We start from the raw sequence: 115,343 nt of genomic DNA, 5'->3' as shown, positions 1-115,343 counted from the left end.
AGACTCCATGTGCGCGAAGGTCTTCCACTCGCGGGAGAGGACCGTTGTTCCCGACGCGAGGCAGGATGAACGGTTCACGGACAATCCCTTCGTCACCGGCGACATCGGTGCGGTGCGGTTCTACGCATCCATTCCGCTCGAGACGGAATCCGGCTTTGTGCCCGGCACTCTCTGTGTCTTCTCCGAAGAACCCCGGGACCTGACCCCGGATCAACTGCGCATCCTGGACGTGCTGGCAAAGCAGGTGGTGGAACTTCTGGAGTTGCAGCACCGGACCACCCAGCTGGACCGGGCCTATGCCGAGTTGAAGGAGAGCAATGCCAAGCTGGCAAGCTTCGCCGGCCGCGTCAGCCACGACCTCCGCATACCGCTGACCACCATCCTTGGTTACGTGGAACTGGTGGAAGACGACCCCCTGATCCAATCCGCCGGTTCGGCCGCAAAGTACCTTGAAAGGATCGGGGCCAGCGGCCAACGCATGCTTGCGATGCTTGAGGACGTGCTCAGTTATTCGCGGGTGGGCGGCGGAATCCACCCCGCATATACCCGGCTCTCCGACGTTGCCTGGGACGTCGCCCGTGATTTGGGCATTGACCACCGCGGCATCCTGGAGATGGAAGACGCTGCGGTCTACGCCGATCCCGGACAATTGCGCACGATGCTCCAAAACCTCCTGAGTAATGCGATGAACTATCGGCGCCCGGACCGCGATCTGCGGATCCGGGTGAGTGGAGTCTCGAATTACCACGGGGCCACGGTTTTTGTTGCGGACAACGGCAAGGGCATCGCCCCGGACGACCGGGCAAAGGTCTTGGAGCCGCTGGTTCGCCTGCGCCGTCCCGGGGACGGCGCAGGCACCGGACTGGGTTTGGCCACCTGCAGCAGCATCGCAAAAGCGCACGGTGGTGAACTGACCCTCAGCGAAACCCCGGGCGGCGGTACCACGGTGATTGTCAGTTTCCCGGCCGGCTCCTGACGCGCCGACGGCCGGAGGCATAAAACAACGACGGCGACTACCGCCGTCGTCCTTGTCAGAGCCGGACTTAGGGCCGGAGGTTGCCGGGCAGCGTCTCTGGGTAACGCCGCCCGGGCCCCCGGCGGAACCCGATGCATGCCGCGGCCCCATCCCACAAGGGGAACTGGAGAACCGGGCATCCGTGCGGTCCTGCCGTCATTAGTAAATATGCTTACCTTCACTCGGCACACGAGTAGTTGGTACTCATATTTCCGGCGAGTGCGTCAGTCAACTACCCGCCCGCCAACAGGCGATCCGCTCCTGAACTGCGCTGATACTTCGGCTTACCCAAGGAAGGAGAGGGGGCTGCTACTTCCCTTCCTTGCCCTTACCGGAATTGGTCTTGTTCTTGCCGCCGCTCTTAACTTCGGCGATGACCTGACCGTCCATGGTGGACTCGGGGGCCTTCTTGACCTCCGGGGCCTGCGCCGGGGCTGGTTCTTGCGGTACGTTCGCCGGCGCGGGCTGGACTTGCCCGGTGACAACCTGGGTCTCCTCAGCAACCGGGACCACAACAGCTGCCGGAACAGTGTTGTCCGGGGTGGTGTTGGCCGCTTCCACGGGCACGCTGGTTTGGCGTTCATTCGTTGAAGTTCCCGGATCGGCGGGCCCCGAAGGATCAGCCGACGTACCGGCAATCGAACCACCCTGCAGGAACAGGACCACGGCCAGCGGAATAGCCGCAACACCGGCCGCAACGCCACCAAGGAGCTTCCTCCTGGGCTTGCTGGCGGGCCTCAGGTTTTCCTGCCCACGTCGCGCGGCAGAGACTCGTGCCACCCGGCGCGCCGAAGGAACGTGCGGGGTGGAAGGAACGTGCGGGGTCCGCGCGGCAACCGGCACCCTGGGTGCAACCGGCGCAGTCGTCGGAGCGACGGGCGGCAGGACAGCGGTCGCTGCCATGGCGGACAACCGTCGCGGGCTGGTAAGGGCCTGCTCGACGGCGTCTGCCGAGGGCCGCCGCTCCGGGTCCATGTCCGTCATGGCCTCAAGGAGGCTGATAACGGGAGCGGGTAAGTCCTCGGGGACCTGGGGCCTGCGATGCAGCCGGGCCGTCGCGGTTTCCACCGGAGTGCCCGGGTATTCGGCTTTGCCGGTCAGGCATTCCAGCAGCACCAGGCCCAAAGAGTAGATATCGCTGGCCGGGGTCAGGTGCAGGCCCTGGGCCTGCTCGGGGCTGAGGTACTGCGCGGTGCCCACCGTGAAGCCGGTGGCGGTGAGGCGGTTGTCCGACATGACCAGGGCTACGCCGAAGTCCGCCAATTTCACCGACTTCGCGTCGCCTGATTCGTCCGAAACCAGAATGTTCGCAGGTTTGATGTCGCGGTGGATCACTCCGTGCTCATGCACCTGTGCCAGGGCGCCGGCCAAGCGCGCACCAATGGCCGCCGTGTCTTCAACGCTGAGCGGAGCGTCGCTGAGCACTGCCCTCAGGTCGCGGCCTTCGGCGAGCTCCATGACGAGGTAGGCCCGTTCTTCATCATTGCGGGTGTCAACGCCGGCGTCGTACGCCTGAACCAGTCCAGGGTGATCGAACGCTGCCAGGAGCCGCATCTCCGTCTGCTGACGGAGCTTGAACGACTCGTCGCCGGAGCCCGGGAGGAACAGCTTAAGGGCAACTTCCCTGCCAAGCCGAAGATCCTTGGCCCGGTACACCGTGGACATGGCTCCCCTGCCGAGCACGGATCCCAACTCGTAACGGTCATCAACAATGCCGCCACTTGATTCGGCCGATTCGGTGCCGCGGGTATCCACGGTCTCGTCTCTCTTGCCCACCAATTGTCACGCCCTTCAGGCGTTCCCGTGCGCGATGGACCCTCAATGTCCATCACCTACCAGGTAACGCCGTCGATCAAACTTTCACGGTAGCCGCGCGGTCCGCTGTGTGGAGCGAATTCCTTGCGGCTCGAGCAACCCTGCATCTGAACAGCATCATCCGGTTCACCAGATTAGTCATCAGGATACTTACTACCTCGGCGAAGGGGCAACCCGGCACATGAATCCGTGTGGCGCACCGAACTGCGGACCGCCGGGATTTCAGGGCAGAATGGGACGCATGACCCTCACGACTTTCGCCCTCGTACGCCATGGCCAAACCGACTGGAATGCCGAGCGCAGGCTTCAGGGCGCCACGGATATTCCGCTGAATGACGTGGGGCGACAGCAGGCCCGGGACGCCGTCAATGTGCTGTCCGCTTATGAGTGGGACACCATCGTCTCTTCGCCGCTGAGCCGCGCCGCCGAAACCGCGGACTTGATCGCAGAGGGGCTTGGACTGAACATTGCGCGCCGCGTACCGAAACTCATCGAACGCAGCTTTGGCCCCGCAGAAGGGCTTCAGGCCGGGCCGGAACTCGAAGCATTGCGGATCCCGGGAGGATTCCGCGGGGGTGAAAGCGATGACGATGCGGCAGCCCGCGGAATTGACGCACTGAACGATCTAGCCGAGGAATTCGCCGGGCAGCGCGTGTTGGTGGTCAGCCATGGGACATTGATCCGACTGACCCTTAGCCGTGCGATCGGCCGGAAGCTGGACAGTGTCCACAACGCTGTCTTGAACCTGGCCCACCACCACGCCGTGGACGGCTGGCAGCTGGACTACTACAACGGCGAGCGCCTCGTCGAAGTGGTGGAAAGCTGATTTCCTCCGCGAAATAGACCCCCAGGTTATTGACATAGGCCATGCAGGTTTTTATATGCTCGTGCCAGTCAAGAAGTTGGCCGTCCAAAGTCCAGTGCGCTGGAGGTCTCCTTGGCACCCCTTCTGGCCGATTCCCGTGCAGATAAGCATGCCGCTTCCTACGGGAGCCAAGCCCCGCCTCTTGATGAGGTGCGGCCCGACAGCGCCATCCGGACACTCACGGCCATCGTGACGCTGGCCGCCGATGGATGGTTCGAACTCAACGTCCTTCAGATACCCGGACTGGTGGTGCACGCGAGCAGGCTCGACCGGGCACCGGAGGCCGTCCGCAAGGGTGCATGCCAATCAACCGGCAGGGCACCCTGGGAGTTCGACGTCCACGTCTAATGGTGATGGCCGCAGGAGCCAGCAACCTTGATGGTCACTGTATTTAATGGCAGGTATGCAGCTCTTCACCGTAGGCCACGGCACCACACCCCAAGCCGACTTCGTCGAGCTTCTGCGGTGGGCGGAGGTGGAGTCGCTGGTTGATGTGCGGATCGGTCCGGGCAGCCGGAAGCATCCGCACTTTGGTAAGGATTCGATGGAGGCCTGGCTCCCGGAGGCAGGCATCGCGTACCGCTGGGAGAAGGAACTGGGCGGCTTCCGCAAACTCCTATCGGACTCTCCGGACACCTCGCTCCGCAACGATTCCTTCCGCGCTTACGCCGGCTACATGCGGACGCCGGAATTCGAGGCAGCCCTGAAGCAACTCCTGGCAGAAGCCGACCGGCAGCGTACCGCCATCATGTGCAGCGAGACAGTGTGGTGGCGCTGTCACAGGCGCCTCATCTCAGATCACTGCACCCTGCTGGACGGGGTTCATGTACGGCACCTCATGCCAGGGCCAAAGCTGGTGGATCACGCGGTCACGTCCGGCAGCCGGGTACTGGACGGACAGCTGAGGTACGACACCCCCACTGGCTGAGAACGCGGGCTACTTGGCTGCGAGGCGGGTGCGCAGCTGTTCGGCGAAATCCTCGTATGCGGCGGCGATCTCTTCCAGGTCGACCGTGAGGGGGAAGTCAATGACCGGTTGCCGCTCGGCCAGCAGTTCGGCGGTCTCCTCAACTACGGCCTGCTGCTCGAAATCGCCCAGGCCCACCTCGGTAAGGAAATCCGGATTTACCCGGACCACCGATTCGCCGGTCTGCCCCTCCGAGGCCCAGCGCACCAAGTACTCGTCCTCATTCACGCGTTCGAATTCGAATGTCTTCTCCATAAAGAGCAGCCTAACGGTCACAGCGCACGACGGCGGGGCTGCCGCCGTCGTGCGCTGTTGACCTTCGGCGAGGTCAGACTTCCGGGCGCCGCTCCACGATGGTCTCCGGGGCCGTGCGCCGTTCCACCACCGTGTGGCGTGTCCGGTTGGACATGATGATGGAAATGATGAGGCCCAGCACGCCCACCACCATCAGGATGTAGCCGATCAACACCTGGTCCATGAAGGGAATCAGCCCCGGGGCCAGGGCGAAGGCCAGGATGGCTCCTATGGCGATCAATGCAATGGAAGAACCTATTCTCATGACGTGCTCCTTCCGCGTCCGGTCGGGCACAGGGGGTAATCCCAACCGTTGGATATAGTCAGAGTACTGATCAATTCCGCTGACGGCTAGGGTTTTGTGTCCTTCTTTGTCCCACGCAATAACGCCGTGCCGGACCAGGCGAACGGTCCGCCGCACTCGCCCTGTTCCCGGCAAGCGGGTACGGTCAGGCTAAGTCCTGTCCCCGGGAAAGCAAGGAGCCGCCCTATGCCGAAGATCGAGGATTACGCACTGATCGGAGACCTCCATACGGCCGCCTTGGTGGGCCGCAACGGCTCCATCGATTGGATGTGCCTGCCCCGGTTCGACTCGCCGGCCTGCTTCGCCGCCCTGCTGGCGGACAGTGACGCCGGCCGGTGGCTCCTGGCCCCCGCCAACCCGGCCCCCGGCAGTGACGGCAACTGCACGCGCCGCCGGTACCGCGAAGACACGCTGATCCTGGAAACGGAATGGGATGTGGACGGCGGCAGCGTCCGGGTCACCGACTTCATGCCGGTGCGCGACGACGCCGTGGACCTGGTCCGGATTGTCGAGGGCCTCAGCGGCGAAGTGGCCATGACCATGGAACTCGTGCTCCGCTTCGACTACGGACGCGTGGTGCCCTGGGTGCGGAGGCATGGCCAGGGAATCAGCGCCGTAGCGGGCCCGGATTCGGCCTACCTCACCACGCATGCCCCGCTTCGAGGCCACGACAAGCGAACCGTCAGCGAGTTCACCGTCCGGGCCGGGGAACGGATTCCTTTTGTGCTGCGGTGGGCGCCAAGCCACGAACCCGAGCCCCGCCGGATCAATCCCTCCCGGGCCCTGGACACCACCTGTTCGTTCTGGCGTGACTGGATCGACCGGAGCGAGATCACGGGCAAATACAAGGAACCCGTGGAGCGCTCGCTGATTACCTTGAAAGCGCTCACATATGCACCGACGGGCGGGATCGTGGCCGCTGCAACCACGTCCCTTCCCGAACAGCTGGGCGGCTCCCGGAACTGGGACTACCGCTACTGCTGGCTGCGCGACGCTTCCCTGACGTTGCAGTCACTGCTGGCCGCCGGGTACACGGAAGAAGCGGCAGCATGGCGGGACTGGCTGCTCCGCGCGGTGGCCGGGGACCCAGCGGACCTCCAGATTGTCTACGGGCTCGACGGCGCCAGGCGGCTTCCCGAATTCGACCTGCCTTGGCTGCCCGGTTACGAAGGTTCAGCCCCCGTTCGCATCGGCAATGCCGCGGCACCGCAGCTGCAGCTGGACGTCTGGGGCGAGGTCCTGGATGGCCTGGCCCTCACCAGGGCAGCCTCCCCGGCGGGATCGGGGGACAGTTCCTGGGATATCCAGATCGCCTTGATGGAATTCCTCGAAGGAGCCTGGGACCAGCCGGATAACGGGTTATGGGAGATGCGGGGCCCGCGCCGCCACTTCACGCATTCGAAGGTCATGGCATGGGTGGCCGCCGACCGCATGGTCAAGGGCGTCAGGAAGTCCGGGCTGCCCGGCCCCGCTGACCGCTGGGCCGCGCTCAGGTCCACCATCCACAAGGAAGTCATGACCGATGGCTTCAATCAGGAGCTGAACACGTTCGTGCAGTCTTACGGCAGCACGGAACTGGATGCGAGCCTGCTTCTCATTCCCCGTGTGGGGTTCCTGCCGCACAACCATCCCCGGGTTGCGGGAACTGTGAAGGCGATCCAGGAACGGCTCACCGAGGACGGCCTGGTGCTGCGCTACAGGACGGAATCCGGGCACGACGGTTTGGAAGGCCACGAAGGCGTGTTCCTGGCGTGCTCGTTCTGGATGGTGGATGCCTTGCTGGGCATCGATCGGAAGGACGAGGCAACGCAGATGTTCGAACGGCTCCTGGACCTGCGCAACGACGTCGGCCTGCTGAGCGAAGAATGGGACCCGCGGACCCAGCGGCACTTGGGAAACACCCCGCAAGCGTTCAGCCACTTCCCGCTCATCCACTCGGCCTTGCAGCTACACCACGGCCAGGCCCACGACAGCGACACTCCGTTCACGGAACGGAAGCACGGCAAGCAGGAGTCAATGCCCAGGAACCCCGAACCGTCCAAGGGAAAGAAGTAACTCCGGACTGATGGCGCAGCGTCAGCTCTCGGTCTTCTGCTCGTCAGGATCCGGGAGTTCGGCCTTGTGCCTGGCCTCCTCAAGGTGCTGATCCAGCTTCCGCTCCGCATCACGCCGGCGCTGGCCGACGGCCCGCATCTGCTGGGTGGTGGGCGAACCGACGTCGTCACCAGTACCGTAGCCGCGTTCCTCCGAAGGCGCGGCGGGGCTGGACTTCTCCTGGTCATCCATAGGGACATCGTCCCACTGTCAGCCCCGCAGCGACACCACGGGTACCGGGCCTAGCGGGCTTCCGGCCACCCGGAGTAGGACTCGGCGAGGTATGCCTTTCCGTGTTCGGAGGAGACCACCGAGCGGAGTTCACCAAGCTGGCGGGCGCGATCAAAGTCGTCGGCGCCAGGGACGGTGTGCAGCATCGAGGTCATCCAGTAGGAGAAGTGCTGGGCCTTCCAAACCCTGTCGAGCGCCCGGTCGCTGTAGGAATCCAGCAGGGCCGAAGAACCCTTCGAGTAGAAGGAATCGAGGCCTTCAAAGAGCACCTTGACGTCGTTGATGGCCAGGTTGAGGCCCTTGGCACCGGTCGGCGGAACGGTGTGCGCGGCGTCGCCGGCCAGGAACAGGTTGCCGTAGCGCATGGGGGTGTGCACGAAGCTGCGGAAAGGCAGGACCATCTTGTCCAGGACAGGGCCTTCCTTGAGCTCAAAGCCGTTGCCGTTGACGCGCTTGCGGAATTCGGACCAGATACGCTCGTCGTCCCAGTCGGCCACGTTTTCTTTGGGGTCGCACTGGAAGTACATGCGCTGGACGGTTTCCGTGCGCTGCGAGATGAGCGCGAATCCGTGCTCCGAGTTGGCATAGATCAGTTCGTCCGAGCTGCGCGGGGCTTCGGCGAGAATCCCGAACCACGCAAAAGGGTACTCGTGGAAGAACCATTTGCGGTTGGCTTCCGGGATCTGGAAGCGGCAGTGGCTGCGCGAGCCGTCGGCACCCACCAGGAAGTCGGCCTGGATTTCGAACTCCTGGCCCTCCGAATCGGTGAACCAGACTTTCGGCTTGCCCTCGAGGTCGGACACGGAGGTATCCGTGACGCTGTACCGGACGTCGCCGCCGTCGGCCTCGCGGCGGGCAGCGAGGTCCATGAAGACGTCGGTCTGCGGGTAGAGCCACACCGACTCCCCAACGAGCTCCTTGAAGTTGATCCGGTGGCTTTCGCCGTTGAATCGCAGCTCAATGCCGTCGTGGCGGTCGCCCTCGCGCAGCACCCGATCCGACACTCCGGAGTCAACCAACAGGTTGACGGTTCCGTGCTCCAGGATTCCGGCGCGTACCGTTTCCTCGATCTCCCTGCGGCTGCGGATTTCCACCACTACCGATTCGATGCCCTGCTTTGCCAGCAGGTGGGAGAGCATGAGCCCTGCGGGTCCGGCGCCCATGATGGCGACTTGGGTGGTGATGGTGGTGCGTGCCATGATTTTCCTCGCTCCGTTGCGTTCCCGGCGATCCGGGGTGAGTCTCCCAACAGTGTGGACCGGGGCGGGTGACAGGCGTTACACGAATTCCGTTGAACGGAACTTCGTCAATCTTCAAGGCGTCGGCTAATGCCCCGGGCCGCCGTCTGAAGCGCCGGTACCAGCGCCTGGAGGCGCACCTCCGCAAGAGGCACCACCACGCCCAAAGCAGCGACGGCCCGGCGCTTGCCGTTCATCACCGGGACCGCGATGCCCCACGTGTCCGGATCAACGACGCCCGCCAGTTGGGCATAGCCCTGCCTGGCGCTTTCCGCCAGGAGGTGACGCACGACGGCGGAAGTCACCTTTCCGGAGGGGTCCTCGAATTGGCGGAGGTACTCCGCCTGCAGTTCGCGGGGCTGGTGGGCCATCAAAGCGAGGCCCGCCGAGGAAATATGGACCGGCATGCGGCCGGCGACCTGCGCCCTGTTCGTTACCGAGCCACGCCTGGAGAGGCGCTCAACAAAGAGTGCCTCCCACCCTTCCAGCACAGCCAGGTTCACGTTCTGGTTCAGGACCTGCTGAATGTCCTCCATGAAAGGCATCGCCGCCTGACGCAGCGCGAGCGTTGGCGAATTCCGGTTCACCAGCTCCCACAGCCTCAACCCCAGGCGGACTGTTCCGCCGGGGCCCAGGTCCAACAGGCCATGATCGGCCAGTTGCCGGACCAGCCGGTGCGCCGAGGACAGCGGCAAGGATGCCCGCTCCGCCACCTCCGCCAGCTGGAGCGTCGTGACTCCTTCAGGGAAGGCAGCGATGACCCGGACCACGCGGTCCACCACCGAATCGCCCGACGCCGAGTTGGCCATTTTCCTCCCAAAGTCAGCGGCATCCGCCATGGCCGCCTTCCATTCAATGGTAAAACGTGCGTCACGTAACAGCTCCCGGTGATACAAATCTCATAACCAACCGATCATTCTGACGGTCGGGACCCGACCCATCATGTACCGAGGACGCTATGCCGACGATGACATCTGCCCGCCGCTCACAATGGCCTGTGTGGCTCTGTTGGCTCGCCATGGTCCTGGACGGATTCGACCTCGTGGTCCTGGGCACGGTCATTCCCACGCTCATCAAGACCGGCGAGCTTGGCTTCGACGCTGTCGGCGCCACATTCGCAGCCACCATCTCCCTGGTCGGCGTGGGCCTGGGGGCGCTCTTCATTGCCCCGCTCTCGGACAAGTTCGGGCGCCGCAAACTACTGATCGCTTGCGTGGCAGGTTTCTCCCTCTTCACCTTGGCGGTGGCGTTCGCCCCCAACGTTGCAGTGTTCTCCGCCCTGCGCCTCCTGGCAGGACTGGGCCTGGGAGCATGCCTCCCCGCAGCCTTGGCGTACATGAACGACTACGCCCCGGCGGGATCAGCGGGCAAGTCCACCACGCGCACCATGACCGGCTACCACGTGGGCGCCGTGGCCACCGCCTTGCTAGCCATCCTCATCATTCCCAACTGGCGCCTCATGTTCATCATTGGCGGCGCGGCCGGCCTGGTACTGCTGCCGTTCCTGTGGGCCAAACTGCCCGAGTCCCTCCCCCAAGCAGCCCCCGCTCCGTCCACCGACGCTGCCAAGGCCCCTGCCGCCGTCGGGCGTTCAACCGAAGAACCCAAGACCGGCTTCCGCGACCTTCTGCGCAAGCCCTACCCCGTGGTCGCCGTGGGAATCGGCATCGCGTCGTTCATGGGACTGCTGCTGGTTTACGGCCTCAACACATGGCTGCCGCAGTTGATGGCCGCAGCCGGCTATCCGGTCAGCACCGGCCTGACGCTGCTGCTTGTGCTGAACCTTGGGGCCGTTGCCGGGCTGTTCCTGGCAGGTGTCCTGGCCGACAAGCATGGGACAAAGCGGATCGTGCTGCTGTGGTTCGGCTTGTCCGGTGTTCTCCTGGCCATCCTGAGCGTCAAGATCCAGAACGAATTCCTGCTCAATGCAGCCGTGTTCGTTACCGGCGTGTTCGTCTTCAGTTCGCAGGTACTGGTCTATGCGTGGGTGAGCCAGCTGTTCCCGGCCCACCTCCGCGGCACGGGCCTCGGGTTCGCTGCGGGCGTCGGCCGCCTGGGCGCCATTGTTGGCCCGGCCGTGACCGGCACCTTGGTAGCCGTCAATATCGCCTACCCTGCCGGATTCTACGTGTTTGCCGCGGCAGGCCTCCTCGCGCTCGTAGCACTGCTTGTTGTCCCCACGCACATCCACTCGGACAAGAAAGCCGTGCCGGCGGGAGAACGGTAGCCGCCGGCACGGAGACTTACAGGCCCCGCGAACCTGAATCCCAGAGGGTTCGCGGGGCCTGTGCTTTATGGTCCGCCGCGGCGGAGCAGCGCTTCCGCAGCACTGTCCAGCAGGTGCGGGCGTGCGGCATAGCACTGATCGGTCACCTGCCGGAGGGCTGGAAGGGCTTGGATCGCGTCGCTGAGGCGGTCTTTGCGGATCAGCTTTTCCATGGCCCTGCAGTGGCGTTCGGTAACGCGGGCGCCCACCATCGACGAGGAAATCTTCAGGCTCAGGACCGCTTCGAGGCTGGGCTCGGCTTCGGCCGCGGCCAACCCGACGTCGATCCGTTCCATCCGCATTGGCAGCATGGACAGGTAGGTGGAGAGGAAGCGCAGCACGTGAGCGGCGTCGCCCAGTTCTTCAGCCAGCGCCCGCAGCGTGCCCATGTAGAGGTGCGCCGGGCCGGTTTCATGCGTTCCAGTGGGGAGTTGCAATGCCGCTGCGGGCTGCATCACAGCGGCATTCAGGGGCGGGCCGGAACCGTTGCCATCGGGGGCGGGTCCACTCATGCTGTTGCCCATGGGCCCGGCCCTCCTTCCATGGCTTCGGTGACCGCCTCTTTAGAAGTGTGGGACAGGCGGCTCAGGCTTTCCTGAGGAAATGCTCAAGTCTGGCTCAGGAAATCCCCGTCCCTCCCCGCCCCTCCCCTCACCCACCCCCGCACCCAAGCACCCAACTAATACGAAAGTAGTGGTGGGTTAGGCGGCGGTGACCGGGGTGATGGTGACGTCGTAGCCGAGGTTGTTGAGTTGTTTTATGGCGCGGTTCTTGGCTTTGGTCGGGTTGATGCGGGTGTAGTGGTCGGCGCCGGGGTCGTTGTAGATTTCTCCGGTGCTGAGCATGTGCCAGGCTGCGGTGAGGATCGAATGTTCGACGGCGACGAGGGCTTTGTTGCGTCCGGCGCGGGTTGTGATGCGCCGGTATTTCGCGGCGAGGTAGGTGTTTTTGGATCGTGTGGCGGACATGGCCGCGGTGCCGAGCGCTGCTTTGAGGTATTTGTTCCCGGGCATGATGTGGCTGGATTTGATGTGTCCGGCGGATTCGTTGGCGCTGGGACAGACCCCTGCCCAGGACGCGAGCCGGCCCGGGGTTTGGAAGACTGCCATGTCCGCCCCGGTTTCGGCGATGATCACTTCGGCGACGCGGTGGGAGACTCCGGGGATGGTGGCCAGGGCTTCCCTGGCGTCACGAAAGGGTTCCATCGCCTCCTCGATCCGTGTCGTGAGGGTATCGATGGTTCGGGTGTGGGCGTCGATCTGGTCCAGGTGCAGCCTGGCCATGAAGGCATGGTGTGGTTTGAACCGGCCGGTCAGGGCGTCGACGAGGGCCGGGATTTTCGAACGCAGCATTCCGCGGGCCATTCCGGCCAGGACTTCGGGGTTCCGTTCACCGTTGATGAGGGCTTCGAGCATGTCCCGGGAGGAGACTCCGGTCAGGTCCGAAACGACGGAGGAAAGTTTGATTCCGGAGCTTTCAAGGAACTTCTCCAACCTGAGGATCTCCCGGGCCCGGTCGCGGGTCGCGATGGCGCGCGCCCGGGTCAGGTCCCGTAGCTCGCGGATGGGTTCGGGCGGCACGAACGAGGCCCGCAGGAGCCCGTGCGCGGCCAGTTGGGCCAGCCAGGCGGCGTCGGAGACATCGGTTTTGCGTCCAGGGATGTTCCGGGCAGCTTTGGCGTTGACGAGCATCACGGGCAGGGTTTCTTCGAGCAGGTAGAAGAACGGTTTCCAGTAGTCGCTGGTCGCTTCCATCACCACCACGGTGACATGTTCGCGTTCGAGGAACTCCCGCAGTTCCAAGATCTGATGCGTGGTCGCGCCCCAGGTCGTGACCTTTGAGGTGTAGGTCCCGGCCCTGGCGCCTGGGATCCGCACGCAGACCTTCGCGTCGCGTTTGGAGATATCCATCCCCGCGGCCCGTTCATTAACGATGTCCATCTTCTTCCCTCCAACACTGTTTGACGGTGATGACAGTGTCTGTCTCGGGGAGGACTGGGAATATTCAGGAATCTAATACTCGTGCTCAAGGGCAACAATCCACGGTTCCCGTGGAGGTCCTCCACACCACGCTGGGTCACGGACTCGCGGCACCAAGTTGGGTCGGCGTTCACCGAGACGGACAGCCCAATGATCTACCCGGAAGGCCAGAGTCCGCCAGAGCCCTGGCGAGCCACCCCGTACACTTTCCCGGCCCCACGGCGCGCCAGCGGCGCTCACACGCTGGGTCGCATTTGTGCGCGTTTTCAGCGCTGAAAACGCGCACTACTGCGACCCAGTTGGGCCGGCGGGCGGGGCATCTGGACGGAACATAAGCATGCTGATAATCCTGTAGGTATGGAACAGCCAGACAGTCCAGTCCGCGGACGTGCTGTGCAGCAACGGCTGCGGTTGCGATATTGCCGTTAAGGGCGGCGTCATGGTGGGCATCCGCGGCCGGAAGCGGACGTGATCAACAAGGGCAGGCTGGGGCCGAAGGGACTCTTCGCGAGCTGGCAGGGGGTGTCCAACAAAGACCGTCTCACCAAACCGCTGATCCGCGAAAACGGCCGCCTGGTGGAAACGGATTGGGACACGGCCATGAACGCCATCCAGCCGTTTGGCCGCAACCGGCACGCCTGGGGTAGGCCCTCCGCTCCCAAAAACAATCAGTGCGGCAGCAACCCCAGAACCGGCAACGCAACCGCCGTCGATATTGCCATGGCGGCGGTGTTGGCAATGACCGGGTGGTAACCGGCAGGCAGTCGCGTGGCGATGCCGCGCGCAACGGGCGGCGCCACTAAGGCCCCCAGCAGCGCCCCGCCGATGATGGATGTCCATGAACCGTTGAAGGCCAGCACTGCCGCCGGGGCGACGGACACCACTGACGCGTACGTAGCTGCCCAACCGCCGTCGCGGAACCACTCCCGCCACAGCACGACGCCGAACGCAGACGTCAGCGCCTGCGCAAAGAGGATCCCGGGAAGCAGGTTCGAACCGTAGGAGGGCAGGCCCGGGTTCAAGGCGAACGCTGCGCCCACACCCAGGATCACGCCCGCACTGGCGAGTTCGTTGGCAAAGAAGTGGGTTTCCGTGAAGTCTTTCAGGACGCGCCGTGCGGCCCAGAAGGTGTCGCTCTTCCAGGTAGGGCCCGACGTCGGATGGCCGGTTTGCGTTGCCGGCTCCAGCGTGCGGAGTTCCACGGCTCGCGGAGCCAGCCACGGAAGCTTCCGCGCGGCGGCGAACGACACCGCAGAACCCAAAGCCATCGCCAGGACGTTGGCCACCACTGCCGGAAGCCCCAGCGGGGCCGAGACCGTGGGGATCAGCAAGAGGGCAAGCGGAGTCGTGGTGGCGGCGCCGAGCACCGCTCCGGTCAGGCACGACCGCCAGCCGCCCCCGTACACCAGAACCATGGCGGGTGCGACGCAAACGAAAGGAACGAACGTCGGCTGCCATCCGCCGTCGAGCATCCACCCGAAGGCTGCGTTGGACAAGGCGAGGCTCAGCGCGGCCGATGCGAAGACCCAGGGCCACAGGCCCGTGCCGTAGCTCAGCTCCCCTGCCCAGCGCTTCCGACGGCGGCCTGCCCACCATGCGATGACGGCGCCGGTCAGAAGACCTGCTGCGGCCAGATCGGACTTGAAGAACAGTGGCTCGGTCATGTCGCCGAAGAACCAGCGCACGGCATCCAGAGGCGAACCGTGGACGCTGCCGGACCACCCTTCGAAAACCGGGCCGATGCGGGGCGAAACCTCCGACAGCACGTGGAGGAGGGCGGCAAAGACGCCCACCACAGCGGCCATGCCGAGGGCTCCAAGAGCTGTGCCGGCGGCAGAGAGTTCGCTCCGCTGTTCCCGAATGGGAGGCGTAGCGGCAGTAGCTGCTGAAGAGAAGGTCATGGCTGCCCTTGGCGTCTTGAAGGTGCTTTTCAGAAGCAGCGTAAACAGGGTGGGCGGGGCGTGATCTTGCGCGCGGATTGTGACCGGCGACCGAGACCTTCCCGGAAGCCCCCGGGCATGCAAAAGGCCCCGCCCCGTCTGCGTAAACAGACGGCGCGGGACCTTCAGGCTCAGGACGCTAGGCCCGCTTGCGGGTGAGCAGTCCCCAGATGATGAGGACGATCAGTGCACCGCCGATAGCGAGCAACCACGTGGAAAGCGACCAGAACTCGTTGATGCCCACGTTGAACAGGACGCTGCCGATCCATCCGCCGAGGACGGCACCAACGATTCCGAGCAGGAGAGTCGCAAGAATACCGCCGCCCTGCTTGCCAGGCTTGATGGCCTTGGCAATGGCACCGGCGATCAGGCCCAGAATGATCCATCCAAAGATTCCCATTTTTCTTCTTTCTCTAGTGCTTTGGTCCTTCCCGGCGTCCACGTGTGCGCCCGGGAGGACCTTGGTTTAGCCTTGCCAGCGGAGCCGCCGGAACATGCCGGCGACTTGCTTGGCAGACGGCCTACCGGCCGGATCGGGGTCTGTCATGGCATGCAATGCCATGGACCAGCGCCGCCGAACCGTGCCGGGAACTCGGGGTTCGCTGAGAGTCCTGGCAACCATGGACTCCAGCGGAGGGCCCGGGAATGCCTTGGTGCCCGTGAGGCACTCAAGGGTCACCAATCCCAGGGAATAAATGTCACTCGCAGCGGTGGGAACTTCTCCGCACACTGCCTCGGGACTCATGTAGTGGGGCGTCCCGGAGGACGAACTCCTTGCCGTGTGCGCCGGACTGATCGCGACACCGAAATCAGTCAGCATGGCGGGACCAGTTCCAGCGTGGCCCGGGACCATGATGTTGCCGGGCTTGACGTCGTTGTGCACAATCCCGCGTCGGTGCAGGTACGCCAGGGCGTTTGCAATATCGGTCATCCAAGCAGCCGTCGTGCCGGAGCCTGCGGGCGCTTCCCGGAGGACGGCGCGCAGGTCCTGCCCGTTCACCAAGTCCATCACCACATAGTGGTGGGGCTCGCCGTCGGCTATGAGGCTGCCCGAATCCCGGAGACGCACAATGTTCTTGTTCCGCAACCTCTTGTGGATTTCGAGTTCGCGTTCGAAAGCTCCACCACGGACCCGGCCCGTTTCGCGGAAGACCTTCACGGCCACCAACGAACCTGCACGGGCGTCCAAAGCCTCGTAGACGTGGGCCTCGGAGCCACCTCCAAGCCATCGTCCCAGGCTGTACCGGCCACCCAGCAAGCTGTCATGACCGCTTGCCACCGGCACATTCGAGCCCATCGCTTCGTGATGCAGGCTCGACGGCAGGGTGCCCGATCCCAGAGGACCGGCTGCAGGAATGATGGCTGTCATTTGGAGACACCGTTCACGGGATCCGTGGCCTCAATGTCCATCCGGAACCCGCTTTCGCAGGACATTTCGTTTGCGGGAGCTTCCTCCCTTGCAACGACTGTCATGTCATCTCCCACAATCTCGAATAAGTATCTTGGATATCTAGTTATATGTGTACTTACTACTTAAGTCCAGCCGGGTGGTCAATGTTGGTCAATCCCATCGATCGCTTCCCGCATTCGCTTCAGGAAGTCGACCACCACAACGGCCTCGCCACGACTGAGGGACGCCGCGACGTCCATCATTCGCCGGTGCATGCCGCTGAGAGTCTTGCGAACCTCCTCGTCAGAGTCCGACGTCGGCCTCAGTACCAAGGCGCGACGATCAGTCGGGTGCGGTTCGCGCACGACGTGACCCGACTTCACCATGCGGTCCACCAGGCTGGTCATGGAGGCGGAGGTGATCCCCAGCCGCGTGGCGAGTTCCTTGGGTCCGACCATCCTGCCCGCGCGCTCGTATTCCAGGAGGTAGCGCAAAGCCAGAAGATCCGTTTCGCCCATGCCCATGGAGGAGCGGGTTCGCCGACGCATGGCGGCCTCAGCTGAACGATAATCCCGCAGGGCATTCAGGACTTCGACGGCAACAGTTTCGTTGCCGTACCAATATCCTTCCTTCACGACATCCGCAGTCATGGACCATTCCTTCGTTAGACGAGTAGCTTGGCTGTCTAAGTACTATGGTACTACTAAGGAAACTTATGAAATGACGAACATGCAGGTTCGGGTCGGGTGCGCCCAGCAGACCTCAGGCGTGCTGCCGATCTGGTGGCGCTACGAGCGCAACCGCCGCCAGGCCGCCGGGGCCACCACGACGGCTACGCCAATGACGGCGCCGATCACCGTCTCCACGATTCGGTCCCGCAGGAGCAGGCCCGGATCCACCGGGGCCGCCAAGAGAGTGGCGATCAACGCCAACGGTGTGACGAAGACCTGCGCCACAAAATATTGCCGCGCGATGAAAAGTTCGGCGCCGAACTGGCATGCGGCAATCACCAGGACCATCGCCCACGGCGCCGGATTCAGCCAGAGGATGGCGGCCATGAGCAGCAAGCCGATCACTGTGCCGGCGATTCTCTGGAAACCCCGGCTGATCCTGTGGCGCGTCGAGTGCCCCACCAATGGAACGACGGCCGCAACCATCGCCCAGTAACTGTGGCCAAAACCGAGCCTCTCCCCTACCAAAGTGGCAATGGTTCCGGCGAGTCCCGCGGCCACCAGGTAGCCGCCGCCTTCGAGCCAGATCGCGCGGCGTTCCAGAGCAGTGTGACGGATGCGGGGCGGCCGCTTCCATGGAGTTCGATGGCTCCTGAGGATGCGGGACGACATGCCGATCAGCAGGCTAAGGAGCGTGGTCAGCACGGCCACAAGCATCGCTTCCCATAGCAGCGGCTGCGCGGGGATGGAGGCAATCGCGGCGAAGGCGAAGATGTGAAAGAGAGAGCCGCCGGGGCGGAGCCGCCAAGCTGCCACCACAACGGAGCAGAGGCCGGCAACCAAGGTGGTCGCTGCTGTCAGGAGCCACGAATACGCGGCTCCATCGACCCCCAGAGTCTGCGCGACCCGGGCCGTCAGGGTGGCGAAAAGGATGACCAAAAGCATGAAGCTTCCGGCCCGGAGTTGGCTACGGAAGCGCACGCTATGCGGCTCATTGCGCCCATAGATGCCGGTGAACGCACCGAACGACGCGAACACGGCCAAGTCCAGCCGCCCCAGCAGCGTCAGCGTAATGAGGGGGACGAACACGCCTACAGCGCAACGGATGGCCGGGTGATGGTCCTTGTTCGACGGGCCCATCGTGAACATTTCCGCTACAGCCTTCAAGGAGCGGCTCGCCTTTCGTCGCAGGATCAAACGTACGACGGCGGCACTGGCGTCCGCTTCCTAGGTTACGCCCGGGCGGTTGGTCACCCTTGCGTTAGGCAGGCGGATAGTGGGCGTAGTCACGGATGTTGCGCTTGATCCGGGGGCCCGGCGCCGGAGCAACACCCTCACATTGACGTCAGAAGTCGAGGCCAACGTCGTCGTCCTTTCGCTTCTTGTGGACACGTGCGGGAAGAAGGGCGAGCCGTTCTTCGCCTCGTCGACGGAGTGCAATGAGTTCACTAGGGTCATCGACCCCGAACAGGTGGACCCCAACGATCGATGCAACGTTGAACACGTTGCCGATACTACTCGCGGCGTTTCCGCGCTCGATGGCCGCCAGAGTTTTCCGGGTAATCCCTGCAGTGCCGGCGAGATGTTCGGCCGTCATCCCTCGCGCAACGCGTGCCATCCGTATTTGCTGCCCTAGCACGACAAGCGCGTCCTCGGCCGCGCGGGTAAGACCTAGTTCCCGACGTCCCATGGGTAATAGTTTACCCATGACGTCTAGCTATGCGTAAACTATTACCCATTTGCTGACTCTCGGCTCTGCCTGATCGGGAGCCAGGCTTGGCAACGCACCCTAGAAGCTGGACGCCGCCCAAGTGGCTGGACCCGATTCGACTGGATTGCCCGCCACATCCGTCAATCCCGAGGCTGGGACAAAAGTGGCAGCGGCTGGATCTAGCTGTACAGAGTTAGGAGTTCCCGAACGGGCACCTAGTGTGAGGGTTAGCTTCAGCTCAGCCGGGTCCCATGACAGTACCGTCACGTTTCCGCTTCCCGAGCCATTCCCTGAGAAAGCCAGGGCGGCCGTCGTTGCGTAGTCTTTTCCGAGAGCGACTGCCCCCAATTGGAGTGTGCATGCCGTTGTACTCACCGTTAAGACGTCATCCGGACTAACTCTCGCTGTCACTTGACCATTGCCGCTGAGTGTCTGCTTTGCGGTGTTACTGGTCCAAGTGCTGCATAGCGTGCTGGCCTTCAATTGCTTCGAGAACGTGATCTCGACGTAGTCACCCTTCTCGATCAGGCCCGCTACGCCACTGGAACCGTTGAACAGTTGAACGTTGACGACTCTCGGAGGTGTGGAATCCTTCGTTGTTGACGCTGTTCCTGGTGCACTTATATTGCCGGCCGCGTCGGTGGCCCGTGCCGAATAGGTGATGATTCCATCAGCGAACTGCCGAAGGTCCAATGCCGGAGCTGTCCAGCTGCCCGCGCTGTTGGTGGTGAAGGTACGTGTGATGGGCTCCGACCCCGAACCGCTCACCGTCAGTGTGATTGAGGAATTGGCCTCAGCCGTACCGCTGATCTGAACTCCATTATCGTTGAGCGAATTGATGGCCGAGGGCGCCGTTATCTTTGGCGCGGCCGGAGGAGTAGTGTCCGTGACTGGGGTCGTTCCCGCACTCCTCGCACTCTCCGGCCCCTGCCACAGGGCAAGCATGGGCGTGACGGTGTAGTACCAAGTCCCGGCGGGAACATTCGCCTCCACGCAAGCCAAGGACGTGACAGTCCCGGCGCACGCACCTGTGGCAGGCACACGGGTTCCGCCGCTCGCAGCGCCATAGCGCGCAATGCTGTAGCCGGTCACGGACCTGCCTGCCGCCGTCGTACTGGCCGCCCAGGTGACCGACACGTTGGTGCCGGTCACGCTGGTGGACGGCTTTGAGCCCTGCGCCAGCGCGTCGGACTTGGCCGCAGCGCCGTTGCTGCTGACCGAGCTCCAGAATGCGCTTGCCGCAGGGCCGCTCCAGGAAACCAAAAGAATGCCCAAGGCCACCACGAGAAGGCGGTTCCAGCCGCCCATGCTGACTCGGCCGGAACGACGATGCCGGTTCACTTCCGCACCTCCAGCGTGACGGGGATGGTGAATTGCGCGCCTTGGCAGGCGGAGGGTGATGCCGTGCTCATGCTTGCAGCGCCCGGCAGGGTGAGAAGCACGGAAGTGTTCGCAGCGATTGCCGTAGACGTCATTTGGGCCGGCGTGAACGTCACACCTGTTGGGGTGCAGCCGGGATGCGCGGCGTCGGCGCCTATGGGCCCGTTGGCGGTCACGCTGTGGACAGCGACGCCGTGCGGGTTCGGGTTGGTGATGCGGAGGACGACGTCGGCCGATCCGCCAGGCACGAGGCTGGTTTGCAGGGTATCGCCCGGGACGAGTGCGTCCACCGTGACGGTCTTCATGGTGCCGTTGGTCGCCGATCCACTGCCCAAACCGACTGAGGTCCAGTAGGCATAAGCCGAACCGACGCCGCCCAGAAGGCAGAGGGCGGTGGTGGCGGCTGCCGTACGGGCGAGCCTGCCTGGACGGGCTGGTTTGCCCTGGCGAATCCGGTGTATGCGGGAGATGTCCATGTCAGTTTCCCTGTCCCATCCCCGAGTACGTGAAGTGGAGGGTGGCGCCTTTGCAACCGTCCTGAAGCAACTGCGTGTCCAGCATCCTGATCTGCGGCCACTTGCTTTGGGGTATGCCCAACCCGGAAAGGCTGCTGGAGCCGGCCGGCGCCGTGAACGGATACGTGCCGCTGAACTGGGTCAGCGCGTAATCCGCCGTGGTGCACGGCAGGTTCGCCGCCACAGCCTGCGGGGTACGAACCACCTGACTGATCGCGACCGACAAATTGCTCACAGCGATGCTCTTGCCGATGGGGTTTGAAATCTGCAGCTCAATTGGCTGGGAAGTCCCCGGAGCCAGCGGACCGTTCACTGTGCCCGTTACGCCGAAGTTCCGCTTGACCTCCTGGACATTCAACTGCGCCGACGCCATGGATTGCATACCTCCGCCGGTCCCGGTGATGGTGAAGTCGGTCTTGCCCGCCGGAGTACTGGGTGCGGTGGTTACGGTCAACGTCGCCTGGGCGGTGCTGCCGGACGTGAGGTTGACCGACGACGGCGACCACGCGGCTGTTGCTCCTGCCGGCAAGCCCACGACGCCGAACGTCACCGGACCAGCGAAGCCTCCCTTGGAGGTCGCGGCCGCCGTGTAGGTGACAGCCAGCCCTTGGTCCGTGCTCCGGCTCGACGGCGACAAGGTCACCGCGATGCCCTTGGCTTCCTTGCCCGGGGTGCCTTGTCCGTTTGACTGTCCGTTGCCAGCTGCCAAGGCGGTGACCGGTACGAGTGCCACCAGCACGGCGAGGATCACGGCGCGGAGCGGCATTCCACCTCGGAGGAATGCCCTGCGGCGCTCTTGCGTGGGGTCCATGGAAGAAGCTCTTTTCGGACGGGCCGGGTGTTGCGGAACTGGGGGCAGGCAACTGGCCGGGGACCGCCGTCGTTGGTCAGTCCCCGACCTGAGGCCGCTACTTGCTGGTGACGCTGACCGTCACTACTGCGCCCTTGCAGGCGTCCTGGTTCTCGGTTGCGCTGTCGTTGAAGGTCAGGGTGCCGCTGCCGACGGACGAGGTAGCACCCGCAGCTACAAGGGTGTTGGACGTTTCTGCGGTGGCCGTGAACCATCCGGGAAGGCAGCCAGCCTTGTCAGTGGAAACAGTAGGAGTCAGCTCACCGACCTTAGTGCTCGGGGTCATCGAGTTGGTCGCGGTGTAGGCGACGTCTACCTGGTTGCCCGGCGCGAGGCCGCCGTCGAACGTCGCGAAGAGTGTTACGGTGCCTCCGCCGGCCGAGTTTGTGGCGGTGCCGTTGCCGGAGCCCGTCGTGGTCCAGTAGGCGTATGCCGCACCGCCGCCGACGGCGACCAGGGCAACACCTGCAACGGCAGCGGTGATACGGCTCTTCTTGGAAAGCTTGCGCATGATTTGGCTCCTTGGTTCATCTGCAGTCCGGGGAGCCGCGTCGCAACCCCCACCATCCGGTTCCTTTGCCCGGATGAAGCGATGTCCCCAATAGTTCAGGTTGCTTCCCATGCGGTGCCACACTCGGATGTACGCCTGTTTTTCGCCTGAACGATGGTTCAGGAATACGTTTGTTCGCGCGGCGAGTACTCGGGTTTTTGACTGACGACTACTTGGTTCGGGTGCCGATGTTGCCCGGCGGGAAACCGGGCTCGCCTAGGTGATAATGGTCGGGATTCGTTGCTATCTCAGGGGTTTTTAGGTTGTTGGGGCCATGCTCGCGAGGAGTAGACCGAGCGCCGAATGAGGGCGCGCTTTAGCGATGGCTATTTATCCGATCTACGGCCTCGTTTCGGTCGACTGTTCACGCCGCTGCGCCAACATTGTGCAGCCCTTGAGCCAAAACTGCGCTGGCATTCGAGGAATGCGGCATCGGGCTCGACGCGCTAGCAGCCGATTCGGTGGGCAAAGCCAATGGCCTGGAAAGCAGCGAGCACCGATTCACCCGTCCCCGATAGCTGGCACACCGGTTGTGGACATCGCTGAAGCAAGCGGAAGGAGAACACATGGCCGAGGCTGGTTCATCGGGGAAGTCGCTGCTGGATGAGGGCACTCTACTGACGGCGATTCGAGAGGACAGGGCGAAGGGAGTTACATCCGTCGCCGCTGCGGCCTTCATGGAGGGTGCCGGCGGAGCCTGAGGGGTAGCCGAGGTGGGGACCTGATGTGCCCCGACGCGGGAATCTGGTCTCCCGGTGAGATTACTAACCAGCCCGCAGAGGTGTGCCACCGGTATCCGAAGGTTTGGGCTTGCCTGCAGAGACTCCACGGGCCGGTACCAACGTCCCCGCAAACGTTCACTTTCCGAGGCAAGTCCCAGGACACGGAACTGACCGCATGCGTGCCTTCATCTCTGGTCGACGAGAGGTGTAGCGTTTACGGCCCCTTCATCGTGCTTTTCATCGTGCGGGTCTTACGTACATGGCTTCGACCCTAACCTTGCGGGACCAGTCGGCATGCTCCGCCGGCGCGGTTATCGACCGGCTTGCGGGCGCCATTGCATCCGATAAGCGACCGGCTCCCGGGTGCCGTCGAAGGCGGCCGCCCACCATTTAGAGCGGCTAGCTAGAGGGACCATGCTGCCCCCCGACGGCATATGCAAGGCTGCAAATCGCGGTAGAACGCTGCGAAAGATGCCCCCCGTCCGATCCCTTCACTCGAAGGGCTCTTTGCTACAGCGACAATCATCAAGATGACCGCAACTGGCCTTCCATCTCCATGTGGCGCGGAGCTTCATGTAGATAGCATTTCCTCGACCACAGCGCCCAGGATACGGACATCCTTGTCGGACAGATCCTGCAAGCCGTGGACGAAGGCTTCCATATGCGCTCTGGAAGCGGATCCTCCGTCTGCCCAGAACCTGATCCACAGGTACAACGAGGCGAAGCTACCGTTTTCCAAGCCGCTCCGGACCTCTTGCCGTAGGTCGTTGATTTCCGTCGCCGGCGGCCGACCGCCACGCTTGGCGTTTCTCATCCGCCACGTGCGCCTGACGCGTGGGCGGCCCGGCACAATGATGCTAGAAGCATTGCTCAGGCATCCGTCTTTACAGATCCACATTCAGAGCAGAGACTTCGACGCTGCTGGGCCTGCCCGTCCGGTCGTCCCCGCACTGTCGTCTGCTGCTTCATCCTAGCTTCATGGGCTTGAATGCGTTGCTCCCCGTCTGCGGACAGGCTGTAGATCATGTGCCGTCCAAGTTTCTCGGTATTGACAAGCCCGTGAGCATTCAGTTGAGCCAGCCGGTTGCTGACGTATCCCTGTGATAAGCCGAGTTTCTCGGCGATGGCTTTGGGATAGCTGGACCCGTGTTGCAGGATCCGGATTATGGATTGCGTCGTTCTTCCGTTGAGCAAAGGGGAAACTTGTGCCTTCACGTGGTTTCCTTACCGACAATCGCTCCCGGCGGGAGCAAGAACCTTTGTCCTTTGATAATGACCGGGTGTGTGTCCCGGCCCGTGATTGGGCCGGGACACACTGACATCGCTGGTGTTATCCCTTGAGCATGGTCTCCAGGTCCGTTTTTGCTGCGGCCATTGCGGCCTTTGCGGTGACGGTGCCTGATAGTGCCGCTTCGACGTGTTCATTGAATCGGGTTTGGGCTGATGAGGCGCTTGGGAAGTTCCAGAACGGGTTGCGGGTCGCCGTGGCAGCGATCTGCTTGTCGAATTCGCTATGGAACGTGTTGTTTTTGAACCAGTCCGAGGCCAAGTTCGCCTTTGTTGTTGGAGGTTGTCCTGCAGCTTCAAAGAGCTTTTGGGCGGCCTTGGCATCGGTGCTCATGAACTTCATGAATTTTGTTGTAGATTCCTCATCGCTGAAGCGCACCAGTGGCTGGCTCCAGACCAGGGCGCGCGGCTGATCCCCCACAGATTTGGTAGGACGTGCGACTGGCTTCATCTTGGATGCAATATTTGGGTCCTTGGACTGGCCGGGAATGATGCCGACAGCTTGGGGAGCGTCATCGTAAATGGCGGCCTTTCCTTGGGCGAAGAGGGTGCGAGCGGAGTCGCGGACGACTCCGGCTTGGATTAGCCCTTCATCCAAGAGAAGCTTCCAGTAATCCAACGCCTGGATTGACCCGTCGTCACCTAGAGTTACCGTTTCGCCGTCCACAACCGGAGAGCCGAAGGTCCACATCCAAGGAATGATGTCCTTGAGCTGTTCGACCTTGGTGCAGGGAGCGTAGGGGATGAGATTGCTGTCGGCTCTCTTCAATGCCCGAAGTGCCGCTGTAAATTCATCGGTCGTACGGACCTGGCTTGAGACTCCAGCATGAGCGAAGATTTCGGTGTTTGTGATAACACCGATAGCAGACTGCGTCCAGGGCATGGCGTACCTCTTGCCCTTGTAAGTGCCAGCATTATTCACCGAATCCGGGTACAGAGACTGGTCGAATACTCCTGAGACTTCTTTAAGTGCACCGGTCAGGGCGAGGGTGGAAAGCCACTCTTCGTCAATGTGGGCTACTCCACTGAGGCTCTTGCTTTTGGCCTTAAGGACCAGCTGGTTGAGGTACTGCAAATATGGATAGGTGTTCTCTTCGGTTTTGATTGAGGTGGATGTTCCGAAGTCTGCCACGACTGTTTTGAGTGCTTTTCCTGAGTCCTGCCCGAAGACCCAGGACGTGACGGTCAAGGGCCCGTTGGCCGCAGGGCCGCTTGATGTAGAAGCGCAGCCAGTCATGGTGAGGAACCCCAAGGCCGCAGTGCCCGCCCCGGCTCCGAGAAATGTGCGTCGGGACAGGCCGGCTGTTGAACTTGGCGTCGTTGCCATCTCGTTTTCCTATTCGTTAGTTTTCTTGTTCGGATGTCATTTGACAGAGCCGGCGAGGGCTCCGCTTACAAAGTGTTTTTGCAGGAGGAGAAAGACCGCGACCACGGGCAATGAGGTCACCAGGGATGCGGCCATCATCTGGCCATAGGAGTTCTGAAACTCACCTAGGAAAGTCAGTGACAGGCCAGCTGGCAGAGTTTGCAGGGGCGTGTCTACCAGGGTGAGCGCATAGGCGAGGTCATTCCATGCCCTAATGAAGGCGAAGAGTCCAACGGCGATCAGGGATGTCCGGCAGACCGGAAGCAGGACCGTAATCATGATTCTGAATTCGCTTGCTCCGTCGATGCGCCCGGCTTCCATGAGGTCGTTGGGGATTGCGTCAAAACTGTTCTTCATCATCCAGACCGCGAGCGGGAGCGTGAAGGTCGAATACGAGAGGATGAGCGCCCCGTAGGTGTTGAGCAGACCAAGAGCGTTGAAGGACGCATACAGCGAGAGTAGGAGTAGGACCTCAGGAACCATCTGGGCCACGAGTATCAGGTACATCAGGGGGGTGCGGCCATAGTAGCGGAACTTGGAAAAAGAGTATCCGGCCGTAAACCCGAGGAAGAGACTGGTGACAGTGGTGATGGTCGCCACTATCAGGCCGTTCGCCATGAACTTCAGGAGCGTCCCGTTGGTGAAGACTTCTGTGAAGTGGTCCAGGGTGAACGAACGCTGGAGCGACGGCGGGAACTGGAAGATGTCTTCATTTGCGGTGAAGGCCGTCAGTGCCATCCAAGCCACGGGGAAGAGGGCAAACAGCAGCAGTACGGCGACGGTGACATGGGCGGTCGTTGATCGCCGCTGCCCTGGAGCGGAACCGGGGGCTGATCGGCCTGGGCGCGCCCTTACTGGCGTTTTCAGGGTTGCAGACATCTACTTAGTCCTTTTCCTGCTTGATGGTATACACGACGTAAATGGCAACGAGGAGGCTCATGAGGATTGTCCAGATGGCGCCGATGGCGCCGGCCTTCCCGAGGTCGAAGTCACTGAAGGCAGCCTTGTAGAGAGCGATGGAGAACGTCGTTGTGGATCCCACCGGTCCACCGCTTGTCATGACGTAGGGGATTTCGAATTGCTGAAGGCCCCAGATCGTCTCGAGCAACAGCGTCAGAGCCAACGCCGGTTTGATCTGCGGAAGAATGACGAAGATCTGTTTCTTCCAGGCGGAGGCGCCGTCCACGGCTGCCGCATCGTGAACCTCCGAAGGAACCCCCTGCAGTGCCGCTAGGATCAGGATCGTCATCCACGGGAAGGAGTGCCAAATCTTTGCCACGACTATAGCCGTCATGGCCAGCTGGGGGGAGTCCAGCCAGTTAGTGTTTCCCTCTCCTAGGCCGAACATCTTGATCGCGCCATTCAGCACACCGTAGTTGGTGTCGAAGATCCACAGCCAGACGAACGAGACGACAACACCAGGGAGTATCCATGGAATGAGGAAGCCCGTTCGGAGCGCTCCGACTGCTGCCATCCGTGTGTTTAAGGCCAGTGCGAGGGCAAGTGCGACAACAAAGGCTCCGAGGGTTGAGGCGCCGACGAAAACGATGGTTTGCCACAGGATCGGGCCGAATGAGGGTGCCGAGATGAAGGCTGCGATGTTCTCAAATCCGACGAAGTTCTCCTCTGTGCCGAGCAGGCTTCGGTCGGTGAAGGCGAAGGCCAGCGACTGGACAAAGGGATATCCGATGACGAGGACAAAGAGAGCCAGAGCCGGGAGCACCAGCAGATAGGGAAAGGATGTCCCGCGCCTGGTCTTGCGGTTCCGCGCAACCAGACCCTTGCTAGGCTTGCGTTCGCTACTGCCGGGGCCGACCTCAGAGGGTGCTCTGGTATGAAGCGACATGATCTAGCCAACCGTTGAGCAGAGAGGGGACTCGTAGCAGCGGATCTCATAGACTCCTGCCGCGGGATCGCCGTTGGTCGCGAAGACTGTCAGGCGGATGCTGTCGGCCGAGGTACCTTCGGGGAGATCGTGCACAACTCGGGTCGAATAGTTGCCCTCAACCCGTGCGACTTCCTTCCACTGACCCCCGGCATCCACTTCGATGATGTAGTCCCGGGCACACTGGGGATCGCGATAGAAGGCGGGGTAGGCGTGGTATTCGCGCAGTAGGTGTCCGGCAAACGTGATCTGGACCTGACGGACGTGTTGGGGCTGTTCCCAGGACAGTTTGAGCCACTGAGGAAGCGGTGCAACCGGATCTGACCTCCACTGGTTGGTGCTCTGATGCGGACGTGTGACACCCGAGAGGACGTTCCCGGCGGCATAAGCCTCTTGAGCCGGTTCGATCTGGAAGCTCAGCGTCGAGCCTCCACCGAAGCGGCGGTAACGACCGGGACTGTATTCATACCCTGCAATCTGGCCCGGCAGGACAGCACTGGAGACGTGCCACTCGACGTCTGGTGCCGCCTCAAGGTCTACCCGAATATACCCGCCTTTGGCCAAATCCTCCCCGGGGATGTTCACGGACCATTCGACCCAATGCGGCCCACCGGGCGGAACGACAAGGACCTCTTTGCCCAAAGCTCCCCCCGGTTCCGTCCTGTAGTCCCAAATGTCGTCGACCTTGTGGACAGTGGCGGTCACTTCGCGGGCTGAATCTCCTTCGTTGGTTAGCGCGAGGCGAAGAATGTCAACACCTTGCCCCGCGCCGACGGCGACCCACTGCGCTGTCCTCCGCTCTAGGCGTCCCGTGAATGGGTGAACGGGGTGGTCCCGCCAATGGTCGATTCCGCCAAGCCAGTTAGCACTGTTCGGCCCGACGCCGCGGACCTTTTCACAACTGCTAGCGGTGACAGTAGCCGTTAGGGAGAGGTCGCCCGGATCCGAGTTCCGCACATGGGGCAGGAAGCAGCCGTCACGCAGCAGAGTCTGCTGGAGCTCCTTCACCTGCTGAGCGAGTACGGTCCCGACCCCTTCCGCGTCCTTGGCCATGGCAGCGGCCGTGCCTGCCGCCTGGCCCATGACTGCCGTGGTTCCCATTACACGTAGGGCACCCAACGCCGCATGGGTGGAGCTGACATTCCTTCCGGCAAACATCAGGTTGGAAAGATCCTTGCTCATCAGCGAACGAAGGGGGATGCCAAAAGGCCCGACGTACTTGGAAGAGCCGAAACTTGACTTCGGGTTAGCGAAAAGGGCAGTACTTACCGGCTCTGCATCCTCGGCCAAAAGTCCGCCGAGAGTGTGTAGATCGACGTACCACCCACCGAAGGCTACTTCGTCCTCGAACTCCCCGTTTTCAATGAGGTGATTCTCAGTGAGCACCAACTGCCCGAGCAGCCTCCTGCTTTCACGTTTTCCGGGCACTTGCCCGATCCAATCCAGCGCCAGGTTCTGGGCCTTGTCGGACCAGTACGGGTCCCTGTTTTTCAAATAGTCCCAAATCCCAAGGACATGCCTTGTGAGTTCGTGCCGGATAGCCTCGTTGTCATGGATCGAATCCCATGGCGTGCCGATTTCGATCCACCAATAGCCGCTAGAAAGAGTTTTGGGGAGCCTTGCACCCTTACGGAAGAAGGACGGATCGTCGTATTTAACCGCCCAATCAGGCGCTTTGAAGGGCACCGGGGTACCAGTATCAACGGTCTTGAAATGAAGGGAACTTCCCATCGTTCCGTCGGTCGCTTCATTCGGCGCATCAGGTTCACCGTGCTCCGAAGCTGATTCCGTGCCGGAGAGCCACTCAGCCCCCGCCAGTGCGCCAAGCGTCCCATCACCAGTGCAATCGATGAAAGTCTTTCCAGTGATTTGGATAATCGTTTCGGCATTGGCCACCCTGGCCCTGACCCTCGTGATTCGCTGTTCGGTGACGTCGACTTCCTCAAGCGCTGTGTTTAGATGCAGGGTGAGGCCCTCGGTGCGTACTGCAATGTCATAAAGAACGAGGTCCCACACACTGTTAGTCCAGCCGTTCTCCTCAATCTTGGCGTGGTTTATCGCCCGCTCTTGGATCAACGCTTCCGAGATAATCCCTGTCTCCCGGGCATACCCATGGAAGGCTGCGGCGCCATGCGGGGTGACCCGTACCTCGGATGAGGAATTTCCGCCCAGAACCGGACGGTCCTGGATTAGTACGGCCTTGGCTCCGTGCCGGGCTGCCGCAACCGCTGCGGAAAACCCGGCCAAACCGCCGCCGGCGACCACTACGTCGTAGTCTTCTTCGACAAACTTCACTGATTTATCCCTTCAAGCTTCTTTTGCATGGCACAAGTTCACGTCTCTTGCGATGTTTGCGTGATGCCGCCGCTTCGCAGAACTTAAACGTTCTAGTAGAATAAGTATGTGATCGGCATGGAACCATGTCAATACATAGTTTCCAAGAGAGGCGGATAATGGCATCCCCGAATCCGAACGGTCGACGTCCCACCATCGTCGATATCGCCAAACAAGTCGGGGTCTCACCGGCGGCCGTTTCGATGGTGCTCCGGGATCTGCCGGGCATCGGGGAGGAAACGAGACAAAAAGTGCTTGCCGTCGCGGCCGAACTGAATTATCGGCCGGATTCACGAGCCAGGTTGTTGCGGAGCCGCAGATCCAAGATGCTCGGGGTGCTTTACTCGCTTATGTCGCCGTTTCACGCCGACGTTGTGCAGTGGCTATACGAATCGGCAGCTGGACGGGGCTACACCGTGATGCTCGGCGCATTGGCGGAAAACATCTCCGCATCGCGCGCGGCAGAGACTCTACTCAGCGCCCGCTGCGATGGCATCATACTGATCGACCCCGAGTCAACTATGGACGAAGAGGCTATTTCCGTAGTGTCTCAAGTTCCTACTGTGGCTATCGGTCATATGCAAGCCCGTGAGGGAACAGATCTCGTCCAGGCTTCGGGTGCCGAAGGCATTGCTCAAGCGATGGGCCACCTTGTCAGTCTCGGGCATCGACGAATTGTCCACGTTTCCGGCGGCGCATCGCTTGCGGGGCTCGAAAGAAGCGTTGCGTATATGAACTCGATGGAAAGATTGGGGCTGGCCGAAGAAGCCAGGGTTATCGAAGGGGATGGTTCGGACCTCGCAGGCGTTCTAGCTGCCCGGACGTTGCTGGAAAGTGAACTGCCCACCGCCGTCTTGACGTACAACGACACCACGGCCGTTGGTCTACTGTTTGAACTCCTCAGGGCGGGCGTCTCCGTGCCCGCCGATGTGTCCGTCGTTGGCTATGACGACAGCCACGTCGCATCTCTGCCCCACATAGGACTAACGTCAATCGCACAGGGCTCGCGTCGACTTGCGGCCGCTGCAGTTGAACGAATGGACCACAGGTTGAACGACATCGGCAGCCCTATCACTCCAACGTTTCCGTCTATCGATGTGCTCACACCACATTTAGTGGTACGCAGTTCGACCGGCCTTCCCCGCGAGATGCCAGACTAGTCGCCTTTCCCGCGCCCGTACCACTGTGACAACGGGCGCGTACTCCGTCTTGCAGGAGAATCTGGCCGCGATCGACTCCGCTGCCAGGTGGCAGGACGCACTGTCCCATTTCCTTAGAAGCGGGACGTTCGTGGGCGGGCGTCCGTGGCGGTTAGTGCCGGACGTCGCAATTCGCTCTCCGGAGGAAGCCCACTGCAGGATGTCCCACCGGCGCCTAGACTTCGGGTATGTATACGGGGGAATGCTGGTTGATGAGTGGACGCCCTTGCGTCAGATGCGCCGTACTCAGAAGTCTGGCCCCGGCCGGTTATTGAGCACTTCGGGGAACGTTTGAGGCAAAGTAAGTTTGGTCACCAGCTGGCCCGTGAGCTGTATGCCATTCCGAACAAGAAGCCTTCGGCGGTTAGGTCGCGTGGGCTCGTGGGCGAGGCATTCTGGGCCTCACCGGCATGGGCCTACGAGGACGAGGGGCATACGGTCCTTTCAGATGACTTCTGCCGGCAGCAGCGCGATGACGCGCTGGAGAACTTCGACTTGAACGTGGCCTTTTTGCAACGCTCCGGCCCGATGCTTTCGAGGCTGCCCTGGCCGAGATGCTAGCTAAGAACAAGCAGTTGCGGGAGGTCACTGATTTGAAGACTCTCGACTGGGAGGAAGGCGCTCACGTGATGGTGCTGGACAGGTACTGGCAGGCCTACGTCGTTCGTATTCCGGGAGCGAAGCGAACATGTCAAAGATGAGCTTGCCGTGGGCACTAGTCGTATCCAGCCAGGGAACGGAAGCCTATCCCCTTGCGTGCACCTCGAAGCGTCGATTAGTGTCTCGCAAACCTTCGGCCAGACAAGCCATGCGCCGAGCCCAGCGGCGTCCCCCTGGGGGCGCTCCCCATCTACGGATCAACAAGCCGAGACCTCGCGCCGGCTGACCCACGGGCCAATCAGTTCAGGCACTGTGCCGCCTCACGAGCGCGCCCTACTGCGGCAGCGCCTCGAGGGAATTGAACGTGTACAACTGGATGCCTTCAACACCCGGCCGGGCAGCCAGCTCCTGAATCAGGGCGTCGGGTGCGTATCTTTCGCCCAGGATGAGCTTGCGGGCAAGAGGTCCCTTGCGGCTGAGGAACTTGAGCGAGGCGCCCACTCCAATCCTGCTTGCCAGGGAGATGAGCTTCGCTTTCGGAACTGCACCAGCAACTCCGGCGTGGACGGGAAGGGTCACGCCCTCCTTGCGGAGCAGGGCGACGTAATTGTGGATGGTCTCCGCCGAGAAACACATCTGGGTGACGATCTTGCCGGCGAACTCCTGTTTCTCCAGCAACGCATCCATCAGCTGCAGCCCGTTGATAGACGGGTGGCCTTCCGGGTAGCCCGCGACGCCCACCGACATCGACCCGCCGCTCAGTTCCGCAATGTCACGTACAAGTTCGACGCCGGTGGAGTAGGCGCCCGCCGCTCGCGGGGCGTCACCTCCGATCGCAAAGACTTCCGTGATCCCGGCTGCCGCACAATCACCGAGGATCCCGGACAAGTGCTCCTGGCTTTCCACGCACTTGGCGACGATATGCGGAACGGCCACGAAGCCCAGCTCGCTCAGCTTGATCGCCGTCCTCACGGTGGATTCGACTCCGTGGTGGGGCAGGCAAGTGATGCTGACCGTCGAACCGGCCGGCAGCGCACTGTTGACCACGTCAACGATGCCATCGGTAGGGATGATTTCAACGCGGGTGGCAAGCATGGTGAGTCCTTTGTGCTGGCTGATAATCAGTTAGCCGTGGGCGGCGAGGATGGTGGAGGCTTCCTGGCGGGTGGTGCCGGAGGATTCGATGTGGGCCAGGGCTTCGGGGATGGCCCATCCTTTCTTCCGCATCGCGGTGGCCCAGAGGCGCCCGGCGCGGTAGGAGGAGCGGACCAGGGGCCCGGACATGACGCCGAGGAAGCCGATCTCTTCGGCCTCGTGCTGGAGGTCCACGAATTCCTGGGGCTTGACCCACCGGTCCACGGGCAGGTGCCGCTCGGACGGGCGCAGGTACTGGGTGATCGTGATCAGGTCACACCCGGCATCGTGCAGGTCCCGGAGGGCTTCGGAGATTTCCTCGCGGGTCTCGCCCATGCCCAGGATCAGGTTGGACTTGGTCACCATGCCCAGATCCCGGCCCTGCGTGATCACGTCCAGGGAACGCTCGTACCGGAACGCCGGACGGATCCGCTTGAAAATCCGGGGCACGGTCTCGACGTTGTGCGCGAACACCTCGGGCTTGGACTCACAGATCGCGGCGATGTGTTCGGGTTTGCCGGAGAAGTCCGGGATCAGCAGTTCCACCCCGGTGCCGGGGTTCAGTTCGTGGATCTTCCGGACCGTTTCGGCGTACAGCCACACGCCCTCGTCCTCGAGGTCATCACGGGCCACGCCGGTCACGGTCGCGTAGCGCAGCTGCATCGACTGCACACTCCTGGCCACCTTGGTGGGTTCGAAGCGGTCCAGCGGGGAGGGTTTGCCGGTATCGATCTGGCAGAAATCACAGCGCCGCGTGCATTCGGACCCGCCGATCAGGAACGTCGCTTCCTTATCTTCCCAGCACTCGAAAATGTTCGGGCACCCGGCCTCCTCACACACCGTGTGCAGGCCTTCCTTTTTCACCAGGTTCTTCAACCCAACAAACTCAGGGCCCATCTGGACCTTCGCCTTGATCCACTCAGGCTTACGCTCAACCGGGACCGCCGCGTTACGCTGCTCAACGCGCAGCAACTTACGGCCTTCAGGTGCCAGGGTCATGGAATTTCCTTTGTGATCGATTTTCAGCATTCGACGACGTTGACGGCGAGGCCGCCCATCGCGGTTTCTTTGTATTTGTGGGACATATCCTTGCCCGTCTCACGCATGGTCACGATGACCTCATCAAGGGAAACCCGGTGCGTACCATCACCCCACAACGCCATCTTCGCGGCATTGATCGCCTTCGCCGCAGCGATCGCGTTCCGCTCAATACACGGAATCTGCACCAACCCACCGATCGGATCACACGTCAACCCCAGATTGTGTTCCATCGCGATCTCCGCAGCGTTCTCCACCTGAGCCGGTGAACCACCCATCACCTCAGCCAACCCCGCAGCAGCCATCGACGACGCCGAACCCACCTCACCCTGGCAACCAACCTCCGCACCGGAAATCGAGGCCTGCTCCTTATACAACACACCCACCGCACCAGCAGCGAGCAAGAACCGCACCACCACATCATCCCGGTCCGCCTGCGTGGCCTGGTCCATCCCCGGGGCATAATGCAACGCGTAATACAGCACCGCAGGAATGATCCCCGCCGCACCATTGGTCGGAGCCGTGACTACCCGGCCGCCCGAGGCGTTCTCCTCATTGACCGCCAACGCGATCAGGTTCACCCACTCCTGCCAATACTTCGGATCGTTCCGGTCCTTGTCCTCCTACAACAACCGCTCCAACCAATCAGGAGCACGACGGCGGACCCTCAGTCCCCCGGGCAGCACACCTTCGCGCTTGAGCGACGTTTCAACACAGGCCTCCATCACCGCCCAGATATGCAGCAAACCCTCCCGGATCTCCTCCTCGGACCGGGACGCCCGCTCGTTGATCAGCATGATGTCGCTGATTCCCAGGCCCTTGGACGAGCACCGGCCCAGCAACTCCGCAGCGGTCCGGAACGGCAACGGCAACTCCGCCTTGGACTCTTCCAACTCAGCCCGCGCCGCGTCCTCCTCGCCCTCACGAACAATGAACCCGCCACCCACCGAGAAAAACGTCGCCTCCCTCAGCACGTTCCCCCCGGCATCGGTAACAGCGAACTTCATCCCGTTCGTATGCCGCGGCAACACCGTCAACGGATGCAACACCATATCCTCCACCGCATACGGCAACAGCACACCCTCACCCGAAGCCCCGGCCAGGTTCAGCATGCCCGTCTCCGCGATCGCAGCAAGACGCTCCTCCACCTCACCGGGCAGGATCAACTCCGGCTCAAACCCCTCCAAACCCAGCAACGTAGCCGTAAAAGTGCCATGACCCTTACCCGTCGCAGCCAAAGAACCATACAAATCCACCCTCAACCCCGCCACCGAAGACAGAACACCGGATTCACGAAGCTCCCGCGCAAACACCGCCCCAGCCCGCATCGGACCCACCGTATGCGAACTCGACGGACCAATACCCACGGAGAACAAATCGAAAACACCAACAGCCATGGCTGGGACCTTTCGGGGTCGAAGAAAAAACAACGGGAAGCAAAACAAAAGGTGGGAGCTGGGCCAAGTCCGAGCCAAGGCTGGCCCAGCCCCCGTGGAGGTCCAGTACAAACCTCCAACCCGGTGTAAATGTGCAGCATCCGTTCCCAGCAAATGCCACACCCGGGAGATCAATGCCAGACCGATTCGGGGGTTCGCTGCGCAGTGTGCCGAGGGCACGGCACACTGCGCAGCTAGACCACGAATCGGACGTGGGGCCCGCCGGGTGCCACTAGCTCAGCCGAGGTTCGCAACCCCCGGATAGAGCGGGTGCGCCTCAGCCAGGACCTCGACGCGGTGACGCAGGCCCGAAAGGTCAGCGTCGGCGTCGGCGATCAATGCTTCGGCGATGATGTCCGCAACCTCGCGGAAGGCCGCTTCGCCGAACCCGCGCGTGGCCAGGGCAGGCGTGCCGATGCGCAACCCGGAGGTGACCATCGGAGGGCGGGGGTCGAACGGCACAGCGTTGCGATTGACGGTGATGTCGATCGCGGCGAGGCGGTCTTCGGCTTGCTGGCCGTCGAGTTCGCAGTTGCGCAGGTCTACCAGGACCAGATGAACGTCGGTGCCCCCGGAAACTACAGATATCCCAGCAGCCGTGACGTCGGGCTGCACCAGGCGCTCGGCCAGGATCCGGGCGCCGGCCAGTACGCGTGACTGCCGCTCCCGGAACTCTTCAGAAGCGGCGATCTTGAACGCCACAGCCTTGCCTGCGATCACGTGTTCCAGGGGTCCACCCTGCTGTCCGGGGAAGACGGCAGAGTTGATCTTCTTGGCGACGTCGGCATCGTTGGAGAGGATGATGCCGCCACGGGGACCGGCGAGGGTCTTGTGCGTGGTGGAGGTGGTGACGTGGGCGTGCGGCACCGGCGAGGGGTGCAGGCCAGCGGCAACCAAACCGGCGAAGTGGGCCATGTCCACCATCAGGTAGGCGCCAACGGAATCAGCGATCCGGCGGAACTCTGCGAAGTCCAGTTGCCGCGCGTATGCGGACCAGCCGGCCACGATCAATGCAGGCTTGTGTTCCTGGGCCAGGCGCTCCACCTCGGCCATGTCCACGGTGTGGGTGTCTTCGCGGACGCCATAGGGCACCACGTTGTACAGCTTGCCGGAGAAGTTGATCCGCATGCCGTGCGTGAGGTGACCGCCGTGGGCCAGGTTGAGGCCCATGATGGTGTCGCCAGGCTTGATGAGGGCGTGCATCACGGACGCGTTGGCCTGCGCGCCGGAGTGCGGCTGCACGTTCGCGTATTCGGCACCGAAGAGGGCCTTGATCCGGTCGATCGCGAGCTGCTCGATCACATCAACGTGCTCACAGCCACCGTAGTAGCGCTTGCCCGGGTAGCCCTCGGCGTACTTGTTGGTCAGCACCGAGCCCTGCGCCTGCATCACGGCAACCGCGGTGTGGTTCTCGGACGCGATCATTTCCAGGCCACCGCGCTGGCGGCCCAGTTCGTCGTCGATCTTCGCCGCGATCTCGGGGTCCAGCGACGCGAGGTCGGCGTCCAACGACGGCGATACGACCTGTTCGAATTCAGTCACGGAAACAGGGTTCACAGTTCGCCTCCATTGGCTGCTGCGTACTCTTCGCCCGTCATAAGCGGCCCTTCTTCCGTGGCGGCAACTTTGAACAGCCAGCCGGCACCATAGGGATCGTTGTTGATAAGTGCAGGATCATCGACCACGGCGTCGTTGATCTCGGTCACTTCGCCGGTAACGGGCGAGTACAGGTCGGAAACGGACTTGGTGGATTCCACCTCGCCGCACGTCTGGCCTGCGGTCACCGTGGAGCCAACCTCGGGCAGGTCCACGTAGACAATGTCGCCCAGGGCATCAGCGGCCACCGCAGAGATCCCAATCCCCACAGGGCCGCCGCCATCTGCAGCAACCCATTCATGTTCAGCCGAGTACTTCAGCCCGGCAACAACTTTGCTCATCTCAAAATCCTTCTCTTGTGACTACTTGGAACGCTTGTAGAACGGCAGCGGCACAACTTCGAACGGCTCGGCCTTGCCGCGCAGGTCCACCTCAACGGTGGTACCCGGGGCGGAATGCTCGACGTCGACATACGCCAACGCCACCGGGTAACCGAGCGTGGGGCTCGGCTGGCCGGAGGTCACCTCACCGATGAGGGTGCCGTCCTTCAGAACCGAATAATGCGCGCGGGCTGCACGACGACCGGCGCCCTTGAGGCCGACCAGCTTCTGACCGATCGTGGATCCAACACCGGCAGCCTTGATGGCGGCCAGTGCTTCCTTGCCCACAAAATCGCTTTCCTTGGACAACGCCACGACCGGGCCGAGTCCGGCTGCGTAGGCGTTGACGTGGCGGGAGAGCTCGTTGCCGTAGAGTGGCATACCCGCTTCAAGGCGGAGCGAGTCGCGGGCTGCGAGGCCTGCCGGAATGAGGCCGTGGCCTTCCCCGGCTTCAAGCAACGCTTCCCACAGCTCAGCGGCATCCTGGTTGGGAACGTAGATCTCGAACCCGTCCTCGCCCGTGTAGCCAGTGCGGGCCAGCAGCAGCTGGTCGCCAGCGATGGAAACCTCGACGGCGGCGTAGTACTTCAGTTCCGTGACCAGCGAGTGCTGCTCCGCGGGGACCAGCTTGAGCAGGATTGCCTCGGCGTTCGGTCCCTGAACGGCGACCAGGGACGTCTCAGCGGAGGCGTCCTCAACAACGACGTCGAAACCGGCGGCGCGCTCCAGCAGGGCAGCGGCCACCACGGCAGCGTTGCCGGCGTTCGGAACCACGAGGAACTTATCCGCAGCGCGACGGTACGTGATCAAGTCATCGATGATTCCGCCGTCGGCATCGCAGATCAGCGAGTACTTCGCTTTGCCTTCTGCCACCGCGGACAACTTGCCAACCAGCGCGTAGTCCAGGAACGCGGCGGCCTGCGGCCCGGTGACCCAGACTTCACCCATGTGGGAGAGGTCGAACAGGCCCGCGGCGTTGCGGACGGCGTGGTGCTCGGCCAGCTCGGATTCGTACTTCAAGGGCATCTGCCAGCCGCCAAAATCCGTGAAGGAGGCGCCGGTTTTTTTGTGCTGCTCGTAGAGAGCGGTGTAGTTCTCAGACATGTCAGGGTCCTTTAGTTCGCAAGCTCTGCTGTGTTTTCCTCGAACGCTTCGAGGGGCGGGCACGAGCAAACGAGGTTGCGGTCGCCCGCAGCACCGTCAATCCGGCCAACCGGCGGGAAGTACTTGTCCTGCTTGAGGCTCGGCACCGGGAAGGCTGCCTGCTCACGCGGGTAGTTGCGCTCCCAGGATGAACTCACGACGGCGGCTGCCGTGTGCGGTGCGTTGCGAAGCGGGGAGTCCTCCACGGAGAAGTCGCCGCTGGCTACCTGCTCAATCTCGGCCCGGATGGTGATCATGGCTTCGATGAAGCGGTCGATCTCGGCCAGGTCCTCGGACTCTGTGGGCTCAACCATGAGGGTGCCGGCCACCGGGAACGCCAGGGTGGGGGCGTGGAAGCCGAAGTCGATGAGGCGCTTGGCCACGTCCTCGGCGGTCACGCCGGTGCGGGCGGTCAGTTCACGGAGATCCAGGATGCACTCGTGGGCAACCAGTCCACCTTCGCCCGTGTAAAGGACAGGGAAATGCTCGTTCAAGCGGGAAGCTACGTAGTTGGCAGCCAGCAGGGCGGACTTGGTGGCTTCGGTCAGTCCTTCGCCGCCCATGAGCTTCACGTAAGCCCAGGAGATGGGGAGCACGCCGGCCGAACCGAAACGGGAGGCCGAGATGGCAACGCCATGCCCTTCCTCATGCGCTGCCTTATTGGCATCGCCCGGCATGAACGGGGCCAGGTGCGCCTTCGCAGCAACGGGGCCGACGCCGGGTCCGCCACCACCGTGGGGGATGCAGAAGGTCTTGTGCAGGTTCAGGTGGGACACGTCGCCGCCGAACTTGCCCGGCTGGGCCAAGCCAACCAGCGCGTTCAGGTTCGCGCCGTCGACGTACACCTGGCCACCGGCTTCGTGCACTGCCTCGCACACCTCAACAACGTCGGCGTCATACACCCCGTGCGTGGACGGGTAGGTGATCATGATGGCCGACAGGACCTCGCGGTTGGCCTCAATCTTGGCCTTGAGATCCTCGTGGTCGATGGTTCCATCGGACGCCGTGGCAACCACCACTACCTTCATGCCCGCGAGCACGGCGGACGCTGCGTTGGTGCCGTGAGCCGAGGCGGGGATGAGGCAGACGTTGCGCTGCTGGTCTCCGCGGGAGTGGTGGTAGCCGCGGATGGCGAGGAGTCCGGCAAGCTCGCCCTGGGACCCCGCGTTCGGCTGGATGGAGACCTGGTCGTAACCCGTGATCTCCGTCAGGTCAGCTTCCAGGCCAGAGATCAGCTCACGCCAGCCCTCAGTCTGGGAATCCGGAGCGAACGGGTGGATGGAGGCGAACTCGGGCCAGGAAATTGCTTCCATCTCCGCCGTGGCGTTCAGCTTCATGGTGCACGAACCCAGCGGGATCATGGTGCGGTCCAGCGCCAGGTCCCGGTCGGACAGCTTGCGGATGTAGCGCAACAGCTGCGTCTCGGAACGGTGCGTGCTGAACACGGGGTGCTGCAGGAAGTCGGAGGTGCGGAGCACGTCCGAGGCCAGTTCGAACCCTGCCGCGTCCCCGACCGGACCAGCGCCAAAGGCGACGGCAACCGCGGAGAGGACCTCCGGCGTCGTGGTTTCATCAACGGAAACACCCACGGTGTCCTCGTCGATGCGGCGGAGGTTGATGCCACGTGCTTCGGCGGCACCGATCACCTTGCTTGCCTTGCCCGGGACGCGGACGGTGAGGGTGTCGAAGAACGAATCGGAGACGAGTTCGCGGCCGGCCTTCTGCAGTGCCGTGGCCAGAACGCGAGCGTGGCCGTGCACAGTCTCGGCGATCGCTTTGAGTCCGTCCGGACCGTGGTACACCGCGTACATCGAGGCAACGATCGCGAGCAGGGCCTGTGCCGTGCAGATGTTGGACGTGGCCTTTTCGCGGCGGATGTGCTGCTCGCGGGTCTGCAGGGCGAGGCGGTAGGCGGGAACGCCGGCGTTGTCCTTGGACACACCAACGATGCGGCCCGGGAGGGTGCGCTCCATGCCCTGGCGGACGGCCATGTAAGCGGCGTGCGGGCCACCGAAGAACAGCGGAACGCCGAAGCGCTGCGCGGTTCCGACGGCGATGTCCGCACCCTGTTCGCCCGGGGGCGTGATGAGGGTGAGTGCCAGCAGGTCGGCGGCAACGGTGACCAGTGCACCGCGCTCCTTCGCGGACGCGATCACGGGGGCGTGGTTGAACACCCGGCCCGAGACGCCCGGCTGCTGGAGGACGACGCCGTTGATGTCGCCGTCGGGCAGTCCTGCGGAGAGGTCCGCAACCTCCACCTCGAAGCCGAGCGCTTCAGCGCGGCCCTTCACGATCGCAATGGTCTGCGGGAAGAGGTCGGCGTCCAGGACGGTCTTGCCGTCCTTCGCGGTCTTGTCCTTGTTGGCGCGGCGCATGAGCAGCACGGCCTCGGCAACGGCGGTGGCTTCGTCAAGGAGGGAAGCGTTGGCAATCGGAAGGCCAGTGAGGTCCTGGACCATGGTCTGGAAGTTCAGGAGTGCTTCGAGGCGGCCCTGGGAAATTTCGGGCTGGTACGGAGTGTAGGCGGTGTACCAGGCCGGGGACTCAAGGATGTTGCGGCGGATCACCGGGGGCGTGATGGTGTCGTAGTACCCCTGGCCGATCATCTGGACGGCAGTCTTGTTCTTGGCCGCGAGCTTGCGGAGTTCGGCCAGGACCTGGGTCTCGCTGAGGGCCTTCTGCAGGGTCAGCGGCGAGGACTGGCGGATGGAATCGGGGACCGCAACGTCAACCAGGCCATCAACGGAGTCGTAGCCGATGGCCTTGAGCATGGTGTCGATATCGGCCTGGCGGCGGGCGCCGATATGCCGGTCCGCGAACGCGGTGGGGGAGGATTGAACAGTCAAGAGGAACTCCAGGATTCAGGCGCCCGCTGAGCGCCATGGTGAATACGGGTTCCTCCCCGCTCTGTATTGGACCTGAGAGATTCCGTGGACTTGGTTGCCCACTTGCACCGTCGGTGAGCCCGGTTGCCCGGACTGCTTTCCAGAGTTGCCTCGCCGCGGCGGTACATGGGCCTGAGAGATTCCTGGGGAGGATTTGCTCCTACGGCGCCTGACTGGATGTACCCGGCAGGACTCTCCCGCCGCAGATCAAAAGCGTGTGCGCCACCTCGGTGACACGCTTTACACCATAGCGGGTGATCGCGAAGAAAGGCAAGACGCGCAGGTCAGGGCGGTTGGGAAGTGATAGAGCGTCCGCGGTGGGGCGGCGGGAAGTGATAGAGGATCTCCCGTAGGGCGGCGGGAAGTGATAGAGCGTCCGTCGGGTCCGTTGCTCTATCACTTTCCGGCCCCTTTTTCGGCTTGCTCTATCACTTTCCGGCCCTTTTCCCGGCTTGCTCCAGGGCTTCACAATTCGGAACCGCCCACAAATCCATTTGAGTTAGGTTAGGCACACCTTCTATCTTGCCTTGGTGAGTATTCAGCCGGATTTGGCCGGAGTCGCCTTTGCCTCCCACTTGGCATCGTTTGGAGACCGGCCCGCAGTACACCTCGGAACAGGCACGGTTAGCTACGCCCAACTGGCTTGCCGCGTCCAGGAGATGGCGGCGTCGTTTGGCGGCGTCCGCCGCCTGGTCGCCCTCGAGGCCGACAACACACTGTCCTCGTTGACGGTGTATCTGGCAGCCCTCTCGTCAGGTCATCCGCTGCTCATCCTCCCCTCCGGCGGAGGCCCCGCCGTTGAGACACTACTGGCGGCCTACGAGCCTGACCTCATTGCGCGGTCCGTCGACGGCGGGACAATCCTTGAAGAACGGCACTCCGGGAGCAAGCACGAACTCCATCCCGAACTCGCCCTGCTGCTGAGCACTTCCGGCTCAACCGGATCACCAAAACTGGTCCGCATCTCCGCAGCATCCGTGCAGGCGAATGCGCAGGCCATTGCGCAGTACCTGCATCTCCGCCCGAATGACACGGCGGCCACCACGCTTCCCCTGTCCTACTGCTACGGCATGAGCGTCGTGAACAGCCACCTTCTGGTGGGTGCCTCGATTGCGCTCACGGATCTATCCGTGGTTGACCCGTGCTTCTGGGAGCTGATGCGGTCACGGTGCGTCACGTCTTTTGCCGCGGTTCCGTACACCTTTGACCTGCTCGAACGCGTGGGCTTCGAAAACATGGAGTTGCCCAGCCTCCGCTACATCACTCAGGCGGGCGGACGCCTGGACCCTGCACGCGTGCGCCGTTATGCGCAGCTCGGCCAGGAGCGCGGCTGGGATCTCTTTGTGATGTACGGCCAGACCGAAGCGACAGCACGGATGGCGTACCTTCCCCCGGATGAGGCCGCCGATAACCCCCACGCCATAGGGGTCCCCATTCCCGGGGGATCCTTCCGGCTGGAGCCCGTGCCCGGCCTGGATGAGAGCGAGCTCGTCTACTCCGGGCCGAACGTCATGCTGGGTTACGCCGAGCAGCCATCTGACCTCGCCCGGGGACGGGACATCACCGAGCTCCGCACGGGCGACCTCGCACGCAGGGGGCCGGGAGGCTTGTACCAGATCGTCGGGCGGCGGAGTCGCTTCGTGAAGATCGTGGGGCTGCGCGTTGACCTGGGACGGGTCGAAAAGATCCTGGCCGACTACGGCGTCACGGCAGCAGTTGCCGGGACCGACAGAGGCCTCGTGGCCGCGGTCGAAGGCGAGCATGAACTCTCCATTCTCGCGAAGGCCGTGGCACAGGACCTTGGCATACCCCGGGCGGCGTTGACCCTCTGCTCAGTCGACTCGATTCCACGGCTGGTCAACGGAAAAACGGATTACCCTGCCGTCCTCGCCTTGGCATCGCAGGAGCCGCAAAGAAACCCGTCCGCAAAAGCCTGCGATGACCCCAGGACCATCTTTGCCGATGTTCTTGAGCGGACCGACGTCAAGGAAACGGACACGTTCGTCTCATTGGGCGGCGATTCGCTCTCCTACGTAGCCGCGTCGGTCCGGCTGGAAAGTGCCTTGGGCTACCTTCCCGATGGGTGGCACCTGATGCCGGTGTGCGAACTGACTCCCAAAGAACCGGAAGCGAAGCCAGCAGGGCCCAACAAGGCGGCACGTAACGCGCAGCCGGGGACTGCACCGCAGCGTCGCAGGTTGATTGCGCGCATGGAGACCGGGATCGTCCTGCGGGCAGTGGCCATCTTCTTTATTGTTTCCACCCATGTGGGCCTCTTCGACTGGGAAGGGACGGCCCACGTCCTGATAGCGGTGGCTGGATACAACTTTGCCCGGTTCCAGCTGTCGGGCCCGCGCCGGGAACGGCTCAAGCGGCAACTGAAGGCGGTGGCACGGATCGCCCTGCCCAGCATGGCGGTGATCGGCGTGGCCTTCGCCATCACGGACGACTACGGTTGGCACAACATTTTCCTGCTCAATACGTTGGTGGGTCCCCAGGGCTGGACCGACATGTCGCGCTTCTGGTTCATTGAGATCCTGGTGCACATCCTCGTGGGCCTGGCGGCGCTGCTGGCCATCCCCGCCCTGGACAGGGCACAGCGCAGGTGGCCGTGGCTGCTTCCACTCAGCCTCGCAGCGATTGACCTGCTCCAACGCTTCGATGTGATCGAACTCCCCTACCCCGGGCAGGGGCCCGTACTGTGGCTCTTCGCCTTCGGCTGGGCCGCCGCTTTGTCCAAGACGTGGTGGCAACGCTCGGCCATGACCCTCGTGGCGCTGCTGACCATTCCGGGATCGTTCTCCAGCGAACCCCGCAGCGCTACGGTCCTGGTGGGGTTCCTCATCCTGCTCTGGATAACCACCCTGCCTGTGCCTCGCGGCCTTCACCGGATCACTGCGCTGCTGGCCACGTCTTCCATGTACATCTACGTGACGCATTGGCTTGTTTATCCACTGTTCGCCGAGGCCAGCCTCGGCCTGGCAGTTGCGGCATCGCTGGCCGGTGGCATCGCCTATTGGGCGTTTGCCACGAGGGCCATGGGTGCCGCCGAAAGGTGGCTTGGCCGCCGTCGGCCTTCACGTGCCTCCACCGCGGAGGCCGTCGCGTGACATCGCCCTGATACTTGCGGGTGGTATTTTGTTCTCTGCTTTGAGCGATGAGCACCGACTGATCAGAGGACATGACATGTTTAAGGGTTTCAAGGACTTCATACTCCGCGGCAACGTGATCGAGCTGGCGATCGCCGTCGTTATTGGCAGCGCCTTCACCGCACTGGTAGGCGCGTTCACCAACAACATCATCAACCCGGTGATCGCAGCAGCCGGCGGCGTCAACGCCGATGGCCTGGGCTTCCGGATCTGGCCGGACAATGAGGCTACGTTCGTGAACCTGGGGGCCGTCCTGACCGCCTTGGTGACGTTCCTGATCACCGCCGCCGTGGTCTATTTCATCTTCGTAGCGCCCATGAACAAGATCAATTCCATGGTCAAGGACCGACTGTCCACCGAAGAGCCCGAAGAGGAACCGCTGCCGGCCGACACCGCCCTGCTGGCCGAGATCCGCGACCTTCTTAAGGAAGCAAACGGCCGCGGGAACCGCGACCTGGACAGCGACGCCGTCCGCTAAAAACACAGCACGACGGCGGCCGGGCAGCTGGCATACCCTGGTCGGGTTAAGCCCAACTCACCAGAAGCGTCGGTATCCCAAGCAGCCGCAGCAGCCAATTACCAGCCTCACCGAAAACCCGGTGAACCTACCAAGGTTCGCCGGGTTTTCGCATTTCGGAAGCGGAGTCGCAGCGATCGATAGCCACTGAGCCTTTCGGCGCAGAAACCATCGGTCACAATGTGTTCGCAGTGCTTGTATACCAAAACCCTTGACAGTGCCGCGCATCACACCTACTTTTGATTTTGGGATCCCAAAACGGGATCCCAAAAGATCCATCACCGGCTGCGGGCACGTTCCACCGACGAGCAGGCACCGCAACAGTTGCCGCCGGTAAGGGTCACGCTGCGGCGGTATCCCGCTCCGGCCACCCCAAAGACATTCCCATCCCGTCGACTCCTACTGAAGGAGAAGCTGTGTCTACCGAAAACGCCCAACTGGCAACCCAGGACACCGAGCAAAAACCCGGCAAGAACGGTGTGCAGCGACGCACGAACGTCCGCTGGAAGCTCTTCATCCTCTTGTTGCTCCTGGTGGCGGTCAATTACATCGACCGTGGTTCCATCTCCGTTGCTCTCCCCATCATCCAAAAAGAATTCAACCTCGCCCCTGAACTCGTTGGCCTGCTGCTCTCCGCGTTCTTCTGGACTTACGCCCTCATGCAGATTCCCGTCGGCTGGCTGATCGATAAATTCGGCCCCCGCAAGGTTGTCACCGCATCATGCGTGGGCTGGGGTGCGGCCACCGCTGCTTCCGGTTTCGCCGGCGGCTTCCTCAGCATGTTCATCGCACGTTTGGGCATCGGCGTCACCGAGGCAGGCGTCATGCCTGCCGGCGGCAAGCTTAACGCCATCTGGATGCACAAGAAGGAACGTGGCCGCGGCGCCACCATCCTCGACGCCGGTGCACCCCTCGGCGCCGGTCTTGGCGGCATCCTCATCACCTGGCTGATCGCCTCCACCGGCAGCTGGCGGATGTCCTTCATCATCGCCGGCGCAGCCACAGTCCTCATGGGCCTGGCCGTCTGGTGGTACATCCGTGACAACCCCCGCCAGCACAAGGGCGTGAACGATGCCGAAGCCAGCTACATCGAGGAATCCCACGCCGAGGAAGACGCCGAGGCCGCCCGTGAAGGGGCACAGGGCAAGCGCGCCCTCCTGCCTTACCTGAAGTTCCGTTCCTTCTGGGCCATGTGCTTCGGCTGGCTCGGCTTCAACGGAGTGTTCTACGGCCTGCTGACGTGGGGTCCGCTGTACCTGGCACAGGCAAAGGGCTTTGACCTGAAGACCATCGGCTGGTCCACGTTCGTGATCTTCGGCGCCGGCTTCGTCGGCGAGATCCTCGGCGGCGCCATCGCGGACAAGTGGCGGGCCTCCGGCGCTTCGGCCAACAAAGTCATGCGGACCCTGCTGGGTATCTCCAGCCTCGTCGTAGTCGGCGGCCTGGTTGGCGTGACGATCGTCCCGGACCCGATCACCGCCGTCGTCCTCCTCTCCGCAGTCCTGTTCTTCCTCCGCTGGGTAGGCCTCTTCTGGTCCATCCCGTCCATCCTTGGCGGCCGTACCAACGCCGGCGTGCTGGGTGGAGCGATGAACTTCAGCGGCAACATTGCCGGGTTCGTCACGCCGATTGTGGTAGGCCTGATTGTCGGGGCCACCGGCTCCTACACCTGGGCACTGCTGTACTTCGTTGGATCCGCTGTGGTCATGGGCATCTCCGTCCTGGCCCTCGATTACAACAAGCGGCTCCCGGTCTGACTCGCACTCACCGGGCCGGCCGGAGGGTCCTGAACCACCCAATGGCCGGGCACCGCCGGGACCGGGCGCATTGCCTTACACATCACGAAATGGAGCTCACATGCTGACCGCAGAAGACACGAACAACACGGACCGTCCCCTCCGGGAATCCGTGCGTGACACGCTCCGTTCCAGGATTTTCGAAGGGCATTATGCGCCCGGTACCCGGCTGGTGGAGCGGGACCTCGCTGCCGAGTTCAACGTTTCCCGGCTCCCCATCCGCGAGGCGCTCCGGATGCTCCGTCAAGAAGGCCTGATCCGCGACCGTGCTGGGCGCGGTTCGGAGGTCAGCGGCTTGAGCGCCAAGGACGTGGAAGACCTCTTCGACGTCCGGCAGTCACTCGAAGTCCTCGCCTGCCGGCTGGCCGCCAAGCGCGCCACCGCAGAAGACCTCCGCCACCTCGAGAGCCTCCTCGACCAAGCCGAAAAGTTCCTCGCGAAAGGCTCCATCCTGGAAGCCCACCGCGCCAACAGCGAATTCCACGATGCCATCACCCGCATCGCCAACAACGACTTTCTCCGCTCCGCACTGGAACCCCTCCAAGGCCGCATGCACTGGCTGTTCCGCCACGTCAGCGACCTGCCCGAACTCATCCGCGAGCACCGCGAACTCTACGCAGCCATCGCCAGCGGCGACCCTGACCGCGCGGCCCACCAGTCGGCGTCGCACGTCAGCAAGTACCGCGACCAGTTCCCGGAGGAAACCGGCGCGGGCGTGCCCGAACCCAGAAAACTAAGAAAGAAACCATGAAACTCCTGGTCATCAACCCCAACATCAGCGACGACGTCACGGCGCTCATCGAGGCAGAAGCCCTGCGTTCAGCCGGCGAGGGTACCAAGCTGGTAGTCCGGACCGCCGGGCACGGCGTCGAGTACATCGAGACGCGCTTTGAATCCCTGATTGCCGCCGGCGCGGTTGCAGAGCTGATTGCCGAATACACGCACGACGACGGCACTTCAGCTTCGGACGCAGGCGCAGGTTCCGCCATTGACGGCGTCGTCGTGGCCGCGTTCGGCGATCCCGGCATGCCGGCCCTGAAGGAACTGGTGGACATCCCCGTCATCGGGATCACGGAAGCGGCCCTGTGCGCCGCAGCCCTGCAAGGCCAGCGCTTCTCCATCATCGCTATCTCCGACCGCATCCAGGCCTGGTACCGCGACTGCGTGGAACGCTTCGGTTTCGGCGGCCGCCTCGCGTCCATCCGTTCCATCAACCAATCCCTCAATTCCATCGGCTCGGTCCAGGCAGACTTCAAAGAAACCCTGCTGGCACTGAGCCGGCAGGCCGTCACCGAGGACGGAGCCGACGTCGTGATCCTCGCCGGCGCCCCGCTCGCCGGACTGGCCCGCGACCTGGAAGGCCAAATCCCCGTCCCGGTGGTAGACGGCATCTCGGCAGGGATCCGCATGGCCGAGGCCGTGGTCTCCCTCAAGTCCGGCACCCACCGGGGCGGCTCCTTCGCGGCCCCGCCGGTCAAAGCGCGCCGCGGCCTCTCCCCTCACCTCGACGCCGCCATGACCGCCGCGCAAGCAGCGCACCTCTCGGCCACGTCCTAAGAAACCCAGAACAGGAGGACGAAGATGTCCCAACTCCCAGACCTCGTGATCGCCAACGGCACGGTGGTGAACAGTTTCGGGCGGCAGTCCGCCCACGTCATCGTCGACGGCGGAAAAGTCACCGCACTGCTCGACGCCACCGAACCCGTCCCCGCAGCGGCCCGCACCGTGGATGCTGCAGGCATGCTGGTGATTCCCGGCGGCGTGGACGGACACTGCCACGTCGCACAAGTGACCGGCCGCTTCCGGACACTGGACGACTACGCCACCACCTCCACCGCAGCACTGTGGGGCGGAACCACCACCATCATCGATTTCGGCATCCCCCGCGACGCCCAGGAAACACCACTCGAGGCAGTGCTCAACAAGAAACGCCTCGCGCAGGAGTCCCGCTGCGACGTTGCCCTGCACGGCTCAGTGATCGCCTGGGACGAGACCGTTCCGTGGCAGCTCGAACAGCTCGCCGCCGAGGGCGTCCGGTCAGTGAAGATGTACACCACCAACCGCGGCACCACCATGGCGGACAACGACACCATCCTGAAGGTCATGCGCGAAATGGTGCGCCTGGACGGCCTCACGTACATCCATGCCGAACACGACGCCATCATTGCCGATTGCACCGAGCAACACGCCTCCGATGGCCTGATCGGAATCGAACACCTGCACCGCACCCGGCCCGAACTCGCCGAGGAAGTCTCCGTCAAGGAAACATTGGCCATGGCCGAGTACACCGGAGCCCCCGTCTACTTCGTCCACCAGTCCACGCCCGGCGCAGTGGACCTGGTGACCGCCGCCCGCGAGCGCGGCCAGGAAGCCTACTCCGAGACGTGCCCGCACTACGTCACGCTCGATGAGAGCGTGTACGGATCCACCTTCCCCGAGTGGTACGCCTGCTGCCCGCCGATGCGCAACGCCGAAACCGTGGCTGCCCTGAAGGAACGCCTCGCCTCCGGTGCCATCCATACGGTCTCCTCGGACCATTCCTGCTACGACCTCTCCCAAAAACGCGAGCGCACGGACGACATCCGCTTCATGCCTCACGGCCTGCCCGGCGTCGAGACCCGGATGCCCGTTGCCTTCACGGCCATGGTCACCGAGTCAGGCGGATCCATAGAGGACTTCGTGGAGGTCTTCTCCGCCGGCCCCGCACGCATCAACGCCCTCCCTCGAAAAGGCGCCATCGTCGAAGGCTTCGACGCGGACCTGGTGATCTTCGATCCCGCCGCACAGCGAACCGTCGACGGCGGTGCGCTGCACATGGGGACCGACTTCTCGCCTTTCGAAGGGAAGACGCTGAACGGCTGGCCCGCCGTCGTTATCTCCAACGGCCGGGTGGTCTTGGACGCCGCTGGCTTCCACGATCCCGGAGCGGCGGGCCGCTTCATTGCCCGCAACGGCTTCACCGAACACCATTCCCTTTCTGCACCTGTTTCCGCTTCCGCCTAGGAGACCCCCATGCCTTCACTTGACCGCCCTACCCGCATCGGCATGATCGTGCCGTCCTCCAACACATGCCTGGAACCCCAGACCTACCGGATCCTCGGCGACCGCCGGGACGTGACCATCCATTCCACCCGAATCCCGGTGACCCGTATTGCGCTGGATGATTCCTCGGACAAGCAGTTCGATTCGTCCGTGATGAGGGCTGCCGCCGAATTGCTGGCCACGGCGAACGTTGATGTCATCGCTTGGAACGGGACATCGGGATCCTGGCTCGGCGCCGCGCATGACCACGCCATGGTCCGGGAGATCACCGAAGCCACCGGCATCCCGGCCACAACCTCGACGCTGGCCTACCTTTCCGCGTTTTCCGAGTTCGGGACCGAGCGGATCGGGCTGTTCACGCCCTACACCCCGGATGTGAATGACGCCGTGATCGCTTCCTACGCCCGCGAGGGGATCAAGACCATCGACCACCGCCATCTGGACCTGAGCGACAACGAATCGTTCGCACGGGTGACGGACGACGAGATGCTGCCGGGTTCGCTTGAGCTCGCAGCATCCCATCCTGATGCGTTGGTGTACCTCTGCACCAACCTGTACGGCGCCAACATCACGGCGGAGGTGGAGGCTCGCACCGGAGTACCCGTTCTCGATTCCGTGGCGGTGACCCTCTGGCACGCTTTGAAGCTGGCCGGGGCGCCGCTCCTGGACCCCAAGTGGGGGAAGTTGCTGGCGGGCTGACGCCCTCCGGGGGTGGCGTTCCGCACGCCGCACGCCGCTCGCCAATCGCAAAACGCTGAGTGGGCTCCAGCTAGGCCTGTAGGCTCGGGTCGTGATTGCTCAAGTCTTAGGAGAAGGCCTTCCGTTAGTCGTAATCCACGGATTCGGCGTTGATCATCGGATCATGCTGCCTTTGGAGGGCGCCATTGAAGAATCCGGGTGGCAGCGCATCTATATCGACCTGCCGTGGGCGGAAGGAAATGCTGACAACAACGCCTCTAGCGCAGACCACGTCTCACAAGGGGCGCTCGACGACATCCATAAGTGTCTCGGCGACCGGCCGTTCGCGGTGCTAGGCAACTCCTTCGGAGGCATGGTTGCCCGTTACATCGCTCATGAGCGTCGAGATCAGGTCCTTGGCCTGGCCACTCTTGCGGGTGTTTACGAGCCGATCCATCAGGCGCGCACTCTTCCCCGCCGGCAGGTTGTCCGGGAGGACGCCTCCGTCCTGGCTTTGGCTGGCCAGATTAGGGATGACTACGAGGCGATGGCCGTCGTTCAGAGCGAGGCAACTCTGGAGGCGTTCACCCGGTATGTACTTCCCGGGCTTCGCGGCGCGAACCAAACCATTCTTGAACGGGTGGCCGAACAGTACGCGCTCTCGGTCCAACCGGAGATCGCGCACCCTGCCCCGTTCGAGGCGCCCTCGTTGCACCTTTTCGGCCGGCAGGATCACGTGACTGGCTACGAGGATGGGTGGAAGCTCCGCGACCACTATGTCCGGGGAACTTACGCGGTGCTGGATTCCGCTGGCCATAATGTCCATCTTGAACGCCCGGAACTCACTGCCGCCCTAGTGAAGGACTGGCTTGTACGGACGGGCACGGCCGCCCGGTAAAGGATCCCCTGCCGGGCACCCCATGCCTCTCAGTAGCAGTTCAGTGAAGGCTGTTCGAGGTCGCGTCGCTAGGACACTTTGGGGTTGAGGGTGGGGTCGGCACGGAAGGCAGCGACCATTTCTTGGAACCTCAGAGGACGATGACACCGGGTTGTATTCATACAAGGGCAACGGCCAATACAACGACGGAACACAGGTGGTCGAGGAGCCCTGGTACATGAAGGCCCAACCCGCACCCCCGCCGGGTAATTTGGTGAAAGGAAGTACTTCGTTCCAACGACAAGCCGGGCCTGCAACGTACTTGAATCAACGAGGATGGCATCAAATCGGTTCGTACAAATACGAACAGCGGTATCCTCTTATCGATATTCAAGAGTACTCAGCGGCTGCGATTACCAAAGTCTTCCGAGAACATCCCAAGGAGATATTCCCATTTCCCGTTGAAGGATGCGCGACCTTCACAGAAGGTGCGACTTGCAGGCTTAAGTCAGCGCATCCGGTGATTCTTTTTGGCGACCGTGATGGGACGGTTCGAGTAAATCTAAAGTCTGAGACGAACGTTACCTTTACAGTAGTCTCGAATGACTACTTTGATGCACCCGGTTCAACGATCAGCTTTGATATCGTGCAACGAGGTGACGTTCCGGTGCTCACTCAGACCGCGGATGCACACGGTACTAACCCGATCATCTCCCTCGGTATAAATACGACAGGCCAGCAATGGATACCATGGTTTACGCAAGCAGCATATTTGACCTCGGCAGTGAAGAAGTACGGTGAAAAGTAGATCTTGGGCCAGGCGGTGGCGCGACGGCACACTCGCGTACCGTCTCCTGTGGCTAGGTGTCCTGATGGGGAGCGCGGTGGCGCTTGCCGCACGCGTATACTACATCTTTACAGAATTCAATTTAGCCTTTTTGCAGTCCGCAATGATGTATTTTATATTTTTTGAGATCCCTATCGGGGTTATAGCTGGCCTCATCATTGCTGGGTTAGTAATTTTATGCAACCGAGTACTTCCCTCACAGGTTCCCAGAATTGTGCGTGCAATCGTCGTGGGTCTAATTGCTTGGATTTCATCAAGCGTATTCGTAGCCTTGTACATGACTAACGTAGTTATTGGGATTGACCCATGGCTGATCGGGATACTATTTGGATTTTTCCTAGGATTCGCCTTTGCCGTAGTCAGCCACCGACATGGATCGCTCGACCGCCAGAAACCCAACTTCAAACGATAGTCACAGATCAATGCGCTGTACCCCTGGCTTCCGCGGGGCCGGATACTTCCGTCCCGCCGGATCCAGAAATGACGGACATATTCCCGTTCTCCCACTAGCCGCTCAATCATCGAAGCCCTTCGCCGCTGGTTTGCCGGATGGCAGACTGTAGATATGGACAGAATGAACCGCACAGCGCTCCAGCCCTGCCGATGGGCCGGCACCCCAGAACGAAGGCGTCTCTGACGGCGTCGGGCAATCCAAAGGAGTGCCCGTAAGCCGGTCCTTCACCGGCCGCTCCGTCCCGGCCGTTCGACTCTCTGGACTTCCGCGTGTTTCCGTCATTCTCGGATTCCCGTATACCCCGCCCGAATTACTGCCCGGTGAAGGGGCCCTAAACGCTACAGTCCGAAGCAGGCACCGGAGTACCCGTTCTCGATTCCGTGGCGGTTACCCTCTGGCATACCCTGAAGCTAGCCGAGGCGCCGGAGCTCAGTCCTTGTCGATCAGATCCAGGAGCTTGCCCAGGGCGTCCCGGATGTCGTCGTAATCATTCTGGCCGGCACGGCTTTCGGCTGAGATGACGCCGCATCGATGGATCTTCTTGAAGTCGCCGATGGGGAACTTGTAGTGGCCCTTCTGGTCGTCCGGGTGGTCGTCGTCCACGCCGAGGTACCACTTGCCGTACTCAGCGAAGTCGTGCTTTACGAGGAACGAGTTTTCTTCCTTGGTTGAGGGCGCGTGCTCGCTCCAGTCGTCCCGCTCATCCTTGGCCACTTTGCCGTACTTGATCAACTTAGTGGCGTGGTCCAAGGCCTTCTTGTTGAGCTTCACTGCCATCGTCCGGGCTCCTTATCCATACGCAGGTTTGTTTACAGTGCCTTCACGGCGCCGAGCACTTTGGTCAGCGAATCCTTGGCGTCCCCGAACAGCAGCGTGGTTTGCGGCTCGTACAGGAGATCGTTTTCGATGCCCGCAAAGCCGGGCCGCATGGATCGCTTGAGGAACACCACTTGCCGGGCATCTGCCACTTCCAGGATGGGCATCCCGTAAATGGGCGAGCCAGCAGTGGTCTTGGCTGCCGGGTTCACCACGTCATTGGCACCGACCACCAAGGCCACGTCCGCGGTCTTGAATTCCGAATTGATGTCCCCCATTTCCTTCAACGACTCATAGGGCACGTTCGCCTCCGCGAGCAGCACGTTCATGTGCCCGGGCATGCGACCGGCCACGGGATGGATCGCGAAGTCAACCTCCGTCCCACGCGATTCCAGGGCCGAGGCAAGCTCTGCCGCCGTGTGCTGGCCCTGCGCTACGGCCAAACCGTAGCCGGGCACGATGATCACCCGTTGCGCATAGCCGAGGAGCACAGCCACGTCTTCTGCGCTGGAAGAACGCACGGGCCGTTCGCTCACGGCCGTGGACCCCGCCGTCGAGCCTCCCTTGAAGGCGCCGAACATGATGCCGGCGACGCTCCGTCCCATGGCCGCGGCCATGGCGCGGGTCAGGATGGTGCCGGATGCCCCCACCAGCGTGCCCGCCACCAGGAGCAACACGTTCCCCAGGACCAGGCCGGAGGCTGCAACCGCCAGGCCCGTGAAGGCGTTCAAGAGCGAAATGACGATCGGAACATCGGCACCGCCAACCGGAAGGACCAGCAGCACGCCGGCAACCAGCCCCAGCACGAGGAGCACCACGGCCAAGCCAATGGAACCGTCAAGAATCACCACCACGCCCACGGCTACGGCAGCCAACAACACAAGAGCCATCAGCACGGGCAGGCCAGGAAAGGTGACCGGCCGCGTGGTCATGAGTCCCTGCAGCTTCGCGAACGTCACGGCGGAACCGGCAAAGGACACCGCCCCCACCAACAACGTGAACACAATCGCCAAGCGCACCCACGGATCATCCGTGTGCGGCAGCTCCAGCAATGCCACCAAGGCCGCCGCACCGCCGCCCACGCCGTTGAAAAGGGCCACGAGCTGCGGCATCTGGGTCATCTGGACGCGCCGGGCAACCGGCGCTGCGACGCCGGATCCCACCACGATCGCGCCCAAAATCCACGGGATGTTGTCCAACTTCACGGACAAGAACACCGTCACTACTGCCAGCAGGGCGCCAAACGCGCCGATGAGGTTGCCGCGGCGGGCCGTCTTCGGCGAACTCAATCCCTTCAGCGCGAGGATGAAACAGGCAGCCGCAGCAAGGTACAGGAGGGCAGTCCAGGTGGGGTCGAGGAGCGTCATGGCCGCTGCTCCCCTGCGCTACCGGCAGCGTCAGTGCCCGACGGCGGCCGCTGCCTTCCGCGGAACATCTCCAGCATGCGGTCGGTCACCACGAAGCCGCCCACGAGGTTGGCCGTGGCAAGCACAACCGCCAAGAGGGCGACCGCCAGCACCCAGGGGTCCGAAGCTTGCCCGGCCACGATGATGGCTCCAACAAGGATGATGCCGTGGATGGCGTTGGCCCCGGACATCAACGGCGTATGGAGTGTGCTGGATACCTTGGAGACCACCTCGAAACCGACGAACACCGCCAGCACGGTGATCGTCAGCAGGCTCATACCGTCCATCAACGCGCTCCTTCTGTTCCGAGTGCAGCGAGGGCCTCCGCCGTTGGACCGTGCCGGATGGCACCGTCGTGGGTCAGGCAGGTTCCGGCCACCACTTCGTCGTCGAAGTCCGGGGCCACCGATCCGTCGCGGGTCATGAGGGCCAGAAGGTTGGCCACGTTCTTGGCGTAGAGCCGCGAAGCATCGGCCGGCATGGCTGAGGCGGCGTCTTTCATGCCTACCAGTGTGACCTCGCCCTGCCCGTCGGCGGTGGGTATATGCAGGTCCTGCCCGGGAATCACGCCCTCCACATTGCCTCCGGACTCCGCAGCCAAGTCCACCACCACGGACCCCGGGCGCATGCCTTGCACCATCTCGCGGGTTACCAGCATGGGCGCACGCCTCCCGGGCACCGCAGCTGTGGTGATGAGGACATCGGCTTGCGCCACGTGCGGGGCCAGCAAAGCCCTCTGTAAAGCACCCCGATCAGCGCTGAGCTCACGCGCGTAGCCGCCGGACGCCTCCGCAGTTTCGAGGTCCAGTTTGATGAACGTTCCACCCATGGAAGCCACCTCATCGGCCGAGGCGGGCCGGATGTCGTTGGCCGAGACCCGTGCTCCCAACCTCTTTGCCGTGCCAATGGCCTGCAACCCGGCCACACCCGCCCCCAACACCAGCACGCGGGCAGGCGGGATGGTCCCTGCAGCAGTCATGTAGAGGGGAAAGAAGCGCGGCAAACGCATCGCAGCTTCGAGCACGCAGCGGTATCCGGCAACCAGCGCCTGGGATGTCAGTGCATCCATGGACTGGGCCCGGGAGATGCGTGGAACCAGTTCCAGGGCGAAGGAGGTGATGCCGCCGGCGGCGAGCGCGCGAACGGTAGGCAACTCCGACGACGGCGACCCCAGCCCCACGGTGACGGCGCCACGACGGAGGGCTCCCGCCGTCGTCGGGTCCATGGGACGCACGTGGCAGTAGACATCGATCGTGCTGAGGTCCAAGGAAGGAACGACGGCGGCACCCGCCGCCTGGTAGTCGGCGTCGCTGTGGCCGGAGGCGACGCCGGCATCTGACTCGATCTCGACGTCGAGTCCCAGCCCTTTCAGCTGCTTGACGGTTTCCGGTGTTGCCGCCACCCGCCGCTCGCCGTCGAGCGTTTCGCGTGCAATGCCTGCTCTCACCGCCACCCCTCTCCGGAGCTGTCCAGACCATGATTGCCACGAGTCTATGACCGCAAAGCCTCTGGCGGGAGTAGGGGGCTGCGCTATGTGCGCAACTCAACTAGGGTCGGACGTGAGCTGGGGCAACCAGCCTCCGCACGTCGACGAGCCGGTTCCGGCCGTGCCGTCGGAAAGGAACGCCGCCGTGGATTCATTCAAGATCGGCTATTTCGTCGGAAGCCTCTCAAGTACCTCCATCAACCGGACCCTCTCCAAGGCCCTGATCAGGGTCTCACCGCCTGAACTCGAGTTCCACGAGATCGCCATCAAAGACCTCCCGCTGTACAGCTCTGACTACGACAACGACTTTCCGCCTGCAGGCCGCGCGCTTAAGGACGCAATCGCGGCGTCGGACGGCATCCTCTTCATTTCCCCCGAATACAACCGCTCCATTCCCGGGGCTTTGAAGAACGCTATCGACTGGGGTTCGCGGCCTTGGGGGACCAACTCGTTCGCCCGCAAGCCCACGGGCATCATCGGTGCTTCGCCGGGCGGCATCGGCACCGCGGTAATGCAGTCGTCCATGCGAAGCGTCCTCAGCTTCCTGGACGCACCGCAGTTGAACGCACCTGAGGCGTACATACGGTTTGTGGCAGACGCGTACGACGACGATGGCACGGTGAGGGACGAAGGTACCGCCTCGCTTTTGCGCCACTACATGGAGGAGTACAGCGCGTTCGTCCAGCGTGTCCTGGCCGCCAACGCCCCCGGCCACATCGGCGACCGCGAGCCCGATGCTGACAAGCTGAACCGCTAGGGAAGGAAAAGGGCCGCACATCTCCCGGGTGTGCGGCCCACTTCTTGCGATTTAGTCAGTATGCTTATTACTGTGAAGGTCCTCGGACACGCCCCTACCCAGGAGAAACGATGCTTCGCAGAATAACCTCAACCGCATTCGCCCTGACCCTGCTGTTCGGCTCCTTGCTGACGGCCGGCGCCGCCAACGCTGCCGGACCCGCTTCAGGGCATGTTGGCAACCACGTTGCCGCAACCACCCCAAGCCCCTCCCCCGAGGCCACCAACCCGTCAGGCCCATCAACCCAAACACCGACTAATCCCGGACCGTCACAGGGCGCATCCGAAACCCCGAACCCGGCCAGCAGCGGTCCGGCCAATCCCGGCACGGGCGAATCGGATCCACAGGAAGAGAACCGCACCAGCGTCATTCCGTGGATCCTTGGAGCCGCAGCCCTGGTCATCATCATCCTGGTGATTGTGTGGGCCATCCGCGGACGCGGCCGGAACAAGGAAGTACGGGACGATCAGCGCTAACGGGCCAATTTCCCGATCGCACTGCTTTCGAGATTTTCCAGGAGGTGCCGCGGATTGTCATAGATCTCCGCGGCACCCGCATCCCGCAGTTCACCCTCGCTGATGCCGCCGCAGGTCAACGCGATGGCAGGAATACCAATGCTCCCGGCGGCCTTCACATCCCATACGGCGTCGCCGACGAATACTACATCCTCAGGCCGGAGCCCCAGCTTCTCCAGACAAGCCAACAGAATGTCCGGTTCCGGCTTGCTTGCCTCGGCGTCATTGGAACTCGTCCACGCGTCGATCGAAGTCCCCGCGTCCAGCACCTTACGGCTGACGTCCAAATCGCGCTGTTGCGCCGAGGAAGCCAGGCCCACAGCCAGGCCGGCGTCAGAACAGGCCGCCAAGAGGTCCCGTGCCGCGTCGAAGGCGCGCAGGGACGGCCAGAACGTCGAGAACACGGCGCTGTGCGCCGACTTCAGCTCCTCTTCCAACTCTTCCGTGCAGCCCGGGACCAGATGCCGGACCAGCTTGTCCCCGCCCATGCCAACGCAGCGGTGAATGTCGGAGAGCTGCACATCCAGGCCCTCACGCCGGAACGCCTGCCACCACGCCAAGGCATGGAAATAGCTGGAGTCGATCAGCGTCCCGTCGACGTCGAACAGGACACCCTTCTTTTTGGATCCGGACACGTCAGCCCACCTCGACCTGCGCAGGAGCGGGGCCGGCGAGCGCCCGATCCATCATGAATTCTTCCGACTCAAGGAGCGCGTAGCGATCCGCCGAACCCTGCCGCAGCAGGCCGGTGCCAGCTACTTCCCGGAGTGCCTCCACAGCCCTCACGGCTTCTTTCTTTGAGGAGTAACGCTTGGACAGCCCCATCAAGGTGTCCTCGCCGTCCACCATCAGCACGCGGTAGCCCCCATCGGGAGCATCAACCAATTCCAGATGTCCTGCCAACCCAAACCTCCTCGTTCTGACGCCTCCGCTTAGTAAGTTTACTTAGTATATCGCGGCTCGCGCAGTCCTATGACATGCACGACGGCGGAGGGCAGCTTGCGCTTGCCCGCTTCCGTGCCGCGGCAAGACCAAGGATTGCGGTCACCGTGCCCGACGACTTGGAAAAGCGGTACTGATCCGTGTCACGAATCCGGTTGCACCCACACAAGGAGATTGGCTGCTTCCCCGGAACACCCGCGCATGGTGTTCCGGGGAGGCAGCTGACCTGTTTGCAGCGCATACCGAGGAGTCAGCATGTCCACCAAGATTTCCAAATGGCCCGCCGGGACGCCCATGTGGGTAGACCTGTCAGTCGACGATGTGGAGGCTGCCAAAACCTTCTACACCGGCCTGTTCGGGTGGGACTACCTTTCCGGGGACGATGAGGCAGGATATCTCCTGGCTCAACTCAACGGCCATGCTATAGCGGGCCTCGGCCCCAAGGATGACCCGGCCATGCCTTCCGCATGGACCACTTTCATGGCCTCCGACGACGTCAATGCCACCGCTGAGCGGATCCGTGAGTCCGGCGGCCAGGTTCTGATGGCGCCGTTCGACGTCATGGATTCCGGCAGGATGGCCATCGCCGCGGACACCACCGGAGCCGCCTTCGGCGTATGGCAGGCCGGAAACCACATCGGCGCTGAACGCGTGAATGAACACGGCTCATTGTGTTGGAATGAACTCCACACCTCCGACTACGCGGAAGCCCGGGCCTTCTACACGGGGGTCTTCGGCTTCACTTACCACGAGGTCACAGGAGCCGACATGGTTTACGCCACCTGCCTCCGGGACTCCGACCGCCGGGAAGTGGCCGGCATTCACCACGACACCCAAATCCCGCAGAGCGACCCCGCGTACTGGCTCACCTGGTTCGCCAGCGATGACGTCGCATTGACGGCTGCGCGGGCACAAGAACTCGGTGCAACACTGCTGGTCCCGGTGTCCGATACACCCTTTGGCCGGATGGTCATCGTTGAAGCACCGCAAGGGGACGTCTTCGGAGTTATCGCCGTGGCGCCGGCCAACGACTAAGTGACGGCACGCGGTGGCCGGGATGGGCCGTGACCACCGCATGGCGTGAAAAGCCCGACGGCGGCAGCACCGCCGTCGGGCTTTACCAGGCTGCTAGCCGACCGACTGGGCTTCCGCTTGGGAGTGCAGGGACCAGGATGACCAGTCGAGGGGGTGCACCGACGGGCGGCCGAGCAGGTAACCCTGAGCCGCGGCAACGTTGAGGGCGGTTGCTTCCTGCAGCTCCCCCGCCGTTTCGATGCCTTGGGCCACCACGGAGGACCCCAGTTCCCGGGCAAGCGCAACAACCGCACGGGCGCGGATGCGTTGCCCTTCAGAGTTGTCGATGCCCTCGATCAGGTGTCGGTCCAGTTTGAGGATGTCCGGACGAAGTTCCTCGATCTTGTCCATCGAAACAAAACCCGCACCGGATGCGCTGACCGCGAGGCGCAGTCCACGGCGGCGCAACGGACCCAATCCATGGTCATCGTCCCAGCCGTCGGCCAACTCCAGGCTTCCCGTCAGCTCAATAACGATCCTGTCCGGCGCCAAGCCGGCCCCTTCCAGAAGCTTCCGCACCCGCGGGTCCGCTGCCGTTTCCGGGCTGAGGTTGAAAGCCACGAACATGGTGTCCGGGAAATCCTCCGCAGCCGCCAAGGAGCAGGAGAGCGCCGCGATTTCCAGATCCGTTCCGAGGCCCGCCTCCGACGCTTCCCGGAACCACACATCGGCCGCCGCACCATCCTGCTCCACGAACCGGATCAGCGCTTCAACGCCGATCACGTCCCCGGAAAGCAAGCCGTGTATGGGCTGAAAGGCCGTGAGCAACAACTTGTCCCGCAGCACCGACTGGATGCGCTTGCGCACCTCGGTATCAATCGGAATGGTGACAGTCTGGGGAGCTTCCGCAGTTTCACGGTTCAGGCTCATCGAATCCTGGTGGACAACGGGGGCCGCGCCGGCCGCCGGCTGGGTACGCGTCACGATCAAGTGCTCAAGCAGGACGCTCTTGGGATCGTCGGGATGTTGCGTGAACCGCTCTTGGAGGTTGCTCCGGCTCTGCTGGCTCCGGGGATCCGTCTCGGCGAGGATGGACTCGATGATTTCCAGGGCCTGCTGCCGGACGCGGGTGTCGTCCACGGCAGGGACCGCGCTGACCGCGCGTTCGTTCGGCGGGCCTTCCAAGGCACCGCCAGGGGGAAGAGAGAGCCCACTTCTAGACATCGACTTTTCCTTCAATGTTAATTTGTGCCGACTGCGCCCAGTACACAACCGGCTCAGCTCCGTCCACGGGCACCTCCCAGCGGCGCACGGAACAAAGCAGCCCAGTCGTGCGTCAGCGCAACCAGGCTTGTGAGGAATCCTACAAGAGACCTATGGCAACCATGAAGACCGTTTGCAGGGTTGTTACCTAACTGAGCGCTCTCTGTTGAATTCACGCCTGAGGAGGGAGCATGGCCCTATGGGAACCGTCACCGAATATCTGCAGACCGTCACCGACCCTCACCGCTCCCTGCTGCAGCGGATCGTGGAAATTGCCCGTGAACTGGCGCCCGACGCGGAGGAAGGCACAAGCTACGGCATGCCTGCTCTGATGGTGGACGGCAAGGGCTTTGTCAGCGTCCTGGAAACCAAGAAGCACCTTGCGTTGTACCCGTTCAGCGGCCAGATCCTGCCGGAAATGTCCGAGGAACTCGGCGGATACTCGTGGTCTCCCGGAACCCTGCGCTTCTCGGAGGACAATCCCCTGCCCGATTCCCTGGTGCGGCGGATCCTGGAAACCCGGCTGGCGGCGATCCGGAAGTAGCGCGTCAGTGCTTCGCTGACACGTCCTGGGAGATCACCTTGGCGGTGGCAACCACGGCTTCCCGGACTGAATCCAAGTAGGCCTCCGGGTCCGGCTGGGACGCAACCGCCTGAGCTTGCAGGGACACGTTGATGGCCGCCACGTTGTCGCCGTTGTTGTGGTTCCACACCGGGGCCGCGATGGACATCAGCCCGATTTCGAGTTCCTGGTCAAGCAGGCACCAGCCTTGCTGGCGGACGCGCTCGACGGCGGCCCTCAAGTCAGGCGCGTCGGTGATGGTTCGCGCCGTGAGCGGCTTGAGCTCCGCCGTCGAAAGGTATGCCTCAAATTTGGCCTGCGGAAGCCCGGCCAGAAGGACTCGGCCCATCGACGTCGCATAGGCCGGAAAGCGGGTGCCCACCGTAATTCCGACATTCATGATGCGCTTGGTGGCCACGCGGGCAACATAGAAGATGTCGTGGCCATCAAGGACGGCGGCCGACGTGGACTCTCCCAGTTTCACACTGAGTTGCTCCAGATGCGGCTGCGCCAACTGCGGCAAGGACAACGCCGACAGGTAGGAGTACCCCAGTTGCAAGACCTTGGCTGTCAACGCGAACGTCTTGCCGTTGGTGCGGACGTAGCCGAGCTCCACCAGGGTGTAGAGGAACCGCCGCGCCGTCGCACGGGTCAGGTCGGTACGCGCCGCGACTTCGCTCAGAGTCATGACCGGGTTGTTGGCGTCGAACGCCCGGATGACAGCGAGCCCGCGGGCCAGCGACTGGACGTACTGGTCGCTGGCTTGCGGGGCAACTGCTGAGTCGGTCATGGTCATCAATCCTAGTTGCGCTGAAGCCGGGGCCTACTCAGCCCGTTTCAGCGGCAGGGGTACCAATTCCTGGATTTCTTCGAAGGTGCAGCCGAAGGTTTCGCGGACGGTGACGCCGTCGGGTCCGGTGAGGAACACTGCCTTGTCGGTGTACACGCGGGTGACGCAGCCGACGCCCGTGAGGGGGTAGGTGCACTGCTCCACCAGCTTTGAGGCACCGTCGCGGGTCAGGAGCGTCATCATCACGAAGACATCCTTGGCACCGGTCGCGAGGTCCATGGCACCTCCGACGGCGGGGATCGCGTCGGGCGCGCCGGTGTGCCAGTTGGCGAGGTCACCGGTGGCGGAGACCTGGAACGCGCCCAGGACACAGATGTCCAGATGGCCCCCGCGCATGATCGCGAACGAATCGGCGTGGTGGAAGTACGAGGCTCCGGCCAGTTCCGTGACGGGGATCTTGCCGGCGTTGATCAAGTCACCATCGATCTGATCGCCAACCGCCACAGGACCCATGCCCAGCATCCCGTTCTCCGTGTGGAGCGTGATGTTCTGGTCCTCGGTGAGGTAGTTGGAGACGAGCGTCGGCTGGCCGATGCCCAGGTTCACGAACGAGCCCGGGGTGATATCGCGGGCCACCAACTGGGCGAGCTCGTCACGGCCGAGGGGCTTTTCAGAGGTTTGGATGCTTGTTTGCGTGCCCATGCTCAGGCCACCTTCCCTGTTGTTTCGGCAGAATCGACCCGGACCACGCTGTTGACGTAGATCCCCGGCGTAACCACGTTTTCCGGGTCCAGCGAACCCGTAGGCACAATCTCGGAGACCTGAACAATGGTGTGCTTGGCCGCGGCGGCCATGATCGGGCCGAAGTTCCGGGCCGTCTTGCGGTACACGAGGTTGCCTTTGCCATCAGCTTTCAGGGCTTTGATCAGGGCGACGTCGGCGTGAATCGGCGTCTCGAACACCTGCCACTTGCCGTCCAGGAACCTGGTTTCCTTGCCCTCGGCCAGCATGGTGCCGAATCCGGTGGGTGTGAAGAACCCGCCGATCCCGGCCCCGGCTGCACGGATGCGTTCGGCCAGGTTGCCCTGCGGCACCAGCTCCAGCTCGATCTCACCGGCGTGGTACTTCGCGTCGAAGTGCCACGAATCGGACTGCCGCGGGAAGGAACAAATCATCTTCCGCACCCGGCCTTCCTTGATCAGCAACGCCAAGCCCTGGTCGCCCTGGCCGGCGTTGTTGTTCACCACGGTCAGGTCCTTCGCGCCGCAGTCCATCAGCGCATCGATCAGTTCGAACGGCTGCCCGGCGTTGCCGAACCCGCCGATCATCACCGTGGAACCGTCCTTGATCCCGGCCACGGCCTCGCCAACAGTGTCAATAAAATTCAACATCGTCTTAACCCTTTACAGAACCAGTTACGTTTTCCAGCACCACGGCCAGGCCTTGGCCAACGCCGATGCAGATCGCCGCGACGCCCCACCGCTGCCCGGAGGCCTGCAGCGACCGCGCCAAAGTACCCAGGATGCGGGTACCGGAAGCACCCAACGGGTGGCCCATCGCAATCGCGCCGCCGTGGCGGTTCACGATCGAGGGGTCGATCCCCCACGCGTCGACGCACGCCAGCGACTGCGCGGCGAACGCTTCATTAAGTTCGACGGCGCCAACTTGGTCCCAGCCAATGCCCGCCTTCGCGAGGGCCTTGTTCGCGGCCTCTACCGGGGCGTACCCGAAGAACTGGGGATCGTTGCCGTGCGCGCCACGGCCGGCGATGCGGGCCAACGGCTCCAGACCAAGAATGTCCGCGCCGGCTTCGGAACCGATCCACGCCGCTGAAGCACCATCAGACAAAGGCGAGGCGTTCCCGGCGGTGACCGTGCCGCCGTCGGGCCCTGAACCCTCGGGACGGAACACCGTCTTCAGCCCGGCCAGCTTCTCCGCCGAGGAACCTGCACGGATCCCCTCGTCCCGCACCAGGTCCGTGCCCGGAACCGCGGTCACCAGATTGTCGTAGAAGCCTTCGTTCCACGCGGCGTCGGCCAGGTTGTGCGAGTCAGCCGCGAACTGATCCTGCCGTTCGCGCGTGATCCCGTACTTCTCACGCAGCCGTTCGGTGGCCTCGCCCAGGGAGATGGTCCAGTCCTTGTTCATCGCGGGGTTCACCAGACGCCAACCCAACGTAGTGGATGCCAGGGTCATGTCCCCGGCCGGGTAGGGCTTGGACGTCTTCGGCAAAACCCAGGGCGCACGGGACATAGACTCCGCGCCGCCCACGAGGACGACGTCGGCGTCCCCGGCATTGATCTGCCGCGAAGCGATGATCGCCGCATCCAACGACGAGCCACAGAGCCGGTTCACCGTAGTACCCGGGATGGAGACGGGCAGGCCGGCCAGCAGCGTGGCCATGCGGGCAACGTTGCGGTTTTCCTCGCCCGCGCCGTTCGCGTTGCCGAACACCACCTCATCGATCCGCTCAACATCCAGCCCCGGCGCCCGCTTCACGGACTCCCGGACCACGTGCGCAGCCAAATCATCAGGACGGACGGCAGCAAGACCGGAGCCGAACTTGCCAAACGGCGTGCGCACGGCGTCGTACACAAAAGCCTGGTTCATAAGAATTTCCTTCATTTCGTGGTACCCAACTGGGTCGCATTTGTGCGCGTTTTGAGGGGTCTAAACGCGCACTAATGCGACCTGGTTGGGTGCGGGGGCGCTAGTTGGGTGCGGGGGCGCTAGTTGGGGGCTGGGGCGGCGTCGATGTCCGCGAAGACCTTCTGGGCCGTCTTGAACGCCGAGTTGGCCGACGGGACGCTGCAATAGATGGCCGTCTGGAGCAGGATTTCCTTGATCTCGTCCCTGCTCAGGCCGTTGTTGAGGGCTGCCCGGATGTGCATGGCCAGTTCCTCCCAGTGACCGTGCGCCACCAAGGCCGTGAGGGTGACGGCCGAACGCATTTCCCGGCTCAATCCCGGCCGCGTCCAAATGCCACCCCAGGCGATCCTGGTGATCATGTCCTGGTAGTCCTCGGTAAAGGAGTCGATGCCGGCGTTCGCCCGGTCCACGTGCGCGTCACCCAGCACTTCGCGCCTGACTACCATGCCGGCGTCGTAGATTTCCTGGCCCGTGGCCTCCGGCTGCACGGCACCATAGCGGGAAGCGTCGCCGCTGCGCTGCGGGTTTCCCGCAGAAATGCTATTCACAGTCCGTTCTCCTTCATGAAGTTCCGCATCAAACCAGCCACAACGTCGGGTGCCTCGGCCGGCGCCAGGTGTGCGACGCCGTCGAGCGCTTCCGCCACCGCAAAAGTGCCACCCGCCTTGATCCCGGCCACCACTTCTTCCGCGAACGACGTCGGCGCCACGGAATCCTCGACGCCGGCAATCGCCTGCGTGGGGACAGTGATGCTGCCAAGCTGCTCGCGGACGTCGAAGGCGGCAAGCGCTTCGCAGCAGAACGCGTAGCCGAAGCGGTCGGCGTCGCGGAGGGCGTGCAGGAGGCGGCTGCTGACATCCGGGCGTCGATCCATGAAACCAGCGGCGAACCAGCGCTCGGCCGAACCCTGGATCATCACCGGCGTGCCCAGGGACCGCACGGTTTCCGCGCGTTCCAGCCAGCCCTCCGGCGTGCCCAGCTTGGCGCCGGTGCACTGGACCGAGAGGCTCCGCAGGCGGTCGCCGTGCTTGATGCCCAGCTGCAGGCCCGTGGCCCCGCCCAGCGAGACGCCCGCGTAGTGGAACCGGACGCCCGGAGAAACAGAGTCAACAAGATCGACGACGGCGTCAGCCAGTTCCGCAACGTCGAAACCTTCGGTGGCGGTCGGGGACATGCCGTGGCCGGGGAGGTCCCAGCCGATGACGTCGTACTCGTCGCCGAGCAGCGCGGCGGCCTCGGTCCACAGCACGGTGGAGGTACCCAGCGACGGGCCCACCACCAGGAGCGGCTTGGATCCCGGTTCGCGCTGCGGGGTGAGCAGCACGGCCTTGACGATTGGCTTAGCCACGAGTGGTTCCCTTCGTTGAAGCAATGAATTTCGGGTAGGCAGCGAGGATGCGCCGGCTGATTTCCGCGGCCTCGCCGAGGTAGCTCGCGGGATCCAGCAAGGCATCCAGCTCGGCGTCGGACAGCGTTGCAGGCGGGACCGCCTCGCGCAGGAGCTTGCGGTACGTGTCTGCCTGCTGCGAAGCCGGCGCCTGGAGCGTTTGATCGACGACGGCCTGCAGCTTCTGCTTTCCGTCCTCGCCGATCAGAGGTGCGACGGCGGCAGTCACGCCTTCGCTGAGGAGCAGCGGGCCTGAGATCTCCAGGTTCCTGCGCATGGCCTCGGGGAACACCCGCAGGCCTTCCGTCAGCTCCCGAAGGTGTCCGGCAGCACCCAGCGCCAGCGCGAGCACACGACGCAGGGCCGGCCATTCCGTATGCCAGGCACCGTCGGGCCGCTCGTCATTGAAGGTCGCGGCGGCCAGGTGAAGTTGTGAAGCCAGTGCCGGAGCCTGCAAAGCTGCACTGCGGATCAGGACGGAGAGGACGGGGTTCTGCTTTTGCGGCATGGCCGAGGAAACGCCACGTCCAGCGGCCAAGGGCTCACCGAGCTCCCCTACCTCGGGGCGGCTCAGGAACACCAGGTCCGCGGCGATCTTGCCGAAGCCATCCAGCAGGGAAGCCAGCGAGTCCCCAAGGGAGGTCACGGCCAGGCGGTTGGTGTGCCAGGGGGCAACTGCCGGAGCCAGCCCGAGTTTCAGGGCGAGCGAGTCCGCGAGGGCGAACGGTGTGGCCGAAGAGCCCGCCGTCAGTTTGGAGCCTGATGCCAGCGTTCCGCCCGCGCCGCCGAACTGCACCGGCAATTCCAGCGATTCCAAGCGACGGGCAGCAGCCGCCACTCCTTGGAACCATTGCGCGGCCTTGAGCCCGAATGTGTACGGGAGCGCATGCTGCGTCAGGCTCCTGCCAACGCACAGCGTGTCCGCATGCTCTCCCGCCAAAGTGGCGAGCGCCGTCGTCGTGCCCTTGACCTCAACCAGCAGCGCCGAAACGGTGCGGCTGGCCAGCAGCATGAGTGCGGTGTCGAGCACGTCCTGGCTGGTCAGCGAGGTGTGGACGGCCCTGGCCGCGCCGACCCCGTCAGTGTCCAGGCTGCGCACGCGTGCGCGGAGTTCGCCGAGCAGCGGGATCACCGGGTTGCCGCCGCCTTGGGCACGTTCAGCGATGGCGGCGATGTCATAGTGACCGGGATCGGCGGCTTCGGACACCACAGCTGCAGACCCTTCCGGGACCAGCCCGGACTCCTCGAGAACGGCTGCCCAGGCAGCTTCGACGTCGAGGATCGCCGCGGTCACGGCACGGTCGCCCGTCAATGCCGTCACCGCAGGCGAGGCCGTGACGGGGCTGAGGAGGCCGAAGTCGCCGTCGGTCATGAGGTTGCCAAATCCCCGGAAGCCAAATCCCCCGAAGCCAAGTCCAGCGAACCGTCCTGCTGGAAGTCCAGGAACACGGTCTCGCCCTCGCCCTGCAACCGGATGTCCCAGGTGAGTCCGCCGTCGGGGTCGCGGCGGGCGATGAGGGTCTTGCGGCGCTCGGGATCCAGGGAGCTCAACAAGGGATCGTTGGCCAGGGCTTCCTCGTTGTCGGGAAGGTAGACACGGGTGAAGAGGCGGTTCATGAGGCCGCGGGCGAACACTGCCACGGAGATGAACGGTGCCGCTCCCGGCTTCAGCGGCCCGGGGTTGACGGTAGTAAAGGTGTAGACGCCGGAGTTGCCTACCGCACCGCGGCCCCAGCCGGTGAACGTGTAGCCGTCGCGGACCAGGGAGCCCGTGCGCTGGACGATGTTGCCCGCGGAGTCCGGCTGCCAGATTTCGAGGATGGCGTCCGGGATGGTGTTGCCTGCGCCGTCGTACACCGTGCCTTGGAGCCGGATGCTGCCGGGGCTGCCCGGTGCAAGGAGTTCGTTGTCCTTGTTGAACGGAAGGGCGTAGCCGTAGAAGGGTCCCACCGTCTGGCCCGGTGTGGGTGTCAGCTTGCTCATGTGCTTACTCCTCGTCCCCGGCGTCGCCGTATGCTTCGTTTTCGGTCCAGGTCCGCTTGGAACCGGTCAGGATGATGTCCCACTTGTAGCCGAGGGCCCATTCGGGGCTGGTCAGCTCGTGGTCGTACGTCGCCACCAGGCGGTCCCGGGCATCCTGGTCAACGATCGACTGGTAGATGGGGTCCAACGGGAAGAGCTGGTCGCCCGGGAAGTACATCTGGGTGACGATGCGCTGCGTGAACTCCGAGCCGAACATGGAGAAGTGGATGTGGGCGGGGCGCCATGCGTTGAGGTGGTTCTTCCACGGGTACGCGCCGGGCTTGATGGTGGTGAAGGAGTAGGAACCGTCGGCGCCGGTGATGCAACGTCCGACGCCGGTGAAGTTGGGGTCGAGCGGGGCGGGGTGCTGGTCACGCTTGTGGATGTAGCGGCCGGCGGCGTTGGCCTGCCAGATTTCCACGAGCTGGCCCGCAACCGGGCGGCCGTCGCCGTCCAGGACGCGGCCGGAGACGATGATGCGTTCGCCCTGGGGTTCGCCGTTGTGCTGGATGGTCAGGTCCGACTCCAGCGCGTGCACGTCCTGGTGACCGAAGGCGGGCGAGTAGAGCTCGATCGTTTCCGGGTCGGCATGGTGCAGGCTCTTGGTGGGGTGGCGCAAGATGCTGCTGCGGTACGGCGCATAGTCCAGGCGCGGCATGGTCTCAGGAGCCTTGCCGTCCTTCAGGGCCTGGGCGTACTTGTCGCCGATCGCCTTGATCTCGGCACTGAGGTCCGCCTGCGTCTCCACCTTTCCGGCGTCAGGGGCGGCGTGTGGCTCGGCCGGCGGCACGAGTTCCTCTGATTCAAGGGCTTGCGCGGTGTTGTCTTGCGGCACAACCGGCTCCTTTCTGTGGCTTCGTTGTCAACTTCGTTGTCAGGGTGCAGGCAGCTATGCCCGGTGGAGTGAGTCGTATTGGACGGCGTGGCGGACTGGCGCGTTCGGGGCTCCGTAACCGTCGTAGTTGCCCCGGCGCTCCACCATTTCGAAGAACACGCTGCCCACGGTGGCGGTGTAGAAGTGGAGGAATTCACCGTTGGCGTCCCGGTCATACAGGAGGTTGAGCTCCTTGAGGGTGGCCAGGAAACCCGGTTCAAGATCGAACCGCGCGTCCAGGTCCTCGTAGTAGTTGGCCGGAATCTGCAGGAACTCAAGGCCACGTTCCCGTGCTGACCGGGCTGTTGCCACGAGGTCATCCACGGCGAAGGCGATGTGTTCCTGATAAGTCTTGGGCATTGACGCCTGCTGCACGGGTGCCAGGTTCAGCACCAGCCGGACTGTACCGTTGCTGGTCTGCATGACCTGCGAGCGCACCAAGCCGCTGGGGCTGGGTACCTCGGCGAACGGCTGCGGTTCCAGGGCGAGGGCGCTGGTGTAGAAAAGGACAGCTTCATCAAAGTGCTGCCAAGGCTGGGCGAGGTTTACGTGGTCAATGACCGCTGTCTGGGCTGCCCGCGGGTGCTCCAGCCCTTCGCCGAATTCCTGCGTCCACGCCGCTGTGCCGTCGGGGCTGCCTTGGCACAGGAAGATCTCCGTGGAGTCCGGGGCGGAGATGCCTTGGAACACTTCCTCGTCAGCCTGGACCTTGCGGGCCACCACAGGGGCCTTGAGCTGCTGGGCGCGGGCGGAGGCAATCACTGGAGAGTCGACGTCGAACCCCAAAGCGGCGATAGCCGGTTCCGTGTGCAAGGCGGCTTGCTCGTTGATGATCACGCGGGCCTGGCCCATGGTCCAGAGTTGGACGTCCTTGGTGCGGTGCCGGCCCTCGAACTCGAAGCCAAGCTGGCCCAGGAGTTTTTCCAGCTGCACGGTGTCGTCGGCCTTGACCTCCGCGAAGTTGAACCCTGCGGGCTCGTTCACCTTGGGCAGGGTGGCCAGTTCCATGGGATAACGACGGCGGCCGGCGGCTTTTTGTTCGGATGCCCCGGCGGCGGTTTCTGCGGAGGTGCTTGCGAGCCACTTGGCGCTCTGCTCCTCCAACCAGATGAGTGAGCGCATGGCATCCACGGCCGTGCGCTCCACGTCCGACTGGCGGAACACGTCATTGAACACCTCCAGGGACACCGGTCCCGTGTAGCCTGCCCGGACCACGTGGCCCATGAACTTGGCGAGCTCGAACTGGCCCTCCCCGGGGAAAACCCGGTAGTGGCGGCTCCAGGACAGCACGTCCATGGAGAGCTTGGGGGCGTCGGCCACCTGGACAAAGAAGATCTTGTCCGCGTTGATGTCCTCGATGGGCGCGGTGTCCCAGTCACGGGAAAGGATGTGGAACGAGTCCAGGCACGTGCCCAGGTTGGGGTGGTCCACTGCCTCCACCAAGCGGTAGGCGTGCTCGTAGTCGTTGACGTGCTTGCCCCATGCCAGGGCCTCGTAGGCCACCCTGACGCCGTGCTCCCCCGCCAGCGCGGCAAGCTGCGCGAGCTGTTCTGCCCGCAGTTGGTCATCGTCGATCGTGGTCGTAGCCACGTTGGAGCAGACCAGGATGGTGTCCATGCCAAGGCGCGCCATGAGCCTGAACTTGGCCTCGGCCCGCTTGAGGTTGGCTTTCAGCAGGTCCGGAGTGACGCCGTCGAAATCGCGGAACGGCTGGTAGAGGTCCAGGCTCAAGCCGAGGTCGGCGGCCATCTTGCGGATATCTTCAGGACTGAGTGGCGACGTGACCAAGTCCTGCTCAAAGATCTCGATGCCGTCGAAGCCCGCAATGGCGCAGGCCTGCATCTTCTCTTTCAGTGTGCCGGAGAGGCAGACGGTGGCGATCCCGGTGCGCATCAGTGGGCCGCCTTCACGAGTGCCGATTCTTCGGTGGCGATGAGCTCAAGGAAGTGTTCACGCATGCGGTCGCGGTCGGCGTCTTTGCCGGTGAAGAGCTTGAAAGCGTCCGCCGCCTGGCCGACTGCCATGCGGCCGCCGTCGAGCACGTCGCAACCCTTGGCGCGCGCTTCGCGGACCAGCTGCGTTTCGATAGGGCGATAGACGATGTCCGCCACCCAGTGGCGGGGTTCCAGCAGCTCGATGTCGAGCGGCAGTCCGGGATGGGCAGCCATGCCGATCGGGGTGCAGTGGACCAGGCCGTCGGCGAGGGGCATGACGTTTTTCAAGTCGGCCGGCGTGTGCGCGGTGATGTTCGCGACCGGGAAAAGTCCACTGAGCTCAGTGGCACGCTCGGCCGCGCGGCTGGCGTCCATGTCCACAAGGTCCAGATGCTTGACGCCGGCTTTGAGGAGCGCATAGGCGACCGCGGACCCGGCACCTCCCGCGCCCAACTGGACGACGCGGTCCAGCTTGGCTGCGGACAGCCCGTCGGTGAGTGCCGAACCGAAGCCGGAGAAGTCCGTGTTGTGGCCGATGAACCGGCCATCCCGGATCAGGACGGTGTTGACGGCGCCCAGGCGATCGGCGTCGTCGGACACCTCATCAAGGTGCTGCAGCACCAGCTGCTTGCACGGGTGCGTGATGTTGAGGCCGTTGAAGCCCATGCGGCCGGCGGCTGTGAGGAGATCCCCGACGGCGGTTGCCGGCAACGCGAGATCCAGAAGGTCGATGGGGCGGTACAGCAAGCGAAGGCCCTGCACATCGGCCTCGCGTTCATGCATGGGCGGAGTCAGCGACGGCATGACGCCTTCGCCTATCAGGCCCACCAAAACGGATTCGGCTCGGTTGCTCATCCTCAAGCTCCTTTTACTTCGGCACCGCGGACTTTGGATTTTCTGGGTCCACGGGGCCGGGTGATATCGAGATTACTACAAATGTTCATATTCCGCACGCATGTTCTTATAGCGAACATTTTCGGCGTGCGCACCCAACTAGGTCGCAGTTAAGCGCGTTTAGAGGGGTCAAAACGCGCACTAATGCGACCTAGTTGGGTGGGTGGGGTGGGGGTGGGGGTGGGTGGGGTGGGCGGGGTGCGTGGGGGTGGGTGGGTTTGGCATGGGGTGGGTTAGCGCTGGGGCAGGCGGGCCGCCAGCTCGGCTGCGGCCTCCTGCAAGGTAGGGACGTGGGAAACCAGCTCCTCCATGGTCATTCGGAAGACCGGCACAGCTACGGCCACGGAAGCGAATGCGTTGCCTTGGGCGTTGAGGACGGGGACTGCGACTGCGCGCATGCCGATCTCATTCTCTTCATCCATGACCGCGTAGCCCTGGCGCCGGACCTGCTCGATCTCCTCGCGGAATTTGTCGCGGTCCGTGATGGAGTGTTCCGTCAGCGGATCCAAGGGAAGCTCCTCCAGGAGCCGCTTCCGCTCAACCTCCTCCTCGAAGGCGACGATCGCCTTGCCCACGGAGGTGGTGTGGAGCGCGCCGAGATGCCCGGGGTCACTGGTTACGCGGAACGTTTTGGGCCCGTCCACCTTATTGACCGTCAGGTGGTGGTCTCCATCGCGAACCGAGAGGATAGTGGCCTCATGGGTGCGTTCGGTAACCCGCTGCAGGACCGGGAGCGCCGTGGCCGCGAAGCCATGGTGGTTGGAGACGCGCTGTCCCAGCTGGAACACGCGCAGGCCAAGATGGTAGCGCCGCCCGTCCGGCTCGTAGTCCACAAAGCCGTCGCGGGTGAGCGAACCCAGCAGTCGATACGTGGTGCTGAACGGCAGCTCCGCCGCCCTGGCCAGATCTGCGGCGCTCGCCCCCTTCGGCTCGTCACCCAGCAGAACAAGCAGGCTCAGCGCCTTGCCCACCATGTCCGTTTTTGTGCCCTCTTTCACATTCATAGTTCGATGCTCTCATATGGTGAGAGCTATTTCTAGATAGTGGTGACATCTCTTGACAAGTGACCGCTCTCACAGCCAGTATTGCTGTATTGCACAAGTAGCTCTCACCATGTGGTTACTTTTGGGACGATCCGGCCGCACCTAGCCCTCGATCTCCCGCAGAAGCTTGATCCGCGACATCGTCGTCACAGAAGGAACTCCCATGAGCCAAACAATGCCGTCAGCGACGCCCGGCACTGAAACCACCACCGGCACTCCCAAGAAAGCGGCCCTCGCCAGCTTCCTTGGCAGCGCGGTGGAGTACTACGACTTCTTTATCTTCGGTTCGGCAGCGGCGCTGATCTTCCCGCATGTGTTCTTCCCGGACGCCGACGCCAACGCAGCCATCATGTCTTTCGCCACCTTCGGCTTCGCTTACGTTGCCCGCCCGGTGGGAGCGATCATCCTGGGCCACTTCGGGGACAGGATCGGCCGTCAGAAAGTCCTCATGTTCACCCTGGTGCTTATGGGTGCCGCAACCTTCGTGATCGGATGCCTTCCTGACTTCAAGACCATCGGCTGGTGGGCCCCGGTCCTGCTGGTGCTGGCACGGCTGGCCCAAGGCCTTTCGGCCGCAGGCGAGCAAGCCGGCGCTTCGTCGATGACCCTTGAGCACGCTCCGGACAACCGGCGTTCCTTCTTCACCTCCTGGACCCTCACGGGCACCCAGGGCGGTCAGATCCTTGCCGCCCTCGTCTTCATCCCCGTGGTGGCCCTCCCGGACGAGATCAAGTACGGCATCGGCTGGCGCATCCCGTTCTGGCTCAGCGCGGTTGTTGTGATCGTGGCCTACTTCATCCGCCGCACCCTGCACGAGCCCCCGGCCTTCGCAGAAGCCAAGAAGCACAACCAGATCGCCAAGCTTCCCGTCGCCGACCTCCTGAAGCTGCACTGGCGCGACGTCCTGCGCGTTGTGTGCTGCGCGTTCATCGCTGCGGTGAGCACCGTGTTCGGCACCCTGGCCATCAAGTACGCACAGGATGTGGCCCATGTAAGCAGCACCATCACGCTGTGGCTCGTGGTGGTAGCCAACGTCGTTGCCCTGGGTACGCAGCCGCTCTTCGGCACCCTGGCTGACAAGATTGGCCGGAAGCCCGTCTTCATCTACGGCGCTATTGCCAGTGCCATCATGACTCCCGTTTTCCTTCTGACGCTCGAATCCGGAAACGTCCCCCTGATGTTCCTGGTGTCAGTCGTCTTCTTCTCATTCGGTTACGCCGCTGCGAACGCCGTTTGGCCGTCCTTCTACGGTGAAATGTTCAGCACCAAGGTTCGGTTCTCCGGCTTGGCCATCGGCACGCAGCTCGGCTTCCTCATGGCAGGTTTCGCCCCGGCAATCGTCACGGCCATGGGCGGCACCAAGGCCGGCGGCTGGGTACAGATCTCCATCTTCAGCGGAATCATTTGTGCCATTGCCGCAGTCTCCGCCCTGACTGCCCGCGAATCAGCGAAGGTACCAACCGCGGAACTGGGCCTGCGCAAGTAGACCGCCCCAAAAAAACGTTCGCCTCCCGGTTCACGAAGAACCGGGAGGCGAACGTTTTCTATGTACTCCTACAGGGGATTCAGTTTCACCGACTGGAATTTACCCCCACCGGTCCCGGCGTACAGGAGCAAAGTTCCGTCACCGGCTACTCCCACCACCGACGGGTTGCCGGTACCCGTGAAGCCATTGCCCAGAGCGGCGATGCTGGAGAACATGTTCCAGCCGGATCCCAGGTTCACGCGGGAAAGGAAGCCACCCGAACCGTTGCCCGGGTAGAGCCACAATCCCCCGTCGGAAGCACGGCCCAGCAGGTCTTCGCGGCCGTCGCCGTTGAAGTCCCCTGCCTGGAGGACCAGGTTGAACATGTTCCATCCGGTGCCGATCTGCTTCCGCGCAAGGAAACCACCGGCGCCGTCACCCGGATAGAGCCACAGCACGCCGTCCACAGTCTGCCCAATGATGTCGGCTTTACCGTCGCCGGAGAAGTCGCCCGGTGCCAGCAGCTGCGTGAAACCCTGCCAGCCCATCCCGATCTGCCGACGGGCAAGGAACTTCCCCTTGCCATCGGTCGGGTAGAGCCAGAGCGTCCCGTCAGGGGCCCGGCCCACCAAATCCGGCCGTGAATCGCCGTCGAAATCTCCGGCACTGAGGATGGTGTCGAACATGTTCCAGCCCGACCCCACCTGCACCCGCGGCAGGAAACCACCGGAACCGTTGCCCGGATACAGCCACAGCGTGCCGTCCTTGCTCCGCGCCAGGACGTCCGCCACGCGGTCGCCGTTGAAGTCGCCCGCTTCCCACACTTGGTCGAAGGCGGTCCAGCCGGTGCCGATCGCCAGACGATCGGCGAAGCCGCTGCCGTCACCCGGGTAGATCGTCATGGCGCCGCCCGCGGCCGCGGCCAGCACGTCGTCGGACTTGTCCCTTGTCAGGTCCTCGCCACCGATCAGGTCGCCCGCGCTGTTCCAACCACTTCCGACGGCGGCACGCGGCAAGAAGCCACCCTTGCCGTTGCCGGGGTAGACGTAGAGGGTACCGTCGCCGGCGCGGGCAAGAAGCCCTGCGGTTCCGCCGCCGAATGAACCCGCCGGCGCGAGGGTGTTGAAGGCATCCCAGCCCTGGCCCAACAGCACCTGGCTTTGGAATCCGCCGAAACCGTCCCCCGGGTACAACCAGAGACGCCCGTCCGGGCTGGAGGCGATAACGTCGGCGCGGCCGTCCCCGGAGAAATCGCCCGGTGCTACCAGCTGGGTGAATCCTTGCCAGCCGAATCCCACTTGGCTCCGGGAGAGGAAGCCGCCCTTTCCGTTGCCCGGGTAGAGCCAGAGCCCGCCGTCGCTGGTCCGGGCGAGGACGTCAGCGAAACCGTCACCGTTGAAGTCCGCAGTGCCGAAAACCGCGTTGAAAATGCCCCAACCGGAACCGATCTGGACAGGATCGGCAAGCCGGTTCCCCGGCAGGCCGCGGAACAGCAAGAGGGAACCGTCGGCCTCTCGGGAGATGACATCGGCGAGCTTGTCGCCGTCGAAGTCGCCGGCCGAGAACCGCATACGCGTCTTGAGCTTCGGATCGGCGTTGATGGTGACCGTTGCCGACGTGGCAGAAACGGAATCGATGGTCACCTGGGTGCCGGTATGGGTGGTGAAGGTCCTGCCCGCCGGCCACGAGTGGTTCTTGGCGTACCAGGGCTCGGTGAACGGGACCGTTGACGGCATGAGGATCAGCGACGACGCAATGGTCGCCCCGCCGCGTTGGACAATCTTGACGCCCTTGTTGCCCTCTTGGCCCGGGTTCTTCAAATACGAGTCATAACCCACCGGTTGCCGAAGTTCGAGGTAGTACACCTCTTTACTGACGGGGTCGGTGAATTTGATGGCACGCTGGGCGTCGGTTCCGCCCCACGGTTTGAGGGTGTAGCTCTTCACACCACCCGCGACTCCGACGTCGCGGATTTCATCGCCCCGGCCGAGCCCTGCATAGTCCCAGAACGACGAGCTGATCACAGGCTGGTTGTACTGCGCCGCGCCCATGATGTCCGTGGTGTCGCCGTATTCGCGGATGTAGCAGGAAGGATCGGTGAACCTGCCGCTGCTGTCCGTTCCCACATCTGGAACGCCGCTGCCGCACTGCAGCGCATCGGCGTGCATCAAACCGATGACGTGGCCGAACTCGTGGCTCATCACGTTGTTGGAGAAGCTGCTCAGCTGCGGCAACAGGACCCTGCCGCTGTAGCTGCCGCTGCTGTAGCCGGCGCCGAGCGCGTTGCCGGACAGGGTGGATGAGGGAATGAAGATCACCAGCGCGGTGTACGGGCTGGCCTGCCACTTCATCTCGCTGGTGATGGTGGACATGATGACGCTGTAGTGGTCAGTGGACCGCGCCTTGGACTGGAATCCGGACACCTTGCTGTCCACGGTCATCGACAAGCGATTGTTGGTCATCGCCTTCCAGTAACTGCTGGTCGAGGCCACCACCTGCTCGGCACCGGCCATGGAAACGGTGTTCGAATTGTCCGCCAGCTTCGCCGTTACCAGACGGACGCGGATATCGCCGCTGGGACCCGTGGCGGCCACGCCGTCCCGCAGGAGGACTTCGACGTCGGAAGGTCCTTGTGCGGCCTGCGCACCTGCGCGCGGGTCGCTGGACTGGGTGTCACCGCCTTGGGGGGCACCGCCCAAAGGCGTCTCGAACACGTGGTCCGAATGGGGCGTCCCCTCGACGAACTTTACGTTCGGATTGTCCGGCGAGGGCAGCGGAACGGCCGTTGCCGGGGCTTGGGCAAAAATGAGGCTGGAGGCGAAAACCAGCAGGCCGGTGGACACGGCAATTGACCGCTGCAAGAAACCCATCAAAATCTCCCAGAGATGGAGCCTTTGGTTCCCGTGAGTCTCAAGAACCGACATCAGGGTACAGCGGCAGGCTTGCGGGCCTGCGGAAGAGGCGGCCAACCGTCGGCGCGTCTTACCGCCGCGGGCAGGTCCCGGCGTCGAGCGTGTCCGGAAACCCGGGCAGCGCGCAATGCTTACCGGGCCCTAACCATGCGGAAATACTGCGGCAACAATGCCCCGCCACACTGGAATGGCCGGCAAGCGCAGGCACCAGTTCCAGCTCCAGCCAGGAGGACACCATGCTGAAGGAAGCCAAATCCCGAACAACACGTATTCGCGCTATCAGCCAGCTCCATCGTGGAGACGAAATCGAGGCCCGACTGTCCGTTGGACCCGCTTACGATGACGTGGTCATTCGCCGCGGTCGGGTCCAGGAAACAGCCCCTGGAATCGGCGTCGTGTGGATCATGGACCACGCCTCCGGGATGAGGAAAGCCATCAATACCGACGAATGCAGTGTTTGGCGCGTCGCCTGAGCGACCCCGCACCAGAGCAGAACCCCGGCGCCACACCCCGCGCCCGTTCAGCCGCCGGCCACGGATTGGATAATCAACACCTCCTGGCCGCCCGCTACCTCCGTATCAAGCCCCTTGAGCCGCCGGACCTCGTCACCGTTCACGTAAATATTCACGAAACGGCGGAGGGCACCGGTTTCATCACGCAAACGCCGGGCAAGTACCGGATACTCACCGGTCACAGTGTCCAGCAACTGTCCAACGGTCACGGCCCCGTCGGCGGACGCAGTCAGGTAGGACTGTCCGCCGACGAGTGGCTGCAGGACACCGGGAAGCACGACCGTAATGTCAGCCACCATTGGTCCTAACCGGGTACAGGGTCGCTGGCGGGACTTTCAGGATTCCCGTCCACTTGGGCGGCTGCATCGACGATCACTGCTGCTTCTGCCAGGACGTTGGCTTCTGCTGCCGCCAAGGGCGCTTCCAAGCCCGCCGGATTTCCAACCACGACGGCGGCCCTCACGCACAGCACGTCCGGCAAGTGCGAGATCACTTCGGTGAAGGTGCCACCCTCATCAGCACTCGCATAGACCGATCCGCCGCGGGTTCCGAAGTAAACGCCAACGGGTTCGGCTGTATCCACGGCGGCGGCGTCACGCAGCACTGCGTTGTATTCGTGGTCCGGGAGCCCGGCGTGAAGCTCGGTCCAGGAGTCGCCGGCATCGTCCGTGCGGTGGACACTCAGTTTGCTGTCCGGCGGGATACGTTCGCCGTCCGCCTTCAGGGGAATGACCCAGGCCGTACCCTCGCGGCGGGGGTGCGTCAGCATGACGAAGCCGAAGTCAGCGGGCAGGCCCTCCGCGATCGAGCTCCAGTTCTCCCCGCCATCATCCGTCCGGTACACGCCGTGATGGTTCTGGGCGTAGAGCCGCCCCTCCACCGTGGCATCGGCCGCGATCTTGTGGACACACTGACCGAACTCCGGGTTGGGATCGGGCATGAAGTAGGCCGAGATTCCCTTGTTCCGGGGCTCCCAGGAGGTGCCGCCGTCCAGCGAGGTATAGACGCCGCCCGTGCTCATGGCGATGTGTACTTGCTCGCCGCTGGGATCCACCACGATCGAGTGGGCCGCCGCACCTCCGTAACCGGCACCCCATTCACTGCGGTGGGGGTGGTCCCAAAGTCCGCGGTTCAACTCGAAGTGTTCGCCGCCGTCGGTGGATTTCCACACGGAAATGGGCTCGCAACCTGCCCAGACGACGCCGGGGCGGGAATCGGCGTCGGGATATATCTGCCAAATGCGTTCCAGGGCGGCGTCGGTGCCGTCCGGAAACTTAATGGCGCCGTGCTCTGGTTCGGTCCACGTCGCGCCCAGATCGTCCGAGTGCGCCACGGTGGGCCCCCAGTGTTCGGAGCGGACGCCGACCATGATCCGTGTTTTGCCGTCCCGCGTACCTATCCCGATGCTCGGTATCTCACTCATCAGGAAGTGCGGGCCGGAGAAGGACCAATCTATGCGGTCCGGGCTGGTCGCCAGCCACAGACCCTTCTTGGTCCCGATCGCCAAGACATAACTCTCTGCGGTATTTGGGGTTGCCATGATCCCCATCGAACCATCGTGGGATGGGGAGGGCAATGGGTTCTTGGTGGCTATGTGGACAACAACGTGACTCTGACATCAGGCAGCGGAAGAGATTCGCATCACTTTCCAGCACCTCCGCGCACTACCTATTCGCGAAGGTGTGTTGCAACCGGGCAACCCTTCTGCTCTCTGGCAAGCGCGCCATTGAACTGAGTCTCTTTAGATTGGGGAATCTATGAAAAGGCTAGGCAGCATCGCGTTGGCATCAACGCTCGCGGTTGGCAACACATTGATCGGCAGTCAAGCTGCCAAGGCAACTAGGTTGCTCCATGGGCAACTAGTTCGACTGTTCGGGGGGAATGGTTAACACATGGCTATTGATTCAGGACAAAATTCTGAGAGTTTAGGTCAGCGCCCAAAACGCGGGATAAAGGCTTTCACAAAAGCTACATTGATAGCTATCTTGCTTGGCGGCACGCTCGGATTCAGCGCAGGCGCCGCATACGCCACGAATACGCAAAGTCTTATAGGCCAGTTCTCGACTGGTGGGAGGACATACCAAACGTTGGCCGCGCTTGATACAACGTGGGACGGCGGTCGTGGGAGTGCAGCATCTTTTATTTATGCCCAAGGAGGTGACGTCCCCGTCGGCTGGATGTACGCACGCGGCCGTGCCTTTATTGGCGGAAACTTCTGCGATGAGGGATGGGAGGCTTACAACGGCATAGTCGCCCACCAACTTGATAACGGTGTATGGCTTTCATGCGGCTACGGGGCCTACCAGTCCTATGGAGTCGTCGGCGCTTGGAACGGCAACAGCTACAACTACTACTACACCTACCGGACACCAGCCGCATACGGGGGGCTCTAGGCATGAAATCATTTACTAAGCACCGCAGGGCCTTCGGGGTCGCGGCCACTACCGTCGCTATTGCAATCGGCGGTGTAGTTGGGTTTGCCATCACCACGGCAAACGCCGGAGCACCTACCGTCCTAATCGAAAAAGGAGACAAGGTGGACTTCCCCAAGAACGCTCGAGGAGACACCTTCGGGTCAGCAATGGATGCGCGAACACCGGCCGACGAGCCAGATCTCATAAGTGCCATTGGGGACGACGGAAAGATCGGATATCTAAAGAAGGCTGACCTGGATCAGGGAACCCCTAACTCGCCGGAAGAAGCCATTCAGATGCAGAATGCTCGGAAGGACGGCTCTGGACGGGTTTTGAAACTCTACGCCGAAGACGGTACGACCGTCATCGGTCAACGCACAGTAGGCAAGGCCGCACCCTAGGTCAGGTCCAAACAGACGAATCCGTTTGACGTAGGCAGCCGCCCTTCTGCAGCAGGGTGGCTGCTTCGTTTTGCCTGCATTAGGCGTGGGTCGCATCGGGTTCAGTGGTGGCTGCAGTGGAAGCCAGGCCCCGATGCGGACCCGGTTCTGTTCGCACGTCATTCTTGAGATGCGGAGCCGCGCACCTCTTCCACCGGAAGATCGAAACGGAGGGCGCGGACGCGACTGGGAGGGTTTACAAAGAAGTCTTTGCAAAGGTATCTTTGCATTACCGTAAAACCCTTATCCGAAAGAAGGTGGGTCCCTTGTTTGAGCGAGTCCGACTCCTGTTCACCCACACCAGCGCCCCGGTTGAAGAGCCCTCAACCCGGTTCAATGGAGTCCTCCTCCAGCAGATGCGTGACGATGTGTACGTCTTCATGCACCAGATCGACCCACGGCAATAAACCTCCGCAGCAGCAACCGCGCGCACAGGCCGGGCGCGGCTGCGGTCCACGGTTCTCTCGTAGGCTGTAGTCCATGAGCGAAGACCATCAGACGCCCTCGCCGGAGGAACCCGCAACCGCTGATACCACCGCCGACAGGACAGTTGACTTCGTCTCCCTGAAGGCCTTGGCACACCCATTGCGGATTCAGTTGCTCGAGGTGCTTTCCAGCTACGGCGCCCAGACAGCCAGCAGCATCGCCCAGCGACTGGGCGAGTCAAGCGGTGCCACGAGCTACCACCTGCGCCAGCTCGCCAAGCACGGGTTCGTGCGGGAAGTGGCCGGCAAAGGCACTGCCCGGGAACGCTGGTGGGAAAGGCCGCCCGGATCGCTCACCATTTCGACGCCGGATCTCGCCTCGAACCCGGCCAGCCGGGAAGTAGCGCGGCTGGTCAACCACGAGATGGGAGTCCAACGGGCCAAGGTGCTGGAGGACTTCCTGGACCAGTCCCTGGACGTACTCCCCACGGAATGGACCGAGGCCAGCATGATCGCCACGCTCCACACCCACCTGACGTGCGGGCAGTTGGCAGAGCTCACCAAGGAAACGGAGACGTTCCTGCGTTCGCGGTTGGACAAGTACCGAGGGCAGCAGGGAGAACCGGGCACGCGACCGGTGCAGATCCAGTTCAACGCGTTCCCCGTCGTGGACCCGCGCCGGCCCAGCGACGGCAACCAATCGCCGTCGTTATCCACATAAGGCGTAGTACACCGAAATACGACGCAGTGTGTCAGACCCCCGCCCGTAGTCTGTTCATATGGCCCGTTTTGCGCTCGATATTGATGCTGTCCCCCGCCCTGCCCGTTCCCAGTCTCTGCTGGATGCTGTGAACCACCGAGTGGTGATCGCCGACGGCGCCATGGGCACCATGCTGCAGGGCCGGGACCTTTCACTGGAGACCGACTTCCAAAACCTGGAAGGCTGCAACGAAATCCTCAACGACACGCGTCCGGATGTCATCGGAGACATCCACGACGCCTACTTCGCAGTGGGCATCGATGCAGTGGAAACCAACACCTTCGGCGCCAACTGGTCCAACCTGTCGGACTACGGCATTGATGACCGCATCGAGGAACTGGCCAGGAAAGGCGCCCGGATCGCCCGCGAGCGCGCCGAGGCAGCAGAGGCCAAGGACGGCCGCGAGCGCTGGGTCCTTGGTTCCATGGGGCCGGGCACCAAGCTCCCCAGCCTCGGCCACACCACTTACGACTACCTGAAGCAGACCTTCGCGTTGCAGGCGGAAGGCCTGATCGACGGCGGCGCGGATGCATTCCTGATCGAAACCAGCCAGGACCTCCTGCAGACCAAAGCTGCCGTGAATGGTTGCAAGCAGGCGATTGTTTCCCGTGGTGTCCGGCTCCCGATTTTCGTCGAAGTAACGGTCGAGACCACGGGCACCATGCTGATGGGTTCGGAAATCGGCGCTGCCCTGACCGCGCTGGAGCCGCTGGGCGTGGACGCCATCGGCCTCAACTGCGCCACCGGCCCGGACGAGATGAGCGAGCACCTCCGGCACCTGTCCAAGCAGTCCTCGGTGGCTATCGCCTGCATGCCCAACGCCGGCCTGCCGATCCTGGGGGCGAACGGCGCGCATTACCCGCTCTCCCCGGCGGAACTCGCCACAGCGCACGAGCAGTTCGTGCGTGAATTTGGCCTTGGCCTGGTGGGCGGCTGTTGCGGTACGACGCCGGAGCACCTGGCCGCCGTCGTCGAACGTCTTGAACCCTTCCGCACTATCAGCAACGCCCCCGACGCCGGCACGGCGGCCGGGAACGGCGACGGCCCCGCGCGGGTCCCCAGCGAACGCGAACCGGGCGTCGCATCCCTGTACCACCACGTGCCCTTCGACCAGGAGTCGGCCTACCTGGCGATCGGCGAGCGCACCAACGCCAACGGGTCCAAGGCGTTCCGCCAGGCCATGCTGGAAGAGCGCTGGGATGACTGCGTCGATATCGCCCGCGAGCAGGTACGCGTCGGCGCGCATTTGCTGGACGTATGCGTTGACTACGTTGGCCGGGACGGCGTGGCGGATATCCAGGAAGTGGTGTCCCGCTTCGCTTCGGCTTCCACGCTTCCCTTGGTCATTGACTCCACCGAACCGCCGGTCCTGAAGGCAGGGCTGGAGCTCATCGGTGGACGCCCGGTGGTCAACTCCGTCAACTACGAGGACGGCGACGGTCCCGGGAGCCGCTTTGCCCGGATCATGCCCCTCGTGAAGGAACACGGTACGGCCGTGATCGCCCTGACAATCGATGAGCAGGGCCAGGCACGGACCACCGAGGGCAAGGTGTCCATCGCTTCTCGCCTGGTTGATTCCTTGGTGGCTGAGTGGGGCATGCGGGTTGAAGACATCATTGTGGACGCCCTGACCTTCCCCATCGCCACGGGCCAGGAGGAAACCCGCCGCGACGGCATCGAAACCATCGAGGCCATTCGGCAAATCACCACCAAGTACCCGGGCATCCAGACCACGCTCGGCGTCTCCAACGTCTCCTTTGGCCTGAACCCGGCGGCGCGCATGGTGCTCAACTCGGTGTTCCTGCACGAGGCCGTACAGGCCGGCCTCACCAGCGGCATCATTGACGCCGCCAAGATCGTGCCTCTCGCCTCGCTGCCTGAAGAGCAGCGCAAGGTTGCGCTTGATCTCGTATGGGACCGCCGCGAGTACGACGCCGATGGAAACGTCACGTACGATCCCCTGGCCACCATGCTGGACCTGTTCGCTGGCGTCGACAGCGCAGCGCTTAAGGACCAGCGCGCGGCGGAACTGGCCGCCCTGCCCACCGGCGAACGCCTGCAGCGGCGCATTATCGACGGCGAGGGCAAGGGACTCGAGGAGGACCTGGACCTGGCACGCAGCGAAGGCATGACGGCCCTTGGCATCATCAACGACCAACTGCTCGAGGGCATGAAGGTGGTTGGCGAACGCTTCGGTGCCGGCGAGATGCAGTTGCCGTTCGTGCTTCAGTCCGCAGAGGTCATGAAGAATGCGGTGGCCCTGTTGGAGCCGCACATGGAGAAGTCGGATTCCTCGGGTAAGGGCACCATGGTGATCGCCACGGTCCGCGGCGATGTGCACGATATCGGCAAGAACCTGGTGGACATCATCCTCACCAACAACGGCTACAAAGTGGTGAACATCGGTATCAAGCAAGGCATTGCCGAGATCATTGCCGCTGCTGAGGAGCACGACGCCGACGTGATCGGCATGTCCGGGCTGCTGGTGAAGTCCACCGTGGTGATGAAGGAGAACCTCGCCGAGCTCCAGTCCCGTGGCCTTGCGAAGAAGTGGCCCATCATCCTTGGGGGCGCAGCGTTGACCCGTGCTTACGTTGAGCAGGACCTGGCGGAGCAGTTCGAAGGGACTGTCCGGTACGCCAAGGATGCGTTCGAGGGACTCTCGCTCATGGAGCCGCTGGTGCAGGTGGCCCGCGGCGCCGACCCGGATTCGGTGGGCCTTCCTCCGTTGAAAAAGCGCATCCACAAGGGCGGGGCGAAGTTTACGGTGACTGAACCGGAGGCAATGCCCGGCCGGTCCGACGTCGTCGCGGACAACCCCGTTCCGACGCCGCCGTTCTGGGGCACCCGCATTGTTCGCGGCGTGGCCCTGCACGACTACGCCGCGTTGCTCGATGAGCGCGCCACGTTCATGGGCCAGTGGGGCCTGAAGCCGGGCCGGGGTGAGGACGGCGCCTCCTACGACGAGCTGGTGGAACTTGAGGGGCGTCCCCGCCTCCGGTATTGGCTGGACCGGATCCTCGGCGAAGGAATGCTGGATGCTTCGGTGGCCTACGGCTACTTCCCGGTGGTGGCCGAAGGCGAGCAGGTAGTGGTGCTGCATCACGGAGAGGACTCCGACGGCGTCCTCGGGACCCCGGGCCTCCTCGCCCCCGACGGCGGCTCAGGCGGTGCAGTGGGCTCCGAGCGGTTGCGTTTCGACTTCCCCCGCCAGCGCCGCGACCGGCACCTGTGCCTCGCCGACTTTGTGCGATCCCGGGAGTCCGGCCAGATCGACGTCCTGCCCGTGCAGTTGGTGACCGCGGGCGCGAAGATCGAGGAGTTCACCTCCAAGATGTTCGCGGCCAACCAATACCGCGACTACTACGAACTCAATGGGCTGGTCATGCAGCTCACCGAGGCGCTGGCTGAGTTCTGGCATGCGCGAATCCGGTCCGAACTGGGCTTTGCCGACGAGGAGCCCAAGGACAAGGCCGGGTACTTCAAACTGGATTACCGCGGCGCACGGTTCTCGCTGGGCTACCCCGCCTGCCCGGATATGGAAGACCGCCGGAAGGTGACTGAACTGCTGAAGCCCGAGCGGATGGGTGTGGTCCTTAGCGATGAGCTGATGCTGCACCCCGAGCAATCGACGGACGCGTTCGTGTTCCACCACCCGGAGGCGAAGTACTTCAAGGTGTGAGTTAAACACCGTTGAAGGCCCGGGCTTGCATGGCCCGGGCCTCCGAAGGTTGCGGCGTGGTGTCTGGAAGTGTCTAGCGGACCAGCTGGCGGTCTCCCGGCTGCCCGCGCCCCAGCTGGGCGAGGACCTGACCCACGATCAGCTCCGGGCTGTTGTTGATCCCGGCCGAAATGTGGCGCTCATCCGCTTCCGGGGCTTCGAGGGTTTCCAGCTGGGAAGCCAGCAACGTGGCAGGCATGTACTCGTGAACCCGGGCGTTGATCCGCTCGCTGATGGTTCCGGCACTGCCGGTGAGATGGACAAACGCGGCATCCCGCGCATAGGAGCGAAGAATCAGCGCAACGCCTTGCGCAGTCCCATGACCCGTTCAACGATGACCACCACGGCCAGGGAGATCAGGATGAGGATGACGGACAGCGCTGCGACGGCGGCGTCGGCTGAGTTTTCTACGTACCTCAGCACCTGGACCGGCAGTGTCGGAAGGCCCGATTCCGCAACGAACAGGGAAATCACGGCCTCATCGAAGGAGACGATGAAAGCAATGACGCCTCCCGCGATCACTCCAGGCTGAATGATGGGCAGCGTAACCCTGCGGAACACGGTCCAGGAGTTCGCTCCGAGGATCCGGGCTGCGGCTTCACAGGACGTGTCCGTGGTAGCCAGGCTCATCAGCGTGGTCCTGATGACGAACGGAATTGTGATCGCTATGTGGCCGATGATGATGCCCGCGTAGGTGTTGGTGAGCTTGAGCGGCCCGAACAGGAGGACCATTCCGAGGGCGAGCACAATGCTCGGGATGAGCAGGGGCGACAAGAAGAACGATTGAACTGCGGCCTTGGCTTTGAACTCGAACCTGTCCAACGCCAGGGCTGCCGGGACGCCAAGCGCCAGAACAATGACGGTGACGATGACTGCGACGATGAGGCTGATCCTCATGCCGTTCATGAACGTGCTCTCCTCGGGGAGCATCTCGTACCACTTGAAGGTGAAACCCTCCGGCGGGAAGGAGAGGTACTGGTTCGAGGCGAATGAGACAACGAAGACGATCAGCAAGGGTGCCAAGAGGAACAAGTAGAGCAGGAACACAAGGATGCCGAAGGCAGGCTTGGCCGGGTTGAAGCGTGGCTTGAAAAGGCGGGCCTCGGACATGGCTAACCTCCGATTTTCTTGGTGAGGCGCTGATAGACGGCGATGATGAGGCCGAACAGAACCAGCAGGATCACGGAGAGCGCTGCAGCGAAGGGCCAGTTCAGCAACCCTGTGGTCTGATCGTAGATTTCTGTAGCGAGGACCTGGACACTTCCACCGCCCAGCAGCCGCGGCGTGATGAAGGTGCTGATGGAGAGCACGAAGACCAGCAGGAAAGCCGTAAGGATCCCGGGCAGGCTCAACGGCAACGTCACTCTGGTGAAGACCCTGAACTTGCTGGCCCCCAACGAGCCGGCCGCTTCCTCAAGCTGCGGGCTGAGGCGCCCAAAGCCGGAGATCATGGCCAGGATGGCGTAGGGCATGAAGATCTCGACCAAACCGATAGTCACGCCGGTCATGTTGTTGGTCAGTTTCAAGGGAGTGTCAATGAGGCCCCAGTCGGCAAGGGTCGAGTTCACCAGGCCGTTGGTCCCAAGGATGACCATCCACCCGTACGTCCGGACAACGGCAGAAGTCAGGAGCGGTGCGATGGCAATGGCAATGAGCAAGCCGCGCCATTTGCTGGTACTGCGAGCAAGGAACAGCGCAACCGGATAGGAAACGATGACGCACAGCACGCCCACCGTGACACCCATCTGGAACGTGTCCAAGGTGACGCGCCAATAGTAAGGATCCGTGAGGGGCTGGATGTACGTATCGAGGGTGAAAGTCTCCTCGATGACACCATCAGGTGCCCCCTTGTTGAAAGACATTCGGACCATATAGGCGAGCGGAAAGACGAAGCTCACCAAGAGGCCGAGGAGCCCGGGCAGCAGCAGCGCGAGGTAGGTCCGCCTGTTCCGCTTGGTGGTTGCCTGCTCCAGTTCCCCTTCTGCCGCACCCAGCCTGGGCCGCTGCAACGGTTCTTTGAGCGTGGTCATGATACGGAACTTTCAGGGGCTTCAGGCAGGAGGTAGGCATCCTGGGCATCCCAGGACAGGTAAGCCGCGTCTCCGAGCCTGGGCAGCTTTCCGCTGGAGGTCAGGAGCTGGGCGTTGAGCGTGCGGTCTGCGACTCTGACGCCCACCGAGAGGGCATCGCCGGTGTAGCTGATCCGCTCGATAATGCCCGGGATGGCATCAGTGGAACCCTGCTCCGTGCCAACCCTGAGCCGATGCGGACGAATAACAAGTTCGCGGATGGAGCCGGCCATGCCCGGAGCTCCCACGGCACCGAACTGGCCCAGGCCTTCGACGTCCACCTTGTAATGGATTTCACCGTCGGCGGCCGATCCCATCTCGGTAACGACCCTCGCTTTCAGGAAGTTAGCCTGGCCAATGAAGTTTGCAACAAACCGCGTCCGGGGCCGTTCGTACACCTCGGTGGGCGATCCGAACTGTTCGATGAGGCCACCATTCATGACGGCAATGCGGTCGGCCATGTCCAGGGCTTCGTCCTGGTCGTGGGTGACAAAGAGTGTTGTGGCCCGTGTCCGTTGCTGGATGGAGCGGATCTCGGTGCGCATTGTTTCGCGCAGCTTGGCGTCGAGGTTGGACAGCGGCTCGTCAAGGAGAAGCAAGGTGGGTTCCACCACCAGGGCCCTCGCCAGGGCGATACGCTGCTGCTGTCCGCCGGAGAGCTCCTTCGGCTGCCGTTTGGCCAGATGGCCCAGTTGGACCATGTCCAAAGCGCTGGCAACACGCTTCTGCTGCTCGGACTTGGAGACCTGCCGCATCTGAAGGCCGAAGCCGACGTTCTGTTCAACGTTCATGTGCGGGAACAGGGCGTAGGACTGGAACACCATGCCCATTCCGCGCTTGTTGACCGGGGTGTGGGTTATTTCCTTGCCGTCCACCACGATCGATCCCGCTGTGGGATCCATTAGCCCGGCGACCATGCGCAAAGTGGTCGTCTTACCGCATCCCGACGGGCCGAGGAGCGCCACCAGGTGCCCCTCTTCCACCTCCATGTTCAGGCGGTCGACGGCCGGATCAAGGCCGGCTGCGTATCTCTTGGTCAGATCCACGATCGACAATTTGGATTCAATCATTTTCAGTTCTCCTGAAGCGAAGTTGGTCGAGGGGCGCGCTGCCGGGCGCTACTTGGTGATGATTTGGCGCTTCCAGGTGTCGGTCCACTTGTCACGGGCCGATGACAGGAACTGGACATCGAGGGGAACGATGTTGAGTGAACCATCAGTGGGGACCACGCGATCCTTCACCTCGGCCGGAAGTTCGGCGTTGGTCACGGACGGTGCGTAGAAGAGGGCCTTAGCGAAAGCCGTCTGGGCTTCGGGCGACAAGGCGTAGTTGATGAACGTTTCAGCGGCCGCCTTGTTGGGGGCGTCCTTCACCAGGTTGACGGTGTTGATCTGGTAGACCGCGCCTTCCTTGGGGAAAGTCACGCCCATCTTCTTGTTGCTCTGGTCGCTGTAGAACTGGCCGCGTGCGTTCTGGCCAAGGCCAAGGACGGTCTGTCCCGTGATGACGTTCTGGTATTCGTCCGGGTTGGGTGCGAACGTCTGGACGCCGGGGGCCATCTCCTTCAGCTTCGCAACTGCCTTGTCGATGCTTTGGGTGTAGTCCTCCCCTTCCATCTTCGAGGTGATCGCCGTCAGGGAGAGACCGAGCAGCGACGGAGGAGCGTTGACATTGATCCTGCCTGCGTATGCCGGGTCCCAGAGGACATCCCAGCTCTCAGGAGCCTTGGGGAACGTGGCCGTGTCATACAGCAGCCCGACGGCGTCCAGCATGACTACGGGACCGAAACCGTTCTTGTCCTGGAACTTCTCAGGAACATTGGCAAGGTTGGGGACTGCCGATTCATCGATCTTGTCGAACAGGCCCTGGGTGTTGCCCGTGGTGGACACGGAGTTGTCCATGATCGCCACGTCGGTTGCGGGATCGTTCTTCTGACCCTGCAACGCGCTCAGCATCTCCGCAGATGACCGCTTCGACGAGTAATTGATCTTGATGTCCGGGTACTTGGCCTTGAAGGGTTCAATCACGGCTGCGTTGTACTGGTCCTGCCAAACACCCGCGTAGGCGATGAGGTTGATTTCCCCCGACGTGGCACTGGAGTTGCTGGTGCCGGCGCTCCCTGAACCACCTCCGCACCCGGTGAGAACGAGTGTGGCCGCGGCTGCCGCCGCCAGCACCACCTTGCCTTTACTGAACAGATTCATTAATTGACTCTTTCCATGTGGAGGAAGAATTTGACGTCGTCAGCAAATGTCTTCCGAGGGTGCAGGGAAATGTTTATTTCTATTGGGGTAGAAAAGGGAAATTATTGATAAGGATGTGTTCCCGGCTCTCAACATAATGCTGGAGATATGCATCACACAAAGACCTATTGAGTATCCCTCCATAGCTTTCCCTTATGACGCCCGGCACCCACGACCCCCTCACGTCCCGGCCGACTGGCAAAGCACCCGAGCGGGTCATCTGATTTGCTTATGCAGGTATCAGGATTTGATCTTGGTCATGAGCCGTCCCGGAACCTAACGTGGTCTCGCAGAAGGCAGAAAGCCTTAACGAGTTCGGGATTGCGATTGGGAGGCTAACGTGAAGAAGGTCCGCATTTTTCCCGACGAATCACGGAGCGGCGTGCCACTATTGGCAGCCAGGACAGGATCCCACTGCCCAGCCAATGGATTCTGGCTGCCGGAGGGCAGCAGCGGACAGCCGATCTTCGTTTTCGAGGGCAGTGTTATGCCTGCCGGCGAAACGGGCGCCGTGGTTTGGCACCTTCAGACATCGGCAGAGACGGGGCGGGCGGCACCCTGAGCTTCCGCAGCCGCTCCGGACTGGCCGCTCAGCGGCTTCGCGCGCCTCAGCGCCGCAAGCACCGCGCGTCCCACCAACGCGATACCCACGATCGTGGTGACTGCGCGCAGGGTGTCCCATCCCGCCGTCGAAGTGATGAACGAATACAGCAGGAAGCTGCTGAGGTTGGCGGACAGCGGGGCGCCCGGTACGTAGGAGATGCCCGTCCCAGCGCCCACCGCGAAAGGCCAGAACCACAGGTTGGTCAGCAAACCGAACACGTAGGACGCTACAACGCCGTAAGCGCAGAGCATCCACAGCTCGGCCTTGCCGCGCACGTTCCGGGGCAGGAGGCCGGCCCCGGCACCAACCCAGGCGCACGCGAAGATCTGAAACGGCGACCACGGTCCGATACCGCTCCACAGGGCGCTTGAAACAGCGATCGTCGCAGCGCCCAGCAGCATGCCAAAGCGGGCACCGAAGGCGCGGCCTGCCAGGATCAGCAGGATGAAGACCGCTTCAACGCCCCCGACGCCGGTGCTCGCCACCCGGATTGCCGAACCGACCGCTGCAAGGACTCCGAGCAGCGCTACTGTGTGCGCCGAGCGGACGGAGCCGTCGAGGGACACGACAATGGCCACCACCGCCAGCGGCGCAATGGCAAGAGCCGCATAAGGCAGCGCGGCTGCGGCATCCTGGGGAAGCGCGGCTGCGACCAAGGGCCAGCAAAACGCTCCCAGGGCCAGCACGTTTGCTGCCGCGAGGATGGCCGCTTCGACGGGCCGCGGCATGCGGAAATGCCGGGTAGGGCGGCGGGGTTCATTCTGCGGGGCCTGTTCTTCTGCGCCCCAAAGCGCCGGCATGGCACGCAGAGCGGGCCCCGCAACATGAGTTGTCACATGTTCCGGCTCCGAGGGGGATGCAGGCCCGGAAACAGCAGGAGCCACACCCTCACGCATCGGGAGTATCCGGGCGCTGATTTGCCGGGCGAAATCAAGATCGTGCGTGGCAATCAGGACCGCCGTGCCTGTCCCTGCCGCCGCGCGCAACGCCGTCGCCACGGCACCCCGGGCTGTGGGATCGAGGCCTCTGGTGGGTTCGTCGATGAGGAGGACCTGCGGGTCATCGGCCGTCTGCAGGGTGATGGCGAGGATGCGCCGTTCCCCTGCCGAGAGATCACGTGGGTGCTCGGTTCCGCCGGGCATCCCTGGCTGTCCACGAAGGAGTGCCAAGCGGGCCCAGGCCGGGATGATTTGCCCGGCAACCGTATCCCGTCCGCCGGCGCTGGCTGCATGCCGGGCGGTGCGTCGATCTGCCGCACGGAGTTCTCCTGCCACGGTATCCCGGGTGAAGAGGTCATCGGAGGCGTCGGGCACCAAGGCGATACGGCCGCCGTCGATCTTCGCTTCGCTACCGGTTCCCTCGCCGAGGGCCAGAGCAACCAGCAGCGACGATTTTCCGGCACCGTTCGGCCCAACCAGCGCCACGATCTCGCCCCGGTGCAAGGACAGCGAAGCATCGCGCACCAGCGCCTTGCCCTCCCGGTGCACTGACAGGTTGCTCGCGGAGAGCACGCGTTCGGCTCCCCGAGGCTCTTCGATCGCCGCCGACGTCGGGCGTTCCTCGACCGGAAGCGAAGGTGCGGGTGCAGCGGCCGGTACCAGGCCGCCGTCGTGGATTGTCCACCAGGCGTCGGCGATCGGCGCCAGGGGCCGCGCACGGTGCTCTGCGACGATGACGCAGGCTCCCGACTCCCGCGCGAGGCTGTTGAGGACGGCGATGACACGGTGCCGGGCATTCGGGTCGAGGTCGGCGAGCGGCTCGTCCACCAGAAGCACGGGCGGGCGGTCCACCACCGCGGCGGCGATGGCCACGAGGGTCGCTTCCCCTGCCGAAAGTGTGCTGAGGTCCCGGTGCAAGAGCGCCGTGACGCCGATGCGTTCCGCGACCTCGAGCGTCCGTGCCTTGGCGTCCTCGCGCGGTTCCCCGCGCAATTCCAGCGCGAGCGCGATCTCGTCCTCAACGCGCGTGCTCGCGAAGGCGGCCCGCGGATTTTGAAGCACGACGCCGATCAGCCGGGCCGTGTCGCGTGGCGGCGCATCCGCCCTCTTCACAGCGCCGACGTGGACCGTGCCGGAGATATTTCCGCCGTCGACGTGGGACAGCAGGCCGGCAATGCCGCGAAGAATGGTCGATTTGCCGGAGCCGGTGGGGCCGGTGATCACGGTGACCGAACCGGGCGCAGGACGGAAATTGTCGATGCGGAGCCGGGTGCTGCCGATGGTGAAAAAGGAGTCGTGGATATCCACGGATGCCCGGCCGGTTCCGTGGGGCACGTGCCGGCTGTTCCGGCTGCCAAAGCCGCGCAACTCAAGGGCCGCAGCTACCCGGCTGGCGTGCTCGAGCGTGCGTTCCAGCATGGGGACCAAGGCCCGCGGGCCGAACTTCTCGCCCCTCAGCCGGAAGGCCAAGCGGACGGAGCGAGCGGCGTCGGCGAGCGCCGGAAGCGCGGCCCAAGCGACCACAAGCGTGCGGGCGATGCCCTGGAACGGACCGCCGCGGGCAAGGCGCGCGAACCCCCGGGCTACATCCACCCAGGCGTTGACCAGGCCGAACGCGAGAATGAGGCCGGCGATCGGCAGGGCGGACAGCACCGCGTCCCAGAGCCCCGGCACGGTGACCGGGCCGAGCAGGACGACGTGGGCGAACGGGGCCGGCAGCCGGAACGGCGGCAGATTGAGGAGGACAGGCCCGACGGCGCCCGCTCCGTTAAAGAGGATGCGATAGATGACCCGCGCCGCAACGAAGATGACGGCGAGTGCCGTGGCAGCACGTAACGGCGCGGGCCTGAAGGTCATGCCGTGGGTGCGGCCGGCGCGCCGTCAACCGTGTAGAGCAGTCCCAGGCTCTCGCCCGGCTTGACCTGCTGGGTGGCGAGGCCTTCCTGGGCGTATGCCCAGTCACCGGAAGCGGGCTTGACCCAGATCGCCCAGTAAGCGAAGGCTGCGGGCATCGTGCCGCATTCTTCGCGGTAGGTGCCGCCCTTGTGGGTGATGTCGAAGTCAGCAGCCGGCACGCCGTTGACGCGGCAGACGAGCTCGGTGGGGTACTGCTTGGTTCCCTCGGTCTTCACGTCGGCCTGTTCGAGGACTTTGGCCGCGGTGGTGGCCTCGCTGACAGGAACGCAGATGGACTTGTTGGCGGCAGCTTGCTTGATGGCGCCGGAATCGACAATGACCTTGACGCCGTCGCAGGGGCCGGAGTCAGCGACTGCGCGGGCAGAGGAGCTTGATGCTGCTTCGCTGGAGGTCGCGGAGGGGTTCGGCTGGGTGGAGGCCGGCGTGGAACACGCTGCGAGGGTGATGAGGAGACCGGCGGCGGCGAGGGTGCTCGCGGCGGCGGTGCGGATCTTGGAAAAAGTCACGGATTAAGGGTAGGGGTTTTGGGCATTTCGGGGCTTGGGAACAGCCTTGTGTGACGCCGGGTGGCATGCGGTCTGCGTTGCTCCATGCCGCCGGCCCGGTCCTTGCGCCCGCCACCTTGGCCGGGGCGCCTTGGCCAGTCACTGTCGATTGGACCTCAACAATTGTTGAGGTTCTAGGGTAGTAGGGACCCCGGAAACCCGGGGACTGCTACGAAAGCGCAGGCCCATGCCCCTCTCCAGTGCCCCCGCAGACTCAACTCCCACGATGACCGACCTCTTCCGCAGCGCCTTCCGGTCCCACCCTGCCGGCGTAACTGTAGTGACCGCCGTCGGGCATTCCGGGCCGGTGGGCCTGACCGCCTCCTCTGTCGCGTCGGTTTCCGCGGATCCGCCGGCGCTTTCCTTCTCCCTGTCCGGCAGCCGTTCCGCCGAGCAGCTGATCGAGGCTGAAACAGTGGTGGTCCACATGATGGCTGCCTCCCAGGTGGACCTCGTGAAGGTGTTTTCCAAGCCCGGTACAGAGCGGTTTACCGCTGACATGGACTGACAACGCTGCCGACCGGGGAGCCTCTTTTGGGAGGAGTCCTGTGGGCGCTGCGCTGCAGGATCACGCACAGGGTTCCGGTAGGCGCCTCGATCCTGCTGGCGGCGGAGGTGCTTGAGGTTGTGGGTCAGCCTGGACAAGGTACGCCGCTGGTCTACCATGACCGCGGTTTCTACCGGCTGACGGAGGAGGCGCGGGCCGGGTAGAAAAGCCCGACGGCGGCACGCGGGCCGAGGCTGGCGCGGATCTACTGTGGCGTTTACTTGACACTTCAACTTATTGCGTGCGACGCTAGTTGAAGCTTCAAGTAATATGTAGCGGCAGTCCGACCCTCAGGACGTCGCTCCCCTCGTTCGAACGGTAACCATCATGAATCAGTTCTCCCCCGCCGCAACCACGGCAGTGACGGTCCTGCGGGTCCTCGCAGGCTTCGTCTTTGCCGCCCACGGCTGGCAGAAGTTCAGCCAGTTCACCATTGCCGGCACCCAGGCGTCCTTCGCCGAAATGGGCGTCCCCGCAGCAAACATCGTCGCTCCGCTCGTGGCGACCTTGGAACTCGCCGGTGGAATCGCCCTGATCCTGGGCGTACTGACCCGCGTGTTCGCCGCACTTCTCGCCGTGGACATGCTCGGAGCCCTGTTCCTGGTTCACGCACCGGCCGGCGTCTTCGCCGCCGATGGTGGCTATGAGCTGGTCTTGGTCCTTGCTGCGGCAGCAATCGCGATCGCGTTCTTCGGCCCGGCCAAGTTCTCGGGTGACTACGCCCTGTTCAGCCGGACAAGGTTTAAGGCCCTCGTCTAATACCGCCTGGCCCTTCCACCCAACGAAATGATCGCCGTGAACATGACGAGCTCACCAGCAACCTCGTGATCCCTGCTGTTTACTTCGACGCAGCCAAAGCCATTGTTGCCCGTTACGGCGATGCCCTGAACGACAAGGTCTACGTGGATCACCAACCCCGTGGACTTCGCAACCTTCGAAGGCCTGGCAGTGCCCGCAGACAGCTCAGCTGCCGAGGAACTCCAGAAGATCACCGGCGCAAGCGTCGTCAAGGCCTTCAACACCACGTTCGCTGCGACCCTCGGTGAAGGTGCCGTAGCAGGACACGTCCTTGACGTTCTGATTGCCGGAGATGACGAAGCCGCAATCCAGGCCGCCGTCGACTTCGCCGCCGCAGCCGGGCTCAACCCGGTGGTCGTCGGCCCGCAGCGCCGCGCCCGTCAGCTCAAGCAGACCGGTTTCCTCCACATCCTGCTCTCCGCCAATGAAGAGCTCCCGGCGTACCAGTGGAACTCCGGGGTGAAGCTGGTTCCCGCGGCGTAGTACTGGTCCTCGCCGCGTGGTCCTGGTCCCCGCCGCTTAGTCGAAGTACCGAGGCATCAATGCAGGCCGCGCCCCGTTCAGTGGGGCGCAGCCTTTGCTGTCGCGGAATGGACGAGCACGGGAGCAGCTCTAGGTTGACGAAACGTCCCTTATCGGCGCTCGGTCCTGGCAGTCATTCGATGAGGGAAACGCGTGTTTGTCTGTTCTCATTGCAGTTGTCAGTTTTCGCATTGAACGTGTCAGTTAACGGATTCGGGCTGTTTCTCAGTTAAGTTGTCAGCGTGGTTGAACGTGAGGCATTGAGGTCGCTGCCGGTAAACGCGACTGACTCTGCTCGGATTCTTGCTCGGTTGGATGGCTGCATGCTGGATGAGCCGGTGTTGTCGGCTTGGGCGTCGCTGCGGTTGGAACATGGCCTGCCTGTTCGTTCATTCTTTTCCTGGCCCGGTAAGCGGAATTATGAGGGTTCTTGGTGGTCGAGTACGACCGGCTCGCACGTGAGCTTTGAGAGTCTGCTGGAGCGGGATTTTCTGATGCTGGCCGATTACGACCAGGACGTTCTGGGTATCGCGTCTCAGCCTTTTGCTGTGCTTTGGCCTAAAGGGACTGAGGGTGTCCGTGGCCATGTGCCGGACTTCTTTTTGCGGCTGCGGGACGGCAGCGGACGCGTTGTTGATGTGCGGCATCGCGACCATTTGGAGGCGGGGTCCCGTCAGTTCGCCATGACCCGGGCATTGTGTGAGGAGGCGGGCTGGGACTACGAGGTGTTTTCGGGGATTTCGGAGCCGCGTTTTTCGAATCTTCGCTGGCTCTCTGGATACCGTCTTCCGAGATACGCGCCGACGGGCACGGTGGTGCCCGTGATCTTGGAAGCAGTCGGTTCGGGCATCTCTGTGTCCGGGGCCGTGCGACGGGCTGCGCGGATGTTGATGCTCGAGCCTTCCATTGTTCAGGCCCATCTGCTGCATCTGGCTTTCGTCGGGATCCTTGACGTTGGCCTGGATGAGTCATTGTCGATGGATGCTTGGATCGCGCCGTCCCAAGAGATGTTGCCGATGTCGAGTCTGGCGGCTGCGTCGTGAAAGTTGTCAGGCTCTTTGATTTCATCCAGTTCGATGGTGGATCGTGGCAGGTTGTGGCTCAGGACGGGTCTGAGCTGGCCTTGAAGAATCTGGCGACCGGCCGCATCCGACGAGTCGCGGCGGCCGAGCTGTTGACTGATGATTCATATCTGCCGGACGATCCCCGGCCCCTCCCCTCGTTGGAAAATGTTGCTGCTCTGGAGAGGCTGTCCCCTGGCGCCCGTGACGAGGGGGTGTCAGATGGTTTGTGTAGGAGTTCCGGTCCCTGGTTGATTGGAGAAAACTGTGACCATGACTGGTTCTAGTGAAGAGCTCAGCGCGGAGCTTGCCGCGAAGGTCGCTGCTGCCGGGGGGATGGAGCAGCTGCGCGAGTCCGGTGCGTTTGATGAGCTAATGGAACAAATCGATTCGGCTGAACTGCAGATTGATGGCAAGAACGGTTTCCTGAACCAGATGATCAAGGCCGTTCTGGAGCGTGGACTGAAGTCCGAACTTTCCGGTCATCTCGGCTATGAAAAGGGAGATCCCGCGGCACGTTTGCTGCCCAACTCACGCAATGGGTTCTACCCGAAAACGCTGGCCAGTCAGGCCGGCGATGTTGACTTGGCCATCCCGCGGGACCGGAATGGTTCGTTCGTTCCGCGGCTCGTGCCCAAGGGTGCCCGACGCACGGGTGGCTTGGACGAAATGATTATCAGTCTTTATGCCGGTGGCATGACGGTCAGAGACATCCAGCATCATCTGGAATCAACGATTGGAACCGAGCTTTCGCACGAAACGATCTCCAAGATCACCGATGACGTTCTGGATGAGGTGATGATCTGGCAACGCCGGCCGCTGGATCCGATGTACCCGATTCTCTATTTGGATGCGATCGTGGTCAAAGTCCGCGACGGGGCGCAAGTACGGAACAAAGCTGCGCACATTGCCGTGGGCGTCGATATGGACGGCATCAAGCACGTACTGGGTATCTGGGTCGAGGCCACCGAAGGGGCCAAGTTCTGGGCCGGGGTCTGCGCGGAACTTGCCAACCGAGGAGTCCGGGACGTACTCATTGTCTGCTGTGACGGCCTGACGGGCTTTCCCGAAGCCATCGCCGCGACGTGGCCCCTGGCCACGGTCCAGACCTGTGTAGTCCATCTGATCAGGGCGTCGATGCGGTTCATTGGCTACAACGACAGGAAACGGGTCGCAGCCGCACTCCGGCCGATCTACACGGCCTCCTCAGCTGAAGCCGCGCAAACGGAACTGGAGGCGTTCGCGTCTTCCGAGCTGGGCAAAAAGTACCGTGCGACGGTCAATACCTGGCGCAACAGCTGGGAAAAGTTCGTTCCCTTCCTCGCTTTCGCGCCGCCGCTGCGCCGGGTGATCTACACCACCAACGCCATTGAATCGCTGAACTACCAGCTCCGGAAAATCATCAAAAACCGCGGCCATTTCCCGAACGACACCGCCGCGGTCAAACTGCTCTGGCTGGCCATCTGCAACATCGAAGACAAACGAGCCAGCGAACGCGCGAAGATCCACGGACAAGCCCGCGAGAACAAAAGCAAAACCGTCCACACACTCATCGAAGGTGCCCAAAGCCAAGGCTGGAACGAAGCACTAGGCATCCTCGCCATCACATACCCCGAACGCATCGAACCCTACTTGGGCTGAACCCAGACCCCTCATACACAAAAGTATTGACAAGCTCCGTGACGATGTCCTTGCCTTGCACCGGCATGTCCACGAAGTGCTCCACGGACTTCCGCCCGGGTCATCGCCTGGAAGCACGCCGAAGCCCGAATACGATCTTGCCAACCCTCTGCAGGCCCGAATCGAGGCGAAATTGACGGAGCTCGCTGCCCGTGGGATCGCCATGACCGAGCGGACAATGTTCCGCCATCTCGCCGATTACCGAACTCGTGGCATCGGGGGCCTCGCGGATGGCAGGACCACCCGTCAAGCGGGTGTTTCCGGGCGAACCGATCCCAGAGTCCTGGCTTTGATCGAAGCCGAGGTATCTGGGCAGAAGAACATTTCCACGGGCACAAGGTCCCGTGTCATTGCCCGGGTTCGGGTGGCAGCAGCCAAGTCCGGTCTCACGGTGCCATCGGATGCGACCCTCTACCGCATTCTGAAGAAGATGGAGGGTTCAAAGCACCCGTTCGGGAACGCGACGACGCGACGGACCCAAGGAAACAGGCCGGACAGGTCCTGGGGACGCCAAGCCCCGGCCCGGCCCGGCGAGCTTGTGGAAATTGACTCGACCCCGATGGACCTCATGGTCGTTTATCCAGACGGCAGCAGCGGCCGGGCGGACCTGACCGTGGCCCTGGACATCGCAACCCGTACCCCGCTGGCGGCCATCCTCCGGCCGGTGGCAACGAAGGCCGTCGATGCTGCCCTGCTGCTTGCCCGTGCCCTGACTCCCCTGCCGATGCAACCGGGATGGGACGCATCGTTGAGTTACTCACGCTCCGTGCTTCCCCAAGGAATGCTTCCGGGCGACGAGGACGTGCGTTCCGCGATCGCCGCCAAGCCTGTCATCGTGCCAGAATCCATCACGGTTGACCGTGGCAAGGTATTTGTCGGGTCAACCTTCACGGCAGCTTGTGAGCGCTTGCAGATCAGCATCACGAAAGCGGCCCCCCGGACGCCCACTGACAAGCCGCACATCGAACGGTTCTTTGCAGCTGTTAATTCCGGATTCACCCAGTACCTGGACGGATACACGGGACCCAACACTGTTCGCAGGGGCAAGGATCCGGCAGCGGAGGCCACATTCACCCTTTCCGAAGTCCAGAACCTTCTCGACTGGTGGCTTGTCGCAATCTGGCAGAACCGGCCCCATCCGGGACTCCGCCATCCAGCCATGCCCCGAAAAGACCTCACACCCAACGAGGCATTCGCTGCCCTTTCCACTGTCGCACCACAGGTCCACGTGGCATTGACCCGCGATGATTACCTCTCGCTCCTGCCCATCGAATGGCGGCGCATCCAGCCATACGGGATCAACTTCCACGGCCTGCACTACGACAGCCCGGACTTTCATCCATACCGCGGGGTCCCCTCAGGACTCCCGGCCCCGGCCGACGGACGCTGGGAAGTGCGGTATGACCCTTACAGGCTTCAGGCGATCTACGTCCGTGACCACAAGAAGGGCCGGTGGATCGAGGCAAACTGGACGCTCTCCACGCACCTTGTTGGCCCCTTTTCCCGCGAGGTCCTTGTCGCCGCGAAGAAGGCCCTCGACAGCAGGAGTAAGACTGTTGCCGGCAGGGACCTCCTTGCCGAGATCAACCGGATCCTCACGACGCCGGCCGGACGCGCCGAACGCCAAGCTTCACAACGCACACAGCTGACACCTGCGGCCGTCCCGGACCCGGAAGTGCAACCAAAGCCGGTCATTGACCCCGGGCCTACGGCACCAGTGCTGATCCAGGCGCCGGATCCGGTAGTCATCGATTTTTCACGTCGGCGCCATGGACGACGTATTGATCTTCTGGAGGACTGAAACATCGCCATCCCGGACAGCCTGACGGCCTGGCGCGATTTCGTAGCGCACGTACCCGAAGAGCCCCCGATCCTGTCACCATCGAAGATGCGGGCGCTCTCCGCTGACGAGAAGGCCACCTACGACCTCTCGCGCTTCGCCTGGCTTGCAGCGGACACGGTTCTGGAAACTACAGACACGCAGGCGCTCTCCCTGCAAACCCGCATCGCAATCGCCCGCAACGCGGCCAGCACGGCGACCGCCAGACGTGGGCTGGCCATCTCGGGTGCTGCAGGGATGGGGAAATCAACGGCGGCCCTGCTGCTGGGCAAGCGGCACGACAGATCAGAGCGCAAACGACTCGGGCGCCAGGATGACTGGGGTTTCGCGCCGGTGGTCTACGCCGTCGTTCCGCCTGCCACTACACCAAAGATGCTCATGCAGGCCTTCGCGCAGTGGCTCGGACTGCCGGTACTTCACCGGGCAACAGCACCGACGCTCACCGAGCAGGTAGTAACAGTCCTCCGCACCATGGGTACTTCTCTAGTAATCGTCGACGAGGTGCACAATCTCAGAACGAACAAACAGATCGGCGCCGAAGCGGCCAGCACCCTCAAACAGTTCGCGGACCGACTGGACGCGACCTTCCTCTACGCCGGAATCGACCTTCCAACAACGGACCTCTTCGCCGGTGACATGGGCCGGCAGATCAAAGCCCGCATGATCCTGCACGAGATGACCGCCTACTCCATCGGCTCGAAAGCGGACCGCGAAGCATGGACCGATCTGGTGCTCGGCGTCGAAAACCTCCTACCACTGGCCGCACATCGGTCAGGTTCTCTTGCCGACGAATCCCTTTACCTCTGGGACCGCACCGGTGGAAGGATCGGGGCGCTCCGCGGCCTCCTTTCGGACGCCGCCATAGGAGCGATCCTGGACGGCACAGAACTGATCGACCGGCATAGGCTCGAAGCAACAGCCACGGACTTGGCAGCCCAGGAACACCACCGATCCCAGAGCAGGTCCCACGGCCACAAATCCCCGAGCCGCGGCCTCAGGATGGCACAGTGACCCTGAGCCCTCTCCCCGTTCCGACGCGCCTGACCCACGGCGAAGGCATCGACAACTACGCGTCCCGGCACGCCCAACGCAACGGCACCAGCGTCGAACAAATCGAAAACGCTCTCCGGGAAGCCGGGATCCTTCCCCGTTCACGCTCCCGGCGGCACCCGGAACGGGTTCAAGCATGGAAACAACTGGGCGGGCTCCATGGTCGAGCCTTCGATCAGCGCTCAATGCTCCACGGGCACCCGGTCCTCGAGCGGGCACTATGTTTGCGATGCGGAGCCGGCAACCAGCGAGTTGGGCGAACCCCAACAGTTGGCTGGGTTTGCATCGCGCACAGGCGCTGGATTGGCCGCGATCAACTCGACATCCGCTCACTCCCCGAACTGCTCGCCGCGGAACGACGCTTCCGGTCAACACTGGTCTCCCGAGGGGTCCATGCCGGCACACCCGTCATGATGACCGCCAACGAATGCGCACGGGCAGGCATCGCGCTCTCCACGCTCGAAGAGCGAAGCGCACGGGCAGGAACCTATGACCCTGAAATGCTGACATATCCGGAAACCATCAGAATCGCCCGCCTGATCACTCAACCATCCTTTAAGAACTGGCTTGAGGATCCGGCCCATCCACGCGAGCAACAGCGCGACCGGATGGCCCGAGAAATTGCATCCACCATCATCCGCACGGGAGAAAACCGCCGTCTTCGCTCCGCACAACGGATCGAGAAGGCGCTCGGAAGACTCTCCCGCCTAGGCATCAACTGGATGACCTGAGAGCACCGGCAACCGAAAAGAACTACGGAAATGACAACTAAATTGAGAAAAAAGAGTCTGAAGTTCTCTCATCCAACCTGTCAGTTCCCACGTCGTTACTGACAACTACATTGAGAACGGACACCCGTCCATGTGGCTTGCCAGTCGTGTTGGCGAATTGCCAAACGATCTGGCGAATTTTGTCAGCTATCTGGCGAGCCGTCCCGTGATTATCGATCGCGGTCTGCCATAGTCGGACGCATGTTTTCATCGTTCCGGCGTCCGTTGGGTTTGGGCGTGACTGCCGCGGCCAAATTGCTGCCTCGGACGAGTTCTGGCCAGGACATGGTCCAGTGGCGTTTGCGTGGGTGCGTTGTGAGCCAGGATGCGAGCCGAACGTTGCTTGAGCTGCCGATCGTTGAGGGCGAACCTGTGCGTCTGGGCAGTCAGTGGCAGAATCGCCCGAATCAGCATGGACTCTATTTCTGGCAACGCACGGGTCGGCATATCTGGTATGAAAGCGCCCTTGAGGCGTTGTGCCTGATGGAGTTGGATCACGGCGGAGAGGTTGATCAGATCCTTGCGCAGCCGTTCCGGATGCTTTTCAGGCATGGTTCGAAGGTTGTCCGTCATGAGCTGATTGTGTCAACGTGATCGGAGCCCACTAGGACGGCCCGAACGGTACCCACCAGCCGGACAGTGCGGAGGCGCTTTGGTCTGCTTTTTGGCGCTGTGAAACCGCTGCCACGGGTCGGGACGAAGTCCAAGGTCTGGAGGCTGGGAGCTGGCGTCCGGTGGAGGCGGGCGTCAGAGGTAGCTGCAGATGCGTCCGGGATCGCAGCTTGCGTCGGTCCCGGCAGCGGCGTTGGCGTGGAGGCCGGCGACGACGGATCGCAAGGCAATCAGTTCGGCAATCTGGTGGTCGAGGTCTGCCAGCTGGTTGGAGAGCAGGTCCTGGACGTGGGCGCAGGGGGCTTCTCCGGCGTCACGGAGGCCAAGAATTTCACGTATCTTCGTCAGGGCGAGGCCTGCGGCCCGTCCGCGGCGGATGAACTCGAGCCTGGCCACGGAGTCTTCGGTGTAGTCCCGGTAGCCGTTACAGGATCTCTTCGCTGCCGGGAGAAGCCCGCTGTCCTCGTAGAAACGCAGCGTCTTCGTCGTCATCCCTGCCGCTGCCGCGGCCTCACCGATACGCATCATGAACCCATTTCTTAGCAGGCCACCAGGACGGCGATTCCTTGACATTCCAGTCTAGGGGAAGGTTGAGAATGAGATGCAGAGCAGGTCTTCGGCTGAAGGCCCGCAACGGCTGAGCAGCAGTTGTGCTGGCGGCTGCTCCCCCTCGCATCTTTAGGAGTCCCTCATGTCGGCAACACCTTTCGATTATGACCTGGCCATCATCGGTTCCGGCGGGGGTGCTTTCGCTGCTGCCATACGCGCAACTAATCGCGGCAAGCGGGTGTTGATGGTTGAGCGCAGCACTGTGGGCGGCACGTGCGTGAACACGGGCTGCATCCCGTCCAAGGCCCTGCTGGCCGCCGCGGAAGCCCGCCATGTCGCCGTGGACGCTTCCGGGCGGTTCCCCGGCATCAGCAACTCCTCGGCGCCGGTGGATATGCCCGAACTGGTCGCCGGGAAGCGCTCCCTAGTCGAGGCCATGCGGTCAGAGAAGTATGTGGACCTCGCCGCGGATTACGGATGGAAGCTGCAGCAGGGGACGGCGGCGTTCGCCGGAACCGCGGCCGTCCCGGTTTTGAACATCACTTTCCCGGGCGGGACCACTGAGACGGTGAGCGCCGAACATTACCTGGTGGCAACCGGCTCCACCCCCTGGATTCCTGAAGTGCCGGGAATGGACCAGGTGGACTATCTGACGTCCACGAGTGCGATGGAGCTGCAGGAAGTTCCCTCTTCGATGCTGGTCTTGGGCGGAGGGTATGTGGCCCTGGAGCAGGCGCAGCTGTTCGCCCGGCTCGGAACGAAGGTGACCATGCTGGTCCGCTCCAGGCTCGCCTCGGCCGAAGAGCCTGAAGCCGGGCATGCCCTCACGGGTGTTTTCGCCGACGAGGGTATCCGGGTCCTCCGCCGGGCGACAGTGTCCTCGGTCCGGACCGATCAGTCGTCTGGGGATGTGGTCGTGGACGCTTCCGTCTCAGGAGGACAGGAGGAGTTCAGGGCCGCGCGCTTGCTCCTGGCAACAGGCCGACGCCCGGTCACGGAGGATTTGAACCTTTGTATGGTCGGTGTCGAAACCGGGGACCGCGGGGAAGTCTTGGTCGACGGCAGCCTTCGCAGTACTAATCCGAGGATTTGGGCCGCGGGCGACGTGACAGGGCACCGGGAGTTCGTCTATGTCGCCGCCGCGCACGGGGCCCTGGTGGTGGATAACGCTTTCGAAGGTGCCGGGCGCGAGGTCGACTACCGGCACCTGCCCCGGGTTACGTTCACGAGCCCCGCCCTGGCGGCGGTAGGGATGACGGACAAGGAAGCGAACCAGGCAGGGATCCGGTGCATGTGCCGGGTTCTGCCGCTCAAATTTGTCCCCAGGGCGCTGGTGAACCGTGACACCCACGGCTTCATCAAGATCGTTGCCGACGCGGACACGGGCCGGATCGTCGGGATCACTGCCGTGGGAAAGGAAGCCGGGGACCTCGCAGCGGCCGGGGTCTATATTCTGGAGGCCGGGATGACCGTTGATCAGGTCGCGAACCTCTGGAGCCCGTATCTGACCATGGCCGAAGGCATCAAGATAGCAGCCCAGTCCTTCACTACTGACGTCTCAAAACTGTCCTGCTGCGCGGCATGACATGGCAACGACAACCTATGTGTTCGTGGGGCGGCCGGATGCTGCTACGTCAGAGTGCGCGTTCCTCGTCAGGCTGTGGGCGAGGCGGTAGGAGTCCGTGCCGGTTTCGATGATGGTGCCGTTGAAGGTCAACCGGTCAACGATCGCGGCGCAGAGACGCGGGTCTGTGAATGTCTTGGTCCAGCCGGAGAACGACTCGTTGCTGGCGATAGCGATGGAGTTCTTCTCTTCGCGTTCAGTCAGGACCTGGAAGAGGAGTTCGGCTCCTCTGCGGTCCAGCTCCATATAGCCGAGCTCGTCAATGCACAGCAGGTCGACCCGGCCGTATCTGGCGATGGTCTTGGCGAGAACTTTCTCGTCGGCGGCTTCGACGAGTTCGTTCACGAGCCGGGTGGCCAGCGTGTATTTGACCCGGTATCCCTTCTCAGCTGCAGCGGTGCCCAGCCCGATCAGCAGGTGGGATTTGCCTGTTCCGGAGTCCCCGATCAGGCATAGCGGTGCGCCTTTGCGGATCCAGTCGCCGGTAGCGAGGGTATGGATGGTAGCGGGGTTGATGTTCGGGTTCGCGTCGAAGTCGAAATCACCGAGCCATTTGTCCCGTGGAAAGTTCGCGGCTTTGACGCGTCGGATTGAGGAGCGACGGTCGCGGTCATCGCACTCGGCCAGCAACAGCTCGGCCAGGAAGCCTTGGTAGGAGAGTTGTTCTTTCCCCGCCACGCCCAGAGCTTCGTCCAGGACCGCCCGGATGGTGGGCAGGCGCAGCCGGCGGCATGCTTGGTCCACGGCCGCGACCGCGGCCTGCTCAGTCAGGCCGCGGCGCCGTCGCAGGGTTGGGGTGATGGTGGTGGCCGGTGCGGTGGGGCTCATGAGATGTTCTCCTTCGACGTGGTTCCTGCGGAGTGTTCGGTGCGTTTGGCCAGCAGCTCGTCGTAGGCGCTGATTGTCGGGAGCGGTCGCTTGTCTGGAGGGAGCCCGGCGATGACAGCGGCCGGGTCCATCAGCCGACGCTGGGTCAGGCTGACAACTCGTTGCACTTTCGCTTCAGCATGAGCACCGCGATGACGGTCAGGACGGGACCCACCAGCGGGGATGCTGGAGGCGTGTCTACGGGCTTCCACCGCTACGACGTCGGCGCTGACAGCACCTACTTCAAGGGCTGCGGTGATCCCTGCCTCGATGTCTTCGGCTTCCATCGAGCGGTGCAGCAGCAGGACGTCAATCAGTTCACGGGTCCCCTCGGCATCGCCGTTGACCCTGCGCGAGGCAGACCAGAAGGCTTCATGGGCGCTGGTGAAAGCACCTGACTCCCGCGCCCTGGCCAAAGCTGTGGAACCAGGCAAAGCGCCGGGCTTGGTCTTGAGGACCTCCAGATAATGGTCCAACTGGACCGACTGCCCGCCCTTGGCAATAATCCGCTGGTGCCGGGCCGCCACCGCGCGGCCGTCGAACACCACAACTTCGGACGCCCGCAAGGAGACCCGGACCCGCCGGCCAATGAACCGTGCCGGCACCGAGTACTTCACCATCCGCACGGTAATCATCGAGGACCGGTCCACCCTCGGGTTCAGCACCAGACCGGGATCGAACTCGTCCGCCGGCAACGGTGCCAGGAGCGGGGCCTCCGCGGCGAAGTCCTGGCCGATGGTGCGGATCCTGCCATCGATTCGCCGCTGATCGTCTTGGACCTCCCGGCTCCGGATCCGGTCGTTGAGGTCCTCAAGGGACCTCGTCACGGGCATCGGCGTAAGCCGGTTGCGGCGGAACCAGCCCACCTCGCCCTCTACCCCGCCTTTCTCGTGAGCGCCGGCAATACCTGGCTGGCAATAAAAGGCATCAAATCCATAGAACGAACGGAACAGCACCCACCGATCGTTCTCCAGGCGGTTCCGTCCCTGCCCGAACACCACGGACCTGACAGCACTGGTGAGGTTGTCATAACGGATGTGTTTGACCGGCACGCCGCCGATCTCGTTGAACGCCTCGATATGGCCTTCGAGAAATGCTTCTTGGGCCTGGGTGGGGTAAATCCGGTGGATGGCCTTGCCAGAGTGGGACAGCCGGAAGATGAACATGTGGCATTTCGTCTTTACCCCGTCCAGCACGATCCAGACTTCGCCGAAGTCCACTTCAGCTTCCGCGCCCGGGGCGTGTTCCTGGGGAACAAATACCTCAACCCGACGGCCGGCCTCCACGTCGATCTGCGCCCGGCGGACCCGAACGTAGTCACGCACCGTCGAATACGACAACTCCTCCGCGCCGTGCTCTTCGATGAGCCGGGCAAGAATCCTCCGGGCAGTGTGACGCTGCTTCCGCGGCGCCGTCGTGTCTTCGACGAGCATGGCATCGATCGCGGATCTAAAAGGATCAAGCCGCGGCGAGGATCGTTGAGGAGTTTTGCGCTCCGGCGGGACCGGGGAACTTAACGCCTTACGCACGGTTTTCCGCGCCACCTGGTGCCTGCGGGCAAGCTCCCGGATTGATGCCCCCTCCACCCGGGCATCCCTCCGAATCTGCGCGAACAACTCCACTCTTGACCCCATCCCGGCCCTCCCGTCGTTGATCCAACACTGGATGGATCAACGCTCACAGGTGGGTACCATTCAAGCCGTCATTAGGTTCGGCATGTCCAGCTGGTGGGTACCGTTCGGGCCGTCCTAGTGGGCTCCGATCAGACTGACATACTCATGAGCCGGACTTCTTCGCTGTTCTTCGTAACGGGGATCAAGTGGTCTACGACGTCAAGCCGGCCAAGCGGATGACCATGGCGGTCCGTGATCAGTTCGAGGAAACGGCACGTGTGTGCGAGATGACCGGGTGGCGTCACGTGGTCCTCCACGAGCCTGCCCCGACCGTGGCCGCCAATCTTGCCTTCCTGCGGAATGCCCGACATTCGCGCTCTCATCCCGGTTCTGAATTGTCAGAGCAGATCGGCAATGTCTTCTCAGGAGGACGGGCCCTTGGCGAGGGCCGTGAGATGGTGAACCGACGGTTTCCGGCATTGGTGATGCCCTTCATAAAGCACTTGATCTGGCACCGGCGGCTCTCGGTTGATCCGACCGAGCGTCTGGATTTCGACACCATCGCGACGACAGTTCCGCAACCCAGGGAGAATCAATGCTGCGGCTGAACCTGGGTGACCTGGTGACGTGGCAGGACGAGGAATACGTCGTCATCGCGGCCCGCCCGCAGTCGGCGATGCTGCGCCGCCTGGCCGATAACGACACCGTGTGGGTGGACGTGGCGTCCCTTGCCGACGAAATCACCATGACGTCACTCGTTGAGGACGTGGCGGTTCTTCCATTGACCGCCACGGTCAGCGATCTGGAATCCGCCCGTTGGTGGGTTGAACACCTTAACGAGGTCACGTTCGGTGTCCCGGACCCCGATGCGCCGGGGGCAGTCCCCCGTCCTGGCTATGGACCTGGCACTTCCAAACAAGCTCGCGAAGCCCTGAAGGTCAGTGAGCTGTCGGCCGCCGGCTATCAGGCATCCGTGCGTAGTCTTCAGCGCAAAAAGCAGCAATATGAGAGGCATGGAGTCCACGGACTCATCGACCGCCGGACCCTCAGCGGGGGCAATGGGACTCCTCGGGTTGAGGACCGGGTTCTGGAAGCAGTCCTTGCGGTGCTCGCGGCAACCAGGAACGACTCGACTGTCTCGGTGACCACGCTGATCGAGAAGACCCGGGTCCACCTCGCTCAGCGCTACCGCGGCGAGGACGTCGTACTCCCGTCCGACCGGACGATGCGGCGGGTCTTCGCAGCCTACGACCGCCGGGGCTTGGCCACGGGCAAGGCAACCACGCGTCGTAGTGAATCAAACCGGCATGACCGGGGCCCCAGGCCTGTCTCGGCGACGACTCCGGGACAGTACGTTGAGATTGATTCCACCCCAATCAATGTCATGGCGCTGCTCTCCGACGGCACCCCAGGCAGGGTGCACCTGACGGTGGCGGTGGATGTGGCCACCAGATCGATCTTGGCCTTCGACATCGTTCCTGCCGCTGCGTCCGGAGTTGAGCACGCAGACCTTCTTGCACGGATGCTCCGTCCGCGGGCCTGCAGGGCCGGTGCACCCGAAGACATGCGCTTGGACCGGGCCCGGGACCTCCCCTCGACCGCCATGGCTGCGGCCGATGAACGCCAGATCGGCGCCGTTGCGGTGCCCTATATAGTCCCGGAGACGATCACAACCGACCGCGGCAAGGACTACCTGTCCGAGACTTTCATCTCGGCGTGCCGCCATTTCGGGATCAGCGTCATCCCCTCCCCGCCGCACTCCCCCACCTATAAAGACCACATCGAACGGCTGATGGGCACAATTGAGACTTCCTGGATGCAAAAACTTCCCGGTTATGTGGGCAACAGCGTCTCCAACCGGGGCCGTGTGATCGACCATGCCGGTCTGCTGACGGTCCGTGAACTGCGCGAGTGTTTCGAAGAGTGGTGGGTGCGCGTCTACCAGAGAACCCCACACAGTGAGCTGCGGGACCGGGACCTCCCGGCCCGCCGCTACAGTCCCAACCAGATGTACTCCGCGCTCTTTGACGCCGGAGCCGGCATACCGGTGCCCATTGACCAAGCTACCTTCATCAGCCTCATGCGGCCTTATCCCCGCACCATCCAGAATGACGGCATCCACATCGATAACCTCACCTACTGGAACGACGAATTGGTGGGTCTTCGCAAACTCGTCCCTCCGACCAAGGACGGGAAGTGGGTCATACGCAAAGACCCCTACGATCCGGACCGCGTCTGGGTTCAACACCCGGAGAACGGTGAATGGCTGGAGTGCGTTTCCGAGTCCTACCGGCGCGACGTCTACCCTTTCGCCTCTGCACTGCGGCTTCTGCGGAACGCGCCCCCGGCCGAGGCCGCCCTGGCAGGCGAATGGTCGGCTGAACGTCTTGCCCGCACGGCTGACGCGGCTCGGGCAGGACGCAGGAAGAAAACGAAGAAGGCCGAGAAAGCCCGTGCGGTCCTGGCCCGCCGGACGGCAGACGCTGAACCGCGCCCGGCCCGGATCAGTGCCCCCGAACCGGCCACTCCCGAGGCCTCCGAGCACGTCGGTGACGACTTCGCTGTTGTCCGCGCCACCGACAGGTTTGGAATGACTGAACCCTCCACTGCCCAGATCACCCCGGCAATCAAGAACACCCTGATCGGCATGCGACGCCAAATCGACCGCGTCGTCACAGAACCCGCCAACCTCACCCGGTCCATGTATGAAGCGCTCACAACCACCCAGCAGCTTGCCTACGATGAGCGCCGGGTGCGCTGGTTCGGTTCGGGATTCACACTTCGCAGCGAGGCAACGACCGAACTGCTGCGCAGCGTCCGAGGCTATCTGGCCATGCGCGAAATGGACGCCGTCGGCAGCCAGGGAGTATGCGTCCTCACCGGGCCAGCCAACGTTGGCAAGTCCACCACCTTGCTGCAACTGGCCAAGGAAGTCGAGGCCCGCACCGAACGCCGCCACCCAGGCTTCCGCGACGACGGACGCGTCCCCGTGGTCTCCATCGAGATGCTGCCCGGCGCCACTCCCAAAGGGGTTGCGACCTCCATCCTGGACTTCTTTGGCGTGCCCCACCGCCAGCGCGACGCCCACCAAGTCCTGGTCCGGCAGGCCGCCGAAGTCATGGCCCTGCGCAGGTCCTCGCTGCTCATTGTCGACGAATTCCACGCAGTCCAACTCGATGGCCGTAGAGGCGACGACGCCATCAACACAGTCAAAGCCATCATCAACGACACCGGCGTCGTGACCGTTCTGGCAGGCATCGACCTCGACCTAAAACTGGGCAGCCGCGCCGCTGAACAACTCATGGCCCGCGGCGAAACCCACCGGCACGCACCTTTCGACTACGCCTCCGAAGCCTCCCGTCAATCATGGACTCGACTCGTAGACGCCTTTGCTAAGCAGATGTGCCTCATCGACGGTCCTCCGGATCTCAGCCCCTACGCCGACGCGCTCCACTCACTCACGGAAGGCCGCATCGGCGCACTGCGCCGCATTCTCGGATTCGCAATGCTGACGATGCTCGAAGAGAAAACCTCTCCCGCCAATCCTGAAGCACTGCTTGAGGAGCATATGGGAACAGGATCCCGGCGGCTCGTAACCCGGGAAAAACCCAAAACACGGACAGCCGCATGAATCACAGCGGGACAGTTCCCAGGCAATTCCACCCACAGGTCACACGACCCCGGCCCCACCAGTTCGAGACCCCCGATTCCTACCTCGCACGGCTATGCGCGGCCAATCTCATCGACGGCAACTACATTCGGCGACTGACCCGGAACCGTCGACTCTCCTCAGGCCGGCCCGATGAGCTTGCCCATGTCATCAATGAGCTCGGCGGCCCAGACATCGGACACTTCCACCGAGAATACGCCCGCGCCACCGCCCATGCCCCCGCGCAACTCAAGGACGCCTTCCCTGCACGCCAGCAGAACCGAGCCGCATGCTCGCGCTGCACCGGCGGCCAACATGTCGACACATATGACCACCGACGCTTCATGATCTGCCTCAAGCACAACCGCTGGATCGGCCAACGCGCAACCGAACAGCGACAAATCATCGACTACGAGCTGCGCACTGTCGAACGACGGTTCCGCCGCATCACAGGCACCGGCCTCATCCCGCGCGGAACCCACGACAACATCGTCGCCGCCATCGACCGCCACGCCCCAGGGCTCAAGGACCAGCTCTGGCTAGGCCATCGCCTTCACGCCCACACGGACATCGACCACTACCCCGCCCGGGTCCGCATCCTCACAACCATCACTGACTACCTCGCCACACACTGGCCCCTTGAGCGCGAGATCCGCACATGGCACCGCCGTCCCGAACAAGCCCGCCTTTACGCCCACCTTCGCCTACACCTGACATGGCTCGGCACACCCTCCCAGACCTGGAAACTGGTCGACGAACTCGTAGACGTGATAATCGGCGTCATAAACACTCGAACTGCCAGTTTTCTCATCTCGGATGTCTTGACCCAAGGCCAGCGCCAACCCCTCGAACTCTGCAGATCCCATTGCCACCAAGAACTCTGACCGACCCCTAATTCCGGCTTCCCGCCAAGAATCCTGTCAACGAAACTGACCCACCAAGCGCGGCCCATCCCCGGCATGACAGCAAACAACCCTTGTCAATTTCGCCAACTACACTGGCAAGCCACAGTCCATCAACGAATCTGGCGGGGTCTGTCCGATAAACGGTGTGTGGGTTCCGGCGGTTTTCATTGGTTGGTGGTTCTTTCGAACCGTCCGGCGAACGTTATGGCGAACGCGTTGAGCGCGGGTTTCCACCTCATGGTCCAGCGTGCTCTTCCTCCGCCGGTTGGATCAAGGGATCTGGTGACCAGGTACAGGCATTTCAGGGCAGCATTCTCGTTCGGAAAGTGCCCCCTGGCTTTCACGGCCCTGCGGTAGCGGGCGTTGATCGACTCGATCGCGTTCGTCGTGCAGATCACCCTCCGGATCTCGACGTCGTATTCCAAGAACGGCACGAACTCAGCCCAGGAGCACTCCCAAAGCCGCACGATTGCCGGATACCGTTGTCCCCACTCTGCCGTGAATTCAGCGAACCGGTCTTTGGCTGCCTGCTCGGACGGGGCGGTGTAAACGGGTTTGAGAGCTTTGACGATCCCGTCGCGGTGTTGGCGGCCGGCATAGCGGAAACTGTTTCGGATCAGGTGAACGATGCATTGCTGCACGATCGTGCGTTCCCACGTGGTCGTGATCGCTTCCGGCAGGCCTTTGAGTCCGTCGCAGACAGCGATCAACACATCTTCCACGCCACGGTTCTTCAGCTCGGAGAAGACCTGAAGCCAGAACCGGGCACCCTCGCCACCGTCACCGGCCCAGATACCCAGGATGTCCCGTTCCCCGTTCGCGGTTACTCCCATGACGACATAGAACGGGGTATTGCGCACCTGCCCGTCACGGACTTTGACCACGATCGCGTCAACGAAGAGCACCGGATAGACAGGATCCAGCGGCCGGGAGGACCATTCAGTCAGTTCGGCTGCGACTTTCTCCGTGATGCGGCTGATGGTGTCTTTAGAAACTCTGGCGCCGTAGACCTCCTCGAAGTGCGCGGCGATTTCCCCGGTGGTCAGCCCTCGTGCCGAGAGCGAGAGCACGACCTCGTCGATCCCGTCCAAACGCCGTCTACGTTTGGGCACGATCATCGGCTCGAAGGATCCGTCCCGGTCCCGGGGTACCTCGATTTCGACCGGACCGATCTCGGTCAGCACCGTCTTGGATCTCGTGCCGTTGCGTATGTTGCCAGCGACCGGTGTCTGGCCATGTTCATGGCCGAGGTGCTCGGTCAGTTCCGCTTCCAGCGCCGTCTCCAGCACGTTTTTCGTGAGCTGGTTCAGCAGCCCGCCGGGGCCAACCAGGCTCACGCCCTGTTCCCTGGCCTGCGCGAGCAACCGCTCCGCAAGCTCCTTCTGATCGATGATCTCTCCCGTCACAGGATCGATCATCATCCCTGCCATCCCAGTCGTGGATTCAGACACGGCCGTCTCCTTCGGATCAGGCCAGACCCCACACACCGTTATTCAGACAGTCCCATCTGGCGTTTCCGCCGGACAAGCAGGCTTTTGTCGAATGCGGACGTGCTGGCGTCCTGGCGTGAACTCGCGCTTGGGTCCTTGCGACTGTCGGTTTCATGCATCTAATGCATGTTTCCATGGTTTAAGGGTCGTTGTGAGTGGTGTCGTTCCGGGTTTTGTCCCGCGGAGGCTGGTGGATCCGGACATTGGGCTGTTCCGTGCTGATGAACGGGTTTTTACGGCCATGCTGGATGGCTGGCGGGCGCAGATGCTTGCCCGTGGCCTCACGACGGACACCATCAAGCAGCGTTGCCAGCTGCTGGAGCGTTTTCAGCGGTTCACGGGTGAATTTCCGTGGCAATGGCGCCCCGCGGACATCGATGATTTCCTGGCCTCGGCACTTTGGCCCAGTGAGCGTGGCGCCCGGATGTCCCTGGGCTCGTTCGGTGATGCGTTCGCTGCCGCGCGGGATGCCGTCGGTCTGCCGCACGAGTTGGGTCTGCATTGCCCGAGGCATTTCTACGTGACGCACCTGGTCGAAGCTGGTTATGACGCGGCCTTCGTGCAGACGCAGGTTGGCCACTCCTATGCGTCGACTACCGGCCTCTATACCTCGGCATCGTCGGACTTCAAGCAGAAAACCGTGCAGCAGATGATTGCACGCCGCATCGCGAACTTGGAGGACCCAGGTGCCTGAACAGCGCCGGATCGGCTACCGCTGGAACCTGCGAGCCCTGATGACAAAGCAGAACCTCTGGAAGACCACCGAACTGATGCCGCTCCTGAAATCCCGTGGCATCAACCTCTCCGAAAGCCAGGTCTACAGGCTGGTCACCTCCACGCCTGAGCGCATTCCGGCAAAGACATTCGCCGCGCTCTGCGACATCCTGGACTGCACACCAAACGACTTGTTTGAGCCTTTCGTTGAGATGCGCGCCGCGGCGACAGCGAACGCCCCGAAGCGCAGTGAAGACCTCGGCATCCAACCAGGAAACCCGATCGCACGACGCGTCCGGCTCGTCGCTCCCGAAGACGGTGAGTAGGCCACGCAAAGCAGAGGACCCCACCCGCTGGCCGGTCCCCTGCGGCCGCTGCGGCCAGCACCACCAAACGGTTGCGCGTTGGCCCGACGGCGGAGTCTGCGGCTACTGCTATCAGCAGGCAAAACGCACCTGCGGGGTCTGCGCCTGCGGCCATGACCGGGCCGCCGCCATCCTCATCCTCGTCTTCGGACAACAAGCTGAAAACATCGCACGTCTAACCTGGGACGACATCAGCGTCACCGGCGGCGTGGACCAACGGCCGACTAACGGTCGTGAGCAGTTTCCTTGCTCCGCAGCTTTTTGCCCTTGCCACGGTGTTTCGCTGAGTTGCTAGCCTTGCCGACATCTGCAGCCGTGAAGGTTAGGGCCATCGCTCGGTGGCAACCCTAGCTATGACTTTTCGCAAATTCTGCAGCCGCGGACCAGACAGACCCATCTACAACCGCAACATCACAGTTACGTCAGTGTGGTGTCCTCGACAGGGACAGTTTGCTGTCGTGGCGCGTTGTCCTTTTTAGCGGGATAGCTTCTCCCTGTCCGGCTCCATATCACCGATGTGTCCGGCGGTGTTGGCTGCTAGGACTCGGGCAACGAAGGCGCTGTACTCGTCCATGTAGTGGCGCAGGAATTTCGCGGTGCGTTCATCCTTGACTTCGCCCCCTTCCCCAAACACGTCCGCGTCGTAGTGAACGTATGCTTCAGGCGAATTCAGCTGGGGTGCGTCTAGGAAGCTAAGGATGCTGCGGAAGGATGACTGCATCACGGCGGTGCCGATACTACCCGGGGAGGTCCCGATGATGCCGGTGGGTTTACGGGCGAACGAATTCGATCCCCAAGGACGAGAGCCCCAGTCGATAGCGTTTTTAAGGGCACCCGGAATGGAACGGTTGTACTCGGGAGACACGAAGAGAATACCGTCCGACGCTTC

The 115,343-nt window shown here is 63.1% G+C and carries 107 protein-coding genes, 2 pseudogenes and 1 riboswitch (2 of these 110 only partly in view); of the genes and pseudogenes, 44 read left to right on the top strand and 65 right to left on the bottom strand.

Translation table 11 applies throughout. From position 1 onward, the window contains the following. Positions 1–976, top strand: partial view of a GAF domain-containing sensor histidine kinase gene (locus tag HMI59_RS01585; protein WP_193592589.1) — the 3' portion only. 254 nt of this gene lie to the left of the window's left edge; only the last 976 of its 1,230 coding nucleotides appear in the window; its start codon lies off the left edge, out of view; the stop codon is at positions 974–976. A gap of 348 nt (positions 977–1,324) precedes the next feature. Here HMI59_RS01585 and HMI59_RS01580 read toward each other — a convergent pair whose 3' ends face one another. Continuing rightward, a complete protein-coding gene (locus tag HMI59_RS01580) occupies positions 1,325–2,791 on the bottom strand; it encodes a serine/threonine-protein kinase (protein WP_227471502.1) in 1,467 nt (488 codons plus the stop codon). A 271-nt stretch (positions 2,792–3,062) separates the two neighbouring features. Between HMI59_RS01580 and HMI59_RS01575 the strand changes: the two genes are divergently transcribed. The 3 genes from HMI59_RS01575 to HMI59_RS01565 all read left to right on the top strand — a co-directional run bounded on the left by HMI59_RS01575 (position 3,063) and on the right by HMI59_RS01565 (position 4,623). After that, positions 3,063–3,656 carry a histidine phosphatase family protein gene (locus HMI59_RS01575; RefSeq protein ID WP_062098484.1) on the top strand — a complete coding sequence of 198 codons (594 nt, stop codon included), beginning with the start codon at positions 3,063–3,065 and terminating at the stop codon, positions 3,654–3,656. Between the two features lie 111 nt (positions 3,657–3,767). Next, on the top strand, positions 3,768–4,043 hold the full coding sequence (locus tag HMI59_RS01570) for a hypothetical protein (protein ID WP_193592588.1): 276 nt from the start codon (positions 3,768–3,770) through the stop codon (positions 4,041–4,043). A 46-nt stretch (positions 4,044–4,089) separates the two neighbouring features. After that, positions 4,090–4,623, top strand: a complete 534-nt coding sequence (locus HMI59_RS01565) for a DUF488 family protein (RefSeq protein WP_193592587.1) — start codon at positions 4,090–4,092, stop codon at positions 4,621–4,623. Positions 4,624–4,632: 9 nt separating this feature from the next. Here HMI59_RS01565 and HMI59_RS01560 read toward each other — a convergent pair whose 3' ends face one another. Both HMI59_RS01560 and HMI59_RS01555 read right to left on the bottom strand, forming a co-directional pair. Beyond that, on the bottom strand, positions 4,633–4,917 hold the full coding sequence (locus tag HMI59_RS01560) for a hypothetical protein (protein ID WP_062098490.1): 285 nt from the start codon (positions 4,915–4,917) through the stop codon (positions 4,633–4,635). A 73-nt stretch (positions 4,918–4,990) separates the two neighbouring features. After that, a complete protein-coding gene (locus HMI59_RS01555; protein ID WP_021472945.1) occupies positions 4,991–5,221 on the bottom strand; it encodes a DUF6458 family protein in 231 nt (76 codons plus the stop codon). 225 nt (positions 5,222–5,446) lie between these two features. Between HMI59_RS01555 and HMI59_RS01550 the strand changes: the two genes are divergently transcribed. Further along, positions 5,447–7,315, top strand: a complete 1,869-nt coding sequence (locus HMI59_RS01550; protein ID WP_193592586.1) for a glycoside hydrolase family 15 protein — start codon at positions 5,447–5,449, stop codon at positions 7,313–7,315. A gap of 21 nt (positions 7,316–7,336) precedes the next feature. Here the strand turns inward: HMI59_RS01550 and HMI59_RS01545 are convergent, their stop codons facing one another. From HMI59_RS01545 to HMI59_RS01535, 3 genes are all read right to left on the bottom strand, one after another. Beyond that, a complete protein-coding gene (locus tag HMI59_RS01545; RefSeq protein ID WP_166186013.1) occupies positions 7,337–7,546 on the bottom strand; it encodes a hypothetical protein in 210 nt (69 codons plus the stop codon). Between the two features lie 50 nt (positions 7,547–7,596). Beyond that, positions 7,597–8,784: a 4-hydroxybenzoate 3-monooxygenase gene (locus tag HMI59_RS01540; RefSeq protein WP_193592585.1), complete on the bottom strand. Its 1,188-nt coding sequence runs from the start codon at positions 8,782–8,784 to the stop codon at positions 7,597–7,599. A gap of 107 nt (positions 8,785–8,891) precedes the next feature. Further along, a complete protein-coding gene (locus tag HMI59_RS01535) occupies positions 8,892–9,632 on the bottom strand; it encodes an IclR family transcriptional regulator (RefSeq protein WP_193593635.1) in 741 nt (246 codons plus the stop codon). Between the two features lie 149 nt (positions 9,633–9,781). On the opposite strand from HMI59_RS01535, the gene HMI59_RS01530 reads away from it, so the two are divergent. Then, positions 9,782–11,050, top strand: a complete 1,269-nt coding sequence (locus HMI59_RS01530) for an aromatic acid/H+ symport family MFS transporter (protein ID WP_193592584.1) — start codon at positions 9,782–9,784, stop codon at positions 11,048–11,050. A 65-nt stretch (positions 11,051–11,115) separates the two neighbouring features. Here the strand turns inward: HMI59_RS01530 and HMI59_RS01525 are convergent, their stop codons facing one another. Together HMI59_RS01525 and HMI59_RS01520 are read right to left on the bottom strand one after the other, a co-directional pair. Beyond that, positions 11,116–11,613, bottom strand: coding sequence for an Hpt domain-containing protein (locus HMI59_RS01525; RefSeq protein WP_227471501.1), 498 nt, complete (start codon positions 11,611–11,613; stop codon positions 11,116–11,118). 177 nt (positions 11,614–11,790) lie between these two features. Beyond that, positions 11,791–13,029, bottom strand: coding sequence for an IS110 family transposase (locus HMI59_RS01520; RefSeq protein ID WP_166185223.1), 1,239 nt, complete (start codon positions 13,027–13,029; stop codon positions 11,791–11,793). A gap of 412 nt (positions 13,030–13,441) precedes the next feature. Between HMI59_RS01520 and HMI59_RS25595 the strand changes: the two are divergent. Beyond that, positions 13,442–13,680, top strand: a pseudogene (locus HMI59_RS25595) (nitrate reductase); the annotation flags it as partial. A 56-nt stretch (positions 13,681–13,736) separates the two neighbouring features. On the opposite strand, the gene HMI59_RS01515 reads toward HMI59_RS25595, so the two are convergent. From HMI59_RS01515 to HMI59_RS01470, 10 genes are all read right to left on the bottom strand, one after another. Further along, positions 13,737–14,969, bottom strand: a complete 1,233-nt coding sequence (locus tag HMI59_RS01515) for a hypothetical protein (RefSeq protein WP_193592583.1) — start codon at positions 14,967–14,969, stop codon at positions 13,737–13,739. A gap of 178 nt (positions 14,970–15,147) precedes the next feature. Continuing rightward, positions 15,148–15,408 carry a GlsB/YeaQ/YmgE family stress response membrane protein gene (locus HMI59_RS01510; protein ID WP_021472936.1) on the bottom strand — a complete coding sequence of 87 codons (261 nt, stop codon included), beginning with the start codon at positions 15,406–15,408 and terminating at the stop codon, positions 15,148–15,150. 66 nt (positions 15,409–15,474) lie between these two features. Next, positions 15,475–16,377 carry a serine/threonine-protein kinase gene (locus HMI59_RS01505; protein ID WP_193592582.1) on the bottom strand — a complete coding sequence of 301 codons (903 nt, stop codon included), beginning with the start codon at positions 16,375–16,377 and terminating at the stop codon, positions 15,475–15,477. Between the two features lie 182 nt (positions 16,378–16,559). Next, entirely contained in the window at positions 16,560–17,048 is a 489-nt protein-coding gene (locus HMI59_RS01500) for a MarR family winged helix-turn-helix transcriptional regulator (RefSeq protein ID WP_021472933.1), read from the bottom strand. Between the two features lie 138 nt (positions 17,049–17,186). Beyond that, positions 17,187–18,236: an FUSC family protein gene (locus HMI59_RS01495; RefSeq protein ID WP_166187856.1), complete on the bottom strand. Its 1,050-nt coding sequence runs from the start codon at positions 18,234–18,236 to the stop codon at positions 17,187–17,189. A 178-nt stretch (positions 18,237–18,414) separates the two neighbouring features. Continuing rightward, positions 18,415–18,759: a helix-turn-helix transcriptional regulator gene (locus HMI59_RS01490; RefSeq protein WP_193593633.1), complete on the bottom strand. Its 345-nt coding sequence runs from the start codon at positions 18,757–18,759 to the stop codon at positions 18,415–18,417. A 99-nt stretch (positions 18,760–18,858) separates the two neighbouring features. Next, positions 18,859–20,121: an Ig-like domain-containing protein gene (locus tag HMI59_RS01485; RefSeq protein WP_227471500.1), complete on the bottom strand. Its 1,263-nt coding sequence runs from the start codon at positions 20,119–20,121 to the stop codon at positions 18,859–18,861. Beyond that, positions 20,118–20,636, bottom strand: coding sequence for a hypothetical protein (locus HMI59_RS01480; RefSeq protein ID WP_193592581.1), 519 nt, complete (start codon positions 20,634–20,636; stop codon positions 20,118–20,120). Before HMI59_RS01480 ends, HMI59_RS01485 begins: the two co-directional genes overlap by 4 nt. Position 20,637: 1 nt before the next feature. Next, complete coding sequence (locus HMI59_RS01475; protein WP_193592580.1) at positions 20,638–21,486, bottom strand: hypothetical protein; 849 nt, start codon at positions 21,484–21,486, stop codon at positions 20,638–20,640. A 97-nt stretch (positions 21,487–21,583) separates the two neighbouring features. Further along, complete coding sequence (locus HMI59_RS01470) at positions 21,584–22,036, bottom strand: hypothetical protein (protein ID WP_193592579.1); 453 nt, start codon at positions 22,034–22,036, stop codon at positions 21,584–21,586. 605 nt (positions 22,037–22,641) lie between these two features. Between HMI59_RS01470 and HMI59_RS25915 the strand changes: the two genes are divergently transcribed. Further along, positions 22,642–22,776, top strand: a complete 135-nt coding sequence (locus tag HMI59_RS25915; RefSeq protein WP_255527645.1) for a hypothetical protein — start codon at positions 22,642–22,644, stop codon at positions 22,774–22,776. An 891-nt stretch (positions 22,777–23,667) separates the two neighbouring features. Here HMI59_RS25915 and HMI59_RS01465 read toward each other — a convergent pair. The 5 genes from HMI59_RS01465 to HMI59_RS01445 form a co-directional block, all read right to left on the bottom strand. After that, complete coding sequence (locus HMI59_RS01465) at positions 23,668–24,012, bottom strand: winged helix-turn-helix domain-containing protein (protein WP_193592578.1); 345 nt, start codon at positions 24,010–24,012, stop codon at positions 23,668–23,670. 115 nt (positions 24,013–24,127) lie between these two features. After that, positions 24,128–25,273 carry an ABC transporter substrate-binding protein gene (locus tag HMI59_RS01460; RefSeq protein ID WP_227471499.1) on the bottom strand — a complete coding sequence of 382 codons (1,146 nt, stop codon included), beginning with the start codon at positions 25,271–25,273 and terminating at the stop codon, positions 24,128–24,130. A gap of 174 nt (positions 25,274–25,447) precedes the next feature. Further along, on the bottom strand, positions 25,448–26,188 hold the full coding sequence (locus tag HMI59_RS01455) for a carbohydrate ABC transporter permease (RefSeq protein WP_227471498.1): 741 nt from the start codon (positions 26,186–26,188) through the stop codon (positions 25,448–25,450). A gap of 145 nt (positions 26,189–26,333) precedes the next feature. Then, positions 26,334–27,173 carry a carbohydrate ABC transporter permease gene (locus HMI59_RS01450; protein WP_227471497.1) on the bottom strand — a complete coding sequence of 280 codons (840 nt, stop codon included), beginning with the start codon at positions 27,171–27,173 and terminating at the stop codon, positions 26,334–26,336. 126 nt (positions 27,174–27,299) lie between these two features. After that, positions 27,300–29,630, bottom strand: coding sequence for an FAD-dependent oxidoreductase (locus HMI59_RS01445; protein ID WP_193592574.1), 2,331 nt, complete (start codon positions 29,628–29,630; stop codon positions 27,300–27,302). A gap of 158 nt (positions 29,631–29,788) precedes the next feature. Here HMI59_RS01445 and HMI59_RS01440 point away from each other — a divergent pair, with 158 nt between their 5' ends. After that, positions 29,789–30,829: a LacI family DNA-binding transcriptional regulator gene (locus tag HMI59_RS01440; protein ID WP_193592573.1), complete on the top strand. Its 1,041-nt coding sequence runs from the start codon at positions 29,789–29,791 to the stop codon at positions 30,827–30,829. A gap of 972 nt (positions 30,830–31,801) precedes the next feature. Here the strand turns inward: HMI59_RS01440 and HMI59_RS01435 are convergent. The 7 genes and pseudogenes from HMI59_RS01435 to gcvP all read right to left on the bottom strand — a co-directional run bounded on the left by HMI59_RS01435 (position 31,802) and on the right by gcvP (position 41,041). After that, positions 31,802–32,563: a methylenetetrahydrofolate reductase gene (locus HMI59_RS01435; RefSeq protein WP_193592572.1), complete on the bottom strand. Its 762-nt coding sequence runs from the start codon at positions 32,561–32,563 to the stop codon at positions 31,802–31,804. A 30-nt stretch (positions 32,564–32,593) separates the two neighbouring features. Continuing rightward, positions 32,594–33,601, bottom strand: coding sequence for a lipoyl synthase (gene lipA / locus HMI59_RS01430; RefSeq protein ID WP_182264011.1), 1,008 nt, complete (start codon positions 33,599–33,601; stop codon positions 32,594–32,596). Between the two features lie 23 nt (positions 33,602–33,624). After that, positions 33,625–35,037: pseudogene (locus tag HMI59_RS01425) on the bottom strand (L-serine ammonia-lyase). Positions 35,038–35,313: 276 nt separating this feature from the next. Next, positions 35,314–36,633, bottom strand: a complete 1,320-nt coding sequence (gene glyA / locus HMI59_RS01420; protein WP_305082395.1) for a serine hydroxymethyltransferase — start codon at positions 36,631–36,633, stop codon at positions 35,314–35,316. After that, positions 36,630–37,013 (bottom strand): glycine cleavage system protein GcvH, encoded by a 384-nt coding sequence (gcvH, locus tag HMI59_RS01415; RefSeq protein ID WP_193592571.1) that lies wholly within the window; start codon positions 37,011–37,013, stop codon positions 36,630–36,632. The genes glyA and gcvH overlap by 4 nt, the downstream gene beginning before the upstream one ends. Before the next feature lie 21 nt (positions 37,014–37,034). Then, the gene (gcvT, locus tag HMI59_RS01410) at positions 37,035–38,156 is read right to left on the bottom strand and encodes a glycine cleavage system aminomethyltransferase GcvT (protein WP_193592570.1); all 1,122 of its coding nucleotides are present in this window, start codon (positions 38,154–38,156) and stop codon (positions 37,035–37,037) included. Positions 38,157–38,167: 11 nt separating this feature from the next. Continuing rightward, positions 38,168–41,041: an aminomethyl-transferring glycine dehydrogenase gene (gene gcvP, locus HMI59_RS01405; RefSeq protein ID WP_193592569.1), complete on the bottom strand. Its 2,874-nt coding sequence runs from the start codon at positions 41,039–41,041 to the stop codon at positions 38,168–38,170. A 149-nt stretch (positions 41,042–41,190) separates the two neighbouring features. Further along, a riboswitch (glycine riboswitch) is annotated at positions 41,191–41,290 on the bottom strand. A 320-nt stretch (positions 41,291–41,610) separates the two neighbouring features. On the opposite strand from gcvP, the gene HMI59_RS01400 reads away from it, so the two are divergent. The 9 genes from HMI59_RS01400 to HMI59_RS01360 all read left to right on the top strand — a co-directional run bounded on the left by HMI59_RS01400 (position 41,611) and on the right by HMI59_RS01360 (position 51,947). Continuing rightward, positions 41,611–44,190 carry an AMP-binding protein gene (locus HMI59_RS01400; RefSeq protein ID WP_193592568.1) on the top strand — a complete coding sequence of 860 codons (2,580 nt, stop codon included), beginning with the start codon at positions 41,611–41,613 and terminating at the stop codon, positions 44,188–44,190. A 76-nt stretch (positions 44,191–44,266) separates the two neighbouring features. Then, positions 44,267–44,707: a large conductance mechanosensitive channel protein MscL gene (mscL, locus tag HMI59_RS01395; RefSeq protein WP_193592567.1), complete on the top strand. Its 441-nt coding sequence runs from the start codon at positions 44,267–44,269 to the stop codon at positions 44,705–44,707. A 455-nt stretch (positions 44,708–45,162) separates the two neighbouring features. Continuing rightward, positions 45,163–46,503 (top strand): MFS transporter, encoded by a 1,341-nt coding sequence (locus HMI59_RS01390; protein ID WP_227471496.1) that lies wholly within the window; start codon positions 45,163–45,165, stop codon positions 46,501–46,503. A 100-nt stretch (positions 46,504–46,603) separates the two neighbouring features. Continuing rightward, on the top strand, positions 46,604–47,293 hold the full coding sequence (locus HMI59_RS01385) for a GntR family transcriptional regulator (protein ID WP_193592566.1): 690 nt from the start codon (positions 46,604–46,606) through the stop codon (positions 47,291–47,293). After that, complete coding sequence (locus HMI59_RS01380) at positions 47,290–48,099, top strand: aspartate/glutamate racemase family protein (RefSeq protein WP_193592565.1); 810 nt, start codon at positions 47,290–47,292, stop codon at positions 48,097–48,099. The genes HMI59_RS01385 and HMI59_RS01380 overlap by 4 nt, the downstream gene beginning before the upstream one ends. Positions 48,100–48,123: 24 nt before the next feature. Beyond that, entirely contained in the window at positions 48,124–49,545 is a 1,422-nt protein-coding gene (locus HMI59_RS01375) for an amidohydrolase family protein (RefSeq protein WP_193592564.1), read from the top strand. Between the two features lie 9 nt (positions 49,546–49,554). Continuing rightward, entirely contained in the window at positions 49,555–50,283 is a 729-nt protein-coding gene (locus tag HMI59_RS01370; RefSeq protein ID WP_193592563.1) for an aspartate/glutamate racemase family protein, read from the top strand. Between the two features lie 91 nt (positions 50,284–50,374). After that, positions 50,375–51,160, top strand: a complete 786-nt coding sequence (locus HMI59_RS01365; protein WP_193592562.1) for an alpha/beta fold hydrolase — start codon at positions 50,375–50,377, stop codon at positions 51,158–51,160. A gap of 217 nt (positions 51,161–51,377) precedes the next feature. Next, positions 51,378–51,947 (top strand): hypothetical protein, encoded by a 570-nt coding sequence (locus HMI59_RS01360; protein ID WP_193592561.1) that lies wholly within the window; start codon positions 51,378–51,380, stop codon positions 51,945–51,947. A gap of 922 nt (positions 51,948–52,869) precedes the next feature. On the opposite strand, the gene HMI59_RS01355 is transcribed toward HMI59_RS01360, so the two are convergent. The 4 genes from HMI59_RS01355 to HMI59_RS01340 are packed head-to-tail and all read right to left on the bottom strand — an operon-like array spanning position 52,870 to position 56,109. Next, a complete protein-coding gene (locus HMI59_RS01355; RefSeq protein ID WP_193592560.1) occupies positions 52,870–53,217 on the bottom strand; it encodes a hypothetical protein in 348 nt (115 codons plus the stop codon). Between the two features lie 32 nt (positions 53,218–53,249). Continuing rightward, entirely contained in the window at positions 53,250–54,623 is a 1,374-nt protein-coding gene (locus HMI59_RS01350; RefSeq protein WP_193592559.1) for an NAD(P)(+) transhydrogenase (Re/Si-specific) subunit beta, read from the bottom strand. Then, positions 54,620–54,949 carry an NAD(P) transhydrogenase subunit alpha gene (locus HMI59_RS01345; RefSeq protein ID WP_193592558.1) on the bottom strand — a complete coding sequence of 110 codons (330 nt, stop codon included), beginning with the start codon at positions 54,947–54,949 and terminating at the stop codon, positions 54,620–54,622. Before HMI59_RS01345 ends, HMI59_RS01350 begins: the two co-directional genes overlap by 4 nt. Next, on the bottom strand, positions 54,949–56,109 hold the full coding sequence (locus HMI59_RS01340; RefSeq protein ID WP_193592557.1) for a Re/Si-specific NAD(P)(+) transhydrogenase subunit alpha: 1,161 nt from the start codon (positions 56,107–56,109) through the stop codon (positions 54,949–54,951). Before HMI59_RS01340 ends, HMI59_RS01345 begins: the two co-directional genes overlap by 1 nt. A gap of 184 nt (positions 56,110–56,293) precedes the next feature. On the opposite strand from HMI59_RS01340, the gene HMI59_RS01335 reads away from it, so the two are divergent. Together HMI59_RS01335 and HMI59_RS01330 are read left to right on the top strand one after the other, a co-directional pair. Next, positions 56,294–56,905 carry an NADPH-dependent FMN reductase gene (locus tag HMI59_RS01335; protein WP_193592556.1) on the top strand — a complete coding sequence of 204 codons (612 nt, stop codon included), beginning with the start codon at positions 56,294–56,296 and terminating at the stop codon, positions 56,903–56,905. Between the two features lie 110 nt (positions 56,906–57,015). After that, a complete protein-coding gene (locus HMI59_RS01330; RefSeq protein WP_193592555.1) occupies positions 57,016–57,420 on the top strand; it encodes a hypothetical protein in 405 nt (134 codons plus the stop codon). Here the strand turns inward: HMI59_RS01330 and HMI59_RS01325 are convergent. Together HMI59_RS01325 and HMI59_RS01320 are read right to left on the bottom strand one after the other, a co-directional pair. Beyond that, entirely contained in the window at positions 57,417–58,094 is a 678-nt protein-coding gene (locus tag HMI59_RS01325; protein ID WP_193592554.1) for an HAD family hydrolase, read from the bottom strand. The genes HMI59_RS01330 and HMI59_RS01325 overlap by 4 nt on opposite strands. Before the next feature lies 1 nt (position 58,095). After that, complete coding sequence (locus HMI59_RS01320) at positions 58,096–58,362, bottom strand: hypothetical protein (RefSeq protein WP_227471495.1); 267 nt, start codon at positions 58,360–58,362, stop codon at positions 58,096–58,098. Between the two features lie 294 nt (positions 58,363–58,656). On the opposite strand from HMI59_RS01320, the gene HMI59_RS01315 reads away from it, so the two are divergent. Next, positions 58,657–59,436 carry a VOC family protein gene (locus tag HMI59_RS01315; protein WP_193592553.1) on the top strand — a complete coding sequence of 260 codons (780 nt, stop codon included), beginning with the start codon at positions 58,657–58,659 and terminating at the stop codon, positions 59,434–59,436. A gap of 93 nt (positions 59,437–59,529) precedes the next feature. On the opposite strand, the gene HMI59_RS01310 is transcribed toward HMI59_RS01315, so the two are convergent. Then, a complete protein-coding gene (locus HMI59_RS01310; RefSeq protein WP_166186764.1) occupies positions 59,530–60,639 on the bottom strand; it encodes an EAL domain-containing protein in 1,110 nt (369 codons plus the stop codon). Positions 60,640–60,877: 238 nt separating this feature from the next. Between HMI59_RS01310 and HMI59_RS01305 the strand changes: the two genes are divergently transcribed. Then, positions 60,878–61,222: an iron chaperone gene (locus tag HMI59_RS01305; protein ID WP_166186765.1), complete on the top strand. Its 345-nt coding sequence runs from the start codon at positions 60,878–60,880 to the stop codon at positions 61,220–61,222. A gap of 4 nt (positions 61,223–61,226) precedes the next feature. Here the strand turns inward: HMI59_RS01305 and HMI59_RS01300 are convergent, their stop codons facing one another. From HMI59_RS01300 to HMI59_RS01245, 12 genes are all read right to left on the bottom strand, one after another. Next, positions 61,227–62,030, bottom strand: a complete 804-nt coding sequence (locus HMI59_RS01300; RefSeq protein ID WP_166186766.1) for an IclR family transcriptional regulator C-terminal domain-containing protein — start codon at positions 62,028–62,030, stop codon at positions 61,227–61,229. Positions 62,031–62,063: 33 nt separating this feature from the next. After that, positions 62,064–62,732 (bottom strand): 3-oxoacid CoA-transferase subunit B, encoded by a 669-nt coding sequence (locus tag HMI59_RS01295; RefSeq protein ID WP_166186767.1) that lies wholly within the window; start codon positions 62,730–62,732, stop codon positions 62,064–62,066. Between the two features lie 2 nt (positions 62,733–62,734). Continuing rightward, the gene (locus tag HMI59_RS01290) at positions 62,735–63,421 is read right to left on the bottom strand and encodes a 3-oxoacid CoA-transferase subunit A (protein ID WP_166186768.1); all 687 of its coding nucleotides are present in this window, start codon (positions 63,419–63,421) and stop codon (positions 62,735–62,737) included. Positions 63,422–63,425: 4 nt separating this feature from the next. After that, the gene (locus HMI59_RS01285; RefSeq protein ID WP_166186769.1) at positions 63,426–64,640 is read right to left on the bottom strand and encodes a thiolase family protein; all 1,215 of its coding nucleotides are present in this window, start codon (positions 64,638–64,640) and stop codon (positions 63,426–63,428) included. A gap of 119 nt (positions 64,641–64,759) precedes the next feature. Then, positions 64,760–65,227: a 4-carboxymuconolactone decarboxylase gene (gene pcaC / locus HMI59_RS01280; RefSeq protein WP_370583556.1), complete on the bottom strand. Its 468-nt coding sequence runs from the start codon at positions 65,225–65,227 to the stop codon at positions 64,760–64,762. Beyond that, positions 65,224–66,027, bottom strand: coding sequence for an alpha/beta fold hydrolase (locus HMI59_RS01275; RefSeq protein ID WP_193592552.1), 804 nt, complete (start codon positions 66,025–66,027; stop codon positions 65,224–65,226). Before HMI59_RS01275 ends, pcaC begins: the two co-directional genes overlap by 4 nt. Then, entirely contained in the window at positions 66,020–67,438 is a 1,419-nt protein-coding gene (locus HMI59_RS01270) for an adenylosuccinate lyase family protein (RefSeq protein ID WP_193592551.1), read from the bottom strand. The genes HMI59_RS01275 and HMI59_RS01270 overlap by 8 nt, the downstream gene beginning before the upstream one ends. Then, positions 67,435–68,049 (bottom strand): protocatechuate 3,4-dioxygenase subunit alpha, encoded by a 615-nt coding sequence (gene pcaG, locus HMI59_RS01265; protein ID WP_193592550.1) that lies wholly within the window; start codon positions 68,047–68,049, stop codon positions 67,435–67,437. Before pcaG ends, HMI59_RS01270 begins: the two co-directional genes overlap by 4 nt. Positions 68,050–68,053: 4 nt before the next feature. Beyond that, a complete protein-coding gene (gene pcaH / locus HMI59_RS01260) occupies positions 68,054–68,923 on the bottom strand; it encodes a protocatechuate 3,4-dioxygenase subunit beta (protein WP_193592549.1) in 870 nt (289 codons plus the stop codon). Positions 68,924–68,977: 54 nt separating this feature from the next. After that, positions 68,978–70,855 carry a bifunctional sugar phosphate isomerase/epimerase/4-hydroxyphenylpyruvate dioxygenase family protein gene (locus HMI59_RS01255; RefSeq protein ID WP_193592548.1) on the bottom strand — a complete coding sequence of 626 codons (1,878 nt, stop codon included), beginning with the start codon at positions 70,853–70,855 and terminating at the stop codon, positions 68,978–68,980. Further along, positions 70,855–71,751, bottom strand: a complete 897-nt coding sequence (locus tag HMI59_RS01250; protein ID WP_021474642.1) for a shikimate dehydrogenase — start codon at positions 71,749–71,751, stop codon at positions 70,855–70,857. Before HMI59_RS01250 ends, HMI59_RS01255 begins: the two co-directional genes overlap by 1 nt. 272 nt (positions 71,752–72,023) lie before the next feature. Beyond that, a complete protein-coding gene (locus HMI59_RS01245) occupies positions 72,024–72,794 on the bottom strand; it encodes an IclR family transcriptional regulator (protein WP_062098593.1) in 771 nt (256 codons plus the stop codon). Positions 72,795–72,996: 202 nt separating this feature from the next. Between HMI59_RS01245 and HMI59_RS01240 the strand changes: the two genes are divergently transcribed. Then, positions 72,997–74,319: an MFS transporter gene (locus HMI59_RS01240; RefSeq protein ID WP_069696385.1), complete on the top strand. Its 1,323-nt coding sequence runs from the start codon at positions 72,997–72,999 to the stop codon at positions 74,317–74,319. Positions 74,320–74,387: 68 nt separating this feature from the next. Here the strand turns inward: HMI59_RS01240 and HMI59_RS01235 are convergent, their stop codons facing one another. Next, on the bottom strand, positions 74,388–77,168 hold the full coding sequence (locus HMI59_RS01235) for a VCBS repeat-containing protein (RefSeq protein WP_193592547.1): 2,781 nt from the start codon (positions 77,166–77,168) through the stop codon (positions 74,388–74,390). A 278-nt stretch (positions 77,169–77,446) separates the two neighbouring features. On the opposite strand from HMI59_RS01235, the gene HMI59_RS01230 reads away from it, so the two are divergent. Further along, positions 77,447–77,683 carry a hypothetical protein gene (locus tag HMI59_RS01230; RefSeq protein ID WP_062098596.1) on the top strand — a complete coding sequence of 79 codons (237 nt, stop codon included), beginning with the start codon at positions 77,447–77,449 and terminating at the stop codon, positions 77,681–77,683. 47 nt (positions 77,684–77,730) lie between these two features. Here HMI59_RS01230 and HMI59_RS01225 read toward each other — a convergent pair whose 3' ends face one another. Together HMI59_RS01225 and HMI59_RS01220 are read right to left on the bottom strand one after the other, a co-directional pair. Then, on the bottom strand, positions 77,731–78,018 hold the full coding sequence (locus HMI59_RS01225; RefSeq protein ID WP_031217229.1) for a MoaD/ThiS family protein: 288 nt from the start codon (positions 78,016–78,018) through the stop codon (positions 77,731–77,733). A gap of 8 nt (positions 78,019–78,026) precedes the next feature. Continuing rightward, complete coding sequence (locus HMI59_RS01220) at positions 78,027–79,271, bottom strand: exo-alpha-sialidase (protein ID WP_227471494.1); 1,245 nt, start codon at positions 79,269–79,271, stop codon at positions 78,027–78,029. Between the two features lie 343 nt (positions 79,272–79,614). Here HMI59_RS01220 and HMI59_RS01215 point away from each other — a divergent pair, with 343 nt between their 5' ends. The 5 genes from HMI59_RS01215 (at position 79,615) to metH (ending at position 85,443) form a co-directional block, all read left to right on the top strand. Next, positions 79,615–80,115, top strand: coding sequence for a hypothetical protein (locus HMI59_RS01215; protein ID WP_193592546.1), 501 nt, complete (start codon positions 79,615–79,617; stop codon positions 80,113–80,115). A 2-nt stretch (positions 80,116–80,117) separates the two neighbouring features. Then, complete coding sequence (locus tag HMI59_RS01210; protein WP_193592545.1) at positions 80,118–80,537, top strand: hypothetical protein; 420 nt, start codon at positions 80,118–80,120, stop codon at positions 80,535–80,537. A gap of 305 nt (positions 80,538–80,842) precedes the next feature. Further along, a complete protein-coding gene (locus HMI59_RS01205; RefSeq protein ID WP_193592544.1) occupies positions 80,843–80,983 on the top strand; it encodes a hypothetical protein in 141 nt (46 codons plus the stop codon). Positions 80,984–81,056: 73 nt separating this feature from the next. Further along, complete coding sequence (locus HMI59_RS01200) at positions 81,057–81,722, top strand: transcriptional regulator (RefSeq protein WP_166187663.1); 666 nt, start codon at positions 81,057–81,059, stop codon at positions 81,720–81,722. Between the two features lie 58 nt (positions 81,723–81,780). Continuing rightward, entirely contained in the window at positions 81,781–85,443 is a 3,663-nt protein-coding gene (gene metH, locus HMI59_RS01195; protein ID WP_166187665.1) for a methionine synthase, read from the top strand. A 73-nt stretch (positions 85,444–85,516) separates the two neighbouring features. On the opposite strand, the gene HMI59_RS01190 is transcribed toward metH, so the two are convergent. From HMI59_RS01190 to HMI59_RS01160, 7 genes are all read right to left on the bottom strand, one after another. Then, the gene (locus HMI59_RS01190; protein ID WP_166187667.1) at positions 85,517–85,681 is read right to left on the bottom strand and encodes a hypothetical protein; all 165 of its coding nucleotides are present in this window, start codon (positions 85,679–85,681) and stop codon (positions 85,517–85,519) included. Between the two features lie 95 nt (positions 85,682–85,776). Next, positions 85,777–86,592: an ABC transporter permease gene (locus HMI59_RS01185; RefSeq protein ID WP_021474502.1), complete on the bottom strand. Its 816-nt coding sequence runs from the start codon at positions 86,590–86,592 to the stop codon at positions 85,777–85,779. A gap of 2 nt (positions 86,593–86,594) precedes the next feature. Continuing rightward, positions 86,595–87,512: an ABC transporter permease gene (locus HMI59_RS01180; protein ID WP_193592543.1), complete on the bottom strand. Its 918-nt coding sequence runs from the start codon at positions 87,510–87,512 to the stop codon at positions 86,595–86,597. Beyond that, positions 87,509–88,621, bottom strand: a complete 1,113-nt coding sequence (locus tag HMI59_RS01175; RefSeq protein ID WP_193592542.1) for an ABC transporter ATP-binding protein — start codon at positions 88,619–88,621, stop codon at positions 87,509–87,511. Before HMI59_RS01175 ends, HMI59_RS01180 begins: the two co-directional genes overlap by 4 nt. A gap of 48 nt (positions 88,622–88,669) precedes the next feature. Continuing rightward, complete coding sequence (locus HMI59_RS01170) at positions 88,670–89,755, bottom strand: ABC transporter substrate-binding protein (protein WP_193592541.1); 1,086 nt, start codon at positions 89,753–89,755, stop codon at positions 88,670–88,672. 564 nt (positions 89,756–90,319) lie between these two features. Further along, positions 90,320–93,193 carry an ATP-binding cassette domain-containing protein gene (locus tag HMI59_RS01165; protein WP_193592540.1) on the bottom strand — a complete coding sequence of 958 codons (2,874 nt, stop codon included), beginning with the start codon at positions 93,191–93,193 and terminating at the stop codon, positions 90,320–90,322. Beyond that, a complete protein-coding gene (locus HMI59_RS01160) occupies positions 93,190–93,759 on the bottom strand; it encodes a hypothetical protein (RefSeq protein WP_193592539.1) in 570 nt (189 codons plus the stop codon). Before HMI59_RS01160 ends, HMI59_RS01165 begins: the two co-directional genes overlap by 4 nt. Positions 93,760–94,024: 265 nt before the next feature. Here HMI59_RS01160 and HMI59_RS25910 point away from each other — a divergent pair, with 265 nt between their 5' ends. The 9 genes from HMI59_RS25910 to HMI59_RS01120 all read left to right on the top strand — a co-directional run bounded on the left by HMI59_RS25910 (position 94,025) and on the right by HMI59_RS01120 (position 102,027). Continuing rightward, positions 94,025–94,306 carry a flavin reductase family protein gene (locus HMI59_RS25910; RefSeq protein ID WP_255527644.1) on the top strand — a complete coding sequence of 94 codons (282 nt, stop codon included), beginning with the start codon at positions 94,025–94,027 and terminating at the stop codon, positions 94,304–94,306. A 26-nt stretch (positions 94,307–94,332) separates the two neighbouring features. Next, entirely contained in the window at positions 94,333–94,509 is a 177-nt protein-coding gene (locus tag HMI59_RS25905) for a flavin reductase (protein ID WP_255527643.1), read from the top strand. A 163-nt stretch (positions 94,510–94,672) separates the two neighbouring features. Then, positions 94,673–95,104: a DoxX family protein gene (locus HMI59_RS01150; protein WP_193592538.1), complete on the top strand. Its 432-nt coding sequence runs from the start codon at positions 94,673–94,675 to the stop codon at positions 95,102–95,104. Between the two features lie 159 nt (positions 95,105–95,263). Then, positions 95,264–95,626, top strand: a complete 363-nt coding sequence (locus tag HMI59_RS01145) for a hypothetical protein (protein ID WP_193592537.1) — start codon at positions 95,264–95,266, stop codon at positions 95,624–95,626. 362 nt (positions 95,627–95,988) lie between these two features. Next, positions 95,989–96,708 carry a TnsA-like heteromeric transposase endonuclease subunit gene (locus HMI59_RS01140; protein ID WP_193592536.1) on the top strand — a complete coding sequence of 240 codons (720 nt, stop codon included), beginning with the start codon at positions 95,989–95,991 and terminating at the stop codon, positions 96,706–96,708. A 354-nt stretch (positions 96,709–97,062) separates the two neighbouring features. Continuing rightward, a complete protein-coding gene (locus HMI59_RS01135) occupies positions 97,063–98,367 on the top strand; it encodes an IS256 family transposase (protein ID WP_166186724.1) in 1,305 nt (434 codons plus the stop codon). A 202-nt stretch (positions 98,368–98,569) separates the two neighbouring features. Next, complete coding sequence (locus HMI59_RS01130) at positions 98,570–100,207, top strand: Mu transposase C-terminal domain-containing protein (protein WP_227471493.1); 1,638 nt, start codon at positions 98,570–98,572, stop codon at positions 100,205–100,207. 87 nt (positions 100,208–100,294) lie between these two features. Further along, a complete protein-coding gene (locus HMI59_RS01125) occupies positions 100,295–101,257 on the top strand; it encodes an ATP-binding protein (RefSeq protein WP_193592535.1) in 963 nt (320 codons plus the stop codon). Beyond that, complete coding sequence (locus HMI59_RS01120) at positions 101,254–102,027, top strand: hypothetical protein (RefSeq protein ID WP_193592534.1); 774 nt, start codon at positions 101,254–101,256, stop codon at positions 102,025–102,027. Before HMI59_RS01125 ends, HMI59_RS01120 begins: the two co-directional genes overlap by 4 nt. Before the next feature lie 246 nt (positions 102,028–102,273). Here HMI59_RS01120 and HMI59_RS01115 read toward each other — a convergent pair whose 3' ends face one another. Next, positions 102,274–102,639, bottom strand: coding sequence for a hypothetical protein (locus HMI59_RS01115; protein WP_193592533.1), 366 nt, complete (start codon positions 102,637–102,639; stop codon positions 102,274–102,276). 174 nt (positions 102,640–102,813) lie between these two features. Then, positions 102,814–103,203 carry a heavy metal-responsive transcriptional regulator gene (locus tag HMI59_RS01110; protein ID WP_193593627.1) on the bottom strand — a complete coding sequence of 130 codons (390 nt, stop codon included), beginning with the start codon at positions 103,201–103,203 and terminating at the stop codon, positions 102,814–102,816. Positions 103,204–103,369: 166 nt separating this feature from the next. On the opposite strand from HMI59_RS01110, the gene merA reads away from it, so the two are divergent. Further along, complete coding sequence (gene merA, locus HMI59_RS01105) at positions 103,370–104,812, top strand: mercury(II) reductase (protein ID WP_062096303.1); 1,443 nt, start codon at positions 103,370–103,372, stop codon at positions 104,810–104,812. Positions 104,813–104,827: 15 nt separating this feature from the next. On the opposite strand, the gene istB is transcribed toward merA, so the two are convergent. Both istB and istA read right to left on the bottom strand, forming a co-directional pair. Beyond that, positions 104,828–105,679, bottom strand: a complete 852-nt coding sequence (istB, locus tag HMI59_RS01100; protein ID WP_062096301.1) for an IS21-like element helper ATPase IstB — start codon at positions 105,677–105,679, stop codon at positions 104,828–104,830. Continuing rightward, positions 105,676–107,352, bottom strand: a complete 1,677-nt coding sequence (istA, locus tag HMI59_RS01095) for an IS21 family transposase (protein WP_062096294.1) — start codon at positions 107,350–107,352, stop codon at positions 105,676–105,678. The genes istB and istA overlap by 4 nt, the downstream gene beginning before the upstream one ends. 185 nt (positions 107,353–107,537) lie before the next feature. Here istA and HMI59_RS01090 point away from each other — a divergent pair, with 185 nt between their 5' ends. From HMI59_RS01090 to HMI59_RS01080, 3 genes are read left to right on the top strand one after another with little or no spacing between them, the layout of a single operon-like run. Continuing rightward, a complete protein-coding gene (locus HMI59_RS01090) occupies positions 107,538–107,939 on the top strand; it encodes a hypothetical protein (RefSeq protein ID WP_193592532.1) in 402 nt (133 codons plus the stop codon). Then, positions 107,927–110,962, top strand: a complete 3,036-nt coding sequence (locus HMI59_RS01085; protein WP_193592531.1) for an AAA family ATPase — start codon at positions 107,927–107,929, stop codon at positions 110,960–110,962. Before HMI59_RS01090 ends, HMI59_RS01085 begins: the two co-directional genes overlap by 13 nt. After that, on the top strand, positions 110,959–111,864 hold the full coding sequence (locus HMI59_RS01080) for a hypothetical protein (protein WP_193592530.1): 906 nt from the start codon (positions 110,959–110,961) through the stop codon (positions 111,862–111,864). Before HMI59_RS01085 ends, HMI59_RS01080 begins: the two co-directional genes overlap by 4 nt. 185 nt (positions 111,865–112,049) lie before the next feature. On the opposite strand, the gene HMI59_RS01075 is transcribed toward HMI59_RS01080, so the two are convergent. Next, a complete protein-coding gene (locus HMI59_RS01075) occupies positions 112,050–113,306 on the bottom strand; it encodes an IS256 family transposase (RefSeq protein WP_227471657.1) in 1,257 nt (418 codons plus the stop codon). Positions 113,307–113,565: 259 nt separating this feature from the next. On the opposite strand from HMI59_RS01075, the gene HMI59_RS01070 reads away from it, so the two are divergent. Together HMI59_RS01070 and HMI59_RS01065 are read left to right on the top strand one after the other, a co-directional pair. Next, entirely contained in the window at positions 113,566–114,069 is a 504-nt protein-coding gene (locus HMI59_RS01070) for a tyrosine-type recombinase/integrase (RefSeq protein WP_227471492.1), read from the top strand. Next, on the top strand, positions 114,062–114,415 hold the full coding sequence (locus HMI59_RS01065; protein ID WP_193592528.1) for a helix-turn-helix transcriptional regulator: 354 nt from the start codon (positions 114,062–114,064) through the stop codon (positions 114,413–114,415). Before HMI59_RS01070 ends, HMI59_RS01065 begins: the two co-directional genes overlap by 8 nt. A gap of 514 nt (positions 114,416–114,929) precedes the next feature. Here the strand turns inward: HMI59_RS01065 and HMI59_RS01060 are convergent. Continuing rightward, positions 114,930–115,343 carry the 3' portion of an NADPH-dependent FMN reductase gene (locus HMI59_RS01060; RefSeq protein WP_016359423.1) on the bottom strand. It continues 201 nt past the right edge of the window, so only the last 414 of its 615 coding nucleotides appear in the window; its start codon lies beyond the right edge, outside the window; it ends in the stop codon at positions 114,930–114,932.

Source organism: Paenarthrobacter sp. YJN-5 (assembly GCF_015040095.1).
GTDB classification, from domain to species: Bacteria; Actinomycetota; Actinomycetes; order Actinomycetales; family Micrococcaceae; genus Arthrobacter; species Arthrobacter ureafaciens.
The sequence above is the reverse complement of the archived record's forward strand: the minus strand, read 5'-3'. Positions and strand labels throughout refer to the sequence as shown.

Bases quoted from the DNA above. Each gene is read 5' to 3' on its own strand.
- HMI59_RS01200 (WP_166187663.1), top strand. From the start codon at position 81,057: ATGAGCGAAGACCATCAGACGCCCTCGCCGGAGGAACCCGCAACCGCT.
- HMI59_RS01215 (WP_193592546.1), top strand. From the start codon at position 79,615: ATGGCTATTGATTCAGGACAAAATTCTGAGAGTTTAGGTCAGCGCCCA.
- HMI59_RS01545 (WP_166186013.1), bottom strand. From the start codon at position 7,546: ATGGATGACCAGGAGAAGTCCAGCCCCGCCGCGCCTTCGGAGGAACGC.
- HMI59_RS01150 (WP_193592538.1), top strand. From the start codon at position 94,673: ATGAATCAGTTCTCCCCCGCCGCAACCACGGCAGTGACGGTCCTGCGG.
- gcvT (WP_193592570.1), bottom strand. From the start codon at position 38,156: ATGTCTGAGAACTACACCGCTCTCTACGAGCAGCACAAAAAAACCGGC.
- HMI59_RS01435 (WP_193592572.1), bottom strand. From the start codon at position 32,563: ATGCTTGCCACCCGCGTTGAAATCATCCCTACCGATGGCATCGTTGAC.
- HMI59_RS01350 (WP_193592559.1), bottom strand. From the start codon at position 54,623: ATGACGCTCCTCGACCCCACCTGGACTGCCCTCCTGTACCTTGCTGCG.
- HMI59_RS01235 (WP_193592547.1), bottom strand. From the start codon at position 77,168: ATGGGTTTCTTGCAGCGGTCAATTGCCGTGTCCACCGGCCTGCTGGTT.
- HMI59_RS01530 (WP_193592584.1), top strand. From the start codon at position 9,782: ATGCCGACGATGACATCTGCCCGCCGCTCACAATGGCCTGTGTGGCTC.
- lipA (WP_182264011.1), bottom strand. From the start codon at position 33,601: ATGACCCTGGCACCTGAAGGCCGTAAGTTGCTGCGCGTTGAGCAGCGT.
- HMI59_RS01310 (WP_166186764.1), bottom strand. From the start codon at position 60,639: ATGTCTAGAAGTGGGCTCTCTCTTCCCCCTGGCGGTGCCTTGGAAGGC.
- HMI59_RS01470 (WP_193592579.1), bottom strand. From the start codon at position 22,036: ATGCGCAAGCTTTCCAAGAAGAGCCGTATCACCGCTGCCGTTGCAGGT.
- HMI59_RS01180 (WP_193592543.1), bottom strand. From the start codon at position 87,512: ATGACCACGCTCAAAGAACCGTTGCAGCGGCCCAGGCTGGGTGCGGCA.
- HMI59_RS01525 (WP_227471501.1), bottom strand. From the start codon at position 11,613: ATGGGCAACAGCATGAGTGGACCCGCCCCCGATGGCAACGGTTCCGGC.
- HMI59_RS01190 (WP_166187667.1), bottom strand. From the start codon at position 85,681: ATGCCTGCCACGTTGCTGGCTTCCCAGCTGGAAACCCTCGAAGCCCCG.
- HMI59_RS01560 (WP_062098490.1), bottom strand. From the start codon at position 4,917: ATGGAGAAGACATTCGAATTCGAACGCGTGAATGAGGACGAGTACTTG.
- HMI59_RS01125 (WP_193592535.1), top strand. From the start codon at position 100,295: ATGCGGGCGCTCTCCGCTGACGAGAAGGCCACCTACGACCTCTCGCGC.
- mscL (WP_193592567.1), top strand. From the start codon at position 44,267: ATGTTTAAGGGTTTCAAGGACTTCATACTCCGCGGCAACGTGATCGAG.
- HMI59_RS01475 (WP_193592580.1), bottom strand. From the start codon at position 21,486: ATGGACCCCACGCAAGAGCGCCGCAGGGCATTCCTCCGAGGTGGAATG.
- HMI59_RS25915 (WP_255527645.1), top strand. From the start codon at position 22,642: ATGGCCGAGGCTGGTTCATCGGGGAAGTCGCTGCTGGATGAGGGCACT.
- istA (WP_062096294.1), bottom strand. From the start codon at position 107,352: ATGGGGTCAAGAGTGGAGTTGTTCGCGCAGATTCGGAGGGATGCCCGG.
- HMI59_RS01255 (WP_193592548.1), bottom strand. From the start codon at position 70,855: ATGCGCACCGGGATCGCCACCGTCTGCCTCTCCGGCACACTGAAAGAG.
- HMI59_RS01085 (WP_193592531.1), top strand. From the start codon at position 107,927: ATGCTGCGGCTGAACCTGGGTGACCTGGTGACGTGGCAGGACGAGGAA.
- HMI59_RS01520 (WP_166185223.1), bottom strand. From the start codon at position 13,029: ATGGACATCGTTAATGAACGGGCCGCGGGGATGGATATCTCCAAACGC.
- HMI59_RS01440 (WP_193592573.1), top strand. From the start codon at position 29,789: ATGGCATCCCCGAATCCGAACGGTCGACGTCCCACCATCGTCGATATC.
- HMI59_RS01375 (WP_193592564.1), top strand. From the start codon at position 48,124: ATGTCCCAACTCCCAGACCTCGTGATCGCCAACGGCACGGTGGTGAAC.
- HMI59_RS01300 (WP_166186766.1), bottom strand. From the start codon at position 62,030: ATGACCGACTCAGCAGTTGCCCCGCAAGCCAGCGACCAGTACGTCCAG.
- HMI59_RS01385 (WP_193592566.1), top strand. From the start codon at position 46,604: ATGCTGACCGCAGAAGACACGAACAACACGGACCGTCCCCTCCGGGAA.
- HMI59_RS01550 (WP_193592586.1), top strand. From the start codon at position 5,447: ATGCCGAAGATCGAGGATTACGCACTGATCGGAGACCTCCATACGGCC.
- HMI59_RS01075 (WP_227471657.1), bottom strand. From the start codon at position 113,306: ATGATGATCGATCCTGTGACGGGAGAGATCATCGATCAGAAGGAGCTT.
- HMI59_RS01305 (WP_166186765.1), top strand. From the start codon at position 60,878: ATGGGAACCGTCACCGAATATCTGCAGACCGTCACCGACCCTCACCGC.
- HMI59_RS01245 (WP_062098593.1), bottom strand. From the start codon at position 72,794: ATGAATGTGAAAGAGGGCACAAAAACGGACATGGTGGGCAAGGCGCTG.
- HMI59_RS01110 (WP_193593627.1), bottom strand. From the start codon at position 103,203: ATGCGTATCGGTGAGGCCGCGGCAGCGGCAGGGATGACGACGAAGACG.
- merA (WP_062096303.1), top strand. From the start codon at position 103,370: ATGTCGGCAACACCTTTCGATTATGACCTGGCCATCATCGGTTCCGGC.
- HMI59_RS01490 (WP_193593633.1), bottom strand. From the start codon at position 18,759: ATGGGACGTCGGGAACTAGGTCTTACCCGCGCGGCCGAGGACGCGCTT.
- HMI59_RS01355 (WP_193592560.1), bottom strand. From the start codon at position 53,217: ATGGCAGTGAAGCTCAACAAGAAGGCCTTGGACCACGCCACTAAGTTG.
- HMI59_RS01540 (WP_193592585.1), bottom strand. From the start codon at position 8,784: ATGGCACGCACCACCATCACCACCCAAGTCGCCATCATGGGCGCCGGA.
- HMI59_RS01230 (WP_062098596.1), top strand. From the start codon at position 77,447: ATGCTGAAGGAAGCCAAATCCCGAACAACACGTATTCGCGCTATCAGC.
- HMI59_RS01370 (WP_193592563.1), top strand. From the start codon at position 49,555: ATGCCTTCACTTGACCGCCCTACCCGCATCGGCATGATCGTGCCGTCC.
- HMI59_RS01575 (WP_062098484.1), top strand. From the start codon at position 3,063: ATGGGACGCATGACCCTCACGACTTTCGCCCTCGTACGCCATGGCCAA.
- HMI59_RS01565 (WP_193592587.1), top strand. From the start codon at position 4,090: ATGGCAGGTATGCAGCTCTTCACCGTAGGCCACGGCACCACACCCCAA.
- HMI59_RS01140 (WP_193592536.1), top strand. From the start codon at position 95,989: ATGCTGGATGAGCCGGTGTTGTCGGCTTGGGCGTCGCTGCGGTTGGAA.
- HMI59_RS01210 (WP_193592545.1), top strand. From the start codon at position 80,118: ATGAAATCATTTACTAAGCACCGCAGGGCCTTCGGGGTCGCGGCCACT.
- HMI59_RS01510 (WP_021472936.1), bottom strand. From the start codon at position 15,408: ATGGGAATCTTTGGATGGATCATTCTGGGCCTGATCGCCGGTGCCATT.
- HMI59_RS01505 (WP_193592582.1), bottom strand. From the start codon at position 16,377: ATGACAGCCATCATTCCTGCAGCCGGTCCTCTGGGATCGGGCACCCTG.
- HMI59_RS01360 (WP_193592561.1), top strand. From the start codon at position 51,378: ATGAAGGCCCAACCCGCACCCCCGCCGGGTAATTTGGTGAAAGGAAGT.
- HMI59_RS01500 (WP_021472933.1), bottom strand. From the start codon at position 17,048: ATGACTGCGGATGTCGTGAAGGAAGGATATTGGTACGGCAACGAAACT.
- pcaG (WP_193592550.1), bottom strand. From the start codon at position 68,049: ATGAGCAAGCTGACACCCACACCGGGCCAGACGGTGGGACCCTTCTAC.
- HMI59_RS01270 (WP_193592551.1), bottom strand. From the start codon at position 67,438: ATGACCGACGGCGACTTCGGCCTCCTCAGCCCCGTCACGGCCTCGCCT.
- HMI59_RS01345 (WP_193592558.1), bottom strand. From the start codon at position 54,949: ATGGACGGTATGAGCCTGCTGACGATCACCGTGCTGGCGGTGTTCGTC.
- HMI59_RS01295 (WP_166186767.1), bottom strand. From the start codon at position 62,732: ATGGGCACGCAAACAAGCATCCAAACCTCTGAAAAGCCCCTCGGCCGT.
- HMI59_RS01240 (WP_069696385.1), top strand. From the start codon at position 72,997: ATGAGCCAAACAATGCCGTCAGCGACGCCCGGCACTGAAACCACCACC.
- HMI59_RS01535 (WP_193593635.1), bottom strand. From the start codon at position 9,632: ATGGCCAACTCGGCGTCGGGCGATTCGGTGGTGGACCGCGTGGTCCGG.
- HMI59_RS01250 (WP_021474642.1), bottom strand. From the start codon at position 71,751: ATGAGCAACCGAGCCGAATCCGTTTTGGTGGGCCTGATAGGCGAAGGC.
- HMI59_RS01080 (WP_193592530.1), top strand. From the start codon at position 110,959: ATGAATCACAGCGGGACAGTTCCCAGGCAATTCCACCCACAGGTCACA.
- HMI59_RS01165 (WP_193592540.1), bottom strand. From the start codon at position 93,193: ATGACCTTCAGGCCCGCGCCGTTACGTGCTGCCACGGCACTCGCCGTC.
- HMI59_RS01480 (WP_193592581.1), bottom strand. From the start codon at position 20,636: ATGGACATCTCCCGCATACACCGGATTCGCCAGGGCAAACCAGCCCGT.
- HMI59_RS01515 (WP_193592583.1), bottom strand. From the start codon at position 14,969: ATGACCTTCTCTTCAGCAGCTACTGCCGCTACGCCTCCCATTCGGGAA.
- HMI59_RS01115 (WP_193592533.1), bottom strand. From the start codon at position 102,639: ATGACGGACAACCTTCGAACCATGCCTGAAAAGCATCCGGAACGGCTG.
- HMI59_RS01170 (WP_193592541.1), bottom strand. From the start codon at position 89,755: ATGAATCTGTTCAGTAAAGGCAAGGTGGTGCTGGCGGCGGCAGCCGCG.
- HMI59_RS01330 (WP_193592555.1), top strand. From the start codon at position 57,016: ATGCTTCGCAGAATAACCTCAACCGCATTCGCCCTGACCCTGCTGTTC.
- HMI59_RS25910 (WP_255527644.1), top strand. From the start codon at position 94,025: ATGACCGACCTCTTCCGCAGCGCCTTCCGGTCCCACCCTGCCGGCGTA.
- HMI59_RS01285 (WP_166186769.1), bottom strand. From the start codon at position 64,640: ATGAACCAGGCTTTTGTGTACGACGCCGTGCGCACGCCGTTTGGCAAG.
- HMI59_RS01130 (WP_227471493.1), top strand. From the start codon at position 98,570: ATGACCGAGCGGACAATGTTCCGCCATCTCGCCGATTACCGAACTCGT.
- metH (WP_166187665.1), top strand. From the start codon at position 81,781: ATGGCCCGTTTTGCGCTCGATATTGATGCTGTCCCCCGCCCTGCCCGT.
- HMI59_RS01135 (WP_166186724.1), top strand. From the start codon at position 97,063: ATGGAGCAGCTGCGCGAGTCCGGTGCGTTTGATGAGCTAATGGAACAA.
- HMI59_RS01315 (WP_193592553.1), top strand. From the start codon at position 58,657: ATGTCCACCAAGATTTCCAAATGGCCCGCCGGGACGCCCATGTGGGTA.
- HMI59_RS01555 (WP_021472945.1), bottom strand. From the start codon at position 5,221: ATGAGAATAGGTTCTTCCATTGCATTGATCGCCATAGGAGCCATCCTG.
- HMI59_RS01380 (WP_193592565.1), top strand. From the start codon at position 47,290: ATGAAACTCCTGGTCATCAACCCCAACATCAGCGACGACGTCACGGCG.
- HMI59_RS01185 (WP_021474502.1), bottom strand. From the start codon at position 86,592: ATGTCCGAGGCCCGCCTTTTCAAGCCACGCTTCAACCCGGCCAAGCCT.
- HMI59_RS01220 (WP_227471494.1), bottom strand. From the start codon at position 79,271: ATGGGGATCATGGCAACCCCAAATACCGCAGAGAGTTATGTCTTGGCG.
- HMI59_RS01290 (WP_166186768.1), bottom strand. From the start codon at position 63,421: ATGTTGAATTTTATTGACACTGTTGGCGAGGCCGTGGCCGGGATCAAG.
- istB (WP_062096301.1), bottom strand. From the start codon at position 105,679: ATGAGCCCCACCGCACCGGCCACCACCATCACCCCAACCCTGCGACGG.
- gcvH (WP_193592571.1), bottom strand. From the start codon at position 37,013: ATGAGCAAAGTTGTTGCCGGGCTGAAGTACTCGGCTGAACATGAATGG.
- HMI59_RS01175 (WP_193592542.1), bottom strand. From the start codon at position 88,621: ATGATTGAATCCAAATTGTCGATCGTGGATCTGACCAAGAGATACGCA.
- HMI59_RS01455 (WP_227471498.1), bottom strand. From the start codon at position 26,188: ATGGCACTGACGGCCTTCACCGCAAATGAAGACATCTTCCAGTTCCCG.